The sequence below is a fragment of the uncultured Paraglaciecola sp. genome (assembly GCF_963977085.1).
Taxonomy (GTDB): Bacteria; Pseudomonadota; Gammaproteobacteria; order Enterobacterales; family Alteromonadaceae; genus Paraglaciecola.
On record NZ_CAXBNC010000007.1, the window covers coordinates 1 to 115,343 of the forward strand.

Annotated in this window: 99 protein-coding genes, 1 other RNA gene and 1 pseudogene (1 of these 101 running past the window's edge); 61 read left to right on the forward strand and 40 right to left on the reverse strand. The window is 40.4% G+C overall.

The features are described 5' to 3' along the window. Window positions 1-210 precede the first annotated feature (210 nt). Window positions 211-1,614 carry an alanine/glycine:cation symporter family protein gene (locus AAC000_RS10030; protein WP_339722329.1) on the forward strand — a complete coding sequence of 468 codons (1,404 nt, stop codon included), beginning with the start codon at window positions 211-213 and terminating at the stop codon, window positions 1,612-1,614. Between the two features lie 421 nt (window positions 1,615-2,035). Here the strand turns inward: AAC000_RS10030 and AAC000_RS10035 are convergent. The 3 genes and pseudogenes from AAC000_RS10035 to AAC000_RS10045 all read right to left on the reverse strand — a co-directional run. Further along, a pseudogene (locus tag AAC000_RS10035) lies at window positions 2,036-2,245 on the reverse strand (hypothetical protein); the annotation flags it as partial. A gap of 131 nt (window positions 2,246-2,376) precedes the next feature. After that, on the reverse strand, window positions 2,377-2,958 hold the full coding sequence (locus AAC000_RS10040) for an ankyrin repeat domain-containing protein (RefSeq protein ID WP_339722331.1): 582 nt from the start codon (window positions 2,956-2,958) through the stop codon (window positions 2,377-2,379). A 125-nt stretch (window positions 2,959-3,083) separates the two neighbouring features. Beyond that, the gene (locus AAC000_RS10045; protein WP_339722333.1) at window positions 3,084-4,694 is read right to left on the reverse strand and encodes a catalase; all 1,611 of its coding nucleotides are present in this window, start codon (window positions 4,692-4,694) and stop codon (window positions 3,084-3,086) included. Between the two features lie 463 nt (window positions 4,695-5,157). Between AAC000_RS10045 and AAC000_RS10050 the strand changes: the two genes are divergently transcribed. Further along, window positions 5,158-5,532 carry a GntR family transcriptional regulator gene (locus AAC000_RS10050; protein WP_339722335.1) on the forward strand — a complete coding sequence of 125 codons (375 nt, stop codon included), beginning with the start codon at window positions 5,158-5,160 and terminating at the stop codon, window positions 5,530-5,532. After that, on the forward strand, window positions 5,532-6,446 hold the full coding sequence (locus AAC000_RS10055; RefSeq protein WP_339722336.1) for a DUF6159 family protein: 915 nt from the start codon (window positions 5,532-5,534) through the stop codon (window positions 6,444-6,446). The genes AAC000_RS10050 and AAC000_RS10055 overlap by 1 nt, the downstream gene beginning before the upstream one ends. Window positions 6,447-6,682: 236 nt before the next feature. Here AAC000_RS10055 and AAC000_RS10060 read toward each other — a convergent pair whose 3' ends face one another. The 5 genes from AAC000_RS10060 to AAC000_RS10080 form a co-directional block, all read right to left on the reverse strand. Then, entirely contained in the window at window positions 6,683-7,081 is a 399-nt protein-coding gene (locus AAC000_RS10060; protein ID WP_339722337.1) for a YkgJ family cysteine cluster protein, read from the reverse strand. 24 nt (window positions 7,082-7,105) lie between these two features. Continuing rightward, window positions 7,106-8,119: a ribosome biogenesis GTPase YlqF gene (gene ylqF, locus AAC000_RS10065; protein ID WP_339722339.1), complete on the reverse strand. Its 1,014-nt coding sequence runs from the start codon at window positions 8,117-8,119 to the stop codon at window positions 7,106-7,108. Window positions 8,120-8,178: 59 nt separating this feature from the next. Beyond that, entirely contained in the window at window positions 8,179-8,355 is a 177-nt protein-coding gene (locus tag AAC000_RS10070) for a hypothetical protein (RefSeq protein ID WP_339722340.1), read from the reverse strand. Between the two features lie 37 nt (window positions 8,356-8,392). Continuing rightward, complete coding sequence (locus AAC000_RS10075; protein WP_339722342.1) at window positions 8,393-9,571, reverse strand: FAD-dependent monooxygenase; 1,179 nt, start codon at window positions 9,569-9,571, stop codon at window positions 8,393-8,395. A gap of 79 nt (window positions 9,572-9,650) precedes the next feature. Continuing rightward, entirely contained in the window at window positions 9,651-10,583 is a 933-nt protein-coding gene (locus AAC000_RS10080; RefSeq protein WP_339722344.1) for a DMT family transporter, read from the reverse strand. A 128-nt stretch (window positions 10,584-10,711) separates the two neighbouring features. On the opposite strand from AAC000_RS10080, the gene AAC000_RS10085 reads away from it, so the two are divergent. Continuing rightward, window positions 10,712-11,704 (forward strand): ATP-dependent 6-phosphofructokinase, encoded by a 993-nt coding sequence (locus AAC000_RS10085; RefSeq protein WP_339722345.1) that lies wholly within the window; start codon window positions 10,712-10,714, stop codon window positions 11,702-11,704. A 16-nt stretch (window positions 11,705-11,720) separates the two neighbouring features. Here the strand turns inward: AAC000_RS10085 and AAC000_RS10090 are convergent, their stop codons facing one another. From AAC000_RS10090 to AAC000_RS10120, 7 genes are all read right to left on the reverse strand, one after another. Next, on the reverse strand, window positions 11,721-12,551 hold the full coding sequence (locus tag AAC000_RS10090; RefSeq protein ID WP_339722347.1) for a LytTR family DNA-binding domain-containing protein: 831 nt from the start codon (window positions 12,549-12,551) through the stop codon (window positions 11,721-11,723). Beyond that, window positions 12,529-13,632: a histidine kinase gene (locus AAC000_RS10095; protein WP_339722349.1), complete on the reverse strand. Its 1,104-nt coding sequence runs from the start codon at window positions 13,630-13,632 to the stop codon at window positions 12,529-12,531. Before AAC000_RS10095 ends, AAC000_RS10090 begins: the two co-directional genes overlap by 23 nt. Before the next feature lie 118 nt (window positions 13,633-13,750). After that, entirely contained in the window at window positions 13,751-14,212 is a 462-nt protein-coding gene (locus AAC000_RS10100) for an Mpo1-like protein (RefSeq protein ID WP_339722351.1), read from the reverse strand. Window positions 14,213-14,351: 139 nt separating this feature from the next. Continuing rightward, entirely contained in the window at window positions 14,352-15,857 is a 1,506-nt protein-coding gene (locus tag AAC000_RS10105; protein ID WP_339722353.1) for a tryptophan halogenase family protein, read from the reverse strand. Continuing rightward, the gene (locus tag AAC000_RS10110) at window positions 15,854-17,362 is read right to left on the reverse strand and encodes a tryptophan halogenase family protein (protein ID WP_339722355.1); all 1,509 of its coding nucleotides are present in this window, start codon (window positions 17,360-17,362) and stop codon (window positions 15,854-15,856) included. The genes AAC000_RS10105 and AAC000_RS10110 overlap by 4 nt, the downstream gene beginning before the upstream one ends. Then, window positions 17,352-18,773, reverse strand: a complete 1,422-nt coding sequence (locus tag AAC000_RS10115; protein WP_339722357.1) for a tryptophan 7-halogenase — start codon at window positions 18,771-18,773, stop codon at window positions 17,352-17,354. The genes AAC000_RS10110 and AAC000_RS10115 overlap by 11 nt, the downstream gene beginning before the upstream one ends. Continuing rightward, entirely contained in the window at window positions 18,773-20,284 is a 1,512-nt protein-coding gene (locus AAC000_RS10120; RefSeq protein ID WP_339722359.1) for a tryptophan halogenase family protein, read from the reverse strand. Before AAC000_RS10120 ends, AAC000_RS10115 begins: the two co-directional genes overlap by 1 nt. Window positions 20,285-20,665: 381 nt before the next feature. On the opposite strand from AAC000_RS10120, the gene AAC000_RS10125 reads away from it, so the two are divergent. Then, complete coding sequence (locus AAC000_RS10125; protein WP_339722362.1) at window positions 20,666-23,953, forward strand: TonB-dependent receptor; 3,288 nt, start codon at window positions 20,666-20,668, stop codon at window positions 23,951-23,953. A 398-nt stretch (window positions 23,954-24,351) separates the two neighbouring features. On the opposite strand, the gene AAC000_RS10130 is transcribed toward AAC000_RS10125, so the two are convergent. Beyond that, the gene (locus AAC000_RS10130; protein ID WP_339722364.1) at window positions 24,352-25,038 is read right to left on the reverse strand and encodes a flagellar brake protein; all 687 of its coding nucleotides are present in this window, start codon (window positions 25,036-25,038) and stop codon (window positions 24,352-24,354) included. Between the two features lie 169 nt (window positions 25,039-25,207). Here AAC000_RS10130 and AAC000_RS10135 point away from each other — a divergent pair, with 169 nt between their 5' ends. The 4 genes from AAC000_RS10135 to AAC000_RS10150 all read left to right on the forward strand — a co-directional run bounded on the left by AAC000_RS10135 (window position 25,208) and on the right by AAC000_RS10150 (window position 32,959). After that, window positions 25,208-27,022: a PDZ domain-containing protein gene (locus AAC000_RS10135; RefSeq protein WP_339722366.1), complete on the forward strand. Its 1,815-nt coding sequence runs from the start codon at window positions 25,208-25,210 to the stop codon at window positions 27,020-27,022. Between the two features lie 751 nt (window positions 27,023-27,773). Then, complete coding sequence (locus AAC000_RS10140; RefSeq protein WP_339722368.1) at window positions 27,774-29,324, forward strand: MFS transporter; 1,551 nt, start codon at window positions 27,774-27,776, stop codon at window positions 29,322-29,324. A 66-nt stretch (window positions 29,325-29,390) separates the two neighbouring features. Further along, window positions 29,391-31,862 carry a glycosyl transferase gene (locus AAC000_RS10145; RefSeq protein ID WP_339722370.1) on the forward strand — a complete coding sequence of 824 codons (2,472 nt, stop codon included), beginning with the start codon at window positions 29,391-29,393 and terminating at the stop codon, window positions 31,860-31,862. A 2-nt stretch (window positions 31,863-31,864) separates the two neighbouring features. Beyond that, window positions 31,865-32,959: a cellulase family glycosylhydrolase gene (locus tag AAC000_RS10150; RefSeq protein ID WP_339722372.1), complete on the forward strand. Its 1,095-nt coding sequence runs from the start codon at window positions 31,865-31,867 to the stop codon at window positions 32,957-32,959. Window positions 32,960-33,029: 70 nt separating this feature from the next. On the opposite strand, the gene AAC000_RS10155 is transcribed toward AAC000_RS10150, so the two are convergent. The 6 genes from AAC000_RS10155 to AAC000_RS10180 all read right to left on the reverse strand — a co-directional run bounded on the left by AAC000_RS10155 (window position 33,030) and on the right by AAC000_RS10180 (window position 40,703). Next, on the reverse strand, window positions 33,030-34,046 hold the full coding sequence (locus AAC000_RS10155; RefSeq protein ID WP_339722374.1) for a LacI family DNA-binding transcriptional regulator: 1,017 nt from the start codon (window positions 34,044-34,046) through the stop codon (window positions 33,030-33,032). Between the two features lie 526 nt (window positions 34,047-34,572). Continuing rightward, window positions 34,573-34,971, reverse strand: coding sequence for a hypothetical protein (locus AAC000_RS10160; RefSeq protein WP_339722376.1), 399 nt, complete (start codon window positions 34,969-34,971; stop codon window positions 34,573-34,575). 580 nt (window positions 34,972-35,551) lie between these two features. Next, entirely contained in the window at window positions 35,552-36,688 is a 1,137-nt protein-coding gene (nagA, locus tag AAC000_RS10165) for an N-acetylglucosamine-6-phosphate deacetylase (protein ID WP_339722378.1), read from the reverse strand. Between the two features lie 25 nt (window positions 36,689-36,713). After that, the gene (locus AAC000_RS10170) at window positions 36,714-37,670 is read right to left on the reverse strand and encodes an ROK family protein (protein ID WP_339722380.1); all 957 of its coding nucleotides are present in this window, start codon (window positions 37,668-37,670) and stop codon (window positions 36,714-36,716) included. Further along, window positions 37,663-38,985, reverse strand: a complete 1,323-nt coding sequence (locus AAC000_RS10175; RefSeq protein ID WP_339722382.1) for a sugar MFS transporter — start codon at window positions 38,983-38,985, stop codon at window positions 37,663-37,665. Before AAC000_RS10175 ends, AAC000_RS10170 begins: the two co-directional genes overlap by 8 nt. A 128-nt stretch (window positions 38,986-39,113) precedes the next feature. Continuing rightward, window positions 39,114-40,703 (reverse strand): DUF4832 domain-containing protein, encoded by a 1,590-nt coding sequence (locus AAC000_RS10180; protein WP_339722383.1) that lies wholly within the window; start codon window positions 40,701-40,703, stop codon window positions 39,114-39,116. Window positions 40,704-41,123: 420 nt separating this feature from the next. Here AAC000_RS10180 and AAC000_RS10185 point away from each other — a divergent pair, with 420 nt between their 5' ends. Both AAC000_RS10185 and AAC000_RS10190 read left to right on the forward strand, forming a co-directional pair. Further along, window positions 41,124-42,479 (forward strand): Gfo/Idh/MocA family oxidoreductase, encoded by a 1,356-nt coding sequence (locus AAC000_RS10185; RefSeq protein WP_339722385.1) that lies wholly within the window; start codon window positions 41,124-41,126, stop codon window positions 42,477-42,479. Between the two features lie 517 nt (window positions 42,480-42,996). After that, window positions 42,997-43,569 carry a GNAT family protein gene (locus AAC000_RS10190; protein WP_339722386.1) on the forward strand — a complete coding sequence of 191 codons (573 nt, stop codon included), beginning with the start codon at window positions 42,997-42,999 and terminating at the stop codon, window positions 43,567-43,569. 358 nt (window positions 43,570-43,927) lie between these two features. Here the strand turns inward: AAC000_RS10190 and AAC000_RS10195 are convergent, their stop codons facing one another. After that, on the reverse strand, window positions 43,928-44,680 hold the full coding sequence (locus AAC000_RS10195) for a transporter substrate-binding domain-containing protein (RefSeq protein ID WP_339722387.1): 753 nt from the start codon (window positions 44,678-44,680) through the stop codon (window positions 43,928-43,930). 561 nt (window positions 44,681-45,241) lie between these two features. Here AAC000_RS10195 and mnmA point away from each other — a divergent pair. The 6 genes from mnmA (at window position 45,242) to AAC000_RS10225 (ending at window position 51,401) form a co-directional block, all read left to right on the forward strand. Beyond that, window positions 45,242-46,372 carry a tRNA 2-thiouridine(34) synthase MnmA gene (gene mnmA, locus AAC000_RS10200; RefSeq protein WP_339722389.1) on the forward strand — a complete coding sequence of 377 codons (1,131 nt, stop codon included), beginning with the start codon at window positions 45,242-45,244 and terminating at the stop codon, window positions 46,370-46,372. Next, entirely contained in the window at window positions 46,372-47,019 is a 648-nt protein-coding gene (hflD, locus tag AAC000_RS10205; RefSeq protein WP_339722390.1) for a high frequency lysogenization protein HflD, read from the forward strand. Before mnmA ends, hflD begins: the two co-directional genes overlap by 1 nt. A gap of 9 nt (window positions 47,020-47,028) precedes the next feature. Then, entirely contained in the window at window positions 47,029-48,402 is a 1,374-nt protein-coding gene (gene purB / locus AAC000_RS10210; protein WP_339722391.1) for an adenylosuccinate lyase, read from the forward strand. Window positions 48,403-48,519: 117 nt separating this feature from the next. Beyond that, the gene (locus tag AAC000_RS10215; RefSeq protein ID WP_339722392.1) at window positions 48,520-49,773 is read left to right on the forward strand and encodes an adenylate/guanylate cyclase domain-containing protein; all 1,254 of its coding nucleotides are present in this window, start codon (window positions 48,520-48,522) and stop codon (window positions 49,771-49,773) included. Further along, window positions 49,757-50,908: a cupin domain-containing protein gene (locus AAC000_RS10220; protein ID WP_339722394.1), complete on the forward strand. Its 1,152-nt coding sequence runs from the start codon at window positions 49,757-49,759 to the stop codon at window positions 50,906-50,908. The genes AAC000_RS10215 and AAC000_RS10220 overlap by 17 nt, the downstream gene beginning before the upstream one ends. Before the next feature lie 34 nt (window positions 50,909-50,942). Continuing rightward, a complete protein-coding gene (locus tag AAC000_RS10225) occupies window positions 50,943-51,401 on the forward strand; it encodes a GNAT family N-acetyltransferase (RefSeq protein WP_339722396.1) in 459 nt (152 codons plus the stop codon). Between the two features lie 57 nt (window positions 51,402-51,458). Here the strand turns inward: AAC000_RS10225 and AAC000_RS10230 are convergent, their stop codons facing one another. Then, a complete protein-coding gene (locus tag AAC000_RS10230; RefSeq protein WP_339722397.1) occupies window positions 51,459-54,476 on the reverse strand; it encodes an FAD-binding and (Fe-S)-binding domain-containing protein in 3,018 nt (1,005 codons plus the stop codon). Window positions 54,477-54,653: 177 nt separating this feature from the next. On the opposite strand from AAC000_RS10230, the gene AAC000_RS10235 reads away from it, so the two are divergent. Beyond that, on the forward strand, window positions 54,654-54,875 hold the full coding sequence (locus tag AAC000_RS10235; RefSeq protein ID WP_339722399.1) for a tellurium resistance protein TerC: 222 nt from the start codon (window positions 54,654-54,656) through the stop codon (window positions 54,873-54,875). Window positions 54,876-54,945: 70 nt separating this feature from the next. On the opposite strand, the gene ppsA is transcribed toward AAC000_RS10235, so the two are convergent. Then, entirely contained in the window at window positions 54,946-57,321 is a 2,376-nt protein-coding gene (ppsA, locus tag AAC000_RS10240) for a phosphoenolpyruvate synthase (RefSeq protein ID WP_339722400.1), read from the reverse strand. 208 nt (window positions 57,322-57,529) lie between these two features. On the opposite strand from ppsA, the gene AAC000_RS10245 reads away from it, so the two are divergent. The 3 genes from AAC000_RS10245 to AAC000_RS10255 all read left to right on the forward strand — a co-directional run bounded on the left by AAC000_RS10245 (window position 57,530) and on the right by AAC000_RS10255 (window position 59,598). Then, window positions 57,530-58,342, forward strand: coding sequence for a pyruvate, water dikinase regulatory protein (locus tag AAC000_RS10245; protein WP_339722402.1), 813 nt, complete (start codon window positions 57,530-57,532; stop codon window positions 58,340-58,342). A gap of 11 nt (window positions 58,343-58,353) precedes the next feature. Further along, window positions 58,354-59,037 carry a TIGR02453 family protein gene (locus AAC000_RS10250; protein WP_339722403.1) on the forward strand — a complete coding sequence of 228 codons (684 nt, stop codon included), beginning with the start codon at window positions 58,354-58,356 and terminating at the stop codon, window positions 59,035-59,037. Window positions 59,038-59,259: 222 nt separating this feature from the next. Then, window positions 59,260-59,598: a 50S ribosome-binding protein YggL gene (locus AAC000_RS10255; RefSeq protein WP_339722405.1), complete on the forward strand. Its 339-nt coding sequence runs from the start codon at window positions 59,260-59,262 to the stop codon at window positions 59,596-59,598. 118 nt (window positions 59,599-59,716) lie between these two features. On the opposite strand, the gene AAC000_RS10260 is transcribed toward AAC000_RS10255, so the two are convergent. After that, window positions 59,717-60,064 carry an RnfH family protein gene (locus tag AAC000_RS10260; RefSeq protein WP_339722406.1) on the reverse strand — a complete coding sequence of 116 codons (348 nt, stop codon included), beginning with the start codon at window positions 60,062-60,064 and terminating at the stop codon, window positions 59,717-59,719. A 5-nt stretch (window positions 60,065-60,069) separates the two neighbouring features. Then, a complete protein-coding gene (locus AAC000_RS10265) occupies window positions 60,070-60,501 on the reverse strand; it encodes a type II toxin-antitoxin system RatA family toxin (RefSeq protein ID WP_339722408.1) in 432 nt (143 codons plus the stop codon). Between the two features lie 127 nt (window positions 60,502-60,628). Here AAC000_RS10265 and smpB point away from each other — a divergent pair, with 127 nt between their 5' ends. The 6 genes from smpB (at window position 60,629) to AAC000_RS10295 (ending at window position 65,161) form a co-directional block, all read left to right on the forward strand. After that, window positions 60,629-61,105: an SsrA-binding protein SmpB gene (gene smpB, locus AAC000_RS10270; RefSeq protein ID WP_339722409.1), complete on the forward strand. Its 477-nt coding sequence runs from the start codon at window positions 60,629-60,631 to the stop codon at window positions 61,103-61,105. A 389-nt stretch (window positions 61,106-61,494) separates the two neighbouring features. Next, window positions 61,495-61,852: a transfer-messenger RNA gene (gene ssrA, locus AAC000_RS10275) on the forward strand. Further along, window positions 61,819-63,606: a replication endonuclease gene (locus AAC000_RS10280; protein ID WP_339722410.1), complete on the forward strand. Its 1,788-nt coding sequence runs from the start codon at window positions 61,819-61,821 to the stop codon at window positions 63,604-63,606. The genes ssrA and AAC000_RS10280 overlap by 34 nt, the downstream gene beginning before the upstream one ends. Window positions 63,607-63,647: 41 nt before the next feature. Next, window positions 63,648-64,088, forward strand: coding sequence for an SEC-C metal-binding domain-containing protein (locus AAC000_RS10285; RefSeq protein WP_339722412.1), 441 nt, complete (start codon window positions 63,648-63,650; stop codon window positions 64,086-64,088). An 88-nt stretch (window positions 64,089-64,176) separates the two neighbouring features. Continuing rightward, window positions 64,177-64,764: a DUF6036 family nucleotidyltransferase gene (locus AAC000_RS10290; RefSeq protein WP_339722414.1), complete on the forward strand. Its 588-nt coding sequence runs from the start codon at window positions 64,177-64,179 to the stop codon at window positions 64,762-64,764. Window positions 64,765-64,786: 22 nt separating this feature from the next. After that, window positions 64,787-65,161, forward strand: coding sequence for a hypothetical protein (locus AAC000_RS10295; protein ID WP_339722416.1), 375 nt, complete (start codon window positions 64,787-64,789; stop codon window positions 65,159-65,161). A 51-nt stretch (window positions 65,162-65,212) separates the two neighbouring features. On the opposite strand, the gene AAC000_RS10300 is transcribed toward AAC000_RS10295, so the two are convergent. Continuing rightward, window positions 65,213-66,166 (reverse strand): hypothetical protein, encoded by a 954-nt coding sequence (locus tag AAC000_RS10300; RefSeq protein ID WP_339722417.1) that lies wholly within the window; start codon window positions 66,164-66,166, stop codon window positions 65,213-65,215. 101 nt (window positions 66,167-66,267) lie between these two features. On the opposite strand from AAC000_RS10300, the gene xisR reads away from it, so the two are divergent. The 6 genes from xisR (at window position 66,268) to AAC000_RS10330 (ending at window position 70,830) form a co-directional block, all read left to right on the forward strand. Continuing rightward, window positions 66,268-66,438 carry an excisionase family protein gene (gene xisR / locus AAC000_RS10305; RefSeq protein WP_339722418.1) on the forward strand — a complete coding sequence of 57 codons (171 nt, stop codon included), beginning with the start codon at window positions 66,268-66,270 and terminating at the stop codon, window positions 66,436-66,438. Between the two features lies 1 nt (window position 66,439). Continuing rightward, window positions 66,440-67,504, forward strand: a complete 1,065-nt coding sequence (locus AAC000_RS10310) for a tyrosine-type recombinase/integrase (protein ID WP_339722420.1) — start codon at window positions 66,440-66,442, stop codon at window positions 67,502-67,504. Between the two features lie 20 nt (window positions 67,505-67,524). Beyond that, on the forward strand, window positions 67,525-68,442 hold the full coding sequence (locus AAC000_RS10315) for a hypothetical protein (RefSeq protein WP_339722421.1): 918 nt from the start codon (window positions 67,525-67,527) through the stop codon (window positions 68,440-68,442). Window positions 68,443-68,632: 190 nt separating this feature from the next. Then, window positions 68,633-69,010, forward strand: coding sequence for a hypothetical protein (locus AAC000_RS10320; protein WP_339722422.1), 378 nt, complete (start codon window positions 68,633-68,635; stop codon window positions 69,008-69,010). A 356-nt stretch (window positions 69,011-69,366) separates the two neighbouring features. After that, window positions 69,367-69,603 carry a hypothetical protein gene (locus AAC000_RS10325; RefSeq protein WP_339722423.1) on the forward strand — a complete coding sequence of 79 codons (237 nt, stop codon included), beginning with the start codon at window positions 69,367-69,369 and terminating at the stop codon, window positions 69,601-69,603. 240 nt (window positions 69,604-69,843) lie between these two features. Further along, entirely contained in the window at window positions 69,844-70,830 is a 987-nt protein-coding gene (locus AAC000_RS10330) for a glycerophosphodiester phosphodiesterase family protein (protein ID WP_339722424.1), read from the forward strand. Window positions 70,831-70,934: 104 nt separating this feature from the next. Here AAC000_RS10330 and AAC000_RS10335 read toward each other — a convergent pair whose 3' ends face one another. Further along, on the reverse strand, window positions 70,935-71,909 hold the full coding sequence (locus AAC000_RS10335) for a FecR domain-containing protein (protein WP_339722426.1): 975 nt from the start codon (window positions 71,907-71,909) through the stop codon (window positions 70,935-70,937). A 79-nt stretch (window positions 71,910-71,988) separates the two neighbouring features. Then, the gene (locus AAC000_RS10340; protein WP_339722428.1) at window positions 71,989-72,495 is read right to left on the reverse strand and encodes an RNA polymerase sigma factor; all 507 of its coding nucleotides are present in this window, start codon (window positions 72,493-72,495) and stop codon (window positions 71,989-71,991) included. A 285-nt stretch (window positions 72,496-72,780) separates the two neighbouring features. Here AAC000_RS10340 and AAC000_RS10345 point away from each other — a divergent pair, with 285 nt between their 5' ends. The 7 genes from AAC000_RS10345 (at window position 72,781) to AAC000_RS10375 (ending at window position 83,507) form a co-directional block, all read left to right on the forward strand. After that, the gene (locus tag AAC000_RS10345; protein WP_339722430.1) at window positions 72,781-75,375 is read left to right on the forward strand and encodes a TonB-dependent receptor; all 2,595 of its coding nucleotides are present in this window, start codon (window positions 72,781-72,783) and stop codon (window positions 75,373-75,375) included. 482 nt (window positions 75,376-75,857) lie between these two features. Next, entirely contained in the window at window positions 75,858-78,554 is a 2,697-nt protein-coding gene (locus AAC000_RS10350; protein WP_339722432.1) for a TonB-dependent receptor, read from the forward strand. A 356-nt stretch (window positions 78,555-78,910) separates the two neighbouring features. Then, entirely contained in the window at window positions 78,911-80,368 is a 1,458-nt protein-coding gene (locus AAC000_RS10355; protein WP_339722434.1) for a hypothetical protein, read from the forward strand. A 104-nt stretch (window positions 80,369-80,472) separates the two neighbouring features. Beyond that, window positions 80,473-80,850, forward strand: a complete 378-nt coding sequence (locus AAC000_RS10360; protein WP_339722436.1) for a hypothetical protein — start codon at window positions 80,473-80,475, stop codon at window positions 80,848-80,850. Window positions 80,851-80,946: 96 nt separating this feature from the next. Beyond that, window positions 80,947-81,108 (forward strand): hypothetical protein, encoded by a 162-nt coding sequence (locus AAC000_RS10365; RefSeq protein WP_339722438.1) that lies wholly within the window; start codon window positions 80,947-80,949, stop codon window positions 81,106-81,108. Between the two features lie 465 nt (window positions 81,109-81,573). Further along, the gene (locus tag AAC000_RS10370) at window positions 81,574-82,134 is read left to right on the forward strand and encodes a hypothetical protein (RefSeq protein ID WP_339722439.1); all 561 of its coding nucleotides are present in this window, start codon (window positions 81,574-81,576) and stop codon (window positions 82,132-82,134) included. A 218-nt stretch (window positions 82,135-82,352) separates the two neighbouring features. Continuing rightward, window positions 82,353-83,507, forward strand: a complete 1,155-nt coding sequence (locus AAC000_RS10375; protein ID WP_339722441.1) for a patatin family protein — start codon at window positions 82,353-82,355, stop codon at window positions 83,505-83,507. 109 nt (window positions 83,508-83,616) lie between these two features. On the opposite strand, the gene gloA is transcribed toward AAC000_RS10375, so the two are convergent. Further along, window positions 83,617-84,165, reverse strand: coding sequence for a lactoylglutathione lyase (gene gloA, locus AAC000_RS10380; RefSeq protein ID WP_339722443.1), 549 nt, complete (start codon window positions 84,163-84,165; stop codon window positions 83,617-83,619). A 369-nt stretch (window positions 84,166-84,534) separates the two neighbouring features. Between gloA and AAC000_RS10385 the strand changes: the two genes are divergently transcribed. Further along, window positions 84,535-85,404: a DMT family transporter gene (locus AAC000_RS10385; protein ID WP_339722444.1), complete on the forward strand. Its 870-nt coding sequence runs from the start codon at window positions 84,535-84,537 to the stop codon at window positions 85,402-85,404. A gap of 155 nt (window positions 85,405-85,559) precedes the next feature. Here AAC000_RS10385 and AAC000_RS10390 read toward each other — a convergent pair whose 3' ends face one another. Continuing rightward, window positions 85,560-87,095, reverse strand: a complete 1,536-nt coding sequence (locus tag AAC000_RS10390) for a long-chain fatty acid--CoA ligase (protein ID WP_339722445.1) — start codon at window positions 87,093-87,095, stop codon at window positions 85,560-85,562. Between the two features lie 625 nt (window positions 87,096-87,720). On the opposite strand from AAC000_RS10390, the gene AAC000_RS10395 reads away from it, so the two are divergent. From AAC000_RS10395 to AAC000_RS10485, 19 genes are all read left to right on the forward strand, one after another. Beyond that, entirely contained in the window at window positions 87,721-88,179 is a 459-nt protein-coding gene (locus AAC000_RS10395; protein WP_339722447.1) for a hypothetical protein, read from the forward strand. 165 nt (window positions 88,180-88,344) lie between these two features. Next, entirely contained in the window at window positions 88,345-88,734 is a 390-nt protein-coding gene (gene ndhC, locus AAC000_RS10400; protein ID WP_339722448.1) for an NADH-quinone oxidoreductase subunit A, read from the forward strand. Then, window positions 88,734-89,375, forward strand: a complete 642-nt coding sequence (locus tag AAC000_RS10405) for an NADH-quinone oxidoreductase subunit B family protein (protein WP_339722450.1) — start codon at window positions 88,734-88,736, stop codon at window positions 89,373-89,375. The genes ndhC and AAC000_RS10405 overlap by 1 nt, the downstream gene beginning before the upstream one ends. A 2-nt stretch (window positions 89,376-89,377) precedes the next feature. After that, window positions 89,378-91,132, forward strand: coding sequence for an NADH-quinone oxidoreductase subunit C/D (gene nuoC, locus AAC000_RS10410; protein WP_339722452.1), 1,755 nt, complete (start codon window positions 89,378-89,380; stop codon window positions 91,130-91,132). Continuing rightward, window positions 91,129-91,674 (forward strand): NADH-quinone oxidoreductase subunit NuoE, encoded by a 546-nt coding sequence (gene nuoE, locus AAC000_RS10415; RefSeq protein WP_339722453.1) that lies wholly within the window; start codon window positions 91,129-91,131, stop codon window positions 91,672-91,674. Before nuoC ends, nuoE begins: the two co-directional genes overlap by 4 nt. Continuing rightward, on the forward strand, window positions 91,667-92,935 hold the full coding sequence (gene nuoF, locus AAC000_RS10420; RefSeq protein WP_339722454.1) for an NADH-quinone oxidoreductase subunit NuoF: 1,269 nt from the start codon (window positions 91,667-91,669) through the stop codon (window positions 92,933-92,935). Before nuoE ends, nuoF begins: the two co-directional genes overlap by 8 nt. Window positions 92,936-92,938: 3 nt before the next feature. After that, the gene (gene nuoG / locus AAC000_RS10425; protein ID WP_339722456.1) at window positions 92,939-95,731 is read left to right on the forward strand and encodes an NADH-quinone oxidoreductase subunit NuoG; all 2,793 of its coding nucleotides are present in this window, start codon (window positions 92,939-92,941) and stop codon (window positions 95,729-95,731) included. After that, complete coding sequence (gene nuoH / locus AAC000_RS10430) at window positions 95,731-96,684, forward strand: NADH-quinone oxidoreductase subunit NuoH (RefSeq protein ID WP_339722458.1); 954 nt, start codon at window positions 95,731-95,733, stop codon at window positions 96,682-96,684. The genes nuoG and nuoH overlap by 1 nt, the downstream gene beginning before the upstream one ends. Then, window positions 96,669-97,202, forward strand: coding sequence for an NADH-quinone oxidoreductase subunit NuoI (gene nuoI / locus AAC000_RS10435; RefSeq protein WP_339722460.1), 534 nt, complete (start codon window positions 96,669-96,671; stop codon window positions 97,200-97,202). The genes nuoH and nuoI overlap by 16 nt, the downstream gene beginning before the upstream one ends. Then, window positions 97,199-97,756: an NADH-quinone oxidoreductase subunit J gene (gene nuoJ, locus AAC000_RS10440; RefSeq protein ID WP_339722462.1), complete on the forward strand. Its 558-nt coding sequence runs from the start codon at window positions 97,199-97,201 to the stop codon at window positions 97,754-97,756. Before nuoI ends, nuoJ begins: the two co-directional genes overlap by 4 nt. After that, window positions 97,753-98,058, forward strand: coding sequence for an NADH-quinone oxidoreductase subunit NuoK (nuoK, locus tag AAC000_RS10445; RefSeq protein WP_339722464.1), 306 nt, complete (start codon window positions 97,753-97,755; stop codon window positions 98,056-98,058). Before nuoJ ends, nuoK begins: the two co-directional genes overlap by 4 nt. Before the next feature lie 2 nt (window positions 98,059-98,060). Beyond that, a complete protein-coding gene (gene nuoL, locus AAC000_RS10450; RefSeq protein WP_339722466.1) occupies window positions 98,061-99,881 on the forward strand; it encodes an NADH-quinone oxidoreductase subunit L in 1,821 nt (606 codons plus the stop codon). Then, on the forward strand, window positions 99,869-101,320 hold the full coding sequence (locus AAC000_RS10455) for an NADH-quinone oxidoreductase subunit M (RefSeq protein ID WP_339722468.1): 1,452 nt from the start codon (window positions 99,869-99,871) through the stop codon (window positions 101,318-101,320). Before nuoL ends, AAC000_RS10455 begins: the two co-directional genes overlap by 13 nt. Next, window positions 101,317-102,750 carry an NADH-quinone oxidoreductase subunit N gene (locus AAC000_RS10460; RefSeq protein WP_339722470.1) on the forward strand — a complete coding sequence of 478 codons (1,434 nt, stop codon included), beginning with the start codon at window positions 101,317-101,319 and terminating at the stop codon, window positions 102,748-102,750. Before AAC000_RS10455 ends, AAC000_RS10460 begins: the two co-directional genes overlap by 4 nt. A 174-nt stretch (window positions 102,751-102,924) precedes the next feature. After that, complete coding sequence (locus AAC000_RS10465; protein WP_339722472.1) at window positions 102,925-103,062, forward strand: hypothetical protein; 138 nt, start codon at window positions 102,925-102,927, stop codon at window positions 103,060-103,062. 388 nt (window positions 103,063-103,450) lie between these two features. After that, a complete protein-coding gene (locus tag AAC000_RS10470; RefSeq protein ID WP_339722474.1) occupies window positions 103,451-103,711 on the forward strand; it encodes a DnaJ domain-containing protein in 261 nt (86 codons plus the stop codon). A gap of 11 nt (window positions 103,712-103,722) precedes the next feature. Beyond that, the gene (locus AAC000_RS10475) at window positions 103,723-104,187 is read left to right on the forward strand and encodes a hypothetical protein (RefSeq protein ID WP_339722476.1); all 465 of its coding nucleotides are present in this window, start codon (window positions 103,723-103,725) and stop codon (window positions 104,185-104,187) included. A gap of 27 nt (window positions 104,188-104,214) precedes the next feature. Then, window positions 104,215-104,862, forward strand: coding sequence for a hypothetical protein (locus tag AAC000_RS10480; RefSeq protein WP_339722478.1), 648 nt, complete (start codon window positions 104,215-104,217; stop codon window positions 104,860-104,862). A 9-nt stretch (window positions 104,863-104,871) separates the two neighbouring features. After that, window positions 104,872-105,786 carry a hypothetical protein gene (locus AAC000_RS10485; protein WP_339722480.1) on the forward strand — a complete coding sequence of 305 codons (915 nt, stop codon included), beginning with the start codon at window positions 104,872-104,874 and terminating at the stop codon, window positions 105,784-105,786. 351 nt (window positions 105,787-106,137) lie between these two features. Here AAC000_RS10485 and AAC000_RS10490 read toward each other — a convergent pair whose 3' ends face one another. The 3 genes from AAC000_RS10490 to AAC000_RS10500 all read right to left on the reverse strand — a co-directional run bounded on the left by AAC000_RS10490 (window position 106,138) and on the right by AAC000_RS10500 (window position 108,485). Next, window positions 106,138-106,908: an SDR family NAD(P)-dependent oxidoreductase gene (locus AAC000_RS10490; protein WP_339722482.1), complete on the reverse strand. Its 771-nt coding sequence runs from the start codon at window positions 106,906-106,908 to the stop codon at window positions 106,138-106,140. 149 nt (window positions 106,909-107,057) lie between these two features. Beyond that, window positions 107,058-107,978 (reverse strand): SDR family NAD(P)-dependent oxidoreductase, encoded by a 921-nt coding sequence (locus tag AAC000_RS10495; RefSeq protein WP_339722484.1) that lies wholly within the window; start codon window positions 107,976-107,978, stop codon window positions 107,058-107,060. 42 nt (window positions 107,979-108,020) lie between these two features. Further along, window positions 108,021-108,485: a MaoC family dehydratase gene (locus AAC000_RS10500; RefSeq protein ID WP_339722486.1), complete on the reverse strand. Its 465-nt coding sequence runs from the start codon at window positions 108,483-108,485 to the stop codon at window positions 108,021-108,023. 362 nt (window positions 108,486-108,847) lie between these two features. Between AAC000_RS10500 and AAC000_RS10505 the strand changes: the two genes are divergently transcribed. Further along, the gene (locus tag AAC000_RS10505; protein ID WP_339722487.1) at window positions 108,848-109,774 is read left to right on the forward strand and encodes a PEP-CTERM sorting domain-containing protein; all 927 of its coding nucleotides are present in this window, start codon (window positions 108,848-108,850) and stop codon (window positions 109,772-109,774) included. A 143-nt stretch (window positions 109,775-109,917) separates the two neighbouring features. On the opposite strand, the gene AAC000_RS10510 is transcribed toward AAC000_RS10505, so the two are convergent. The 5 genes from AAC000_RS10510 to AAC000_RS10530 all read right to left on the reverse strand — a co-directional run. Then, on the reverse strand, window positions 109,918-111,537 hold the full coding sequence (locus tag AAC000_RS10510; RefSeq protein WP_339722488.1) for a GldG family protein: 1,620 nt from the start codon (window positions 111,535-111,537) through the stop codon (window positions 109,918-109,920). Further along, window positions 111,537-112,247, reverse strand: a complete 711-nt coding sequence (locus AAC000_RS10515) for an ABC transporter permease subunit (RefSeq protein WP_339722490.1) — start codon at window positions 112,245-112,247, stop codon at window positions 111,537-111,539. Before AAC000_RS10515 ends, AAC000_RS10510 begins: the two co-directional genes overlap by 1 nt. Beyond that, window positions 112,244-113,008: an ABC transporter ATP-binding protein gene (locus AAC000_RS10520; protein WP_339722491.1), complete on the reverse strand. Its 765-nt coding sequence runs from the start codon at window positions 113,006-113,008 to the stop codon at window positions 112,244-112,246. The genes AAC000_RS10515 and AAC000_RS10520 overlap by 4 nt, the downstream gene beginning before the upstream one ends. A 48-nt stretch (window positions 113,009-113,056) precedes the next feature. Beyond that, the gene (locus tag AAC000_RS10525) at window positions 113,057-114,061 is read right to left on the reverse strand and encodes a D-alanine--D-alanine ligase (protein WP_339722494.1); all 1,005 of its coding nucleotides are present in this window, start codon (window positions 114,059-114,061) and stop codon (window positions 113,057-113,059) included. A 216-nt stretch (window positions 114,062-114,277) separates the two neighbouring features. After that, window positions 114,278-115,343: the end of a family 16 glycoside hydrolase gene (locus AAC000_RS10530; RefSeq protein ID WP_339722496.1), read on the reverse strand. 2,576 nt of this gene lie beyond the right edge of the window; only the last 1,066 of its 3,642 coding nucleotides appear in the window; its start codon lies off the right edge, out of view; it ends in the stop codon at window positions 114,278-114,280.

The window sequence follows — 115,343 nt, forward strand, 5'->3', positions numbered from 1 at the left end:
GCCACATTTAAAAAATTTGGTTTTCGTGATAACAGGTATTGATCCTCGACTATGTCGTTGGTTCGAGTCCAGCTACTCCAGCCATATTTTACAAAAACGCCAAGCATTTGCTTGGCGTTTTTGTTTGTATTCATTTTCCTTGAGCTCTAGACATCATTGTTAATAGACGGCAAACTTCCAACACAAATTCAAATACTTGTGAGTTAAACTTTGATTTCCGAAATCGTCGCTTTTATTAATAATATCCTTTGGGGTAACGGCCAAATACTCATTTATATGTTGCTGGCAGCAGGCGTATGGTTTTCCGTAAAGTTGGGGTTTATTCAAATACGCCACTTTGGGCATATGTTTTCGGTCATGAAAGGCAGTAATAAAAGTGACAAAGCTGGTATAAGTTCTTTCCAGGCTTTATGTACCAGCTTATCTGCCAGAGTGGGCACTGGTAACCTAGCGGGTGTCGCTGTGGCTATCTCGTTAGGTGGTTCAGGGGCAATATTTTGGATGTGGGTGATTGCTATCCTTGGTATGGCTACCGGCTTTGCTGAAAGTGTTTTAGGGCAACTCTATAAAGTCAAAGATACCAACGGAGAATATCGCGGAGGCCCTGCCTATTATATTCAACAAGGTCTCAATAAGCGTTGGTTAGCGGTAATATTTTCGCTGTTTTTATTTTTAGGTTACGGTTTTATATTCAGTGCTGTACAAGCCAATACTATTACCGATGCACTTAATCATGCCTATGACATCCCTACCCTTTATTCTGGTTTAGTGATTATCATATTAGCTGGCTTGATTGTAATAGGCGGCTTACGAGCGATTGCAAAGTTTGCCGAATGGGTTGTGCCCTTTATGGCAGTGACCTATGTGTTAGTTACTCTAGCTATCACCTTCTTAAATATAGAATTGGTGCCAGCCATGCTTTGGGACATTATTACTTCAGCGTTTGGACTACAAGAAGCGGGCGCTGGCGCTATTGGTGCCGCATTTAAACACGGAGTGCAACGAGGCCTCTATTCAAACGAAGCAGGCTCAGGTAGCGTACCTCATGCTGCGGCAAGTGCCACTCCGAATCCAAACCATCCTGTCTCCCAAGGTTATGTACAAATGTTGGGAGTGTTTATCGACACTATGATCTTATGTACCTGTTCAGCAGTGGTCATTTTATTAGCTGGCGGTGCATCAGGTGAAGGCATGGAGGGAATACGCCTGACACAAGACGCCATGAGTTCGCACTTAGGCGCCGGAGGCGGAGACTTTGTTGCTGCGGCCATCAGTTTGTTTGCATTTACCTCAGTTGTAGCCAATTACGCTTATGGTGAAAGTAATCTACATATGTTTAAACTCGATAATAAATCTGGCCGAGCGGCCTACACAACCGGTTATTTGTTAATGATTTTATGGGGTTCAATGGCAGCCTTACCCGAAGTTTGGGCAATGGCAGACATGGCTTTAGGTTTAATGACAGTGATCAATATTACCGCTTTGGTTTGGATGACCCCCACTATCGTTTCTATCAGTAAAGATTATTTTGCGAAACGAGACAGTGGTAAAAAAATAACCTACAAAGCCGGCGATTGTGAAATTCAAGGTAAATCAGAAGACGGGATTTGGTAAAACATTGCAAACCAGCAATAGTCAGCGCTTATACTAACAACCATTAATATAATGGAGCTTAATCAAGCTGTTAGAGAGCGATGTGCCAAAACCTGTCATTCCAATGATAGTAAAAAGAAAAAAAATTTGAACCACTGAGGACACGGAGAGCACAGAGGAATAGATATTTAGGTTCATATCAATCTAATCGTTCTTCAATGTGCAGCGAAACGCTCGGCGCCCGACGCTCTGTGTACTCTGTGGTGAGAAGCTTTAGTCTTTTGCTTTTATCTACTGCTTTCTCGACCATAGCTAGTTTCCCTTAGTGCCAGAAGCGGTCATTACCCACTTTTGATGAAAACTCCTACTTCACGCCTATAGCGGTTGTTCAGAGATTAATAATCTGCTCGCATAAATCAGCAGCTCTGCCCCTGCAGATCTTGTCTTGAGTTAAGGTTACTCCGTCAGTGCTGATATCTCGTGCTTCACAAAACTTTCGAATATAAAAGGCAGCACAAAGAGGCATACTTGCTAGAAAATAATCAAAGGGCTCAGGATGAGATTCATCTCCACCTGCACTAGGACTTTGATCACTAATAATGTGATGTTGACCAAAACCTGCCTGAATTTTTTGACTTTCTAAAAAATCAATTTCATTTTTTTATATCACACCTTTTCAATTAAAAATTAAGATTACCTTTCAGTATTCGCCAGACCCAAAAGCAAAAAAGGTTTCACATTAGTGAAACCTTTTAGTTTTAAATTTTGTAAGCAATAACAGGATTAATTAATTGCAGGCTTTTCAGCTAACTGTTTGGCTAATTCGTAGTTGCCTTGGCTTATTGCAATATCTACTAAACTATTGCCAGAACTGTCTTTAGCTTCTAAATCCGCCCCAGCTTCGGTCAATGCTGCAATGGTTTCAGTGCGATTGAATAGTGTTGCAAACATAGCCGCGGTTTGACCGTTTTGATTGGTCTGGTCAATATCACAATCAGCGCCGATTAAGGCTTTTATCGCGCCAAAATTACCTTTAAAAATAGCTCCCATTAAAGCAGTATTTCCTGAATTATCTTCTTGGCAAGCGTTAGCATTGGCTTGTTCAAGTAAATAATTAACGGTAGCGGTTTCACCATGATAAGCCGCTAATATTAAGGCTGTATAGCCTTTTTTATCTGCAACATTTGGGCTTAACCCAGCCCCATAATAAGCTTTTAAGGTGGGCATATCTCCTTGCCTAGCAGCATCGAAATACATTGCTTGTAACTCTTCACTATCAACAGGCTCTGCTTGACCTGAAAATGCTAGAGTAAGCACAAATAGTGTCGTCATGCTTTTAATAGATAGTTGAAAAATTGCCTTCATGATTGCGTCCTCTGTCATAGCGATTGTTTAAAGAAGGCGTGTTGTGATTCAAACACTTCACGCCTTAATGTTAATTTGTTTCCTGCCATTCTAGTAAATTGGCAGTGGCAGGCTGCAAATTGGAGTTATAGAACAGCTTTGTAGTAAATTCGGCTGAAATCATCAGCGACTTTTTTAGCTCGCTTTTCACGCTCAGCTTGTACGTCCATCAACTCCTTAGCTGCAGCTTTCACTTTACTAAGTGGAGCATTAGCTAACTTAGCCACACCGTTACCGTAGTTCTTATCTGCGTTGTACATAAATGCGCTGATAATGACGCGGATCTCTTCTTCGGGTACACCTGCTAGCGTAGTCCCTAGGTTTTCTATCAAGTGCTGCTGTTCAACCTTGCTGAATGAACGGAATTTCTCACCTGCTTGAGCAAAGTTACGTTGCTTATAAAAAGGCGCTTGTTGAGTTGTTCCAGACAAAGGCGTTTGTGCATATTTGTACTGGTTGTCATCATCTAGCGCTATACGGCGACTTGGCTGATAGTTCACATCACGTTTGCTATTAGTTGTACGTAATTTACCGTGTTGCTCATGGTTATCAATAACCGCATTACGTGGTGCATTGATTGGAATACGGTAAGCATTCACGCCAATTCTGTAACGCTGAGTATCAGCATAAGAGAACAAACGACCTTGTAGCATTCTGTCTTCAGATGGCTCAATACCAGGGATCAAGTTGCTTGGTGCAAATGCTGCTTGCTCGGTTTCTTCAAAGAAGTTATCTGGTACACGGTTAAGTGTTAATTTACCAATTTTCTTAGCCGGCACTAAAGATACAGGCCAGATTTTAGTAGTATCTAACGGGTTAAAATCAAAGTCATCAAGTTGCTCTGGATTCATAGTTTGTAAGTATAAATCCCAAGAAGCTGTTTCACCTTTATCACCGATACGGGTATAGATATCAGTAGTCATAGGTTGGAAATCTTTTCCTTGCATGGCTTGTGCTTCTGCAGCGGTGAAGTTTTTCTCACCTTGGTTAGTTTTCCAAGTTAACTTAAAGTATTTTACTTGGCCTTTGTCATTCACAAATTTGAACGCGTGAACACTAGAACCATCCATATTTAGGTAACTTTTTGGTGTTCCCATGTCAGAAAATAAGTGCGTCAACATGTGAGTTGATTCTGGCACGTGAGAGAAAAAGTCAAACAAACGTGCCGCACTTTGTGCATTAGTCACAGGTGACGGTTTCAAACTGTGAACCATGTCTGGAAACTTAATAGCATCGCGAATGAAGAAAATTGGGAAGTTGTTCCCCACTAAATCCCAGTTACCTTGTTCGGTATAAAACTTAACAGCAAAACCTCGAGGGTCACGTAATGTTTCTGGTGATTGGTGACCATGTATTACAGCTGAGAAACGTACAAAGACATCAGTCTTTTTGTTTTCACCTTGGAAAGGTGCTGCAACAGTAATGTCTGATAAATCAACATAGTTTTCATAGTAACCATGAACACCTGTACCTCGGGCATGTACTACACGCTCAGGAACACGCTCGCGATCAAATGCAGCTAGTTTTTCAATTAAATGGCTATCTTGCAGTAAAACAGGTCCCCACGGGCCTGCAGTTTGTGAGTTTTGGTTATCGCCTACTGGCGCACCGTTTTGACGAGTAAGTGTATTAGCACTCGACATAGTCGCTACACTGAAAAGTGTAATTGCTATCATAATTGATGCTTTAAATTTCATGTTACTTCTCCAATTTAGTCTTGTGTGGCTTAAGTTCATTTATGACAAAAACTGAACATAAGCGACTCTTTCGTTTTAAGTTGCGATAATTCACTTTGTCGTTTGTCGCATACATCTCACAATTCGAATTTAAGCTAATCTAGTTGTAATTTTTTGCGGCCTTTCCTTTTGCTTGAGTAAATTATGCTGAGAAAAACAAGTTTGATAAATTGAATTAAATAGAAGGTGACGTTCTAAATTTATGAATCAAGCTTTCTTATAGATGTTAAGCACCCATTAATTAATAGGAATAAATCTAACGAATTAGGATAAGGGAGAGTCTTGACTTTACACATTGAGCACTAACAAAAACCCCCTGAAGGTTTTGTCTAACTTTCGGGGGGCACTTCAACAATTTAGTTGACTATAACAACCTCAGTGTACTAATGTACTATTACAGTGATACGAGAAAGAAGGATGGTTGATGCAGCAATTACTACATATAGAGTACAACTCAGGCATCCCTGTTTATAAGCAGTTGATTAACTTAATAATAACAGCTGTAAATAATGAGCAACTTCTAATTGGTGAAAAATTGCCACCTCTTCGAAAGCTTGCTGAACAACTTGATATCAATGTTAATACCGTAGCCAAAGTTTATAAGGAACTCGAATTAAAGGGAGTTGTAAAAAGTTACGCAGGAAAAGGGTGTTTTATTCTCAAACCTGAAACACAAAGACTTTCAACAAAAGACAAAAGTAAACATATAGAAAGGTTATATAACAACCTATTATCTGAAGCCAAAAGCTTTTCAATCACCGATGATGACGTAAAGAATTTTATTTTAGGGAGATTATAATGTTTAGGGAATTTAAACGAAGTTTAGCAATATTTAAATCATGTTTTGCGGTATTTAAAAACAATCCAAAGTTATTAATATTTCAATTTTTTAACATGTTGCCTGTACTAACGATTTGGGGATTTTTCCTAGTGCCCTTGTTGTCACGTCAAACCACAAGGAATATTTCAAGTAATGGCGATTGGTCTATTTCTTACACCGGAAATGGCATAATTGAGAACGTTATTGAAATTTTATCGGGTATTTCTTTAATAACATATATCGCTATTTATTTGTTTATGATGTTCGTTACTACCTTTATTCATGTAGCCTTTTACAGTGAATTACTTAAATCTATAAATGGACAACCAGTTAGTATTTCCCATGGTTTTCAAACGGCAAATAGAAAGATTAAAGCAATCCTACTTTGGTCTTTACTGTCGGGGCTTGTTGGTGTCGTGATACGTATTTTGGAAGGACAATTCGATTTTATTGGTCGGTGGATTATGGGATTAGTGGGCTTTGCATGGAGTGTGGTCACTGTTTTTTCTATTCCAGTACTGATACGCGAAAAAAACCAATCGAATCCTATCAACTATCTCAAATATTCAGCAAAACTTATTAAAAAAACTTGGGGGGAAGGTGTTATTGGGTTTCTTGCAATTACTGTATTTAGTCGTCTATTAATTCTGGCTCTATTCATCACTCCTATAGTAGTAGGATTTTTTATTCTCTTGGCAGGTTTCAAGGTAGGTTTATTAGTAATGACTCTTGGAGTATTCGTTGCTTTTTTACTCAGCTTTATTGTCATCTATTTTCAATCACTGATGACAAACATATTTCGATGTACCCTTTATGTTTATGCCTCTGAGGGGGTGGTACCAACACCATTTTGTGAAGATGTACTAATAGATTCTTTCAAGCAGAAAGAATGATCATCAGGGATTGATCAACTTGATTATTAAATAATGGAGAAGAGAACCTTATTCATAACGCTTTAACAGCTGTTTAAAGACTCAAAGTTAACACCAAGTGATGGAAGGTTAACGGCAGCTTTCGTTCAATTAAGTCCGTTAGATGAAAAAAAATAAACGCTAGCTACTTATATCCTTACAACAAAGTCGCTCGGTTATTTGATCGACAGTTTTTGTTGGTAACGGCACTTCTGCCGCTAATCAAAACTAGGTCGGCTGTCTTCTAATAACTTATCTAAGTCTTTTTGTGCTTGTTGGGGATTTAACAGATCCCCTTGTTGCAACATCTCGCATTCATCATTGATCATCTGTTTAACTGTCACTGGGTAAAACCGACAGTCTTCAGGGCGGTCGTAGTATATATCACAGGTGTAGATCTTTTTATTCGGTTGTTCAGCATGTTTGCCTTCACGTAAAAAAGGGCACAAAGACAATTGTTTGCCACTTTGTGGTGAAAACCAAATCAAGCCATTTTTAACATAGGCGGCGATATCAGGCTTAAACAGCTCCCACATATCAATATCTTGGTCTGACGCAGACAAATCGCCATTGCTGTATTTAATGCAGCACTTGCCGCAGGAATTACACTCTTGCATCAGACCACTGCATAGATATCATGGTTATTTCCTACGATTAGATTGTTTTTTCATACGTGCAGATTGCTCTGCTCTATCGTTTTGACGCTTTTCTTTGCGGTCCTTTTTATCGGGTGTTAATGAGCCTGTTTTAAAACGTGCTTTTCGATCGATTTTATCCGCAGCCTTTTTCGCTGCGACCTCTGCCATTTCTATGACTTCTTGTTCGATCATGGTGGGGGTTTCTAGGCTAATTCGGCCAATTTTCCCAGAACGTAGTTCGTTAATTAATACTTCACATATTTTATGTAGGTTAACCCGCCCCCCGCTCATCAATGCTCCGCGACGGGCAGCGGCAAGCTCGAGAAACGCAATTTCAGTGTCTGGTATATTGTCTAAATCAAAACGTGCTTTTAGTAATTCTGGATAGCTTTTAATTAAATAATCGGCGGCGAAAAAACCTACGTCGTCGTACTCCATGGCAGTATCTTTAATGGCACCTGTTGAGGCTAGTCGATAACCACTGTTGGGGTTTTCTAATTTTGGCCACAATATGCCAGGCGTATCAAACAACGTAATACCATTACCCAAATTGATACGTTGTTGGGTTTTAGTCACTGCGGCTTCGTTACCTGTTTTGGCAATAACACGATCTGCCAATATGTTGATTAAAGTTGATTTTCCCACATTCGGAATGCCCACTATCATAGTATGGATAGCTTTTACGCTGGCGTCTTTTTCAGGTAACATTTTTCTACATAGTTCCAAGATTTGTTTCATCTTGGCGGGTTCTTCAGTCGTTGCAGCAAAGGTTTTAACTGATCGTTCTCGCTCCAAGAATTCTTGCCATGCTGCCGTGACGTCAGGGTCTGCAAGATCCGTTTTACTCAGTACTTTGATACAAGGCTTATCTCCTCGCAACTGCGCAATCATAGGATTTTCACTAGAATATGGAATACGCGCATCCAACACTTCAATTAGCACATCAACTTGTGGCAATGCTTCTTTAATTTCTTTTTGAGCCTTGTGCATATGCCCGGGGTACCAATGAACTGCCATCTAATCTGCCTATTTAATTAATCTAAAAAACGGGGAAAATAATAATCTGTGTATGGATTTTAGTCAGCGTAATGCATAACCAGTTGGATAATCAGCATTATAACTAACAAAGGTAAGATCCAGCGACCTAACTTACTCATTTGTTCGTTGGACATTCTAAAGTTGGAACGTTCTATCAGAGGAACAATGCCCACTAAGGCAATCACCAATACAGCCAAAATAATTAATACTGTCATCTATTATTATCTCTTTTATTAAATATTCTTTTTTGAGTTATAAACCCATCGCATATTTCATTGCATTGTGTTTTATAGGACCGGCATGATTTGCCAATTTTAAACCTAGATTACGCAACAATTTGAGTGGCAAGTGCTCATTACTAAAGGTGGAATATAACAAATCCATAGCACTCATCATGATTAAATTATCTCTGCGGCGCGCTACTTGATATTGGTTTAACCATTGGCTGAAATGACTAGGCTGCAAAACTGTTGCGTGTTCATGTTTTGTGAGCTCTTCTCGAATAACACTTAGCAAAGCAGCCACGTCTTTAAAGCCCAAGTTTACCCCCTGCCCTGCCAGCGGATTAATGGTATGAGCCGCATCACCAATTAGCACAGTATTACCTTTAAAGTACTGATTGGCGTGCATACGTGTTAAAGGAAAACTCGCCATATCAATCACTTCAAAGTCTACCAAGTCTGCTGGGAAATGCTGCAATATATGTTGCTTTAGCTTGGCTTTAGAAAAACTTTTCAAATGTCGTATGTCTGCTGCGCTGTGATACCAAACCAAGGAGGCAAAACCATTATATAAGGGTAAAAATGCCATAGGCCCTTCAGGTGTGAACTGTTGCCAAGTAATGTCCTGTTGTGAGTCGGTGGTCTTAATTTGAATACCTAGTGCCTGTTGTGAATATTGCCACCCCTGTACACCTATATTGGCAGCATCCCGCACTGCAGAATGACCACCATCTGCCCCTATTAACATTTTAGCCTGAATAACCTGTCCGTCTTCTAGCGTGACTCTCGCACTATCTACAGCGGCTATTTCTGTTACCTTTAGTTTTTTATAAAAAACCACTTTAGAATTAGTCTCAATAACAGTATACAAACCTAATTGTACAAGGCGGTTTTCTATAATATGACCCAGATGTGGCTGTTCGATTTCAGTACAATTAAAATCTGTACGGCAAGAAGGTTTATCCCATACTGACAATCGTTTATATGGGCATAAACGCATATTTTTAATCTCGCTCCATGCACCTAGTTCTTGAAGTAACTTTTCAGAGGTTAAACTGATGGCTGAGACGCGCATATCAGGCGGTTGTTCTGGTTCGAAAGCAGCAGGCATATTAGGCTCTATAATGGCGACCTTGAAACCCATATTGGCCAACCCTAGAGCCATTGCTGACCCCACCATGCCTCCACCCACCACACAAAAATCAAACACTTTGTTTATCCTTTTTTCTACACCTGATTACTTTATCAAAAACAATTAACTACTTATCCTAAAACCATCAATAAGGCCATCACACCACCTTTGCTCTACCTAAAGCCGTTAAGGCTGATCCTGTTATCACCACAGCCGCACCAATATAAGCCCAAGGGTCTAAGTAGCTAGCGGTGAAATGTTGAGGTAACCACTGCACTGCAATTAACATACTTAAAAACGTAAAAATGGGTGACATCGCCAGTACAGCACTGACTTTGGCAGCCTGCCATATATTAAGGGCTTCTGTAAATGCACCATAGGCAACTATGGTATTCAGACAACAAAACAACAACGCTATCACATGAATCATTTGCAGATCCATTAACAAGGACAAAGTAGAAAAAGGCAACAATGCGCAAAAACCAATAATATAAATTAACAAGGTTAACTGTTTTGCAGTGAGTACTTTTAATAAGGGTTTTTGCATCAATGCATAAGTCGCCCAAGTGATCGCGGCGAATAAAATAATTAAAACGCCAGTCGTAAACTCAGTTAGCGACAAAAATAAATCAGCCAGTCTGTCATTAAAAAATAGAATCAAGCCCAATAAAAGCATTACTGCACCACAGATTTCAAATCGATTTAAGCGTTCTTTAAAAAATACCACTCCTCCCAACATCAGCATAAAGGGGGCAGTTTGCATGACTATTGTTGCCGTTTCTGGGTTAAGGTATTCTAAGCCTTGTACGTTGGCCACAAAATTGAGCACTAAAAATAAAGCGGCTACCAACAACCAAATGCTTTTATTTCGCCCCAGAGCAGGTAGCCGTGGCAAAGATTTGCTTTTTAATAATAATAGAAACACAAATATTCCTGCGACAAAAAAACGATACAAAGTAATAGTAACTGCGTCCATTTTTTCTAAACACAGCGTTAAAAAAACGGGTAATACCCCCCACAAAAACGCAGTAGTCAGTGATAGGAAAAAGCCGTACCAATGCCTTGTTCCCTCTATGTTTGTTAGCTTCATTATTTTTCCAAAAAGTGACATTCATTTTATTTAGCTCTGACTAACTGACTAATTTTTCTACAAAAAATCTTGTTTACAGAGTCTTTGCATTCTACCCTAGAATAAAACTATTGATACAAGAGAACGTCATGAAGAAAATCGCTGTTTTGACATCTGGTGGTGACGCCCCTGGTATGAATGCCTGTATTCGTTCAATTGTACTCACAGCAGAACATTATGAGCTTGAGGTGATAGGTTATAAACATGGTTATAACGGCTTAATTGACCAAGAATACAAACTACTGGCTTCTAACAATGTGACCAATATCATTCAGCGTGGCGGTACAATTTTAAAAAGTGGTCGTTGTGATGATTTTCACACTGAAGAAGCTGGCAGAGCGGCAGCCAAAAATTTACATGCATTAAATATAGATGTGTTGTTAGTGATTGGCGGCAATGGTTCTTTTCGTGGTGCTCATCATTTATGTAAGTACTACAAAGGGCAAGTGATTGGCTTGCCTGGCACCATAGACAATGACATTAGTGGCACAGACGCGACTATTGGTTATTATACGGCCATAGAAACCGCACTTGATTCCATCGATAAGGTGCGTGATACAGCAGATGCCTTTGAACGTATATTTTTAGTGGAAGTAATGGGCAGGCACGCTGGGTTTATTGCGCTAAATGCTGCCGTGGCCTCTGCGGCTGATAGAGTATTAGTGCCTGAAGACTGCCTCGATATTGACCTAGAAGTCGACAACATTATCGAACATTTACATGCTGTGTATAGCCAACGAGGCATTTCAAGTTTTATCGTGGTGACGAGTGAAAACTTGTTACCTGGAGGAGTCATTACACTGGCAAAAATGATCTCTGATAAAACTCATATAGAGTGTCGTCCTGTTATTTTAGGACACGTGCAAAGAGGTGGATCTCCGGTTAGCCAAGATAGAATTTTAGCCACAAAATTAGGTGCTTATGCGGTTGAACAAGCCTTAGCTGGGCAAAACAATATCATGGTAGGTGAACACAATAGTCAATTAGTCACGCACCCAATTGAAATGAGTTGGCAACAAAAAAAGCCCCTTGATAACTATTTATTGAAGATCCAACAGCAATTGTTTTATACCAAATCCTAACTCAAGGTCAGCGTAACTATAATTTAATCATCTCTTTCACGCGATCGCGGTGGCTACGACTGACTTTAAGCTCAGTGCCGTTATTTAATATCAGGTGGTATTCGCCACTAATATGACTGACCATTTTTTGCACATACCTTATATTCACAATGGCAGAACGATGAGCGCGCACAAACTTCTTAGGGTCAAGGTCGTTTTCTAATTCTTTCATGGTGCGCCGCATAATATGTGTTTTTTCAGTTGCGTGAACACACATATAGTCACCTGCCGCATCTATCCATTGAATATCACTTATCGCTACGCGGCTAACCTCTGAACCGTCTTTTATTGCTAACACATCAGGATATGAGTTTGTGGTAATACTTTCGCCACTGGCCAGTTTTCGCAGAATATCTTCACAGTCGTCGCCGGTAAAATCAGCAAGCAACCTTGCAAGTTTTTGATTATTTCCATCCTGTTGCTCTCGCTCTAACGTTATGACAACCTTATCCACAGCATCTTTAAGACGTCTTTCATCTACTGGTTTTAATACGTAATCTAAGGCATGCACATCGAAGGCCTTAATTGCATAGGAATCAAAGGCGGTAACAAACACTATCAAAGGCATAGGTTGTTTGAGTTCTTGCAGTTTATTAATGACCTGAAAACCATTTAATCCTGGCATTTGTATATCTAAAAATACCAAATCAGGACGCAGTTGTGGGATCAATGTCACGGCTTCTAAACCATTTTTACACTCACCAACAATTTCAATATTTTCAAATTCAGCCAAACGCAACGATAACCCCTTGCGGGCTAAGGGTTCGTCGTCAACGATGACAGTGCTAATTCTCAATTTTTGATTCATTTGAGTGCTCACTTATTTCATATGGAATACGGATATTTACTTTGATGCCCTTAGGATAATTATGGGAAATAACAAAAGAATAATTATTTGCGTACAAGGCTTCTAATCGGTCTTGGATATTATGCAAGCCAACTCCCCCACTTTTACTGGTAGGCAAATGACCGTTTTTAATCTCAGCCCCAGGACCATTATCACTGACGTTTAACATCAGGTCACGTCCAAAAGTTTTAGCCGAGATACAGATTCGACCACCTTCTTCTAATTTAGAAATAGCAAACTTGATAGAATTCTCAATAATCGGCTGTAATATTAAGCTTGGTACTAGGGCACTTTTAGTATTTTCTTCTATGTCCCAAACCACTGTTAAGCGATCTTCAAATCTGACTTTTTCAATTTCCAAATACAGCTCTAGCGCTTTAATTTCTTGAATAAGAGGAACTCGCCTAATTGGGTCCTTATCTAAAGAGTAACGCAAAAAATCACTCAAACGACTGACCATTGCCTCCGCTGTTTTGTTCTCTTTCATCAAAATAAGGGTTGAAATGGCGTTCAGCGTATTAAACAAAAAATGCGGGTTGAGTTGATACCTCAACATTTTAATATGTGCTTGGTGTGCCATTGAAGAGGCTTTAAGCACATTTTGTTTTTCTCTCAGCAACATCTGATAGTTTTTGACACCAAAATAACCACCTGTCCAACATCCAATCATTATCAAAGAATTGATTGTGTCTTTGAAATACCAATACCATTCATCTGGTCGATAGCCCTTTTTGTAAATTTCCCAATTATTGACGTTTTTAACCAAAGTCCAAATTAAGGCGGTAAAGTATAAGCTTGCACCAATCAGAAACAGCATTTTAAGGGGAGTTAAGGTCAACGCTTTACGATAAACATATCGAAGTGGAATAGTCAGCAACCATCCCGCATAGGCATTAAGTATGATGACAAACAGCCAAATGCTGCGCATGTCTTGCAGAAAAGAGCCTATGTAGTAAACAATGGCGAAACCACACCAGCCCGCAGTATGTAAGGTCCAAAACAACCGCTCACGGCTATCGACTAATTTTTCCCACTTAGGCACATGTTTTCCTGAATAATGGATAGGAAGTAAGTATACAAAAAATAGACCAAGGAAACTCTCCCTTGGTCTTAGATTAGTGGTGTTTTATCGCAACTATTTGTAGATTGGGAAGGTAAGATTAGTAATTGATATTTAAACGTTTTAACCAATGTACCCACCACCAGGCAGGTCCCACCAGCAAAAATTGTAGATCTTTTAAAAAACTGGGTTTTTTGCCTTCTATGTTGTGACCAACAAATTGCAAAATCCACATCACCACAAACAAAACAAGGCTAAACTTCCAAACAGAAATATCCAGTGACACCAGCAATTGTATGCCGAAATACGACACTATTGATAAGAGTGTCATAGCCGCACCTATGGGTCCTGACAATCGAAAATAATAATACAAAGTGGGGATAACCAGAACATGTACCCAAGTGATACCAAAATAGTCTAAAAAAGCTGGTGTAGGAATAGACCAAACAAGCGCCAATGTAACAAAGTAAATTGCTGGAACTGCTATAGCGTGGATAAGAATATTGGTTTTATTTTTGTGACTTTCGCCATATTCATTTAACAAAAACTCGATTTGACGCATGTAAACCTCATTGATATTTTATTAACACTAATTTAACAACTCACATTGCTGGCAGCAATTAAAAACTGTCATGGTGGCAAACAAATTTTCCATGTGATACCAAGATTCAATTGAATGTCCCATGCAGCAAATAAAACAACTAAGACTTAAACAGATCTAAAAGGTACTTTTCGTGTGGAGGCATAACCTCAACACACCTTTGTGTAGCACGATGTAATTCCGCCATTCGTCTTTCCATCATGTCATCTTCAAGTATATCTGCAAGGGGGTGATACCTTTTAGGCTCAATATTTTGGCCGTTAAATACCGCAAACCAACTCACAGAGCTAAACAATTCCAAATCTTCTCGGTACAGACGTGCGTTTTCTTTGTATATGGCGATACGTTCTTCAAGGCTTTTGGGAATATCCATGGTACGACAATAATTCCAAAAGGGGCTATCATTTCGCTCAGTGGCATAATAATGCAAGATCAGAAAATCACGCACTTGCTCATACTCTGCATGGGTTTTCCGATTAAAATAATCAATATCGTGTTGATTAAACAATTTATCAGGCCAGTTTGTCATCAGTCTTGCAATCGCACTTTGAATAAGGTGAATTGAGGTTGACTCGAGAGGCTCTAAAAAACCTGCAGCCAGACCAATTGATACCACATTTTTGTTCCATGTTTTCTTACGTACACCGGTTTTAAAACGCAACAGTCGTGGTTCTGCAATGGCGGGAGTTTCAAGGTCTTTATTGAGACTAGCCAGTGCTTCATCATCACTGATAAATTGACTGCAATAGACGTAACCATTGCCTGTTCGTGATTGCAACGGGATCCGCCATTGCCAACCCGCTTCTTTTGCTGTTGCCCTTGTATACGGTGGAAGCTCGTCTAATCTTTCTGTGAGTCTGGCGACGGCTCGGTCGCAGGGTAAATAATGAGTCCAATCTTCGTAACCGGTTTTTAAGGTTTCCTCAATTAACAAACCTTTAAAGCCAGAGCAGTCAATAAAAAGGTCACCCTCAACTAGCGTGCCATTATCAAGTTCTAGGCTTTCAATGTGACCGTTGTCATCATTTTGTTTAACCCTAACAATTTTACCTTCTGTACGCTTCACACCACGCCCTTCAGCAACGTTACGCATATATTTCGCATACAAAGCCGCATCGAAATGGTACGCATAATCCATACTACTAAAAGGTGATGACTTTAAATCCGGCCTTGGGTGTTGAAATTTGCCTGCTTTGGCAGCGAGTCCTGGTAAGCTAAATTCAGCAATGGGTCGAGCGGTGCCCTTTTGCTTTTGACGCAACCAAGTATGGTGAAAATGCACGCCTTGCATATCAATGCCATAGGGTCCAAACGGATGCACATAGCTGTCCCCTAATTTCCCCCAGTTTACAAACTCAATGCCTAATTTAAAGGTTGCATTGGTTTGTCGAAGAAACTCATTTTCGTCTAAGCCTGCTAAACGATTAAAATATTTAATATGAGGTATGGTCGCCTCGCCCACTCCCACAGTACCTATTTCTTCTGATTCAACTAATTGAATATTTATATTTTTAGTACCTATGGATTTTGAAAGCGCAACAGCAGCCATCCAACCAGCGGTACCACCGCCAACAATAACCACGTTTTTAATATTATTGAGGTTCAAGAATTTACTCCATTTGCATATTTTTGAATGAATTCAGCATGAGATGGCAGGCGGCTGACAGCCTGTATCATGGCACTGTTCATTGAATCTAGACTTCTTTGTATGTCATCAATTGGAATACCAGTTAATATAGGTTCACAGACTTCTGGCTCAATGTTTTGACCAAGTAAAACGGCTATCCAGCTAGGTTTTGAAAACAACTCCTGATCATCACGAAACACTCTTCCCCCCGCTTTAAACAATTCAATTTTATGTTGCAGGCTTTCAGGTATAGGCATAGTACGGCAATAATTCCAAAATGGGCTATCGTCCCTTTTAGTGGCGTGATAATGCAAAATAATAAAATCTCTGACTTGCGTAAACTCTCTCGTCATCAAACGATTATATTCGCGCTGAATTACTTCAGATAAATTGCCATCAGGATACAGTGATATAAATCGAGTGATCCCTTGTTGAATAAGAAAAATTGAAGTTGACTCTAAGGGTTCTAGAAAACCACTCGACAAACCAATTCCCACACAATTTTTAACCCAAAACTGCTCTCGACACCCAGTTTGAAAATGAATAGTTCGCGCGTCACCAAGGGGCTTTGCGTCTAAACCTTCCAGTAAAACCTGATTGGCGTCATCGTCCGAGATAAAATCACTGCAATAAATATGACCATTACCGGTGCGATGCTGAGTGGGTATGCGCCACTGCCACCCTGCTTTTTTTGCTGTTGATATTGTAAAAGGCGCAAGTGGTTCAATACGTTCACTTGCGACCGCTTGAGCTCGGTTACAGGGTAGCCAGTGGCTCCAATCTTTAAATTTCACCCCTAGTGTTTTTTCGAGTAAGAGGGCTTTAAATCCAGTGCAATCGATGAAAAAGTCAGCCTCAATAATACGCCCATCGTCCAAAGTCACACTTTGAATATTACCTGAGTCTTTGTGAGTCGCCACATTTTCAATTTTACCTTCAATTCGAACTATGCCCCGTTGCTCTGCAAAACTTCGCAAAAAAGCGGCATAAGCCGTTGCATCAAAATGATAAGCATAACGCAAGTGAGACAATACCGATTTGGGATTTGGATCGGGTAATATAAATTTCGCCTGTTTGGCCGCGAGAGAACAGATGCTGTAGTCTTCAAGTTTGGCAGTATTGCCATTTTGTTTACTATGCAACCAGTATTGGTGAAAGTCGATACCATTCATGTCAACACCGTGACCGCCAAATGGATGGAAATATTTATCACCTAGCTTGCCCCAGTCGCGAAACTCTATGCCTAATTTAAATGTACCTTTAGTGGCACTAAGAAATGCTTGTTCGTTAATTCCTAACATGCGATTGAAGTTGGCGATGTCAGGAATGGTAGCTTCACCTACACCAATTGTACCGATTTGTTCGGATTCAACTAATTTAACGGTTACATTTTCAGGAAGCAGCATTTTAGAAAGCGCTGCTGCTGTCATCCAACCTGCAGTACCTCCTCCTATTATCGCAATGGTTTTAATATTATTGGCCATGCTTTTCGCTATCCCGTAAATACATCGTGAGTTTCTCTAGGTAAATGTGATGCGCAGGCATACTAGACGCCAAGTGTGCAATGCCTGCGCGCATTCTATCCAAGTTGCTTTGTGTTTTTTCATAGTCAACTTGCTCAGCCATTCTGTCATAGCGCTCAGGTATTCTTCCGAGACCGGCATGTAATATTGCCCAATCTTGTTCATTGAAGGGCTCAAAATCAAAATTAGTCAGAATACCTCTATGGGAATACTGGGTTAATTTTCTGTTGAGTTTGTCGCAATTATCATAACCAACATCACGTTGCTCAGCATAAATTGCACGATGAAATAACTCAGCATGTGTTAGATCGTCTTGGAATCGGCGATTATATTCATGTCTTTCAATGTGCGTTTCTTGATTGACTGGAATCAGTTCCAACAAACGTTCAATGTCTTTTTTTAGCAAAATGTAGGCTGCAGGAGTAATAGGCTCTAGCGCATATGCAGCATGCCCTATGCCCACACAATTTCCTTGCCACGCTCTATTGCGGTGTCCAAGTGCAAAGGATTGAGAATCTGTTTGCTGACAGCCATTAGAGGATTCATGTAATGTAATAATTTGATTTTTTTCTCGCAAAGGAGTCACCGATTGCCATCCAGATTCGGTACCAGTAATTAAGCGACAGGCTGGTCCCGTTTGGCCACAGGACTGTGTTTCACTACTAATCTGTACTGTACGTTGGCATATAAAATCATTTTTTAGGGAGGCAAGCAATGTACTCTTTGTGCCGCTACAGTCAATATACAAGTCTGCTTCAAGCTTTGTTCCATCATCTAGTTGCACAGAATCGATACTATCTTGGCTATGATTTAGCTTGGTGATGTCAGCATCAATTACCTTAACGCGGTGTTTATCAATTTTGTCATAAAAAATCGCAGACCATTGTGAAGGATCAAAATGGTATCCATACTCGGCACGAGAAAGTGGTGATTGCAAATTATCGGTAGGCGGATGAGCAAAGGTGCCCTTTAATGCGGCTTGTGCACTAATTAAAAAATCCCCCAGTGATGCCTTATGTCTTGTCATAAAGTGATGTAATTCAACGCCTTCTGTAGCAGCAAAAGGCAAATGAAAACACTGCATCCAGCTTAGGTTATTGTTGCCCCAAGCGTTAAAACCCGTACCAAATGAGAAAGTGGTATCAGTATTTAAGATTAGTTGCGGTTCAGACACACCATACTGCAAGTTAAACTGATAAGCGTCAGGCGAACTGATGCCTCCGTAAAGTAAATCACTTGGGCAGGAACTAGCTGGCTTCACCCATATAATTGTAATGTTCTTTGGAAGGACTTTACTCAATGCTAAGACAGTCATACTGGCCGCAAAGGTATTGCCAAAGACTAAAAATTGAGATGTATCTTGTTGCGACATTATTTAGCTCTTAGGAGTTCTGTATTTGATGCAGCGCCAATCGCTTTTAAGAAATCTGCATGTGATTTAGCGTTTTGAACAGCACCTGCAATGTCTGCTCGCATTGCTTGAGATTGCCGTTTAACCTGTTCAAAATTACTGCAATCTACTCTAGGGTCATAATGTTGAGGAACTAAGTTTTGTCCCATCATGACAGCTATCCAACTTGGCGGTAAAAACGCGCCAAACTGGTAGCGCTGAATATAACCTCTATGCAGCCAGCCTTGTATTTTTTGTTGCAAACTATCAGGCAAGGTCATGTTTGTAAAGTAGCGCCACATTTCACTATCATCACGCTTTGTCGCCACATAATGCAGTAACAAAAAGTCACGAACCCGCTCGAATTGTAATGACATACGTGAGTTGTATTCTGAGATATCTAGGGGGCTTGTGCTGTCGTGAGGAAAAAGCTCAAGCAAATTTGTAATACCTTCTTGGATCAAGTGAATAGACGTTGACTCTAAAGGCTCTAAAAAACCAGCTGAAAGTCCAATAGCGACTACGTTATTTTTCCAGAAGTGATTACGACGACCAGTTTTAAAGAAAAGTTGTTTAGGCTCGCCAAGTGCAGGGCCATCCAAGTTATTCAGTAGTACTGAAACAGCTTCGTCATCTGATATATATTCATTCCAGTAGACGTGGCCATTACCGGTTCTATGTTGTAAAGGAATTCGCCATTGCCAACCTGCCTGCCTAGCAGTGGCGCGAGTATAGGGCGACAAATGTGTTTGTCGTTCACATGGTACTGCCACGGCACGGTTACAAGGCAACCAATTCGACCAGTCTTGATAACCGGACTTGAGTACTTGTTCAATCAATACCCCCCGAAAGCCAGAACAATCGATAAACAGATCAGCACTTATTTGTTGGCCGTCATCTAGAGTAATGGAAGAAACATCACCAGACTTTTCGTTGATAACTGTATCAACTACTTTTCCTTCAATTCGCCTTACACCATTAGACTCAGAAAAACGTCTTAAATATTTGGCATACAGTCCGGCATCAAATTGATAGGCATAGCCAAAAGCCTGTTGAAGTGGGGTTTTGCCGCCTTTAGGTAACTGAAATTTGTTATTTTTAGCAGCACTTATGCCAAATGCATAATCGTCTAACACCCCATAATCACCATGTTTTGTCAGTTTAAGTAAGTGCTGATAAAAGGCGACACCGTTAATACTTTGTCCGAAATCGCCAAAAGGATGGATATAACTGTCGCCTAAACGCCCCCAATCACAGAATTCAATGCCTAATTTAAACGTGGCTTCGGTCTGTTTCATGAAGGCACTTTCTTCTATTCCTAAGCCTTCATTAAACAACCTTATATGGGGTAAGGTGGCTTCACCAACCCCCACTGTACCTATGCTTTCGGATTCTACTAAAGTGATTGAATTTATTACATTTTTTAGCTTTTTGGAAAGTGCTGACGCTGTCATCCAACCGGCAGTTCCACCGCCAAGAATGCATACTCGCATAGAATTAATATTCCTTTCTCGTTTACATAGTGTTTTATTTTGTAACAAAGAGTGTTAATTTGTTAACGTTTACACAACAAGATGTAAATACTACCACAAGTCTTGAAAACTACCATGCATCCTTATATTTTTGTAAATTTTTACGGGTTATTATGAAAACGTTTTCTTTTTTGTTACAAGGTTGTTAAACTGTAAATGTTAGAAAAAAAGAAAGGTAATGTTACGAGGGGGCTAACAGTTCAGTCCGGCTTGTCGCTACCAAAGCCCACTTTGTCGTAAAAGTCGAGCTTTTTAAAACAAATAGCTTAATTTTCCTAACCTAGATTCACGTAGTGATTAACACATTCAACATATAAATAACAAAAACACACTGGAGAGAACATGAACACACAAAAGAAATCGATTCTCGCTTCATCGGTGAAGGTAGCCCTTTATGGAGCCACCGCGCTGATGACGTCGCTTGCTGCACATAATGCAGCCGCACAGGCGGTGCAAGACGCAGCAGATGAAAATGCAGAAGAAGTTATTGAAGTTAGAGGTATTCGTGGTGCTCTAGCCAATGCCGCAGAATTAAAACGTGAATCTAGTACCTTTATGGATTCTATTACTGCATCAGATGCAAACGCACTGCCAGACTTATCTGTTGCTGAGGCTCTTTCTCGCGTACCAGGTGTGACAGTAACTAAATTTGATATCGGCGCAGATGGCGGTGATTTCCCATCTGCAGAAGGGTCAGGTAACCTTATTCGTGGTCTAGGGCTTATCCGCTCTGAATTGAATGGCCGTGATGCCTTTACTTCAAATGGTAGCCGAGCGCTGGATTGGTCAAGCATTCCACCACAAATGATTGAAGGCGTGGATGTTTATAAAAACCAAAGTGCTGACCTTATCGAAGGCGGCATTGGTGGTAGCATTAATCTTAGAACAATCGAACCTTTCGATCGTGAAGGTAGTTTTGGCGTTGTATCGTTAGACGGCACCTACAGTGATTTAAGAGAAGAAACAACCCCCACATTTAGTGCCATCTTTGGTAATCGTTGGAAATCTGACGCCGGCGAGTTTGGCCTACTTGGTTCATTCTCTCATTCTGAATTGAAATCGCTTTTTAATGGCTATCAGTCTGGTGCCATAGTGCCCGTACCTGTTGGTTCTGTTGCTGGTGACCAGTTTCCTGATATTGATGTAGAAGATTTCACAGGTGATATGATACCAACAGAGGGACAAACAGTAGGTATCATTAACGGTTTCCAACTACGTGCTACCGAAGTTGATAGAGAGCGCAGCAATGTATATATAGCCGGCCAATACCAAAATAAAGATGAATCTTTTAAAGCAACAGTGAAGTATGTTCGCGTTGAAAACGAGACATTTGATTTAGAACGAACTACAGAGTGGCAGGATGGCGGTGTTGCTTATGCCCTCACCACTGGTGACAGCAATATAATTGCAACCGATGTACAACTTTCTCCTTATACATCATCAGGCGTTCCTCGCTGTGGTAACGGTGCAACAGGTGACGATGACGCGAATTTTTGTAGTCAACTTATTGGCATTGATGGCGGTTTATTTGAAGAAGGTTTGATTTCTTCTAATGAGAGTAGTTGGTACGGAGCTCCGGGTGCACAAATAGGAAACTTAGGCATTGGTCGTTCAGTTGAAACTATGACCGATGACATTAGTGTTAACATTGAATGGCAAGTTGATGATCAATGGTTCGTGGAATTTGATGCTCACCGCACTACCTCAGAATTAGTAGACAGAGAACAATGGATTGGTGCAACAACTCATTTAGACTTCAGAAGTCGACCTAATCTAGATAATCCAGAAATTGAATTTGCTTACAATGATGCCTTTATGTTTAACCAAGGTAATATTGTGGATGCAGGCAACAATATTGTCCCCACTACTGCCCCTACTTCGACAGCTGATCCTGCTGGTTATTTTATGGGATACGCAGCAGATAGATTCAAAGACGGCGAAGGTGATTCTACGGCGGTTAAAGTAGACGCAACTTATAACTTTAACCCTGATGGCGATGACTGGTTTCAATCCGTTAAGTTTGGTGTACGCCGAGCAGAACGAGATCAGATATATCAAGATGCAGGACTTAACTGGCAAGGAGTGAGTCAAGCTTGGGATGGTAACGGTATTGCCAGATATAACGCATTTGATACAGTCGCCCATCAGACCTACGATTTTGCTGACTTCCAACGCGGTGGCGTAGTAGTTGGTGATAATACTGCATTCGTATATGCACATCCTGATTTCTTAAGAAACCCAGATTTGTTTTATGACTTTTTGGCGAATGAGCCAGACCTAAATAATGGCGGCGATAACAACGATCAATACACCCCTTCATATGCGCCAAATAATAGTGACCGTAGAGATGCGAACTATGTCGAGCAGTACACACCTGGACAAACGGCAAATGTAAGTGAAACAGTGACGAATTTATACGCACGTTTTGACATTGCTCAAGATTTTGATAACGGCATGTATTTAGAAGGTAACTTTGGTGTTCGTTATGTCAAGATGGATATCAGTTCTGTTGGCTCCTTCCAATACAGTGAATTCGGAGAAGATGAACAACAAGCCGATCGTGATCCAGAGTTAGAAGCTATTGATAATATAAGGGACTTCTTGCCTGAATCTGCCGCCTATCTTGACCAAGCAGATACAGACAGAAGCCTTGGTTTGGATGAAGACTATTATTTACCTTCATTAAACCTTAAATTAAACTTGGACGATGAGTGGTTAGTAAGACTTGGATTAAGTAGAGGTTTAACTTTGCCTAACATTTCTGACTACAGCGCATCTCAATCTGTAAGAGCAATCTCTTCAATTCTTTTCCCTGAAATTGGTCCTGATGATCCGGATCCAGTTGGAGCCTTAGGCGCAGGCGTGTCTCGATTATTGGTAAGTGGTGGTAACCCTGACCTGAAACCAACCTTAGCAGTTAATTTTGACCTAGCTGTTGAATGGTATGGTGAAGCGGGTAACTACTTTAGTCTTGCGTTCTTTAATAAAGATATTAAAGATATTGTTCAAACAGATACCATAGTTCAAATTGATTCTATTGTACTAGACGGAGTAGATGTTCCTATTTTCTATCAAGGTGCGGTTAACCAATCTGATGCGACCGTTACTGGATTTGAAATTGCAGGTCAGTACTTCTTTGATAACTTGGAAGGGATCTGGGCCAACTTTGGGGTACAAGCCAACTATACCAAACTTGACGTTGATGCAGACTCTCCACAACGTTCTTTAGACGCTGATGGTGATGGTATTCCAGATAGCTTCGACGGTATCGTTCGTATCGAAACATTGAACGGGATAATTGGGCAATCAGAAAACTTTGCCAACTTGGTCGGTATTTATCAAGATGACAATTTGGAAGTCCGTGTAGCTTATCAGTACCGTGATGAGTTCTTGAACTCTTACGAGACTTTTATTACAGGTAACCCCAATATCCAAGATGCAAACTTCTCATTGGATGCGTCGGTTAAATATCAAATTACCGATAACTTCCAAGTCAGCCTTCAAGGAACAAACTTGACGGATGAGCTGCAAACATCGAAAGATATCTTGAATGAAGGTGGGGAAACTTTCCAACGTTCGAGCTTCATGTTTGACCGTAGATTCCAATTTGGTGTGCAATATACTTTCTAATGTAAGCCTTAAATCATAATTTAGAACCGCTAAAGACTCGTCTTTGGCGGTTTTTTTTACAACTATTTTTGGCAAGGTTTTCATTAAAAAATTGAAAAGGGCAACATCTATGTTGCTTTTATATATTCATCTAGGGAAGTTACATTTGAGGAATGTTTTGTAATTAACGGTTTTAACGTTATTTACTGGAGATTTTGGCTTTTATCTCATCAAGATGACTAGAAATAAAGAGTTGGATTGCAATTACTGATACCCTTTTAATTGCGCTACTCAGAAGAATTGAAAGCTAAGCTCCCTCCCCATTTAGTATATGAGTATCAAAATGCACCTTTGTTTAGTCCTCTATATCGGAAGTGCAGGTAAGTGATCCAATTAAACCAAAAGACATCAGCTGGAAATTAACTGGCTACCAACATGATATCTTGCAATAATTTATTGACCTCTTCTTCAGGCGTTTCAAACTTAACACCGTAGTACAAATTCACTTCGTCAGATTTACTGTTCATAATAATGCCAGTTAAAAAAGAATACTTATCTTTAGAAGCCGCAAAATACATTCTCACAACTTGTTTGAGTTTTGGTCTAGTGCCGTGTTTGCGTTTTTTGATACTCATTCGACAACCATGGACGGATATATCCATCACCATTGAATCACAAATAACTGAACCACTTTCTGCGTCTAGCATACTAGCAGCAATTCGTGTATTTGCTCTAGGTTCTGCACGTAGATCATGACTTTGGATAAGGAGAGGAAAACTTGTAAAAACCAAATGGCTGGGTTTGGTAGTAACTAAAATTATTTTTACTTTAAATGCGATGATTTCGCCGGTTTCGTCTTCAAGAATATATCTGGCGATGATTTCCTTATCCTTAAATATCCCCTCTCCTAAGGGCCCCCATTTACCCTCATCTGGGTATCTGAAGATCATACAACGGGTTCCATCCATACCCACAAACTCTGTTCGTACCCTTTTAGTTGTGGTAGCAGTAGTCAATTGTAAATCAATGGGACGCCCAGGACGCATGGAGCGAATTTTTTTTAGATCTTCATTGGTGAGCCCAACTTTTTCCTGCAAAATGGCCATTTAATTAAAAATCCTCTGAAGGCTTTGGTAGTATAATTAGCCTTACGTCAATTAAGTTGATGTTAAATAAAGTTTATAAAAACAACAACCCAGTAATCCATGTTTATTGAGCCTAGTTATTATTAATCACTAACAAGGTTACAATGTCAAAAAAAAATAGAGAAACATCATGCAAATCTCCCGCTTTCCCATTCAATATCATGTAGTTGTTTCATCTATTGCTGGGCATTCATTTGACGTCAGTTTACGTATTGAACACCCTGATAAAAATGGACAAATACTCACCTTGCCTGCTTGGATCCCGGGAAGTTATATGATCCGAGACTTTGCTAAAAACATTACCACTATTAGCGCACAAGATGATAACGGAAAAAATATAGGACTCACAAAACTCGATAAACAAACTTGGCAAATCCAAGGGGTCAACACTGCAATAACGGTTAAATATCAAATTTACGCTTTTGATCTTTCGGTTAGAGGTGCCTACATCAATGATGAAATAGCATTTTTCAACGGCACCAATATGTTTTTGGCGGTACAAGGGCAAACGGACAAACCTTGCGGTGTAGTCATCGCAAAGCCTTCACAAAGTCATTTAGAGCATTGGCAAGTGGCAACAACCATGCCCACTGCGATGCAACCCCCCCATACATTTGGCGAGTACTGGGCCAATCACTACGAAGAATTAATTGACCACCCAGTGTTAATGGGTGAATTCGATATTTTGCCCTTTACAGTGGCAGAGGTGGACTTTGAATTGATTCTAGCGGGTGGACATCAGGCTGATATCAGTCGCATAACAAAAGACTTAACCAAAATATGTCAACACCACATTGATTTTTTTGCTGATACCCCTCCAGTAACAAAGTATCAATTTATCACCCTTCTCACCGACAATGCGTTTGGTGGGCTAGAGCACATGAGCTCCACCGCCTTGATGTACAGTAGAAATGATTTACCTAAGGTCTCTGAAGCTGGAAAAATGACAGAGGGCTATCGCGTATTCCTAAGTTTATGTAGTCATGAGTTTTTTCATACCTGGCATGTAAAGAGGATCAAGCCCCAAGAACTATTTGGTGCGAGGTTAGACAAAGAGCAACATACCGAGCAATTATGGATTTATGAGGGGTTCACTAGTTATTATGACGATTTTAGTCTATTGCGATGCGGTCTAATTACCCAAGCAGAATACTTAAAAGTGGTCGCGCAAAACCTAACGCGACTGGTACGCAATAAAGGGCGCTTTAAGCAAACCATTACAGAGTCCAGCTTTGACGCTTGGACAAAGTTTTACAAACAAGATGAAGGCGCTGTAAATAACATTGTTAGTTATTATAACAAAGGCGCTGTTTTAGCTATGTGTTTAGACTTACTTATTAATCATCAAAGTAATGGGAATTATACTCTAGATAATGTGATGAATTACCTCTGGAACTTATACGGCAAGCTCGCTATCCCTACCCCAGTTGATGTTGTCCAAACTATTATTAAAACCCAATTGAATTTAGAGTTAAGTGACTTTTTCCAAAAAGCGTTATATTCCACTGAAGAACTACCTTTTGATGCACTATTGGCCACATTTGGTATTCAATGCCATTTTTCACCCAAGAACAACTTAGATGATAAAGGCGGTGAAATATCATCGTCTCCAATTAGCATTGAATTTGGTGCACAAATAAAAGCACTCGAAATAGGTGTGCAAATCACACAAGTGACTGAACAAACTGCAGCTTACACATCAGGATTACAATTTGGCGATGTGCTAATTGCTATGGATAATTGGGTCGTGACTAAAGATAATTTATTGCCACAGCTCAACAACCTTGTTATTGGTCAAACCGTGCAACTTAGTGTAATTCGTGACAAGAAACTCAAAAATATGCCTTTTATTGCTATTGCAGCACCTTGTGACACTATTGCATTAGAAGTGACTGATCAGGCGTTATGCGATAACTGGCTTCAAGTACACCGACCAAGAACCTGAGTTAGTTTACTCTCGCTCACTTGGTAGTGAATGCCGCTAACATGCCCAGCTAAAGATATATTGATGTTGAGCCCCCTTATTTGAACCCATTGCACTACAACAGGGGCTGTTTAACCGGATCAAAATACAGACGAAACTCCTGTATTCTGGCTCAATCAGTTAACATTAAATTCTAGATCCGAGTCTTTTGAGCGGACGTTTATCCATTAACAGCTTTTTAGCCCCTAAATAACACTCCCCCAATGAAACCGATTGTATTTAATATTCGAATTAAAAAACACTTCTCGTTACGGTATACAGGCAATTCAATATAGTAGTAAGCTAACTTTTCTGCTGCCTTGCCCAAACCAATATTAGCTAAAAAATTGTTATTTTTCCTATAAAAATCAATCCATTAAAAGATAAACAAAAAACATAAACAACCTTATGGTCTGGTATTTTTGTTTTTTAACATTTAAACCTCTTTGGTGGTTTTTGTATAAATTATGTAATTAATAACAAATCAGTTTTTGATATTTGTTATTAAAAAGTGAATTGTATATTGAAAACGTTTTCATAATGTTTTATTTTGGACTGTCATTTATTAACGCCTCATTAGTGACTAATACCTATTGAGATAAAGGTCATTAATCATTTTATCGCCTACGCAATTATTTGTTATGGGTAACAGTCAAAAAATCATTGAATTTTGGGACAATAAAAAAATGTACAAACAAGTCCAGTTCTTACTACTCATAGGGAGAAATACACTATGACAAAATTGCCTTTGTACGAAAAAGTCGGTTATGCAATGGGCGATGCAGCTGCAAACCTCGTATGGCGAGGAGCCCTCGCATACTTAGCCGTATTCTATACAGACACCTTTGGTTTGGCCGCCTCAGCCGCAGCCGTTTTATTTTTAGTTGTCAGACTGTCAGACGGTGTTACTGACATCATCATGGGCATGATTGCCGATCGTACCAATACATCTTGGGGTAAGTTTCGTCCTTGGATACTGTGGTCTACGCCCTTTTTATGTCTGTTTATGGTGTTATGTTTTAGCACCCCTGATTTATCCGACAACGGAAAACTAGTCTATGCCTACGTGACTTACATAGGTCTTACATTGGCTTATACAGTCAACAATGTCCCCTACTCTGCTTTGATGGGCGTCATGACGGATGATGACAATGAGCGCACGAGTTTATCTGGATTTAGGTTTGCAGGTGCCTTCTTAGGTGGCCTTTTTGTTATGGGGTTCTTACCTACCTTGGTTGAGACCTTAGGTGAAGGAAATGATGCACTAGGTTACCAATATACTATGTATGTATTTGCAGGTTTATTAATGGCGCTGATGGTGATTTCTGTCGCCACCACCAGAGAACGTGTTGCTCCCATTCAAAAGGTTGAAAAAAGCCTTAGTTCTGAACTTAAAGACCTCTGCAAACAGTTACCTTTCGTGTTAATGCCTCTGATCGTTATGACGCTGTTTTTCTATTACCGCAACTGGCAAACAGGTGTTTTATTTGTTGTTGTTATGACTGTAATGACTTGGTTCGTTAGAAGATTACTTAAGGCCAATAAACAAAAAGCTGGAAAGGAAGGTTCTGGGGTTCAGCAAGACATGCTGGATCTTATCACCAATAAACCTTGGCTAATTTTATTGGGTATTGGCTTTCTTACTATGATGTTTAACGGCATCAAATATGGGGTAATTGCTTACTATTTTAAATATTACGTAGGTGACGAATTATTAGTGGGTCAATATTTTATAGCGCTTTTAGTGGTGTCTATTCTTGGTGCTTTATGTACGAGTTATCTTGCGAGTAGGCTAGGTAGAAAAACCCTGTTTATTGTAGCCTTGTTGTTAAGCAGCATACTAACAAGCGGCTTTTATTGGTTGCCTGGCACCGATGTGACACAAATTTTTATTCTTGGCTGTAGCGCCGAATTTTTTGCTGCAATGATGCCCACATTATTTTTCTCCATGCTTGGCGACTCTGCTGATTACAACGAATGGCGCAATGGTAGGCGAGCCACAGGTCTCATTTATTCTGCAGGTACCTTTGTGCAGAAAACTGGCAGCGGCTTTGCTGGTGCACTGATGTTAGTGGTGTTAGCCAGTTATGGCTATAACGGTATGGACGCCAGTACTGTTGAAGCCTCACTGCCAGGCATGACCCTTTTGATGAGCTTTATTCCGGCTGCTTTTGGTCTTGCCGCTGCTGTTGTTATGGCGTTTTATCCCATTACTGAACAAAAACAAAAACTGATGAATGAAGAACTGATTGCTCGTCGAAGCGCCGTTGATTCTGCCGCTTAATTATTCAAGGACGAGCCTATGTTTTTAATATTTTTTTCCAACCATTACCTAAAGAGATGAGTAACCATGTCTAAACACACTATTACTAACAATGAAAAATTTGGTTATTTTGATGATCTAAATTATGAGTATGTGATAACCACCCCCTACACCCCAACTCCATGGATTAATTATTTAGGTAATGATGGGTTTTATGGATTGATTTCCAATACTGCTGGCGGATACTGCTTTGATCGTGATCCAAAATTTCGGCGCTTAACCCGTTATCGCTATAACAGCGTGCCTTTAGACAGTGGTGGAAGATATTTCTACATTGGCTGCAACGGTGAATACTGGTCTGCCACAGGCCGCCCTGTGAACACTGAGCTTGACGAATATAGCTGTCGTCACGGTATGGGTTACAGCCGCTTTAATGCCAGCAAAAATAACATTGCAACAGAAGTCACTAGCTTTATTCCCCTAGAGACTAAAGCAGAAGTGCATCGTTTGGTGGTCACTAATAATAGTCATACTGCACAGACAGTTGATGTTTTCTCATTCATCGAATGGTGCCTATGGAATGCAGAAGATGACGGTGCCAATTTTCAACGCAACTTGTCTACAGGTGAGGTAGAAGTTGAAGACAGCACTATTTATCACAAAACTGAATATCGGGAACGTCGCAATCATTATGCTTTCTATTCAGTCAATCGTGAAATTGATGGATTCGACACCAATAGAGAAAGCTTCCTTGGTCCCTACAGAGGGTTTGATCGACCTTTAGCCGTAGAGAAAGGCGAAGCGAGTAACTCAATCGCACGAGGCTGGTCGCCAATTGCATCCCATCACCTGAAAATACAATTAGCAGCAGGAGAAAGCCAGTCATTGGTGTTTACCCTCGGCTATTGCGAAGTTGACCCAGAGCAAAAATGGGCAGCTCCTAATGTGATTAATAAAGCTCCCGCCAAAACGTTAAGAGAGCGCTTTGACAATGATGAGAAAGTCGCTTCAGAACTAAAAAAACTCAATGATTATTGGCATAATTTACTGGGTAAGTTTCAAGTTGAAACCCCTGACGATAAATTCAACAGAGCGGTTAATATTTGGAACCAATATCAAAATATGGTGACTTTTAATTTGTCACGTAGTGCTTCCTTTTATGAATCAGGCATTGGCCGTGGCATGGGATTCAGAGACTCGAATCAAGACACTATTGGTTTTGCCCATATGGTGCCTGAAAAAGTCAAAGAACGAATTTTAGATTTATCTGCCACGCAAAAAACAGATGGCTCTGCCTATCATCAATATCAACCTTTAACGAAAAAAGGTAATGCCGATATTGGTGGTAATTTTAATGACGATCCTATGTGGATGGTGTTATCCACAGCCAACTACATTAAAGAAACCGGTGACTTCAGTATCTTAGATGAAGTGGTGCCATTTGACAGTGATATGAACAACACTGCCAGCCATTTTAATCATCTAGAGCGCGCATTTAATCATGTGGTCAATAATCTTGGACCACATGGATTGCCTTTAATTGGCCGTGCAGACTGGAATGACTGTCTTAACTTAAACTGCTTCTCAGAAAATCCTAATGAGTCTTATCAAACGACCCAGCGCGGTGATTCTAAGGTAGCAGAATCAGTAATGATTGCGGGACAGTTCGTTTTGTACGGGCAAGAATTTGTGGATTTATGTGTTCGCATTGGTAAAGAGGAGCTGGCAAAAAGTTGTTTAGCAGAAGTCGATAAAATGCGCCAAACCATCAAACAACATGCCTGGGACGGTGAATGGTTTTTACGCGCATATGACTCCAATGGCGACAAAGTAGGCAGTAATGACAACGCTGAAGGTAAAATTTTTATTGAATCTCAAGGTTTTTGTGCCATGGCTGGCATTGGCTTTGATGATGGTAAAGCGTTACAAGCTATGCATTCAGTTGAAAAACACTTATCAACGGATTACGGCATTATGCTGAATCAACCGGCATTTACAGGTTACAACAAATATTTAGGTGAAATTACGTCCTACCCACCAGGGTATAAAGAAAACGCCGGCATTTTTTGCCATAACAACCCATGGATCACTATATCAGAAGCCATGTTGGGCAGAGGTGAAAAAGCTTATGAGTATTACAGCAAAATTACCCCCGCGTTTCTGCAAGACGTACAGCAACTTCATAAAACAGAACCTTACGTTTATAGTCAAATGATTGCGGGCGCTGATTCAGCCAATCCTGGAGAAGCGAAAAACTCATGGTTAACAGGTACAGCAGCATGGAATTATTACGCAGCAACCCAGTATATATTGGGTATTCGTCCTGAATACACTGGTTTACGTATCGATCCTTGTATTTTGCCCAGTTGGGACAAAGTGACTATGAGCCGGACATTCCGCGGGGCCACTTATAAAATCGAATTACGTAATCCATTAGGATTAAGTAAGGGCAAAATTCAACTTGAAGTTGATGGGCAAATAATTGCTGGAGATACAGTAGATCCTGCAGTTTACCCTAGCCAGCACACTGTTATAGCCACTATTATTAGCGAGAATTAATCATGAAAACATTTTTGTTTAGCGCCTTTATATTGTCCTTAGCTATTAGCTTTCAAAATATAGCCGCAGTTTCAGGATCAAAAAACGCTAATAGTTGGTGGGATAATCCTTATCCGACTCAATTCGACAGTAGCCAGTTAAGACATAAATTGGACTTTGTATCAGTGCAAGGCAACAAGTTAGTTGATGAGGCGGGCAAACAGATAATTTTTAGAGGCGTAAACATCGCCGACCCAGATAAATTGGTGCGAGAAGGTCAATGGTCTGAAAAATTATTTAAAGAAGTCAAAGCTTGGGGAGCGAACATTGTTCGCTTACCTATTCACCCTGTGTCTTGGCAAGGCCATGGCAGAGACAACTACTTTAAGTTACTTGATCAAGCCATCATTTGGGCCAACGCACAACAGATGTATATCATCATTGATTGGCACTCTATTGGTTATTTGCCAGCGGAGTTATTTCAACATTCCATGTATGACACCACAATGAAAGAAACGCGCACCTTCTGGAAAGACGTTGCGTTTCGATATGCTGGCGTTTCAACAGTGGCAGTATATGAATTATTTAATGAGCCCACAGATCAAGGTGGTCGTGCCGGAAAAGCCAATTGGCTTGAATGGAAAGCCTTCAATGAAGAGTTAATAGATATTATTTATGCTCATGATAATCAGGTCATTCCTTTGGTCGCTGGATTTAACTGGGCATATGATTTGCGCCCTATTCAGCAAAACCCTGTGAACCGTCAAGGTATAGCCTATACCGCACATCCTTATCCACAAAAAGCGAAACCTAAGCTCAAGTCCAAAGAAAACTTCTTTGTTTTATGGGATGAAGTATGGGGCTTTGCTGCCAAAGACTACCCAATAATAGCAACTGAGATAGGATGGGTAAAAGCCGATGGTAAAGGTGCTCATATACCTGTTATCAATGACGGTTCCTACGGTCCACATATTATTGAGTTTATGCAAGATAGAAGTATCTCTTGGGTTGCTTGGGTATTTGATCCAGATTGGTCGCCCACTATGATCAGCGACTGGGACTTTACCCCCACTCAACAAGGCGCTTTTTTCAAAAAAGAGATGCAGAAGCAGCACTAAAGCAGTATTCAATGAGCAACGTCTATATTAGGTATTCGTTGCTCATGTTGATTGGACCCGTCGCTAAAAATTAGTTCGGTGCTTTCCCTGTACTGTCTCTTAGTTTTAATTCAAAGGGTAAATATCGTCTTCCAGGCTCTACCACCTGCCCTTTTAATTGCTTCAATAACAGTTCGATACAGGTACTACCAATCTCTTGCAAAGGCTGATGAACAGTAGTCAAGGACGGTGTCACAAACTTTGCATAATTAATATCATCAAAGCCCATCACTGAAATATCATCAGGTACAACAAACCCTTGCTTCTGTAAAAATTTCATCACACCTATAGCCATATCGTCATTAAAACAGAAGATAGCAGTAGGTCGTTGTGGCAATAACAATAACTGGCTAGCGCAATCCATACCTGATTGTACGACGTAATCACCTTCTAATTGCAATGCACTATCTAGTTCAATTCCGGCTTCTTTAAGCGCTAACTGATAACCCTCTAGTCGTTCATTGGAACTCGCAATATCATCAGGGCCGGTTATCGCCGCAATCCGCTTATGACCAAGAGAAATCAGATAATTAATCGCGGCTTTTGCTGCTGCCACGTTATCAACTGCAACCTGTACTACTTGGTCTGAATCAATTCGCTCATTGCCATTAACCATTGGAGGCAGTTGTTCCATCAACGGCACATTGGGATCTGTTTTAAAAGGAATACGCGAACAAAACAACAAAATACCGTCAGCTTGGCCATGGCTCACTAAGTCGGCGTAGTGCTGCTCTCTTTCTTCTAACCCTTGAGTATCACCTAATAAAACCGAGTAACCAGCACTTTGTGCTCCTTGCTCAATCGCTCTAATGATCCCTGCATTAACAGGATTAGTAATATCGGGAATAATCGCAACAATATTACCACTTTTTCGAGTACGTAAACTGGCACCCATACGATTGGGTCGATACCCTACTTCATCGATAACTTTTTTAACTTTATTTAAGGTTTTTTTAGACACCATATCTGGCGCACTAAACACTCTTGAGACTGTTGCTGGAGAGACATTTGCTAAAGCTGCAATGTCTTTTATTCCTAAAATTGCCACAAAAAAACCTCCTAAATAAAATCAACATCAAAGAGTAACATGTAAATCGATTTCAGTTTACTAAATGCCTTATTTATAAAGTATTTTTTAGCTGAGAAACGAAAATTTTAAATAACTATAGTAAGTTTCACTAAAATCACAAAAATACAATTTTAGTCTTTTCCTCTCATTTACAAAATAGAAACAAATTAAACATAAGCCATTGTATTTTATGACAATATTTAAAATCATTAAGTTTTCAACTAGGAAGGAAAATAACTAAAAGATAACTTTGCTAGCAATCGATTACAAAAACCTAATTGACTGAAAAACAAATTAACTTCGAAATACGTCATACCGAGGAAAGTGAAGTTGAAGTCTTGTTTAATGACATTTGTCTTAGCAACTGAAGCATACTTGATAACAAGTGGGGACTGGTTTAAATGACAACTATTAGAATGCAGCTCATTCGGTTAACAAACCTTGTTTGCACTTTAAGAGCGATTCTAAAGTTTACTGGATAGCAACGCCTTTAAGAAAAAACGACTTATAAACACTTATCACTTCTCATCCGATACGCCGTTCGATTTGAATCTGTGGAGATAATCATTTCTCCGTTAGCCAACTTGATAATTTGGTCTACTAACATTATTCCTGAGGGTATTTCAAAATCACCTGAACTGCCCAGAACAATATTGGTCAATTGGCCATTTTGAATATTCCAGATCCCATTAATAATAATCGAAGTGGTCTCACATGACGCGTCTTTAAACTGACGATGAATTGCCGTGCCATCTTTTTTATATTCGGTTATAAACCACTCAGCGCCAAAATATTGGTCTTGATCTCCGGTAATCCAACTGCCAATAATTTCTTTTTGAAGGTCGGAGTCATTACACATTCCAAAGGAGGAAAACAGCACTAAAAAGGACATGAAAATTTTCAAAAAGGCTCCAAACATTAAAAAGCAATACTATGCGTAGTAAGAGGCAATAAATCAGGTGCATAAAATAAGTGAGGAATGCGCAAAAGCCAACTCCTTTTTAACTTTTTAAAAGGCTTTTTGTAACAAAAATCGAATGACCAGCCAGTACCTAAAATTTTCCATGTACCAAGATCACTATTAACAGACAATGAGATACGACTAAATCTGCTTATTCCATTAATTGTATTGGGTCGCTTTTTTAGAAGTAACAAAGGTCAACAATTTATAAATCACAGAGAAAAAATTTCGGATATCACTGCATATGCCAACTTAACGGACAACAATATGTATGCGACAGGTATCATTGAGTGATTGATAGCCTTGACCTTTTACCTTGATAAGCTTGATGTAGATAGTTATGGCTTATATTCGCTGATTTTTGCGTTTTTTCCTTTACCCTGCGTGTTTTACGCTCATGTGCGTTTTGCACTAATAAGTAAGACAAAAACGCCCCAGTAACCAAGCACAAAAGTCCATCAACTCATTAAACTCCGCTGTGGCCGAAACCGTTAAAGAGGTAATTTACCTACAACGTCTAAAATTATTTTTCGCCGGCAATCCAAGTCCCAGTTACATTCTGGTTGGCATCCAACGACACAAAACTCGCCTGAAAGCCTGGCTTAATGAAACCTAATTGATCCTCAACTCCGATTGCTTGAGCAGGATATACTGTAGCCATTCGAACAGCCTCCATCCAATCAACGCGGGCAAACTTCATGGCATTTTTAATCGCCGTGTTCATATCTAAATCAGAACCCGCTAATGAGCCTGCGGCATTTGTACATCGCCCATCAATAGCGTGGATAGTTTCGCCATCAAGCATAAATGACTTCTCTGATGCCCCCACTGTAGACATCGCATCGGTGACTAAAATAGCTCCACCTTGTTGTTTTGCTGCCACTGCTACGCGAAATGCAGCTGGATGCATATGGAATCCATCGGCAATAATACCAAACCAACTATGTTCGTCATTTAGCGCTGCACCAACCATACCTGGTGCACGACTTTGCAGCGGTGTCATAGCATTGTATAAGTGCGTAAAGCCAGTTACACCAGCTTCTAACGCTTCACAGGTTTGTTCGTAATCAGCGCCTGTATGCCCAGCCGAAACCACGACTCCTTGGTCACAAATGCGTTTAATCATTGGGCCGGTAGTCAATTCTGGTGCGATGGTTATCAATGTTTTACCTAATTTTAAAGAGGTAATAATGTCAAAACCTTGTTCGTCAATAACACAAAACTTTTCTGCCGCATGAGCACCTTTACGCTCAGGGTTTAGAAAAGGCCCTTCTAGATGCACCCCTAAGATCCCAGGCACGCCTTCTTGTATTGCCTGAGTAATGGCCGCAATTGCTTGTCGCATAACGTCATAACTGTCGGTAATCAAGGTGGGTAAAAGGCCAGTGGTGCCGTACTGTCGATGTGCTTTAGCTATGGTGCGCAATCCTTCAACGCTAAGCTCATTATTAAACATCACGCCACCACCGCCATTAACTTGTAAGTCAATAAAACCAGGTACTAAATAATTGCCTTTCAGGTCGAAATCAACCTCAATATCTGCTGGCAATTGCTCTTGTGGCAATACCTGCACCACTTTATCGCCATCTATAATCACAGCATGATTTTTGAGTAGCGTTTCACCATTAAAGACATGGCCATTGACAATTGATTTAATCATTTATGTTTATAATCCAGATTGTTAGTTAATTTTGCACGGCTGCGTTATCGGCATTATCTCGCCCAAGGATCGCGGCTCCGCGTACACCACTTGAATCACCAAACATGGCAGCCACAACAGGAGGAGCAATTACGCCATTAAAAAAATACTTTTGCATAACTTGAGGAAGACGAGAATAAATCTCGGCAATATTAGACAAGCCTCCCCCTAATACAATGATATCGGGATCATACATAAGGGTTAGCTGGGCGAAGTAACATCCTAAACAATCGATATAAATGTCCATCACCTCAATGGCTTTTGCTTCATTATCTCTCAAAGCCTTTACCAACATAGGTACTGAAGTGTAATTAGTATTAAAATGTGAACACATCCATAACAAGCCAGGGCCAGCTAGATATTCCTCAACACAACCGACTAAGCCACAACCACATTGACGCAACGGAAACTGGTAACGTTGTTGCAATATCGCGGGCAGAGAAACATGACCAAATTCACAAGACACATTTTGTTTGCTCTTATAAAGTTGCCCTTCTATACACAAACCACCAGCAAAACCAGTCCCTACCACCACGCCCAATGCATTATCTTTACTTTGGGCCGCACCGCCACGAGCCTCAGATAATGCAAATGCCTTAACATCATTTTCAAACGCTACGGCTCGACCTAACTTTGCACATGTATCCTTAACAATAAATTGACCGTTAACACTGGCAATATTAGCTGAAACAGAACGTCCTTGATTATCCAAATACCCTGGAAAACCAATGCCTACCGTTCCTTTTATATTAGACTTTTTATCAGCCTCAACAACCATTTGAGCAATAGTAGACAACAACGCTTGATAGTCATCTTGAGGGGTCGGCAAACGCCACGACGCGACTCGTTCTAGTTGCGAATTAAATATGGCCAGTTCAATTTTTGTGCCGCCAATATCAAGGCCATAATGCATTTTTTCAGACTTTAAAGTTTGACTAACCACGGCTCCACTGCCTCAATTTATGACCTTTAACAGCGTAAAAAACGATAAATACATAACAAGGGATCATTATCCAATAAGCACTCTGAGCATTACCAGAAGCCTCAACCAAAACGCCATAAAGCAGAGGCAACAATGCCCCACCAGAAATTCCCATTATTAGCAAAGCAGAAGCGGTACTGGTGTCTTTTTGATTCAAGCCACTCAGGGCTAACGGCCAAATGGCTGGCCAAACCAAAGCATTCGCTAAACCAAATAGCGCTACATACAGAACTGCATTTGGAATAGCCGGTAATCCCGTCCATGCAAATATCATGTCCCATATTCCATTTGAATCGGCACTGGCATTCAGTAGCAATACCGTCAATAACACTCCCAAAATGGCAGAAATGGCCAAGGCCTTCCCCTGACTAAGCCATCGAGGAATAACCAACAATCCCAAAATATACCCCAGCACCATAAATCCCATAGTATAAGAGGTCATCTGTCCAAAATTGCTCACACCTAATTCCTTACTAAACAAACCAATGGTATCACCCGCTACCACTTCAGCTCCCACATAGAAAAACAGTGCGATAGCCCCAAGTATCACCTGAGGTTTCTGTAAAATATTGCTACTACTGTCATCTTCAGTGGCGGAAGTCTCATCATCAGAATTAACGCTAGGAAGAGGCACCAATTTGATAAAAATGCCAAGCAACAACAACATAAAGGCCATCATCAAATAAGGGGTAACCAGTCGTGAAGAGAGCTCAGCTAATTCAATTGCTTTTTGTTCTACATTTAATGAGGCTAATCGAACTTCGGTAAATTGTGACATGTCGGTTAATATAAATGCAGTAAACACCAGAGGAGCAATAACCCCCGCCCCTTTATTTAGAATCCCCATGATACTAATACGCACAGCAGCCGATTCGCGCGGGCCAAGCAGCACAATATAAGGATTCGAAGCCGTTTGCAGAATAGTTAACCCCGCACCCAACATAAACAATGCCAGCAAAAATACGCCATATTCTCTAGTATAAGCGGCAGGAATAAAGGTTAATGCGCCGGCCACCATCACAAATAATCCCAGCACCATCCCCTCCTTAAAGCCTGTTTTGCGCAGGATATAAGACATGGGTAAGGCCATAACTGTGTAGGATATATAAAAAGCCATAGTCACCAAATAGGCTTCGATATGATCTAGTTCACAGGCAATTTGCAAGAACGGGATCAATGAGCCGTTGAGCCAAGTGACAAAACCAAACATGAAGAACAGTGAACCTATAATCAACATAGGCATTAAAGTGGAAGAAGGTTTATTTGCAGTACTCATAGCGGCATCCAATTTATTGTTTTTATTAAAATTTAAATGAAATAGTAAACTGATTAATATCTTTTATCACAGGCACTTTACACGCAGTACCCACAACAAAAATAATTCCTATATACCCTGAACAAAAATTACTCAGTCAAGTTAATGTTATGCAGTAGCGAGTTATAACCTTCTACTTCATTCCATGTGTTTTTATTGGCAAATTGAATACTGTACTCGGGGCGATTAGCAATAATCCCATTATTGCTAATATCCGCGATATGCAATGACATACTGTACTCGCCAGTGGCTACTTTATTGGGTAATAGTAAATTTTCCTCAATCCTTATTTGTTGTTCAGGACGCCATTGCCTAACATCGTACCGTGCATGATCTAAAGCAATATAGAATGTTTCACCGCTTATTTTATGGGTAAATACGACTCGTAACTCCATTGGAAACATCGGTGAGGTAAAGCCCAAATTTTGAATTGCTAAATAAAATGGAACAGATTGACCTATAATTGCAGACTCTGGTAAGCGCGCCTCCAGCATACTTAAACGGTAACCTAGACGAAGCTTAATATCTGCCATACAACTTTCATCTTGCCAATCATTATTGACTTTATTGTTATAGGCAGAATTTAGATAAGTAAAATTGAAACGGTCAATTGTGTCCTCCACACCACCACTACAATCATTTTGGGGTGAATAATCATCATCATGGCAAGTCTCACCACCAACAAGCGTGTACAAACTGTTCTGGGCTTGGTGCTCTTTTAGTGTCTGCACAACTTTTTCATTGTTAACTGGCGCATTCGAGGAAGTGCCATAATCAGCATAGGTTCCCCAGTCATCTTCAGTTGCTAAAAAACAATCATTATAAAGGCCTAGTCTGGACGCATCGCTGCCATCAAAAGCATCTTTCTCAGAAAGCGCTGCAGACGTAATAGCTGCGTCTACGCCGTGAACAAATTTTTGAATTAATTGCGGTTTACGAACCTGAACAGTAATGTCTTTGGGTACAGAATCCAAAATCGCTTTAACCACTTCGATTCGGTCCTGCCAGTTTTCGTCATAAATTGTACCCTGGGCATCAAAGTCACCAAAATGATCGGTAAACATCATTTCCCCCCAAGTGCCAATAAACCCAGCCTGCCAAGTCAATAAAACGTCATGATTATGACTCAATACTTTTGACACTTGTTGGATATGAGCCAACACAATTTTTTTACTCGCATCACCATAGGGAGGACATATCCACGCACCACAATCGCCTGTAGGAGGTACGTTGTTATAGGAAAACCGTACGATAATTTTAACACCTGCCTGTCTAGCAATATCAAAATCGCCTTGCAGCTGCTGCAGAAACTCTGGCGATAAGGTCTCGTCAGTGACAAAGGAATCTAAAATATATTGGCGTAGTAAAATAGTATGTTTAATTTCATAATTACCATCTGTTGGCGTAGTGAAATTATTACGAAGTGTTAAGGCTTCATCTAGTTTTAAGGGCTCAAAATCACTCGATTTAGTTGCATAAGGGTAATAAAAACCTCTTCCTGGATTCACTATATCAACCTTAGATACATCGTATTTGATGACTGAGTTTAGTGATGTATTTTCACTTCGGTGTTCAGAATTACTCGCTCCGCAACCTAATAAACCTAAAAGAGCCAATAAAATTAACCAAGGTCTATTTTGAATTTCCCTGATCATTTTAGATGCTATTTTCAATACCATGAAACCGCCGATAACAATTTAATTATCAAGCAGTGTATCTATCAAACTCGACACAATCAACCTAAAATGAAAGCAAAACAACAAAATGAAATTTAAAAGACAACTATGAGATATTAAATATAAATCCACACAAATTTTAGTTCATTAGATTTAATTCACTTTCTGCCGTTTAAATGTTCTCTCACATAGTGTGCAAAAATATGGGATACGTTATAAATGTCAGACCACATCACTCATGACGTACATCGCATTTTATTATGCTAGAACACACTTTTTATTATATACACGGCGAACTTTAGGAATTTACCACAAATCACTACCGCTTCATTATGTTTTGATTGAAACTTATTCACAAACCATTAATATGGCCTATAAAACGACTAATCTTAATTCATTTTAATATCTCGATAGGAAAGAATAATGCAAAGAAGAGATTTTATGGTTAAAACACTTGCAGGTGCAGCGCTCGCTGCTGCGTCGCCGGCAATGACATTCGCAATGGGAAAGAGCCCTGATAAAATCAGAATAGGATTTATAGGCATAGGTGCCCGAGGAACAGGGCAACTTGCTCTGACTTTGAAACGAAAAGATATAATAGTAACTGCGGTTTGCGACATTGATAAAGAACGTGTAGATAATGCCTCACAGATGGTGCAAGACGCCGGAATGCCAAAACCTACAAGTTATAACAACGGCCCTCATGATTATCAAAGGTTACTGGCATCAAACGATGTAGATGCCGTCATTATTTCTACGCCTTGGGTCTGGCATACCCCTATGGCAATAGATGCTATGGAAGCCAAAAAAGCGGTTGGCCTTGAAGTCGCAGGGGCATTCGATATTCAGGAGTGTTGGGCCTTAGTTGATGCCTATGAAAAAACCGGCACTCCCTTTATGATCCTTGAGAATGTAGCTTATCGACGGGATATTATGGCGGTTTTGAATATGGTTAGACAAAACCTCTTTGGTGAAATTATTCACATGCAAGGGGGCTATCAACATGATCTTAGAGAAGTGAAATTCAACAATGGAAAACAGTTATATGGTGGGGGTGTTGAATTTGGAGAAAAGGCCTATAGCGAGGCGAGCTGGAGAACAAACCATTCATTGAAGAGAAACGGAGATCTCTACCCAACCCACGGTTTAGGTCCTGTGGCCAATTATATTGATAATAATCGCGGCAATAGATTTGTCTACCTAACCTCTACCGCTTCCAAGGCTAAAGGTCTGAATGAATATATAGTTGAGCATCCTAAAGGCGGTAAAGATCATCCTAATGCTGAATTAGACTTTTTACTTGGGGACGTAGTCACTACTGTTATTAAATGTGCCAAAGGCGAAACAATAGTACTCACCCACGATACTAATCTACCTAGACCCTATTCTTTGGGTTTCAGAGTCCAAGGCACCGATGGTATTTGGATGGATCTTAATGACGGTATTTATATAGAAGGTAAAAGTCCTCCCCATGAATGGGAAAAGGATGCTGAGTACATGAAAAAATATGATCATCCTTTATGGAAAAAATATGAATCAGATACCGAAGGCGCAGGCCACGGTGGCATGGACTTCTTTGTTATACATGCCTTTGTAGAAGCACTTAAAGCCAATGAGCCGATGCCGATGGACGTTTATGACTGCGTATCTTGGGCGGCGGTCACCTGCCTTACAGAACAATCAATTGCTAATGGTAGTGAACCTGTGCAGTTCCCAGACTTTACACGCGGGAAGTGGATGACTCGAAAGCCTATTTTTGGTTTTGATGATAGGTATTAAATCTATTTGAATAACAACTTGAAGCTGCCCTGATGGCAGCTTTAAATAAAACATATCTAGCAGACACTTTTATCTATGAAGTTTTTTTTTAAACGAAAGCCATGTCGTCCAACTGAATTTTTTCGGCAGCTAAAAAAGTCAGCCCAAAAAGCCGCTCACTTCAACCCCCTTAACCGCAAAATGGCTTATTTTTTGAGTAGACGGGGATCACTCTTATTTCTATATGGCTTACTATTCTGAAACTATAAATACAGGATAATAGTGGCGGATCCGGCAAACCTATTGTGGTTTGGCTAATAGAGACATCAATATTAACAATCCAGTAAAATTAAAGTTAAATCAACTAGTTAAAAGAAAGCACCGCATGAAACTCATTAATTGACAGATTAGCCCAAGAGCGACCCGATACAGTTACTGTGTCTTTTAGCTGCGTATTAGTACTCTTCTCAACTCAAGTCTCGCCAACGAGTATAAATATTTATATTCTTTAGCAACTAAAAAACATAAGAAAATTACTATGAATATAGAAGAAAACTCTCACCTGCTCCCTAAACAATTAACTGGCCGTAATATTTATCTACGCATTGCTAAGATGTCGGATTTTGAGGCGATTAAATCCTATCGACAAGATCCTGAAAACTGCCGATATATTCGACCGCCCGAGAATGACGATGAGACACTAAGAATCGTCGATGGACTGTGCAAATCATGGCGATTCACAGAAGGACAGTGGAATGGTTTTGTGATTTGTCTGACTGGTAGTGACACTGCTATTGGTGAAATAGTATTTCGAGTAGAAGATTGGCATAACCAAAGAGCCGAGATTGGCTATCGCATTAGCCAAACCGCAGCGGGTCGAGGCGTGTGTACAGAAGCTTTAACGCTACTTGTGGATTTATTATTTACAGACTTAGGCTTCTTTAAGCTGGTAGCCAAATGTGATCCTAGAAATACGGGTTCATATCGAGTAATGGAGAAACTGGGGTTTAAAAGAGAAGCCTTTTTTAAAGAGCACTATTTGCTAGGGGATGAATGGACTGATCAATACGACTATGGCCTACTCGCATCAGAATGGAAAAAACCTAGCTAATCATCCCTGTAGGCAATCAAATTTATTATTTTAGACTTTAAACATTTTCCTGAATTGGATAACACCCGTTGAAAAATAATTCACAACAAATTGAACTTATTTTGTTATTGCCCCTCTGAATATATAGTTTTTATGTGTGTTCTCATTTTTAAGCCTGATTTTTATCAGGCTTTTTTTTGCCTGTTATACGCATTAACAGGAACCCTGAATTAGGATTGGAGTCAAAAAATTCGATGTGATAGTTGAATGGCCTAGCAGTTCACTTTGGTATGTGGGATTTTATTGGCTAGTTCCCAGCGTACTTTTAGGATCTCCAAATAGCTATGGATTGTTATTGAAAATGCTTATTCAAATCCTATCATTTGATAAGGAGCTGTGCGTACTCTTCGGTTTTTTCAAATTTGCGAGCGGCTTGTTGTAAGCGATTCACAATTTTAATGTCTGTTGTTTTATTAATGGCGATATAGCTACTACGTTGGTTTTCTGGTGCTATTTTTTTGTAGCTAATAGCGACGTCTGATCTTCCTCTTTTATTTAAGACATTTCTAATGTTATCAGGATCGCCATATATTAAGTCAACTCGACCATTTTCTAATAATGACACCGCTAGTTCTCCCTCAGGGACAACATACAGGTTTTGTTGCTCTGAGAAGCCATTTGAACTGAGCTCCTTGTATCCTGCAGAGTCTTTCACTATGGCGATCAATTTTTGCTTAGCTTGCTGCAAGTTATCGACATAATTTTCTGGCTTGCTTGTTAAAGAAATAAATACTCTTGTTAAATTACTGACCTTTATTAGCCAATAAAAATCGTCTTCCCGTTCAGGTGTTTTTATCATACTTAAAATCAAAGTATTAGGATTTTTGCTTGCGGTCGCAAAAGCACGTACCCAGGGCATAAACTCAACTGTGGCATCGAGTTGTGCTTCTTTTAAAATAGCTTGAAGGATTTCAATGGAAGGACCTTTACTCTCACCGTTTTCAAAATATTGAAGTAGCCGATTGTCATTGGCGACTGCTAGTAGATTAGTCTCTATACTCTCCCTGGCGAAAGCGCATAAAGAAGCGCTAATACATACAAAAAATACCAATAAATTTACTGTAAATTGCATAATTACACCTGTTTTTGAGAGCACAGTAGAATAGACGCAACTTCAATTCGAATCAATAAAAGACAAGCTAATTTGGCGGAAAGAAAGTTACCAGCCTATTAATAAAAATCGTTCAATAATATGTTGCACTCATACGCCACTTTTAGGGATTTCAACGGCATTTAAATCTTATACCGTCCGTTTGAGGCGTTAAGTGATTGCTGTAGATATTTACTTATGACAACAAAATCATCAGGTCCAGAGCTAAATTCATAATAATTTGATTTATAAATAATTTTTATTCGAATACTCACTGGGGGACCGCAATAATTAACTACAAAAAATTCTTATAAATGGGTTTGATGGTGAATCTGTTAGTCAAACAAGCTTACTTTGCAAAGTAGGAAAAAGGTAAGCGCTAGTGCAAGGACACTTTTTATCACCATTAAAATAACCATCTTCCCCTAAACATTCCGCTACTTTCATATACCCAAATTCCATGATTAACCAGATGATTTTCCGCAAATTAACTGCTAAACTTCGCGTCCATTTTTCAGCCTCTTATTCTTATATTCAAATTCTATGACAACAACTTCTTCTAGCAGCGATGACACTCGAGACAACAGCCAAATAAAAGTGGTAGTAGGCATGTCGGGTGGTGTCGATTCTTCAGTCTCCGCGTATCTTCTAAAAGAACAAGGCTACCAAGTGGAAGGTTTGTTTATGAAGAACTGGGAAGAAGACGACAATGATGAATATTGTGCGGCTGCCGAAGACTTAAAAGATGCCCAAGCCGTATCGGATAAGTTAGGGATCACCCTGCATACTATTAACTTTGCGGCTGAGTATTGGGATAACGTATTTGAGTATTTCTTGGCAGAGTACAAAGCGGGTCGTACTCCTAATCCCGATATTATGTGCAACAAAGAAATCAAATTTAAAGCCTTTCTTGAGTTTGCTGCAGAAGAATTAGACGCAGATTACATTGCCACAGGCCACTATGTGCAGCGTTCTAACCAATCGGGTCAATGGCAAATGTTGCGTGGTTTAGACGGCAACAAAGATCAAAGTTACTTTTTATATACCTTAGGTGAACAGCATATTGCCCAAACACTTTTCCCTATTGGGCATTTAGAAAAACCTAAGGTGCGAGAAATAGCCCTTGCCCAAGACTTAGTCACTCACGATAAAAAAGACAGCACCGGTATTTGTTTTATTGGTGAGCGTAAATTTAAAGACTTTTTAGCGCAATATTTACCTGCACAACCAGGCGAAATTGAAACAGCAGAAGGTCAAGTTATCGGTAAACACGAAGGTTTGATGTACCACACTTTGGGCCAGCGCAAAGGGTTATTGATTGGTGGTATGAAAGAATATGGCGAAGAGCCATGGTACGTTGTGGATAAAGATATCCAACGCAATGTGTTGATTGTTGGCCAAGGCGCCAACCACCCTCGCCTCTATTCAACTGGATTACTCGCTAATCAGTTACACTGGGTGGATCGTAAAGGTCCACAACAAAGCATTAAGTGTTCAGTCAAAACCCGTTATCGCCAACAAGACATTCCTTGCCAAATAACGCCTAACTCTGATGGCAGTCTATTGGTTAAATTCGATGAACCACAAAAAGCCGTTACTCCGGGCCAATCTGCCGTTTTTTATCAAAACGAGATTTGTTTAGGTGGTGGCATAATTGAGAATTATATCCGTTAATGAACAACCCTAATCATCATCGATTTTATGAAAGTAACATTGCTTTAGCCGGTTTATGTCAAGCGGCTGCGCTGGTAAAACAAATCGCTCGTAGTAATGAATTTGATAAACAAGCATTAGAGACATCGTTAAATAGTATCGCAATTACTAACTCAGACAATACCGAACAAGTCTTTGGTGATATCAAGCAACTTGCTTTAGGTTATCAAACTTTATTTGACCAACTTAGTAATCAATCAACCAACAAAGACGTTGAAGTCACCCGTTATATCGCCAATTTGTTATCCATTGAACGCAAACTTAGCGCGAATAAAAAAACCATGGCTGTCTTAGGTGAGCGTATTTCTAATATACAAAGGCAACAGCTGCATTTAGAAATAACTAACAGTCAAATGTTGAGTAACCTAGCCAGTATTTATACCGATGTCATTAGCCCTGTATCCAGAAAAATTCAGGTAGCCGGTGATCCAGAAATATTAAAACGTCCAGACAATCAGCATCGCGTACGGGCGACCTTGTTAGCAGGTATACGTGCAGCGGTATTATGGCGGCAACTCGGTGGGAAACGTCGACATATATTATTTAATCGGCAACAAATTATAGATAGCGCACAACACACTTTAAACAACATTAGCACGCCAAATTAGGAGTATTTCATGAACCTATCTGCACTCACTGCTGTATCCCCAGTAGACGGCCGTTACGGAAGTAAAACAGTTGAGTTAAGACACATATTTAGCGAATTTGGTTTGCTAAAATACCGCGTGATCGTTGAAGTTCGTTGGTTACAAAAATTAGCGGCCACTGCAGGCATTCAAGAAGTGCCCGCATTTAGCTCACAAGCCAACTCCTTATTAGATAAAATTGTCAGTGACTTTTCTGAAGCAGATGCGCAGCGTATTAAAGACATCGAAAGCACCACTAATCACGACGTCAAAGCGGTAGAATATTTTTTAAAAGAAAAAGTCGCCGACACCCCTGAATTACAAGCGGTGAACGAATTTATTCACTTTGCTTGCACCTCAGAAGACATCAATAACCTGTCCCACGCTTTGATGTTAAGTGAAGCCCGAGATGAGGTCATTTTACCTTACTGGGATAAATTAATTTCTGAGCTAAAACGTTTAGCCATAGAGTTAAAATCTGTGCCTATGATGGCACGTACCCATGGACAACCCGCCTCTCCTACTACTATGGGTAAAGAGATGGCTAACGTGATGATCCGTTTGCAACGCCAACGTGACCAAATCGCACAAGTTCAAATCTTAGGTAAAATTAACGGTGCAGTGGGTAACTACAATGCCCACCTTAGCGCCTACCCTGAGCTAGATTGGCATACTTTTGCAGATGAATTTGTGAACAGCCTAGGCATCACTTTGAATGAATTCACTACCCAAATTGAACCTCATGATTATATTGCCGAGTTGTTTGATGCCATTGCTCGTTTCAATACCATTTTGTTAGATTTCGACCGAGATGTGTGGGGTTATATTGCTCTGGGTCACTTCAAGCAAAAAACCATTGCTGGCGAAATTGGCTCGTCTACTATGCCTCATAAAGTGAACCCTATCGATTTTGAAAACTCAGAAGGTAACCTAGGATTAGCCAATGCGATGTTTGCACATCTTGCCAGTAAACTACCCGTTTCTAGATGGCAACGAGACTTAACTGACTCAACTGTACTGAGAAACTTAGGTGTAGGTGTGGGTTATGCTGTTATTGCTTATCAGTCTTCTCTAAAAGGCATCAGCAAACTAGAAGTTAACGAACAAAGTCTGTTGAATGAGTTAGACAACAATTGGGAATTATTGGCCGAACCTGTACAAACTGTAATGCGTCGATATGGTATTGAAAAACCTTACGAAAAACTCAAAGAGTTAACCCGAGGCAAAAAGATCAACCAACAAATCATGGCTGATTTTATCGATACTTTAGCATTGCCCGATAACGCCAAAGCGCAACTTAAAACGCTTTCCCCAGCCAATTACATTGGACGCGCAATTGAGTTTGTTGAACAGCTAGAAAAATAGGTTTTATTGCCCTTTATAAGGGCTTACTCGGTTACAACACCAGTCCAAATCTAGATCCCAAAAATGATGGAGTGAACTACACTTAGTGTTCACTCCAATTTTTAAAGGGATTTAAAAATGGTTAAAGCTGCCCTCAAAACATGGGTTAATGCAGGGATCACCCCACTCGCATCAGAAAACATCAATCCAATTCGTTTGACAAACATTGTCGCAATATTGATTATTGCCGTGTCTTTATTACAACTACCCACCGCATTATTTTTCTGGGATGACGCCGCTTGGTACGAATTACAAATTGTTCTAGGCACTGTGATTTTACTGACCTTTGTACCTATATTAAACACTTTTAAAGCTTACAAAACGGCAAAATTATTCCTGATATTGGTATACAGCATAGACATTTTTTTGTCCTGCCTACTTTGGCAAATCAACCTTAACATTCAGTATTTTTTTCTATTAGCAGTGTTCATCTGCCCTTTCTTTTTTAACAATGATGAAAAAAACATTATGAACGCCTTGTTAATCAGCCTGTCGTTGTGTTTTTTAGGTTTTGAAATCTGGTTTAATTTACCACTCGAACTCATTTCACAATCGTTACATCAACAGGTTTTTAGACTATCATGTGCCAGCTTGTTTGCCCTGTCTTGTATTTTGTGTAGCTACCATCTGTGGAAAAACGTCAATCGCAGTTGGCAAAAATTAGCAGAAGAAAAGAACCGCTCAGAACGTCTTTTATTGAATATTTTACCTAGCAGTATCGCCCAAAGATTAAAATGTTCACCTACGCTGATAGCCGATTATTTTGAGCAGGCAAGTATATTATTTGCCGACATTCAAAACTTTACTCCCTTATGCAAAAACCTGTCACCAAAACAGCTAATTAACCTCTTAAATGAAGTTTTTTGTATTTTTGACACACTTACCCAAAAGTATGGTTTAGAAAAAATTAAGACCAGCGGAGACGGTTATATGGTGGCAGGAGGTTTACCCATTATTAATTCGATACATGCCACGCAGTGCTGCCACTGCGCTCTGGATATGCAGGATGCTTTTGATGGTATAAGCCAAAAATACCATCTACACACAGGGTTACGAATAGGTATAGGTTGTGGCGAAGTAGTGGCAGGGATAATTGGCAAAAATAAATTCAGCTATGACCTTTGGGGAGAGGCTGTTAATTTAGCTTCACGCATGGAAAGTCACGGTTTATGTAATAGAATCCAAACAACAGAATCCACCTACCAACTCACCAAGGCATATTTTCGTTTCGATAAGCGCGGTAATGTGGAAGTGAAAGGTGTGGGAAGGGTCACAACTTATTGGTTATTAGGCAGAAAAAACAACTTGGAAACACATGTACTCTTTAAATAATATTGATATAAAACAATTCCTGACACAATACTGGCAAAAGCAACCTTTGGTCATTAAACAAGGTTTCGCTAATTTTATTGATCCCTTAGACGAAAATGACTTAGCGGGTTTAAGCCAAGAGCCATCAGTTGACTCAAGGATCGTTAGTCAAACACGCAATTCTTGGGAGGTGAGTCACGGGCCATTTGAAGACATTAACGCCTATTGTGTGGGTGCATGGAGTTTATTGGTGCAATCGGTTGACCACTTTATTCCTGAGGCAGACGAACTGATGCGGGCATTTGATTTTATACCACACTGGCGCATGGATGACCTGATGGTGAGCTTTTCAAATAAAGATGCAGGTGTCGGCCCTCACCTCGATCAATACGATGTTTTTATCATTCAAGGCAAAGGCTCAAGGCGCTGGAAAGTTGGCCTGCCAGGAAGTTTCGAAGCAATCACGCCACATAAAGACCTGTCACAAATTACAGGGTTTCAATCCGTTATCGATCAAGTGCTGATGCCGGGTGACATTATCTACATCCCCGCCAACCATCCTCATAACGGCATCGCACTCGAAGAATGTTTGAATTACTCAGTAGGGTTTCGTGCGCCTTCACAGCAAGAAATGTTATCTTCCTTTGCTGACTTTGCCATTGATAACAACCTATTTACTGCGCGTTATACAGATGCAAAACTAGCTCCTCGTGAGTTTAGCGGTGAAATAAAACAACACGAAATCGCTAGATTCAAAGAAATGTTACAGCAACTGTTAGAAACAGATCACTTTACTAATTGGACGGCCCACTTCTTAAGTCAAAGCCGCGACAAACAAGAGTTTGACGAGCAGTTTATGCAAAACTTCAGCCTCCAAGAAGTGACTGAAAAATTACAAGCTGGCGTGCACTTTTTTCGAAGCCCTGGGATCAAAGCCGTCTTTGTTGAACAACAACCTTCTAGTATTCAAGATTTTACCTTTTATTTGCAGGGTGAAGCATTTTCAGTGCCACACGCAGACAAAGCCTTAGTTACTGAGTTACTAAATAAAGCGGATTTTTGCCTCAATGATACAAAACTAGACCAAAGTAGTATGTTTTTTACACAACTAATGACTACACTGGTCAACTCAGGGTATTGGTTCCCTGAAGATTGAAATACCCTTGGGTATGAAAACTAGGAGTGACTACATGGCGTTTTTTGCAATAAACGTCGATTGGGGAAACGAACAACACAAGCTTAAAAAAATTAGAGAAAAAGTATTTGTTTGCCAATGGCGTATTCCCGCGGAATACGAGTTTGACCACCAAGATAGCATTGCATTTCATGTGTTAGTGGTGAACGAACACAATCAAGCCGTCGCAACGGGCCGTATCACTCCCAAGGGAGAAATTGGTCGCATTGCAGTTGAGCCTGAATTCAGGTGCCCAGAAGTATATCAAGCACTCTTTAATGCACTGCTAAAAATTGCCCACCAGCATGGTTTGCAAGAAATTCTAGTGCAGTGTGAGTTGGAAGGTGTTAACTATTATCAACAACAAGGATTCCGACCAGTCGGCACAGTGTTTATGGATGCAGGTGTAGCAAGACAAAGTATGTTGTGCAACCTGAAAGACTTCAATCTCGAAAGAGTAGAACTTACACACTAGGGTAAGATTAGCAGCTAATCTTACCCTAGTGGTTTTGCTACTTCCGACTCCAAAACCCTACAAACTCATAGCCAATATTTGTAATGGATGTTTAGGTTTAAATTGCTCAAACCTCGCGACTTGACTACGACAAGAATACCCAGTGGCTACAATTTGTTCTGGTTGATATTGGCTCACGGCCTGTTGCCAACTTAATTGATAAATCCCCGTAGATTCTTCTAAATGACTGGCTTCATGACCAAAGGTACCGGCCATTCCACAACACCCAACTGACACAGCTGATAAATTTAAGCCCATCTTTTGGAAGATTTGTTGCCACTGTTTTTCACTTGTGGGTAGTGCGGTTTTCTCGCTGCAATGGCCAAATAGCGCGTAATTGGGGGTTGTGCCCTCGGTGATTTTTGGTAATTCAAGTGCCATTAACCACTCATGAACCAGTTCTACCTTAAACTCTCCACGTGTATCGCCTAACACTTTAGAATATTCATCGCGATAACACAGCACCATAGACGGATCGACACCTATCATTGGCAAAGACAATTCATGTAACTGATTCAAAAACTCTGCCGAAGTTTTAGCCGTTTTAGCAAACGCCTTCAAAAACCCTTTAACATGTTGTGGTTTACCGTTCGGCATAAAAGGCAGCAACAAAGGTTCATAACCCAACTTGGTGATAAGTTGCACCAAGGACTCCACAACTTGAGCATCATAAAAGCTGGTAAAGGGATCTTGCACAATACAGACTTTTTTGGCTAACTGCGCTGGGCTTAATTTCTGTAGTTCTCCCAAGTCAAATTGCTGCGAAGCACTATTATTCAACCTTTGACTTAGGGTTGGCTGGGATAAAATGGGTGTATCAATGTAACCCACAGATTTACGTATGGCCTGATTGACCCAGCCTTGACGTAGAAAAAAATTGATAAAACCAGGCGCTTTGGCCATCAAAGGCGCCATCTTTTCAATATTCCCCACTAGGAGATCTTTGGCAGGTCGCATGTATCTTTGATAATACATACTTAAAAAGCGCGACCTAAATCCTGGCACATCAACACTGACTGGACATTGACTAGAGCACGCTTTGCAGGCTAAACAGCCTTCCATCACTTCTAACACTTCATGTGAAAAGTCATGGGCAATGTTTTTATCTGTACTATTTCTAAAACGTTCAAACCAAGTTGGCGGATCTTCATTGTGCTCCAGCGCGTTGATATCAATATTTTCTTTAGACAATAACCTCAACCATTCGCGCACCATGCCTGCCCTGCCTTTAGGGCTATGACGCCTATCGCCCGTTACTTTGAAAGAGGGACACATAGGTGAAGTTGTATCGTAATTAAAACATAACCCATTGCCGTTACAGCTCATGGCGGGTTCAAAGGATGTTCTTACCTCAATGGGGATTTGCCTATCAAACTCGCCACGCTTTTTATCAGACACTGTCACTAAAGAGTCTGCTGATTCTAACGGCGTGCAGATTTTTCCTGGATTCATTTTATTGTGAGGATCGAACACGGTTTTTATTTTTCGAAGCTCTGCAAATAACGCCTGACCAAAAAACGCTGCTCCATACTCACTGCGATACCCTCGACCATGTTCTCCCCACAATAATCCACCATATTTAGCCACCAATGCCACGACTTGGTCTGAAATCTGTGGCACCAAGGCTTCTTGCTCAGCATCACACATATCCAAGGCGGGGCGCACATGTAGTACGCCTGCATCCACATGTCCAAACATACCGTACTTCAATCCATGGCTATCTAACAACGCTCGGAATTCCATAATAAAATCGGCTAAATTCTCTGGTGGAACCGCTGTATCTTCGACAAAAGCAATGGGCTTTTTATCACCTTTGGTTTTTCCTAATAAACCTACCGACTTTTTACGCATAGCGTAAATTTTCTGAATGTCGCTATTGTCGTAAGTCACTTGGTAACCTATGACTCCTAAATTTTCTGCAGAGGCTAAGTGGGCGCTCAAAGTAGCAATTTTCTGTTCTATATCAGCCTGATCATTACTGTTGTATTCGACCATGTTTAAGCCAAGTACAGTTTTACCCTCTACTTCAGTAATTAAGTTCTCAACTGAATGCCAAATAATGTCCTGCTTAGCGAGATTAAGTACATTACTGTCGACCGTTTCTACCGATGTTGCATTAGCCGCAACCATACTAGGAGCATGCCTTAAGGCAGATTCAAAAGAGTTATACTTAACATTGACGAGTGCTTTAAACTTAGCGATAGGTGTGATGTTAACTTTCGCTTCAGCAACAAAAACAAGAGAGCCTTCAGAGCCTGTTATAACACGGCTAATATCTAATTCGCTTAGCTCATCATTCAGAGTGTGCTCTAAGTCATAACCGGTTAAAAACCGATTTAAGCGGGGAAACTTTTCTAAAATTTGTTGCCGCTGACCGACACAGGTATCTAATAATTGCTTGGTAATTTTTGCGATTGGTGTATGTTTTTGACTTAAAACATTAGCATCATCAATGGCCATTGGGGCGGTGTTGAGAATGGTACCATCGGCCATTACCGAAGTAAGGGCTAAGATATGATCACTGGTTTTACCATACACCAAGGACCCCTGACCTGAAGCGTCGGTGCTGATCATGCCACCAATGGTTGCGCGGTTACTAGTGGACAAGTCTGGTGCAAAAAAGAACCCCAAGGGTTTTAACACATCGTTTAACTGATCTTTAACTACACCCGCTTGCACTCTAGCCCAACACTGCTCAGCATTGACTTCCAATATTTGATTCATATACCGAGACACATCAACAATAATGCCACTGGTAAGGGATTGTCCGTTAGTACCTGTACCACCACCTCTGGCGGAAAATTTTACGTCTTGATAGGGATTGGCGGTTTTCCCAATTAATGATAAATCTTCAATGTTTTTTGGGAAAATAACAGCTTGGGGCAACTTCTGATAAATAGAATTATCGGTAGATACCGCTAAACGACTGCCATAACTGTATTCAACATCACCAGAAAAAGTGGATCTGGCCAAGTCGGTCAAATAATCTTTGTAGTTATTTTCAATAAGAGCTTGAGGGTCTAACGCTGGCAGCATAGGAATAATTCAGTAATTTATGAGTAGAGTAGAACGTTAATTATACCTAAAATGATCATCTCGTCTCTAGATCTATTCGGCATTAAATAGTTTGTAACAACTGAAATTTTCAGAAAAAAGCGAACTGATATAGTCTTACTCTTATTAAGTAATCTCAATCCAATTAGGGTGACAGACATGAAGAAAAAAATTCGGATCACTTTGGGCTCATTATTAGCCATATTTGGAGTGGTATTTTTTATTCTGCCAGGCTCGATCTTTGTTTTACTGTTAGGTTTAGTCATGCTCAGTTATGACGTACCCAAAGCCAGACAATGGTTACGTATATGTCAAAATGCCATGTCTAAGTCGGCTCGTAAATTAGATAAGATCATTCTGGATAGAAAACTAAAGATCTAAACTCCCCCTTAAAAAAACATAAAAAAAGCCGCTTCGTTGAAGCGGCTTTTTAGATCTAGCTATTTATAGTTTACTGTCCGTGCTTCTCACCCAGATATAACCAAGTTTCAACCACTGTGTCAGGATTCAGAGAGACACTATCTATGCCCTGCTCCACCAGCCACTGAGCTAAGTCTTCATGATCAGATGGACCTTGACCACAGATACCCACATACTTGCCACGCTTTTTAGCCGCTTTAATTGCCATGGATAACAAGGCTTTCACTGCTGGATTACGCTCATCAAACAAATGAGCAATCAGACCAGAATCGCGGTCTAAACCTAAAGTAAGCTGAGTCAAATCGTTTGAGCCAATAGAGAAACCATCAAACATATCAAGGAATTGGTCCGCTAGAAGTGCATTTGAAGGCAGCTCACACATCATAATAACCCGAAGGCCATTTTCGCCTTGCACCAGTCCTTGTTCTGCAAGCAACTCCAGAACTTTTGCACCTTCTTCAAGGGTGCGTACAAAGGGGATCATGATCTCAACATTGGTTAAGCCCATTTTATTGCGTACTCGTTTTACCGCTTCACACTCCAAAGCAAAACACTCTCGAAAGTCTTCTGAAATATAACGACTGGCACCACGAAAACCAAGCATTGGGTTTTCTTCATCGGGTTCATATTGATAACCGCCCACTAAGTTAAAGTACTCATTCGACTTAAAGTCAGACATTCGCACTATGACTTTTTCCGGCGAAAACGCCGCGGCTATGGTGGAGATACCTTCAACCAATTTTTCGATATAAAATTCAACAGGCGATGCGTAGCCCGCAATCATATCGTTAATTTCTTCTTTTAATTCATCAGGTTGATTATCAAAATCAAGTAAGGCTTTAGGATGTACACCTATCATGCGGTTAATAATAAATTCAAGTCGCGCCAGACCTACGCCCGCGTGAGGCAATCGAGCAAAGTCAAAGGCTCTATCTGGGTTACCCACATTCATCATGACCTTAAGGGGAATGTTAGGCATGGCGTCAATCCGTGATGTCACAACGTCAAAGTCTAATACATCACCGTAGATGAATCCGGTATCACCTTCAGCGCAGGACACTGTGACTTTGTCACCATTTTCAATTGAATCCGTGGCGTTGCCACAGCCCACTACAGCAGGTATACCTAATTCACGAGCGATAATAGCCGCATGGCAGGTACGGCCACCACGGTTAGTCACTATAGCCGAAGCTTTTTTCATTATTGGCTCCCAATCTGGATCTGTCATATCAGTGACTAACACATCTCCAGGTTGGATCTTGTCCATCTCTTCCACGCCTTTCAGCACTTTAGCGACACCCGCACCTATTTTGTGGCCAATGGCACGTCCTTCACACACAGTTTTGGCTTTGCCTTTTAGCATAAAGCGTTCTATGACCTGCATGTCTTCACGGCTGCGCACTGTCTCAGGACGGGCTTGTACTATATACAATTTTCCATCTAAACCATCTTTGGCCCATTCGATGTCCATTGGACGTTTGTAGTGCTTTTCAATAATGACAGCCTGTTTAGCCAACTCCATGATTTCATCATCAGTCAGCGAGAAACGGCGGCTGTCTGCGGCATCTATATCGACAATTTCAACTTGTTTGCCATGTTCTAAGTCATCTGAATAGATCATTTTAGTGAGTTTACTACCTAGGTTTCTGCGCACTACCGCTGGAAAACCTTTGGCTAAAGTTGGCTTATGTATATAAAACTCATCTGGGTTGACTGCCCCCTGCACTACCATTTCACCTAAACCATAAGAAGACGTCACAAATACCACGTCTTCAAAACCCGACTCGGTATCAATAGAAAACATCACACCCGAAGCCGCGCAATCACTGCGAACCATTCGTTGAATACCTGCCGACAATGCCACACCTTTATGGTCGTACCCTTGGTGTACTCGGTAAGAAATTGCTCTGTCGTTAAACAATGAAGCAAAGACGTGTTTGATGGCCACCATAACTGCGTCGTAACCTTTAACATTTAAAAAGGTTTCTTGCTGACCCGCAAAAGAAGCATCAGGCATGTCTTCCGCTGTTGCTGAAGAACGTACCGCAAAAGACGCTTCATCTCCGGCTTCACCTTGCAAGGTTTCAAATGCACTGCGTATGGCATTTTCTAACTCAGGTAGAAAGGGAGTTTCGATTATCCAATTGCGAATAGTTTCGCCAGCTTTTCCTAACGCGGCAATGTCTTCTACATCTAATTCGTCTAACAAAACATGAATACGTGCTTCTAAGCCACTTTGTTCGAGAAATAAATTAAATGCATGAGCTGTGGTCGCAAATCCTCCAGGAACTTGCACTCCTGCATTGGCTAGATTTGAAATCATCTCGCCTAACGACGCGTTTTTGCCGCCAACTATCCCAACATCCCCCATTCCTAATTGTTGGTACCACAAAACGTGTTCTTGCATTCTCACTTTCTCCAAATGATTGTTTGCTAATTTAATAATCGTGTTAGGTTAGGCAAATCGTCTTAGTTTGATCTGTTAATATCAGCATAAAAAACGAGATCCTTATAACCACTTAATAGTCGTTAAGGGGATTTTAGAATGTTGTTGTTATAAAAGTAAAATTTTATTATTTTTCGTAATTAAATTACACCATTGTTAAGGAAATGTTTTGAGAACTGCCTATTATATTTCGGACGGAACGGCCATTACTGCGGAGGTGTTTGGCCACGCATTGCTCTCCCTGTTTACGATTGAGTTCAAACACATCACTATTCCCTTCGTCGAAACCGCAGATCAGGCAGAAGAGGTCGTTCGGAAAATATCTGAAAGTTTTCAAGATGACGATCAAAGACCGCTAGTGTTTTACACTATAGTCAATATTGAAGTTCGCAAGATCATTTCAAAATCAGTAGGCATAAATTACAATTTTCTCGACCAATTTGTTGCGCCACTAGAAAAGGTATTAGGGGTGCCATCTAAGCCAGAAAAACATCGCACACACAGTATTCATGAAAAAACTTACGACATTCGAATTGAAGCGGTCAATTATGCGTTAGCAAACGATGATGGCTCCAACCTCAAAGATTATCACGAAGCCGATATCATTTTAGTTGGCGTCTCTCGCTCTGGTAAAACCCCAACTAGTCTATATTTGGCGTTGCAGTACGGCATTAAAGCCGCTAATTATCCTTTTACCGAAGACGACATGGGTGACATATTGCGTTTACCTGCATCATTAAGGCGCTTTAAGGACAAGTTATTCGGGCTGACAATTCAAGCTGACAGATTGCACCAAATACGTTCAGAACGACGGGCCAATAGCAAATATGCATCGTTGCAACAATGTCGCATGGAATTACGTGAAGTAGAAAATTTGTATCGCAAAGAAAAAATCCCTTTTCTAAACAGCACACGTTTCTCAATAGAAGAGATTTCAGCGAAAATTTTAGCCACAACAGGTTTGCAACGTAAGAAGTATTAAGGAAAAGCTAGATGTTCACACATTTTGATCCATCACTTCTTAAGTTTTTAAGAGAACTCGAAGTGAATAATGAACGAGATTGGTTTAACGATCATAAACAACAATATGAAGACAATGTTCGTACCCCTGCACTGGCTTTTATCGAACAAATGGATCAGTGGATTAAATTAATTTCTCCCCACTACGAGGCCAGCCCTAAGAAAGTAGGCGGTTCGCTAATGCGCGTTTATCGTGACGTCAGATTCTCAAAAGATAAGTCCCCATACAAAACCAATGTTGGCATACAGTTTCGTCATGAAGTGGGTAAAGATGTGCATGCGCCAGGTTTCTATTTGCACATAGCCGCAGATGATATCTTTTTGGGCGTTGGTACTTGGCATCCTGATAGAGACTCCTTAGCGGCCATACGAGACCATATAGTCACTAAGCCAGGACCTTATGTAGACGCAATTGAACATCAACCCTTTAGCGAATTCTTCGAACTGGCGGGCACTAAACTGACACGTCCACCTAAAGGTTATGAAAAAGAACATGACTTAATTGAAGAAATAAAGCGCAAAGACTTTATTGCGATATGCCAATTAACGGAAAATGATTTGTATCAGGTTGATTTTTGCAAAATGGTGGCCAGCCGTTTCGGTCGTGCACAACCATTCCAAAAATTTTTATGCGAGGCGTTAGGATTACGATTTTAGAGAGCAATAATCTAAAGCTCTGCATGAATACTGATGACCAATAACTGCGGCCTATTTGGTTTTTTCAGAGTGAATACTTTTTAAATAGCCTTCTGATAACTTTTCTTCAATACGAAATAGCAAAAACTGGTAGTATGCGCCCAATAATCACTTAGTGCCGTTAAATACTCTAGCGCGCAAGATGATTGCTATTCACCCTTTTAAGCTATTACAGGTAACCCCATGTCACAAGAACCAAGCAGAAACAGACGTCAACGAAAAAAAATGCATTTAGACGAATGGGCCATATTAGGCTTTGAATTTAGTTGTACCTTAGACAAAGCATCAGAATCCGACTATGGACTGTTTTTTGATAGTTTAGAAGAATTAGTCAGTACTCAACATCTTTATATGACAATAGAGAATGACAGCGAGACTTTTGAAGGCTTTGTCACTTCAGCAGATCGTTATGGCAATGCCACAGAAGAAGACCGAACTGCTTTGGAAACCTTAATGAATAGTCATTCCATAGTGAAAGATGTAAAAATTGGTAAATTGGTGGATGCTTTTTACGAATTGTAAGTCGTTGACTAAGTTGTCCTATCAATCTAGCTGAATCATGGCGAGCGCAAACGTGACTCGCCAACTTCAATTTGCCAACCCCAATTTCATAGGTAGTAGCAACAACACCACAAAACCATTACTCCTTATTCACAGCCGCTTTGGCTCTTCCTCCCGTCACTTTATTGGCTCTGCCCTCATCTACTGCTTTTTCAGCGCGGCGGCGTCTGGCTTCTTTAGGGTCGGCAATCAGTGGTCGATAGATTTCTATCCTGTCACCTTTTTTGGGTAGGTCGGACAGTTTGCAGGCACGATTCCAAATTCCCACTTTTAAAACATCAAGATTAATATCTGGGAAACGTTTAATAATTCCTGACGCCAAAATAGCTTGTTGCACTGTTGTACCTTGTTCTACCACAACTTCAAGTAAGGCTTGTTTTTCTGGCGTAGCGTAGGCTACTTCTAATGATATTTGTTGGTCTGTCATAAATTTTACCCGTAAACCTGTTTAGCGCGCTCGGTAAAGGCGATCACCATATTCGCAGCAATCGAATTAAATACTCGCCCAAAAGCCATTTCAACTAACTTACTAGAAAAGGCAAAATCCAAGTTTAACTCTATTTTACAGCCTGACTCACTAAGGGCCTTAATTGTCCACCCCCCCGTCAATTGTGAAAAAGGACCATCAACCAAGTCCATTTGAATATACTCGCCCCGCTTTAAGGTGTTATGTGTCGTAAACCATTGGTTAACACCAGCCTTTGAAATAAGAATTGAAGCTCGCATATTGTCATTATCTTGATGCAAAACCTTAGTATCTGAACATCCAGGGATAAACTCTGGGTACAGTTGAACATCATTAATTAAATCGAACATCGATTCAGCACTGTAGGCAACTAGCGCACTGCGAGATACATTGGCCATTCACACTCCCTAATTGGTCAAGATTTAAAACCGCGGTAGATTAACATAAGTCATTTAGATCCATTACTTTTTCAATAGCATAGAATTTTTGTTGTACCACTTCATACAATCTCTATAATACCGCCCTATGAATAAAAAGAACTCCAAATCCACAAATAACACCATTGCGCTTAATAAAAAAGCCCGCCACCAATATAACCTTGAAGATAAATTCGAATGCGGTATGGCATTGCAAGGCTGGGAAGTAAAAAGTATTCGCTCTGGTAAAGTTAATATTTCAGAAAGTTACGTCACTATTGAAAAGGGTGAAGCTTTTCTCATTGGCTCAACTATCCAAGCGCTTAATCAAGCCTCTAGCCACGTGGTATGTGATGCCACCCGCAAGCGTAAATTGTTGCTAAAAAAACGTGAGCTAGACAAGTTAATTGGCTCGGTTGAACGCCAAGGGTATTCAATTATTACCACAGCCATGTATTGGAAGAAAAACTGGGTAAAAGTTGAAGTCTGCTTAGGTAAAGGTAAACACGAACACGATAAACGCGACGCAGTGAAAGATCGTGACTGGGCCCGTGATAAAGAGCGAATGATGAAACACAAGGCGTAACGCTTAGACTTCAAATATATTGATCTATGGTTAGTTCAATCTGTTTTTCCAGCCAAATATTGTCTAAAACCAGAAAAAGGGGGTAATCCCCTTTTTAGTCGAGGTATTTTATAAAATTTCGTTTTTGTGCTGACTTTTGTACCGCCTAGTCAATTTTAGAGCTCATAAGCGCTTTGTAATACGCCACTCAGCAATTAAGCAAAGTGAAAGACTTTAAGACCGATTGTGTTCTAATGTTTTCAATGACCGTATTCCCTTGATTTGTAACCGATATAATAGCTGAATTAACTTTCACACAAGCTTTGTAACAAGATTTCTATAAACACTGTATTCACGGCTAACCAGCTTATGCTAGAATGTACAAGTTGGTAGTTTGCAACCAACAACTTGGGGCTGATTTTGGATTCGACAAGACTCTAGACGCTTTAGGTGCATGTCGAGGAGCGGTTTGCCTCGTAAAAAGCCGCATTTAAATAGTCGCAAACGACGAAAACTACGCACTAGCCGCTTAATAACCGGCAGTGCCCTTCCACTCATACTCTTTCTGCTAGTAGAGGTTCGGAAGGTCATCCCAGCAGGATAGCGAGGGAACCTTGTCTAAGGGTGAACCGCGAAATAGTATTAGGCCAGCTGCAACGAAATCCTGTTTGTCGGAGTTCCACGTAGTTAAATAAAAGACAAAATAAACATGTAGTACCGACGGTTGACGTTTTTTGGACGCGGGTTCAACTCCCGCCAGCTCCACCAAACTGAATGACGGTCTAGACCCTTCTAGACCGTCACATCCCTTTCATACCAAGGCATACAGCCACAACCCTTTAGCCCACCTCTGGGTCTATAAAAGTCCTGATAAGTCCTCAGAATGGCTTAAATATGTCATTGAATGTCGCGAGGCTGACACTTATTCCGACAGAATAACGCAGGGCATTGGCACAAAAGAATGCCGTAAGTTCCGTGCTAAGTTCTTTCAAAATCATTTACCTGTATGTAATGAAGTTGCACGCGAATACTTAAGAATCAGTGAAAAAGCGGATTATATACAAGCCAACCTTTTCTTGTTGGAAATTGAGAAACACTCACTAATAGACGATTTAAATCTGGTCGATAGTCAAAATCACCATATATTTGCTGAAGAAAAATCAAAAATATGCGCTCGATTCAAGCGAACCTTTCCAGAACGGTTTGCTCACAAACTGTCATCCCAACTCATGTCACGTTACAAACTTGGCATCCCTGCAAATTCTGATATTAGCGTTAACCTCAATATGCTTTGCTGTGAAGACTACTGGCTCAAGAAAATTCGCGTGGCTTCATCTAGGGCGATTGAACAAGTTAGGCGTATGACTGGCATCATTAATAAATCAAAAGGTATCTACTGTAGCGATACCGCTCGCGATAATTGGCGTTGGCATAAAGAGCAATCGCAAGAATACCTAGAAAATACGTTTATCGAAAATGAAGATGGTCAAACATTTTCTCTAGCTGACATAGCAAAAACAAATGTATCAAATCCTGCAATTCGTCGATGTGAAATGATGACTCGTATAAGAGGCTTTGAAGAAGTTGCAGAATTTAATGGTGACGTAGGCGATTTTTATACCATCACTACACCTTCAAAAATGCACTCACACAGCACGACTGGAATTAAAAATTATAAATATGACAATACAACGTCAAAACAAGCAAACAACTATCTCTGCAACGTATGGGCTCGTATTCGCGCAAAACTAGAAAGAGAGCAAATTAAAATATACGGCATAAGAGTGAGTGAGCCTCATCATGATGGAACACCGCATTGGCATTTATTGCTATTTACAGCCCCAGAATTCCGCAAGCGTTCAAGAGAAATAATTCAACACTATGCAATGCAGGAAGATGGTAAAGAGGCTGGGGCTGAAAAACACAGATATAAATGCGTTCCTATCGATCCCGCCAAAGGTGATGCGGCTGGTTATATAGCTAAATATGTGGCTAAAAATATTGATGGTGAGTTTATCAAAACCGACTCATACGGCAATGAAGCCAAATCATCAGCTCAGCGGATAACTGCGTGGGCAAACCTCAATGGTATTCGCCAGTTTCAATTCATTGGTGGCCCAAGTGTGACATTGTGGCGACAACTACGTCGCGCAGAAGCACAAGAGAATCAAGAACTAGAAGCTTGCCGCATGGCAGCCGATGCGTCAAATTGGGCGGCTTACGTGATGCTCATGGGTGGTATCAATAAAACTCGACTAGAACGCCCTATTCAACTTGAATATGACTTGCCTCCAAGTGACATTGATTATGAAACCGGTGAACTAGTATTTCGCACAGGTCGCTATGGTCAATCATTGTCCTCTCAAATCACAGGATTCAAAATTGGGAATAATTTCGTCCCTATCAAACGCAAACTGTGGACTATAAAACCGTCTCCACCTGATGACGATTGTCCACTCGCGCACACTTGCGCGAATGGACAATCTTCAGCGGGTGGTCGCTTTGACCTTGGACTTGTGTAAATAACTGTACGGTACAAATTAAAACTAAAAAAAGAGTAAATATGAAAATACAAAGAAACCAAATATGCCCTTGTGGTAGTGGCAAAAAGTACAAAAAATGCTGCCTTATATCTTCACAGGTTAAAGAAGCTTTATCTAAGCAAAGGGCCTTAGTTACAAACGATGAACATATAGAAGACCCTGTATTAATCCAGTATTTCGGCTACAACAAAGCAAGGGCCGAGGGTGAATCCCCATTTGAACTGCCAGAAGAGGGGCTTTGCTGCATGGTGTCTTCTGTTAACAGAGATATACAACGAGAGATAAATTCAAAGGTAGATTTTCCATTGCTTCAGTTGGGCAAAGGACAATGGGTAATCACCGCAAACATTGGTAACGAAGTTAAATTCAGTGGCCCCTACGACTCAGACCAATTGGCGATGGAATCCGCGAGAGAGAAATTTGGTGCTGTACGTTTTATGTCGTCACCTGAAATATTTTAGGAATTTAGCTCTTTAACAATTTGGTAATTGTTTAGCCAAGACATTACACTCTTGGCTAACTATTTATTTCAACTGTCTTAGGATTAATTTGAACTTATATACTGACACGCCATTAGCCTCTGCTATTTTTGAACTATTCGAAAAGTTTAATGAAAAATTAGTCATTCATTTAAACGAATCTCAAACACACGGGGCAATTAAAGCGTTTATTTTTGGTGGATGCGCTATTCATTTATTTACCAATGTAAGAGGCAGTGATGATGTTGATATTGAAATTAGTTCGGCTAAAAAGCTAGATACCCACTCACTAATTTTAGAAGTAGACGACGTATACTACACAGACCCGTTAGAAGGTGACAAAGTATTAAGTTTAGATGATACCTTTAATGTTGGTTTGCCAACCTTACACCCTGACTACAAAGAACGCGTCATACCACTTTCAACAGGCAACACTGTTTTACATGTCTATTTAGTTTCTGCGATAGATATTGCTATTTCTAAACTTGAACGCTGCCAAGCCGATGATGTCACTGATATAGTCGCTTTGTATAAAAAAGGATATTTCACCCTTGAGGAATTTGAAGAGCTTGCAGTAGAAGCTTCTGGTTATTCAATCAATCCAGAAAAATTGCGGTTAAATATTAGTCACGTTATAATCGAATGCGAAAATAGTTAGTTCACTTAAGACAATAGAGCAAATGCAGAATTTACAACACGTGTTTGAACAATTAGTACTCAATCCAGAGCACCCTAAAGCCTCAGAATGGTTAAAGGAGGTCGCTTTGGCATTTTGGTATGAAAATTTTGTTCCTACTACTGATTGTTTCTCAGGCGATAATGTTGCCCAAGCAGGCTTTGTTTTAGATAAATTATCTCGTTTTTCATGTACACCTTTATCGTCTAAGCAACAAGTTAGAGATCATGTATTACCTCCCCTTAAACTACATAGCCAATCAAAAACTGTAAATAGCAGTGATGCCTTGGCAATGGCTTGGGGAGTTAATTCAGACTTAAAATACTCATTTAAATCATTGTTACCCTACCAGCGAAGAAGTTACCAACACGTAGCTTAATTCATTGTATAGAGGAGCCCGTACCGCCTCAGAGAAGATACAATGAAGTTACTACCTCAAACATTTACCTGTTTTAGTAATATGGTCAAAGCTAAAAACATGTTCTTGAGGAGCAATTGCACACCTCCCGACATAGCGGCCTTTAAACTCTCTACTTTTCTCAATGAATAGGTCATCACCACACGACCCACAACGTCCCTCAAAAGCTAATAACTCGATCACCTTTGGTCTCGTTGCCTCTGATTCATCTTTAGGCTTTCGGGTAGTCACAAAAAATAGGTTTCTTATCCTAAATGGTGTGAATATGTCGGGTGATTTAGATACTCCTCTCTCCATCAAGTCATAAATTTTATATAATAAACTACTAGCCACAACAATAATTACCCCTAGCAATAATCCAGCAGAAAGCCCGCTAGCTGAGCCTTTAAAAACAAAATAAGGGACTAACGCAATTGAAAGTACACACAAAACCGCTACGAAAATAAACCAAAAGGAGTTTCTACCTTCAAGTTCTATTTTCATTAAACTTTTCATCCACCATGTAGGTTTAGGTAATCTCACAACCTTGTAAGAAACAACATTAGAGGCTTTATGTGTTTGGATCTGTGCGCTACTTTTTAAAATTAATCCATGAGTCGTCTTTGCCCCTCCTTTTACATCATCGGTATTAAAGTCCAATAGATATTCGCAACCTGACTTAATCATAAATTGAGACAAGCTCGAATCATCTTCCAGTAGGTCAATAAGCTGAGGTCGATAATTTCTAATTGTTGACGGGGCTTTGTCTGGAGATTTTGCTTTCGGCCAAACTAGTTGAAAGAGTTCTTCATGTGTAAACCGAATATCAGGAATATCAATATCATGCTTAATAAATTCAAAAGACTTATCGACCATTTCACTTAACAACCTTTCTGCCATTTTCAATGTATTACGGTTGTCTTTAAAATATTTTTTCGCAACAAGTAATACATTACGCAACTCTTGTATATCTTGACTTTCAGACATTCCCTATCCTTTTTTTCAACGGGTTATGAACGGGTATAACACCTGTTTTACCAGACCTACTCAGCCCATTCTAGCCCTGAATTTCATACGAGGGTATTTAGATGTACGTCACAACAAACAAACTTTCAGAATTAACAGGCTACACACCAGAAGCTATTCGCAACAAAGTCAAAAAAGGTGTTTGGCATAAAACCATTCATTACATCAAAGCACCCGATGGGCGTTTGATGATGAACGTCGAAATGATTAATAAATGGATAGAAGGAAAATAAAGTGACAGTTAAAGAAGTTAAAAATGGGTATAAAATTGATTTCTCATTCGATAATGAAAGATTTATTGAAACAATTAAATTTAGACATAGTAAGTCTAGTTTGACTGAAGTGAATAGACTTGAAGGGATATTCTATGAAGCAATCTATCGGAATGATAAAAGAGCACTACAAAATTATCCTCATAGTAAAATTTTACGAAAAGCGTTTAAGTGTGAATCCGATTCTTTCACGATAGATCAATATTCAAGTATTTGGTTTGGTCGCCATCAGGCTAACTGGTCACACACAACAATTAGGGATTACGGCCAAAAATATAGAACCCATATCAAAGAAAATTTTGGGGATATTACATTGAGAGAATTCACTCCTAGTATGTACCACGACTGGGCAAAATCACAGAATCTAGCTGGTAAAACAATCAACCATATACGTAGTATTTTAAATCAAATATTTAAAGAAGCATATTTGGACGAAGTCATTGACGTGAATCCAATTGAAAAAACTAGGCGTTCCAAAGTAATCCAAGAAGAGCCTGAACCCTTTACACAAGATGAGATAACTAAAATACTAGCTGCTTTAGAAACGCCCTATCGAGAATTTTTTCAGTTCGCTATTTGGACAGGGCTTAGGACTGGCGAACTATTAGCCCTACGCTGGCAAGATATAGATTTAAAAAATGGGCTGGCCCATATTCGAAAAAACATCACTTTAGGTAAAGAAAAAGAACCTAAAACCAAGGGAAGCATTAGAAAAATTGAAATGTTACCTGAAGCAATTGAAGCTTTAAATTCTATAAAAAATTCAAAATATTACGATAATTTTAGAGTGTTTATTGACCCAAAAACCAAAACCACGTACAAATATGCTGACGGGTTACGAAAATATGTTTGGATGCCAACACTCAAGCGTATAGGCGTTACGTACCGTTATCCTTATCAATGCCGCCACACTTTTGCTTCAATGATGTTATCAGAAGGCAAAAACCCAATGTGGGTAGCGTCTCAAATGGGGCATGCTGACTGGGGGATGATAAGAAAAACATATGGTAGATGGATAGCTAATTAAAACAAAAAAAAGGAGTTGAAATGTCCACAAAATACGAAGAGTTATTTAATATTTCCTATGATGGTGAAGGTGAACTAATTGTTAACCATTCTATGGATTCCCAGTTAGTAGCCTCAAGTATTTTGGCCTTAAATTCGATTTATAAAGAAGCATTTAACGAAGCACAAAAAATCTATCGTGATAAATTGGATATTACGTTGTACCTAGATGCGAATGAAGCATCAAAAGGATTTGAGCAGGGCTCTCTGAAGTGGTTGCTTAGACTTGTCGGATTACAATATGAAACTCAAACCAATATAACAAATGTTGTTTATTTCAAAAAAGTCCAGCAAGCAATTGTGACCGTTATAAAACTCTTAAAGCGACTTCGCTTTAACGATGCTGTAATAAAAATAACTCAAACAAAAGAGGGATACGCATTAGAAATTGATGAGGAAAGCGTATTATTGGATGAAATAGAATATGCTATTTTATCGAACGAAAACATTAGAGTTGGGATCGCAAAATTATCAGAACCCTTACTAAAAGATGGATTAGAAACATTTGAATTAAACTCTAATTCAGAGAGTAGTTTCACTATTAATAAAGAGGAAGCAAGAAATTTATTTATTAAGCGTTCCCATAAAACGATACTTGATGAAGGAGAGTTTGAAGATGTTTTTTACATTGAGACACTGAGTTATAATCCTGAAGCGAAATGGAAACTAATATCTACAACAGACAAAAAGAAAACAATCTCAGCTACAATTATCGATACACATTTCTTAAAACGCGTTTCATTAAACCAAGAAAAGTTTTCTAAAGATGACTTGCTCAAAGCTCGAATTTCTTATTATGCACAAAAAGCAAAACATACAGGGAAAACTGTCTATACATACAGTATAATTGAAATATTAGAACATATACCGGTCAGTGGAGACCAAGGTAAATTGTTATGACATTATTACTTTTCATAGTTTTTGCTTTAATTTTACTTCTGTATTTATGGCCAACTTTAGTTTTCTTTGCTACGCACAAACGTGTAAAAGTAGAAATTAAGGATAAAAAAGGACGAACAGAAAACGTTACATTGTTTCTTGAAGATGAAGATCCTCTATGGAAGGCCATCCTAAAGCATAAGCAAATTCTATGAGCGCAAATGCAAGCGGAGGAAGTAAAAAAAATGTCATAAGCGCATCGATTATTACAGCCGCGGTATTATCGACTCTGCTTACTATTTCCGAAAACATTGATCCGAATAGTGCTTTGAAAGCTTATTTAACTAAGGTAAACCTGTCACTTTTATCTTCTTTTATATCAATTTTAGTAACTTATATTTTTTCTTTCACGGCATTCTATATCCATACAGCTCTTCATGAAATGAAGTACTCTAGAAAAGCGAGGGTAATTGAAACTTTAATTGAAAGTTGCGATAGCCCGTCTGATAAGGCAGAATTTGAATCTCAATTATTAGAAACGAAAAAACAATTGGCGAGTAGTGTCATACACGAGAAGCCATTAAACTGAAAAATAATTACTTAAAGCCTTGAAAAACATATGAAAACTAATAGTTCAACTCCCGCCAGCACCAAATTAGGGCCTAATTCTTTGATTTATCAATGGGTTAGGCCTTTTTAATTTAAAGCTAATTCGGCATGTGTCACACTAAGGTGCACACAGTGTCATATTCTCTCCCATACCTAATCGTAAACCGTCATAAAACTTTTTATTTTAGATTCATGATCCCAATGCTTCTAGTAGAAGGTAAAAAAATTCTTCGTGAAATACGTTTTTCACTGAAAACGAAAAACTCACGCCGAGCCCTATTACTATACCAATACTTAATTCCAATCATTACTCTAAAAAAACAAGACATTGCTAACATGACAATTGAACAAACAAAAATCGAAGCTCAGATGGAAGACATAAAAAAGAGCATTAACGGAGTAATTAACGAACAAATCGGTAAACTGCGCGAACATGCCGCCAACAATAGCGATCATTGGAAAACTGAGTTGGCTCAGAGACAATTAAAAGAAACAATAATTGAACACTTTATGTCGCCAATCGTTGATATAATTGAAGAAAACACCAAAAATGTATCTGTTGTGGACACGTAAATATTTACTCCCTCTCTTATCTCTTAACCTCCAAATTAACTAATCAGTACTACGTGAGTAATATTGGAATTATTACTAGTGAAAATTACACTACCTCACGATATTCAGAAAGGTTGGTGGCATTTACTAAATACTCAAGTTTGATACTGTTCTGGTCAACATTTCTAAATAGAAGATGTGGGTTTATTCATTTATATCGTTTTAGTCCTTACTACAAGATAATATACGGGCATATAAACTATGAAAAAAACCACTTTTGTACTTACCATCTTTTTGACTTTAATCAGTAACGCACAACCAACGGATAACTCACCCGATTCGACCTCTCACATTCAACTTTTACGTCAAAAAATCACAACATATGACGATCCATACGTTTTTGTTATTGCTCACCGAGGTTGTACCGCTAACGCGCCAGAAAACTCAATCAAGGCTATCACGGACTGTATTGAATTAGGAGTTGATATGGTTGAACTAGACGTAAGGAAGACTGCAGATGGAGTTTTAATATTAATGCATGACGACACCCTTGAGCGAACCACAAATGGTCAAGGAAAGGTAAGTGATTATAGCTATGATGAGCTCACCCAACTTGCCCTAAAAACGAAGTTTGGTGGTGAGAATGCACCAATTACTGGAGAACGTATCCCCACCTTTGAACAAGCAATGTTAGTCGCAAAAGACAAGATATTGGTAAATCTAGATGCCAAAGCAGATGTCTTTAACGATGCTTTCAATGTATTAAAACGTACCGACACACAAGACCATATTTTAATGAAAAAATGGCTTAAACCTAGCGACACCGCGCTTTCCCTGCAAACACCTTTTAACCAAGTATTATCAATGCCTGTTTTAGCACATCCAAAGGCATATCAATCTAAAAATTACTTTTCTGCCATTGACTATCGGGCGCAGCTAGAGACCCATCCAATAGCTGCAGAATTTATTTTTGATTCCTTAGATTTTGCATATCAGATTAGTCAGTTAGCTAGACAAAATGGTGTGAGATCTTGGCTAAATTCTTTGACAGGCTGGACTAGCGCAGGGCTAGGCGATGCACAAGCACTGAAAAACCCTGATGCAGTTTGGGGGATGTTTTTAGCTATGGGTTTTAGCATGATCCAGACCGACCACCCTAAACAACTATTGAATTATTTAAAAAAAATGAAATGTGAGCATCTACCGAATTGCAAAAGGCACCTGACGTCTATGCAGTTTGATAGATAAAAACCAAGGAATCTAAAAACGCATAGCTAATTTGCTATGCGTTTGATTTAATACATTATGGGGATAATATTTGCTTACTAATCCTTAAAAAACCATTATGTCAGCTAACTTTTCTTAACTTGCACACCTGCTTGTTCAGTGAATGAGATCTCTATATCAGAAATTAAACTCAACTGTGTTAACACTGTCCCCAAATTATCGAGATAAATAATTCCGCTATATAATTCATATCCACTAATCGAACTGACGATGAGCTTTTCGGGAAAATATCGATCAAGATCTTTGAGTATATTTACTAGCGTCTGATTTTCAAAAACAATAGCACCGGAACGATTTGCAGAGGCATTATTAAACGGAATAATACGGTCGTCATTTTCAATAGAAACATTATTCCCAACAGTCAAACGTAGTGATGAAAATGCCCCAGTCGGCGTAACACTTACAACTCCCTTAGTCACCTCAACATTGACTCTGCCATTAACATACTGTACATCAAACGACGTACCTAATACTTTAATTGTATTGTCGCCAGCACTAATCTCAAAGGTTCTTGTAGGATTAGGTTCCACATCAAAAAATACCTCTCCTTCAGTTAATGTTATATGTCTTAATTGTGTTGAATATCGATAAGCCAACTTTGAACTAGGTTTAATAGATAATAAGCTACCATCTTCTAACTCAACCTGACGAGATTCGCCTTCTGTCGTTTCAATAAAAACGTATTCATTTTCGGTAGACGCCTTGTTAAGTGAAAAGTATGACCACAAAATAACGACAAGAACCGACGCTATTGATGCCGAGGTTAAAGACTTAGGCAAAGTAAACCATTCTTTAATGACGACATAAAAAGGTTTAGTAGGTTGCGAACCTGAAGATAAAGCCAAAACTTCTGATAAGTTTTGATCACTTACAGATGTCTCCAGCCATACTTCTTGAGCTTGCTCAAATGCTTGACGATTCTCGTCCGATTCAGCCAACCATTTCTCAAAATCTTGCCAATCAGACTCATCGATTTCGCCAATATCGAATCGCCGCGCCCACTCGGCGGCTCTGAATAGAATTGAAGAGCTATTAACCATAATTGACCAAAATATCCTTACAAAATATTAAGTTCACACTACTGCTTATAATAATAAAACGTGATATCACACTTTTTCCTCAGCTTTTTCTGGTTTTCAAACGTTCCAAGGCAGTAGAAACGTGTTTTTCTACCATGCTAAGGCTAATATTGTGTCGCTTGGCGATCTCTGTTTGCGATAAGCTTCTAAATCTAAAATCAATAAAAACATCCCGGCACTTAGGGGGTAATAGTTGCAACATCGCTATAACTGAAGTCAATTCTTTTTGGGCATCAATGGAGCGAGGAATATCCACTGTCTCATCCACAAACTCTTGTTCATCATCGTTATCGGCATTGTTTTTAACTACCACATTCTGGGGTAGACTGGTTTTTAAACTCCGCAAATAGTCGATGAAAATATTTTTAGCAATGCGAAATAGCAATGATTTAACAGCGTTTTCATCTACATCATAGTTTGCCTTATGGTAGCGAAGAAACACATCTTGAGTTAAGTCCTCCGCCTTATCCCGATCGATTCTTTTAGTGATGAAAAAGGCCAGTATTCGATCTTTGTATAGAGTATATATTCGCTCAATGGACAGCATAACTTAATGATCTTTCTATAATTCAAGGCGTCCACATCGTCATAACAGACCGTTTCATAAACGCAAAAAAGAGCGGATTTAATACACGCAACTAATGAGTGATTGTCGCTAATCTAACTGCTTACTTTCCTTTCGTCAAAGACAAACTTAAAGTATTTCATAAATAAAAACCTGCGGTTTTTTTGTGCCTTCTCGTTTTGCATCTACGAACACTAGATTTAACTAGTGTCAGCTTGGAATGCTCCAACCATATTTGCCCAAATAGAGAAATTAGGAAATTACAACATGACTGAACGAGTTTTAAATACAAAAAAAAAGCAAAATCAAATTTGCTTAACACTATCGTTGATTAGTCTAGCAACATCTAGCTATTCATTGAGCATACAAGCACAAGAAGCCAATGCAGAAGAAAATTTAGAGACAATAGCAGTAACTGGCTCTCGTTTACAAAATCAAAAATCGATCAATACAAAACGCCTAGCCGTAGGAGTTATAGACACAATATCTCAAGACGAAATCGGTAAACAACCAGATTTTAATATTGCTGATGCGGTGCGCCGCGCCGCTGGCGTGAGCACTGTGCGAGATGAAGAAGAAGGTTTATTTCTGTCAGTCAGAGGATTAAATCCTGATTTCACCTTAGTAACTATGGATGGCGGAGCGCTAGCCTCTTCAGACTTTTCTGCTTTAAGACGAGTGTCTGTTGAAGCAATGCCAGCCACAGTAATTCAACGCACAGATATAATAAAAACTCGTTCAGCTGAAACCGACGGCAATACCATCGGTGGCCAAGTTAATTTTGTAACTCGTAGTGCATTTGATACTGATAAATTATTCGCAACGTTATCAGGTTCTATCGGACAATTCACTGCAGATCAATATGATAGAGTAGACAATAAGCCCGCTATAAAGCTCGACGGAACAATTGCGGATACCTTTGGCAATCAAGCAGAATTTGGATATGTTTTTGCTGGTAGTTACTTTCGTCGAGACCAAGATGAACAAAGAGCACTAAACTACTATAACTCTGATTATTCAGTTCCTACTTTCAGTGTATGGAATGGCATTGAAAATCCCATGGAAAGGCTCGGTGGATTTGCAAAATTCGAATATCGAGCCAATGAACAATTATCAATGGAATTAAGTGGTCGTTATTTCGAACAAAATGAAACATTTGTGCGAGCCAGCACAGTAATGTGGGGAAGCACTAACAACCTAATCCTAAACGATACTAATTCTGGCACAATCACCTCAGCTGGCGGCGATCTTGAAACGTTAATCACCCATAATGGTAAAAAACAATACGGATTTAATTATTCTTCAGAATACAAACTTAATGATGATACAGTTGTCGATCTACGAGCATCTTACGCCTATGGTGAAGCTACTGATGGGGACGCGGGTCGTTCAGATACCACCTTTGATTATATTGGTGCTGCAGGTGGATTGGACTATCACTATGCCTTTAATGAAAACGGCATGCCACCTCAATATACTTACCTCAACCCTGAGTTAGCTGAAAACCTCGATAACTATGCTTTAAGCACTGTTGAAACCGATACTGTTGTTAACGATGGTACTGTATTTGACATGGAGACAAACCTGCAACACTATTTTGGGGGCTCTGGCTTTGACCTGAAAACGGGTCTTCGTTATCGGCGTACCGAACGGTCGTACGACCCAAATAATATCGACATTAAATACATCGGTGATTCGCCTCTCTTACTTTCTCAATTTGCAACGCTTTCCAGCCAGTATCGCCCTCCCTATGCGCCGATTAATTCTCCTATCATCGATAATGCGGCGATTATTGCTTATAAAATGGCCAACCCTGCATTATTCAATGATGTCACGAATCAAGATAACCTGCTAAGCAGCGACTTCGAAATTGCTGAAAAGGTCTTCGCCGGTTATGCATCTCTGGGCTATCAAAACGATGAGTTGCAAGCTCATGCTGGCTTAAGAGTTGAAAAAACAGATTTGCTAACCGATGCCTATGCCCGTACCAATGGCATACTTGCCCCGATCCAAGGTAAAAATGATTACACCAACCTCCTACCTTCTGCTGGCCTAACTTACGATTTAAGCCAAGATATTAAAATTCGTGCAAATTACGCCAAAGCCTTGGGCAGACCCAACTTTCCCGACCTCAACCCTGCGCGCACACTCACTGAGTCTGCCGGCATTACCACTATCAAAGAAGGTAATTCCAAGCTAGACCCTAGGGTGGCTGATAATGTTGACTTGTCTTTTGAATATTACTTCGATGAAGGCCGCAGCCTAGCTTCTGTTGCGTTGTTCTATAAAGATATCAAAGATGAAATCTTTACATTACAAACACAAACAACCCAAAATAATGCGCCTGTTATCACCACCCATCCACTCAACGCATCGGATGCTACGTTAAAAGGTCTGGAGCTGAACCTAATTAAAGACCGCTTGGATTTTTTACCCGGTTTTCTGTCTGACTTTGGTGTATCGGTTAATTACACCTTTATCAAAGCCGATGCCACGGTGTTAGCCACCGATGGCTCTGCCAGACAGGTGGATTTTTTAACTGAGCAACCAAGAAATTTAGCCAATGCAGCGCTCTTTTATCAACAAGGGGATTTTGAAGGACGGCTTTCTTATAACCTCACCGGCCGTTACGCCGCATCTATCAACCCCACCAACCCAGATAGCGATGACTTTATTGATGATTTTGACACCATTGATGCGCAATTTCGTTGGCAATTCAATCAGAACTTTACGCTAATGGTAGAAGGCAGAAACCTGACTAATGAAAAAAATGTCAGGTTAACCGGCCCTAATCGTAGTCGTAATGAAGATTATTCTGTCTTTGGGAAAGCTTATTTTGTCGGGCTGACTTACCACTACTAACGGTACTTCAGCACTGCAAGCCACCGACCATGACATAATTTATGGTCGGTGTTTTTTCTTATTCTCGCTAGTCACAAAGTCAAATTGAAACGCTACTATTTATGTTTCATAACATCCCTATTTACACGACATATTGGTGTCATATATCGGAGGTACAATAACGACTATATAAAAGTTGATTCCCTAAAATAAAATATATTTATGTTAGTGTTTTTTAGAACCTATGTTGTTGCTTGTTATAATCTCTGCTTAAACCATTTAATATTAAGTTTATCGGAATTTTCTAATTTATTAATTGCCAAGTGAACGTGGCACTTTTAATCAATAAAAAGTATTTCGTCATGATACTGCTGTCTTTCTATTACATATCGACAACAGCATATTCATCTATACCCAACGAGCCTCAAAACTGTCACTTTAAACTCGATGCTCCATCAGTAAAGCAAGCACTTATAGATCTTGGAATGACGTGTGGAGTGTCTGTGATCATTAAAGGTAACTTACCTTTTTCTCCAATCGTCCCGGTTAATTACCAAGGCAATAGCACCGTTATTGATGCAATCAAAGCCATATTGCATGATGTGAGTTACACATCAACAATGCTGGATACCAATTTAATTGTCATCCAATTAGGACATACGTCACTTGTCAAAAAAGCGATATCTACAAATGCAACTATTCAAAATGCTACCAGCCCTCTCCCCAACACCGATCCGCAAGAAATCGAGGTGCTTTATATTACCGGCTCTCGCTACAAAAATACTAAGCTGATCTATGATAAACATCACAATAGTTTAATAAGTGATGCCTTATCTCAAGATGAGATAGGCCAATATCCTGATATTAATGTGGCGGATACCGCCAGAAGGATCCCTGGATTAGTCAACATTCGTGACGAAGAAGAAGGAATTAGCCTAGGCATTAGAGGACTCACTCCCGATTTAGTATTAATCACATTAGATAACGGTACCTTCGCATCTGAACCTTCACTCAATATCCGCCGAGATTTTGTGGAAATATTACCTTCTACTCTATTCAAAAGCATACAGGTTCTCAAGACACGCTCTGCTGATATTGACGGTAGTGCTTTAGGAGGCCAGATCAATTTAATTACCCGAAGTGCTTTTGAAACTGACGGTGTTTACACTTTACTGTCAGCAGTAACCGGCGACTTTACTGCTGACAAATATGATGCGTTGAATAATACACCTGCCTATCAATTGAATAGCCTTATCTCAAGCACCTTTGGTAGCAATCAACAATTTGGTTTTGTTTTTGCTGCTAGTTATTTTCAACGCAATCAAGATGAAGAGCGAAACCTGAGTTATTACGACGAACACTTTATCATGCCAACCATGTCGATATGGAATGGAATTGAAGACCAACAAAAAAGATATGGTGGATACGCTAAGATAGAGTTTCGTTCTCCTAAACACTTTAATTCAGAAATAAGCGTTTGGCTTTTTAAGCAGTCAGAAGCCTTTAAACGTGCAAGTTTAGTGTTAAATAGTGAGCTTGCATCATCAGATCCCAATTTATTAGATACTATTGATGTTAATGGCAGTTTTGAGGCATTAATCTCTAGCGATAAAAAACACCATGGTGGTTTTCTCAGTAAAACCAGTTATAACTTTAACAATAATAATACTGCGCAAATACGAATTGGTTTGTCACAAGGTCGTGCTACTGATGGGGACGCGGGTCGTTCAGATACCACCTTTGATTATATTGGTGCTGCAGGTGGATTGGACTATCACTATGCCTTTAATGAAAACGGCATGCCACCTCAATATACTTACCTCAACCCTGAGTTAGCTGAAAACCTCGATAACTATGCTTTAAGCACTGTTGAAACCGATACTGTTGTTAACGATGGTACTGTATTTGACATGGAGACAAACCTGCAACACTATTTTGGGGGCTCTGGCTTTGACCTGAAAACGGGTCTTCGTTATCGGCGTACCGAACGGTCGTACGACCCAAATAATATCGACATTAAATACATCGGTGATTCGCCTCTCTTACTTTCTCAATTTGCAACGCTTTCCAGCCAGTATCGCCCTCCCTATGCGCCGATTAATTCTCCTATCATCGATAATGCGGCGATTATTGCTTATAAAATGGCCAACCCTGCATTATTCAATGATGTCACGAATCAAGATAACCTGCTAAGCAGCGACTTCGAAATTGCTGAAAAGGTCTTCGCCGGTTATGCATCTCTGGGCTATCAAAACGATGAGTTGCAAGCTCATGCTGGCTTAAGAGTTGAAAAAACAGATTTGCTAACCGATGCCTATGCCCGTACCAATGGCATACTTGCCCCGATCCAAGGTAAAAATGATTACACCAACCTCCTACCTTCTGCTGGCCTAACTTACGATTTAAGCCAAGATATTAAAATTCGTGCAAATTACGCCAAAGCCTTGGGCAGACCCAACTTTCCCGACCTCAACCCTGCGCGCACACTCACTGAGTCTGCCGGCATTACCACTATCAAAGAAGGTAATTCCAAGCTAGACCCTAGGGTGGCTGATAATGTTGACTTGTCTTTTGAATATTACTTCGATGAAGGCCGCAGCCTAGCTTCTGTTGCGTTGTTCTATAAAGATATCAAAGATGAAATCTTTACATTACAAACACAAACAACCCAAAATAATGCGCCTGTTATCACCACCCATCCACTCAACGCATCGGATGCTACGTTAAAAGGTCTGGAGCTGAACCTAATTAAAGACCGCTTGGATTTTTTACCCGGTTTTCTGTCTGACTTTGGTGTATCGGTTAATTACACCTTTATCAAAGCCGATGCCACGGTGTTAGCCACCGATGGCTCTGCCAGACAGGTGGATTTTTTAACTGAGCAACCAAGAAATTTAGCCAATGCAGCGCTCTTTTATCAACAAGGGGATTTTGAAGGACGGCTTTCTTATAACCTCACCGGCCGTTACGCCGCATCTATCAACCCCACCAACCCAGATAGCGATGACTTTATTGATGATTTTGACACCATTGATGCGCAATTTCGTTGGCAATTCAATCAGAACTTTACGCTAATGGTAGAAGGCAGAAACCTGACTAATGAAAAAAATGTCAGGTTAACCGGCCCTAATCGTAGTCGTAATGAAGATTATTCTGTCTTTGGGAAAGCTTATTTTGTCGGGGTGACTTACTACTATTAATTATTTTGTTCTGGGAAAAGTAACACCTACTGTCATTTTTTCAATTTCTATAGTCGATAAAAATATAATTTAATCAGGCAGTTACAAAACGATGAATAAAAACCGGACTGATTAAAGCGATATCGATTAAATAAAAGGTGCGGATTTATCTCGGGCCAACGTTTAAGCATACAAGAACTATATAAACGAGGTTTCAGATATAAAAAAAGATCTGCTTGGTTGGCATAATAAATCGGCAAAGTTAGCCTATTAAGCACCAAATTTTTTAATTTATATCAATCAATTTACTAATAGGGGAATAAGTTATGCGGTATGCGTCATTTTTAACTAAAGCATTTTGTTTTTTGATAATACTTATGGGGGTCGCACCATCCATTCAAGCGCAAGACGCTGGGTGGTCTAAATATGATTTTAGTTCCGGTGTTTACCAAAAAAGATGTTCTAAGGCGTTTGGCACAAATGCCACAGACAATTTGAAAAAAATTCGTACTGCAACAACTACAAATCCGGCCATTATAGCGCATCGCGGGGTGTACTCAAAAATGCTACCAGCAACTGAGCATGAAAACGATGGTAAAGGCCTTTTTGCTGCTGAAAATACCATTTTAGCTTTTCAACATGCTCAGTGCTTAGGGTACCCAGGTGTTGAAATTGACTTAAAGTACACCGATGCAATTGGCGCAGAAAAAACTGAGCAAGGTAACAGAGTTTACGATTTATCTAGCAGCTCTAAGTTAATTTTAGCTCACGATGAAAACCTGATGCGTTTTACAAACTTTGGTTGCGATAATGAATTTTTTAATATCGAAAAAGATGCAGAGATTCAAGTAGGCAATCATACAAGTAGATATAAATCTAAAACCTGCCCAAGAATTAGAGATATGCAGGCAAGTACCATAGAAAACAATCTAACATACATGCAAACCTATGACCAAAATGGACGCGTAATGTATAAACCTAATGGAGAGCTGTACAATCCGATAGTTAACAATATAAACAATGATGCGTCTGCAAAAGGCAATTCGTTATTCCTCCGTTACGTATTGAACCAAGCCAAAAATGACAAGACACTCGACCGCTTAATCTGGGTACTTGATATTCAAAATTATCCAACCTTAGCGCTGGCAATAAATGTTGTCAGCGAGCTTAACATGTGGAATCGAGTCATTTTTAAGGTTTGGACTGAGGCGTTAATGGTAAACGTATACAATGGTCAGACTTGGAACTCTGAGCTATATATTCCAGAGTATAGAAAAGCAAACTATGTATTTTCTATAAATAGCATGAATACCGAATTTACCACAGGGAATACTTTGAATTCCCGTGTGTTTATGGACGAGAGTTCCTCTGAAGAACCACGCCAAGAAAAAACATTCCCAACGTATCAGCTAGTGGAGTTGATAAACAGTACATTTATTAAGAATCATCGTGACCGCTTTTTTGGCTTTGAAGTGCTGATTGATAATGGAACAACTCCGAAAGATATCGCGCTCAAACAATTGATACCTACACTTGAAAACTTCCCTACCTTTTCGAGAATTTGGGGAGTGCTTCGTGTCGCTGATTACATTTGTAATGGTGAAACATCACCGAAACCATGCCAATTATCTGGTGGAAAAGATCTCTATGCCACGGGCAAAATTGATGCTTCAAATTCGTGGGTCAGATTATACACTGAAAAACAAGCGACTATAGACGCTCGATGGCAGCACGGCCTCAAAAGTACAGTTCGAACTCAAGATATTCGTGGTAAAGGCGATCCTGAGTTTGTATCACCGGCGAAGACTACAGCAATTCAATCACAGTTACGTTAGCTTCAATCAGTACCGCATAAGGATCGCTTATGTGCTACTGAATCTATGTGAAATCCCAACATTTAACTCTTAAATTTTTAATCAATATAACTTGGAGATAGAGTATGAAAACCCTTAAAACATTAGCAATGGCAGTTGTTGGAATAAGCCTTTTAAGTACACCTGTATACAGTCAACCTGATCCATCAACTGGTAATGGTGCCGGTTGTATTAATGGTGACCTATCAGGAATTATCACAAAAATCACAGTCGGGGATGTTGGTGTTCCAGGTCAAAGTGATGGCTCTAATGAAATATGGTTGCAGTTAGATAACCAAGATTCTTGGTTAGCCATTAACTTGGGGCTTAATATGAATGATGTTGTGGGACCAAGTATGTTGTCTATGTTGCAATTAGCTTTTGTTAGCTCCCTGCCTGTCATACTTTGGGATAAAGACGGTGACTGTATGACCTTTGAAGAAATTACAATTTTGAAACAGTAATTTTCCACCTCAGAAAAAACAATCAATTTGTGGATAAGCTTCTTTCTAGTTTATATTATAATCACTAGTTAGGGGCTTTGTTCCAGCAATTAAAAAATGCCTCACCCAGAAGCCTCCAAATGGCTTAAATCTGTGGCGCTGACTTTATGGTATGAAAGTGTTGTACCTTCGACTGCTAACTTCTCAGGTCAGCAGGTTGCACAAGCCGGTTTTGTATTAGATAAGCTATTACGATATTCCTACCCCCTGCCGAGGTAAAGAACAAGTCAGAAATGTTGTATTACCCACTCTCAATCAAGGCAACAATGCATTAGCTACCACATCAAAAGATCAACTAGCGCAAATATGGGCCGCTGACTGCGATTTAAAGCAGTCATTTAAATTGCTGCTACCCTACCAAAAAAGCATTATCACCACGCAGCTTAAATTTTTCTGCATAAAGTAAACCAACGTCTAAATGCTTTTACGTAATAATTAGCAGAGTAAAAATATGGTTTATTTAGTACATGGTAATTATGCGACATATTACGTCGTAATATACCTATAAACTGAGTGATCTTCCCGTAAAATTGTAGACACTTTGGACTTCCCAGATATTGCTTGAAACCGAAGTGAGGTAAAACACATTCGAAATCGCAAAGCGCACTAAATAATAAAATTATGCTAGGCTTGCCGGCTAATCGTATTTTGTAGTTTGACGCTACTTTGAAAAAAGGTAAGTACATGAAAGTTATCGTCGCCCTCCTTATAATAATTGCCATTGGCGCTGCTCTGTGGTTTTCAAATCCAAGCCCTCAGCAACAAGAGCATTCTAGTGAGACGCAGTCGCTTATACCGGTAATCACTCGGGAACAAATTCTCTCTGCTTCTGATTTAGTGCAAAGCGTTAAACAAGCAATGCAACACAATGATGAAAAAGCAATCGCAAAATGGTTAGACAAAGCGGTAGCAGTAGCAAAAGAAGCAGGACTGTCAAAACAAGACATTGATTACCTTCAGTCAGACGCGGCAAAAAACTATGTGATTTTTCACGCTGAGCGTAGCCAATTTAATGATGCTATCGAGCGGGCTTATTACACATTATTGAGTATCGAAACAATCAAAGAAGATTACCCTCAAGCCAAGGATTTATTTGCGAGCGCCGATAAATTAATAGCCGAGCGCGATAAGCTTATTGAACAAATTGCCACAGAATTGGCAGGCGGCACAACACCGACTGATGTTGATCGCCAGGCTGCGCGTCAACAGTGGGTATCAAGACATGTTAATCCTACTAACAAATAAAGTTTTTACATCATTTCAGTAAACATAGTCACTTTTAAGCGGTTATGTTTACTGATATTCGAGCCACTTAAATTAAAGTCTCCTCCTTGATTTAAAATCCCTTAAAACGATAAATTTATCAATCAAGACGATTGATTCTTTCAATTATCTAAAGGGCATCCCCTTGTTTAAAATAGCACTACTGAAATTACTCATGCCATTACAACAAGAAGGTCTCCATGAAAACCCTAGCTTCAAGCAACGCCATCACTTTAAACAAAACTGCACAGCCTAAGTTAGCGCTGATTGCAGAAGGTGGTGGGCAGCGAGGGATATTCACAGCTGGAGTATTAGACGCTTGGTTACAAGAGGATTATGATCCATTCGACATGTTCTTCGGCACTTCAGCTGGCTCACAAAATATAACCAGCTACCTTGCTCGGCAAAAAGGCTACGCCAAACGCCTCATCCGCGGTTTATCACGGCATAAACGCTTCTTTCACTTAGGCAGAGGTCTAATGGGCAAACATATAGTGGATTTGGATTGGTACTTTGATAAAACGAAAGAAGCGAATCGCGCCATCGATTTCGAAACAGCTAGGCGCACTTTAGGCCAGCGAGAACTCTATATAACCGCCACCAATGCCCGAGATAGAACCCCTCATTTTTTAAGCCCTACAGGCGAAAATCAGCAATGGCGTGAACTACTTAAAGCGTCTAGCGCCTTGCCATTTTTATACAAACAAGGAGTGAAGCTAACCCCCTGGTTAAGCACTTCGGCAGCAAACGAATCAGCAGCCACATCAGAGCAAAACATGACAACACCAAAAACAGACTATTTTCTTGACGGAGGCTTAGCTGCCCCACTTCCTTTAATAGAAGCCTATAAACGTGGCGCTCGCAAAATTGTGGTTATTCGCACTGCCAATGCTGATTTTCAAGGGCAATCGGCTTGGGTCCATAAACTCAAATCTCTGGTGTGTACCCCAGGATTCTGCCCTAAAACCATTGATTATTTAGTTCAACACGAAAAAGCCTATCAACAAGAGCTGGCATTTATCGCGAATCCGCCTGCCGATGTAGAAATTCTGCAAATTTTTGCAGGTGAAAAGCTGCAAAGTAAATTGTTGGGCAGTACAGATAATGATCTTAAACACGATCACAAGGTTGGGATCGCCGCTGGTAAAGCATTTTTGCAACAACATAAGACTATTGAAAACAACAAACTAACAAGGCTCATGCCAGCTAACAAAAGTAAAGGTGTGAACGAGTATGCGCTAAGCCAAATTGACGAAATAAATAAGCATCAGGGGCAAAGTGATTTCGTTGTCGAAAAACGAGTTAACCAACTTGTAGCACGGCAATTGACTCCTCCCCAGCGTTTATCGGCCTAAGTTAGACAGAGCTGGGATTAGCGCAATAGTGATAAAATTAACTGCAAGCAAGATAACAAATAAATGGGCGTACTGATTTACGCCCATTTATTTCAATTCTACTACTAGCCTATTTTTGTAAATGTTCTTTTATAGACTCAGCAACCTTATTGGCATCAAATATCTCAATCCAGTATCCGTCAGGATCTTTGATAAACGCGATGCCTTGCATAACACCATCATTGGGGCGTTTTTGAAAGGGCACGTCTAATGCTTCAAAACGTTGACACGCGGTCTGAAGGTCCGGCACATGAAACCCAATATGACCAAAACCTTTTGGCTCATTATTACCGCTATGATATTGCACACTTTCAGCTGAGTCAGACCAGTTATGAGTGAGTTCTAACATCGCAGGTCGCCCAAAGGTTTGTGCCGTGCGAACGTTTATATCATCGCTGATATCTGAAAAATCATCGCCAGCGCTTAAAAAGTACAAACTAAACTTCATATCAGCAAAATCAAGGCGCTTAACTAAGGTCATGCCCATTACACGGGTATAAAAGTCTAACGAACGCTTTGGGTCAGCGATACGCAACATTGTTTGGTTAAACACATAACCATCTGTGGCTAGATCTTTATCTTCATAAAGGCCCTCTGCCTTATCAAAATGACGACTCATAAACTCAATTCCTTAACTGTTAATTCACGGTTGTACTCAAAATGGGGATACTGAAGTGTATTCACAACATCGAATAACAAAAACCCCGTGCTTACTTAGAGTCCCTTGTTAAATTCAACGCATCTATTTTAATTGCAGCTCCTCATAATCTTCAAGCCGCTCTACCTGAGTGCCTAAAAAAGTAGTGACTGCTGTGCAATAGGTTGGGATTGATCAGTCGTTATCCTTGATAACTAATTTAAGGGTATGCAAATGATTATTACAGTTGTTATAGCTGTTGACGCTAACAAGATTAATTTCTGCCGAGTTTGAAGTTCCTCTGTTAGAATGCCGATACTTCGCTAGTATATTTTTCTGGACATTTTCTCGATGCAAATCAATCGTATACTTCTGACTGCAATTGCCAGCGTTTTGCTGGCTATGGTGACTATCCAGTCAGGGGCGTCTATTGCCAAACAACTTTTTCCTTTGGTTGGGCCTGAAGGTACCACAGCTCTACGTTTAGGTTTTGCCGCTGCATTACTTTGGTTAATATTTAGACCATGGCGGAAATTGCCACAGGGTCGCGATTGGCGCAGTATTATTGTTTACGGCTTGTGTTTAGGCGGGATGAATATTCTGTTTTACTTGTCAATTGAGCGCATTCCATTAGGCATCGCAGTTGCACTTGAATTTACAGGGCCTTTAGCCGTAGCCTTGTTTTCTTCTAAACGTAAAAGTGATCTTTTCTGGGTCGCTTGTGCCACACTAGGAATTTTTCTGCTGTTGCCTAATTTATCAGAGACCCAAGGGTTAGATCTTAGCGGTGCACTAATGGCCCTAGGAGCAGGTGCTTGCTGGGCTGGATACATCTTGTTTGGCACGCGAACTGATAAACAAGCGTCGGGTGGCATTACAGTGGCACTAGGTATGACAGTTGCAGCCATTGTGATTGTACCCATTGGCGCAGTTAGCCAAGGCTTAGCATTAATTAGTTGGGAAGTTTTGCCCCTTGGTTTATTGGTGGCAGTATTATCTAGTGCCTTGCCTTATACCTTAGAAATGGTTGCCCTTAGGAACATGCCAACGCAGACCTTCAGTATATTTATGAGTTTAGAGCCTGCAATTGCCGCATTAGCGGGGCTTGCAATTTTAGGCGAGCATTTGAGCCTGTTACAATGGGCTGCCATTGCTATGATTATTGTAGCGTCAATCGGCAGCAGTTTTACCCCTAAAAAAGCCGTCGATATGGGGGTATAGATCTTTAAAAACTAATGAGGCACATTGGATGCCTCATATTAAAAAAACTAAAAAAGGCTTATCGAAAGATAAACCTGTTTCATTGGTATTAGTGAGACAGTAAACCTCACAATGGCAGATAGCGCTCTACCCAATAGACGGATTTGTCTTCATTGTCATTTCTCTGCTAGCTCTTCTTTGAGTACAAACTTCAATACCTTGCCTGCTGGATTTCGTGGTAGTTCAGGCACTTTATGTAACTTAATGGGTAATTTATAACGAGCTAAATGTGCTTCGGCAAAGCTTCGTAACTCTTCTAAACTCAGATCAGCACCTTCCACAACGGCAATCACGGCTGTCACTGCTTCCCCCCATTTTTCATCTGGTAAACCAATGACTGCGACTTCAGCGATTAATTCATGTTTATACAGGACACTTTCAACCTCGGCGGGATATACGTTTTCGCCACCGGTTATCACCATATCTTTGAGTCGGTCACAAATAAATAAGAAACCATCTTCATCAAGATAACCTATGTCGCCAGAATGAAACCACCCTTGGGCATCTATAGCTTTAGCCGTGGCCTCTGGTTGATTCCAATATCCTTTCATCACATTTGCACCTGAAATACAAATTTCGCCATGCTCCATTGCAGCCAATTCTTGGTTATCATCATTGACTATTTTTAATGCCGAATAAAAAGCGGATTGCCCCGCTGAGCCTAGTTTACTTATTGCCCATTCTGGTGTGAGCAAAGAAGCGAAAGGAGAAGTTTCAGTTAAACCGTATCCTTGGCAAAAGTTAATTTCACGTTTCGAATATAAGCTCAAAAGTGACTCAGGAACTGGCGCGGCACCACATACCAGCATCTTGATGCTACTTAGATCAGTGTTATCAAACTCAGGGTGTTGTGACATAAATAAAAACATCGCAGGCGCACCAAACATACTGGTTACTTTGTACCTTTGGATATATTGTAAAACTAAAGCAGGATCAAAATTTCTAACTAAGACTAAGGTTGAACCCATCATAAAACTTTGTATTGTCATGACGTTCAAACCTGCAATATGAAACAAAGGAGCAGCCGTTAACACAACATCATCTCTGGCGCCGCCATAAGACAATTGCGCATTAATGTTATTCCACATTATATTGCCGTGACTGAGCATAACGCCTTTTGGTAACCCTGTTGTGCCAGAGGTATACATAATGACACTAGTATCATGCTGATCAACAGATACAGGGTGTGCCAGTGCACCTGATAACGCTCGTTCATCTGTCAAAGAACGCCAACCAGCCAGGTTAGACTCGGCACCAAAATACTCTCGACAACATAACTCATTTTTTACAGGATTTATGACTTCTTGCATGGGCGCATCACAGACTAGGGTGTGCACTCCCGCATCGTTAATGATAAATGTTAACTCTTCGGCAGTAAGACGAAAATTTAGAGGTACAAAAATAGCGCCTAAGGCATTTGTGGCAAAAAAAGTTTCAAGGAAAGTAGGCTGATTAAAACCAATAAAAGCCACCCTGTCCCCCATACACACACCACACTGCTGCAACAATTGAGCCTGCTGCCTAACACGTTGTGAAAAGTCACCATAGGTAAAGCTTTTGTCTTCAAAAATCAGTGCGGTTCGTTCCGGATTTAATTGCCCGCGACGTAACATACCCATCGCAATATTGGGTTCGATTTCAGGTTTATGCATAGAATTCCCGTTGTAATGTAATTCTCTAAGTGATTTGTGTTAACACTGAGATAACAAATAAAAAAACGCAAGATAATTTCGTCTAATATAAAAAACAAATAGCGATTGTTGAAATATGCCTAAATCGTTTAATTTCCAGACTCTTCATAACTGATGATAGGTAAATCAAAAACATCAAATTGACTCAAGACCTTCAAGCACTGAAAAATAACTCAAAGAGAATGTACATTACTCATAGTTGTTATGAGAGCTATTGACTGATCATTTACTCCTGTTTCCATTAATGAAGAGCTCAAATAATGTTAACTTTCGCATATATAACGTGATACTCAACTGACTTTTATTGCAGCAAAAAAAGCCTCATATCTCTCTTTTTAACAACAACTAACTCTGGGCGAAAGTCCCATGACACATAAACTTTAGCTCATAATTCACCGTCAACTACTCGCTACTCAGACAACAATGACGACAAAAACATCAATCAAATAGTACAAAATACATACAAATATCAGTATCTTCTGATTAAATATTGAGCTAATGTTAAATTATTGTAAATATTTTTAGTTCGTTTTATTTCTAATTTTTATGTGCCAAAAACCTGAGTTTTGCAATAGGAAATAGATTGATGAGTCACTTTTCACAAGTACACGAATTGCTTCTACATAATCAACATTTACACTCACGAACCGCAGAGTTCTATAGCGTTTTATCGAATCAAGCTAAAAATGAGCGAGTCAAAATGTTGCTTTGCACTTTAGTAAAACATGAATCGGAACTGTCCTCATCTCTACAGAACTATATTAAAAAAGCACCCAGCAAAATACTCAATACTTATTTTCAATTTGATCATGAAAGTAACGTCGAAGAATTGTTTGTCATTCGTTTTGAGGCAGCACAAATTAATACTAATGACGTGCAAAAAATAGCTAGCGCTTTCGACGATTATTTTTGTCATCTGTACTCAGAAATGCAGGAAACCGTCGACTGTGTTGAGGTACAGGACTTATTTGCAAATTTGCATGAACACATGATGGATGAAAAAAAGAAATTATCCATAGACATATATTCGATGCTGGATATGTAAGCCTTTGAGTAATGAGACATGCACTGTCAATAGGTGTTTAGCCATTTGAGGAACAACTTGAAATTAGTACAACCCTTGAGGACCTGATTGCGATTGAATCCAAAAGGGGCGATTTCGGCGTTAACGACCGAAAAGAACTAAAACGTATTTTTTGGGGGAATAAACATGATACAAACACTGGGCGAACTGTGGCCGATTCTGTTGTATTTCACTTTTACACTTTTGTTATTGGTCGCTGTGATGTTTGCGTCGTCATTGTTAGGACCAAGAACAAAAGGCCATTCTACTCACTTGCCCTATGAATCTGGCATTTTGTCTCTGGGTAATGCGCGCGTTAAGTTTGCCAATCACTTTTTTCTATATGCCATTTTTTTCGTTATTTTCGATCTAGAAACCCTTTATCTTTTCGCTTGGGCTATCTCCTTTGAACAGGTTGGTGTGGCCGGCTTTATCGAAGCCCTTGTATTTATGATTATTCTGTTAGTCGCCCTTGTTTATTTATGGCGTATTGGCGCACTCAACATGCTTAAAAGACACTTGCCGGAGCAACACTAATGGATTGGAATCTCAGCGACCCTAATAAAATGTCACAACACATCCCGGTTTTTGATAAAAGTGTCCAAGAAGATATTAAAAAGAATGTCATATTTACAACCTTAAACAATATGATTAATTGGGGTCGAAAAAATTCCATCTGGCCATTTAACTTCGGTTTATCATGTTGTTACGTAGAAATGGCAACCAGTTTTACTGCCAGACACGATATCGCACGTTTTGGTGCAGAAGTAATACGGGCCACACCACGAGAAGCAGACTTGATTGTGATTTCTGGCACCGTATTTCGCAAAATGGCACCTGTAGTGAAACATTTATACGACCAATTACTCGAACCCAAATGGGTCATATCCATGGGCTCTTGTGCCAATTCTGGCGGTATGTACGACATATATTCGGTGGTACAAGGCGTAGATAAAATATTGCCTGTAGATGTGTACGTACCAGGTTGCCCACCGCGCCCAGAAGCATTGATGCAAGGCTTAATGTTATTGCAAGATGCGATTGGCCGTGAGCAGCGTCCGCTAAGTTGGGTGGTGGGTGAGCAAAATGTCAGCCAAATTGAAAAACCCAGCCAACGAGATATTCATAATGCGCAGCGTATGCGAGCTCGAGATCTCACTCCTCCGGATAGAGTGTAATCATGGTGCAATCGTCGAAGTCAGATTTACTTGCTGAAATCCAGCCTTGGTTGGCAGATTCTGTGTTGTTCGAAGAACCAACTGTCGATGAGATCCCCACAATTTGGGTAACAGCACAAGATCTTCAACTGTTGTGTGATGTGCTGCGCCGCAAGCTTAAGCAACCTTTTGATTTTCTATTTGATTTAACCGCAATAGATGAAACCACTCGTCAGCATAAGGTGATCCCACTTAGACGAGATTTCACTGTTGTGTACTTGTTTAGATCCTATGCCCGTAATCAGGATATACGCATTAAGGTAGCCTTGACTGCGGATGCAAAAGAAGTCGCAAGTGTTAGCTCTATTTGGCCCAATGCAAATTGGTATGAACGGGAAGTATGGGACTTGTTCGGCATAAAATTTACAAATCATCCTTGTTTAAGGCGCATCATGATGCCCACAACTTGGAAGGGACACCCTTTATGTAAAACCCATCCTGCCCGCGCTACCGAGATGGGTGAATACAGTTTGCCCGATGACTTACGAGACCTAGAACAAGAAGCCTTAAAGTTCAATCCAGCTGACTGGGGCTTAAAACCACAAGGTAATCCTGAAGAATTTATGTGGCTGAATTTGGGGCCCAATCATCCCAGTGTCCATGGTGTTTTTAGGATCATGCTACAACTAGACGGTGAAGAAATTGTCGAAGCCATTCCAGATATCGGCTACCACCATCGCGGTGCAGAAAAAATGGCTGAACGCCAAAGTTGGCATTCTTATATTCCTTACACAGATCGCATTGATTATTTGGGCGGAGTAATGAATAACCTGCCCTACGTGATGGCAGTGGAAAAACTAGCCGGCATAGTTGTCTCTGAGCGAGTCAAGGTCATTAGAGTGATGCTCTGTGAGATGTTTCGCATCCTTAGTCATTTGCTTTTTTATGGCACCTTCGCTCAGGATATCGGCTCTTTATCCCCTATTTTTTATATGTTTGTGGACCGGGAAAAATTGTTCGGCATTGTTGAAGCCATTACTGGCGCTCGGATGCATCCGGCTTGGTTTAGAATTGGTGGACTAGCGGCTGACTTACCCAAGGGTTGGGACAAGTTGGTTACTGAATGGCTAGATTATATGCCAGCCCGTTTGGCTGATTACGACCAGATGGTGATGCAAAATAGTTTAATCAAAAAGCGGGCTGTGGGCATAGGTGCCTACGATACCGCCACTGCCATTGCCTGGGGTGTCACTGGACCTGGACTACGTGCCACAGGGTTTGACTGGGACTTACGAAAACAACGCCCTTATTCTGGTTACGAAAACTTTGATTTTGATGTGCCCTTAGGTTCCAGGGGGGATAGTTATGATCGCTGCGCTGTTCGGGTGGAAGAAATGCGTCAAAGTATGCGCATCATTCGTCAATGTGTGCAAAACATGCCGGAAGGTCCCTACAAAGCAGATCATGTATTAACTACCCCGCCTCCAAAAGAACACACTATGCAAGATATAGATACCCTTATTCCACATTTCTTAGGGGTCAGTTGGGGACCAGTCATACCTGCAGGTGAAGCCATGATGGAAGTTGAAGCCACCAAAGGTAGTAATGCCTACTACCTTACAAGTGACGCCAGCACTATGAGTTATCGCACCCGTATTCGTACGCCTTCCTTCCCACATTTACAAATGATCCCGGTGATGGCCAAAGGTCAAATGATTGCCGATTTAATTGCCACTATTGGCAGTATAGATTTTGTTATGGCGGACGTAGACAGATGAGCAGTGTAATACCAATCAAACAAGTCGACCTTGCTAGCCAGCCAGAGGTAGATTACCGCGAGGTGCTTAGCGACAAAGAAATTGCAGCTATTGAACATGAATGTGCTTTATATGAAATTCGCCCCGCGGCAGCTATTGATGCGCTGCAAATTGTGCAGCGGGAGCGCCGCTGGATCAGTGACCAAAGCCTGTATGCTATAGCCAATATGTTAGGCATGTCGGCCACGGAATTAGAAGGGGTGGCCACCTTTTATAATCTGATTTACCGCCATCCTGTTGGCGAACATGTGATCCATTTATGCAACAGTGTTAGTTGCTGGTTAAATGATTATCAAACTATCGCTGCTCACCTCTGTAAGACACTCAAAATCGAGTTTGGTGAAACCAGTCAGGATGGAAAAATCACTTTACTGCCTAATGTCTGCTTGGGATGTTGTGATAAGGGTCCCGCCATGATGTTAGATGGTGAGTTAGTTGAAAACCTAGATGTCGAGGCAATCGATAAACTTCTACATGGATTAAGTGGAGGTGATAATGCATAAGCCATTAAGTCAGTATCTTGATCTAAACAATCCACAAAACTTGGCTGCGTATCAGGGCACTGGAGGTTATCAAGGCTTTAGTCATGCGTTAAAGATACCACCGCAAGAAGTGCAACAACTAGTCACAGACGCCAAACTAAAAGGCCGTGGCGGTGCAGGATTTATGACAGGTATGAAGTGGAGCTTTGTGCCTATGGGAGAGGATGCCCCCAAAAATAAATACCTAGTGTGCAACGCAGACGAAATGGAGCCCGGTACCTTTAAAGATCGCTGGTTGATGGAAGGCGCCCCCCATTTATTAATAGAAGGCATGATGATTGCGGCTTATGCCATAGGCGCTGACGTGGCTTATATCTTTTTACGGGGCGAATATAAGCTTTGTGCCACCCGCTTACAACAAGCCATAGATGAAGCCCAAGCCGCCGGATTGCTAGGAGATAACATCAAAGGTAGTCAGTATTCATTAAAATTACATCTACACACTAGCGCTGGGCGTTACATCTGCGGTGAAGAAACAGCGCTAATTAATGCATTAGAAGGTAAGCGCGCCAATCCCCGAGCCAAACCGCCTTTTCCACAAGTGGTAGGTTTATTTGGCCGGCCCACTATAGTGAACAACTGCGAAACCCTATGCAACCTACCCGGTATTTTGAAAAATGGCGTGGAATGGTACAGCCAACTATCGGGCGGCGAAGACACAGGTAACAAAATTTATGGTATCAGTGGCAGAGTCAAAAATGCGGGCTTATGGGAACGTCCCATGGGTACCACTGCGAAACAAATCCTAGAATTAGCAGGTGGCATGCAAGCGGGTTTAACTCTTCGAGGCTGGTTACCAGGTGGCGCTTCCACTGACTTTTTATTACCTGAACATCTGGATACCCCCATGGAATATGACGCCATTTCCAAAGTTGGCAGTCGTATGGGTACAGGGGTGATTATTGCCTTAGATGATAGACATTGTCCGGTAGGTATGATCTTAAATTTATTGAAATTTTTTGCCCAAGAGTCCTGTGGCTGGTGCACGCCTTGCCGTGACGGATTGCCATGGGCAGTAGAAATATTAACGCGCATAGAAGCTGGTCAAGGCTCACAAGATGACTTGGATGCTTTACAGCAATTGTGTGGGTTTATGTGGATAGGTAAAACCTTCTGTGCTCTGGCACCCGGTGCGGTCGAGCCCTTGCGCAGTGGTATGAAATATTTCGCCGATGATTTTCAGCAACATATTGATCACAAGGGGTGTCCTCACAGACATTAATTTATGGCCAAAATTTTTATTGATAACCAAGAATATAGGGTACAGGACGGGCAAAACCTGTTGCAAGCTAGTTTGTCCTTGAAATTGGATCTGCCCTATTTTTGCTGGCATCCAGCTATGGGCTCGGTTGGCGCCTGTCGGCAATGTGCCATGACTCAATATCAAGACGAAAATGATACCCGTGGACGCATGATCGTGGCTTGCATGACTCCTGTTTCAGAAGGCATGCGGGTTAGCATGCAACAGCCTGCCGAGAAGGAGTTTCGAGAGCAAAATATTGCGGCATTAATGACTCATCATCCCCATGATTGCCCTGTTTGCGCCGAGGGTGGCGAATGCCATTTACAAGATATGACAGTCATGACTGGTCATCATGAACGGCATTACAAGGGTAAAAAGACCACCTTTGTGAATCAAGATCTCGGCCCGCTAATAAAACACGAAATGAATCGCTGCATTACCTGTTACCGCTGCGAACGATTTTACAAAGATTATGCTGGAGGCTCAGATTTAGCGGCGCAGGCCTCAAGTAATAAAGTGTATTTTGGCCGTCAAAGTGACGGTACTTTGCAAAGTGAATTTGCTGGAAACCTAGTTGAAGTGTGTCCAACTGGCGTGTTTACCGACAAACCTTTTGGGGATCATTATAGTCGTAAGTGGGATTTACAAACCGCTCCTTCGGTATGCCAGCACTGTTCGATTGGTTGCAACACTAGCTTGTCAGAACGCTACGGCTCGGTGCGTCGGGTCACCAATCGTTTTAATGAGCATCTCAATGGCTATTTTCTGTGTGATCGTGGCCGTTATGGTTTCTCTTATGTGAATAATGAGGCGCGCCGTCTCACCATCACTTTAGATGGACAGCAGAGTATATGGGCTGAAACCGCGTTAAAAGTGCGACTAAAAAATACCAATAAATGGATTGGCATTGGCAGTAGCCAAGCCAGTTTAGAAGATAATTTTGCACTGCAACAACTGGTAGGGAGAGAAAACTTTAATCCCGGACTTGATGCCCAACAAGAAACCTTATTGTCTACCCACATGGCGATATTGAATCAGTGGCAAGCACCGAGTTTGGCTCAAATGGAGCAAGCTGACGCTATAGTGATTCTAGCTGAAGACGTCAACAATAGCGCGCCGCGCATCGCCTTATCTCTTCGCCAAGCCTTGCTTAACAATGCTCGTGAGCAAGCTGAAAAATTAAGGGTACCAAGCTGGCAAGATGCTGCAGTCAGAGCAATTAAGCCGAATCATCCTGTTCCTTTGGCCATTTATGGTTATGGCGAAAATGATCTCACTAAACAAGCCACTATTCACTTAGTTTGCACGCCTAAACAAGCTGCTGAGCAAGGTTTTTTATTGGCCAACCTACTCATCAACAGAGCCCCAAAACCCAAAGTCAGTAAAGTTGCTCCGCAAACACTTAAACTACTTGAGATCCTCAAAGTAGCCAAACGCCCGTTGATCGTTGCCGGCTGGTCAGCCAATCACCCAGCCCTGTTAGCCGCCGCCAGCAATATTCGTAACGCCCTAAAAATGCACAAGACTGGATCAGACCACATCCAAGATGACGCTATGTTATGCATAGTGCCCCCCGAGGCAAATACCTTAGGTTTAGGTTTATTAACTCAAGGGGGATATTTGAGCGTAGATGACTTAAACGGTGAAAATAAGCATCTTGAAAAAACCAACTTACTGGTGCTTGACCATACTACACCTGCCTTTGCTAATAGGCTCGATGTGTGGCGACAAAGTACCGACAATCTAGTTCGATTAAGCCAACTCGGTACACCTAGAATCGACGAAATAAACCTGCCTGTGTCCAGTTTTAGTGAATGCAGTGGTTCAGAGCTAAACTATCAGGGTTTAATCCAATCTCACTTACCCGCAACCAAACCATCAGGGCAATGTTTACCAAGCTGGCAATGGCTAGTGAATATCGCCAGGTTACGTCAGCATACTCTTGGCAAAGTCGATAATTTAGGGCAACTGCGGGATTTACTCAATCAAGAACACCCGCAACTTAGCGCGCACTTCAATCAACATAATCAAACCCCAATGGCGTTACAGACACCAAGAACCAGTGGTCGCACGGCTATGTTGGCCAATCAAACCGTACATGAGCCTAAACCTTTTATTGAAATAGGTGCGCCTTATAAACACAGCATGGAAGGTATACAAGCAGGGCAATCAAAAGACTTCCCCATGGCTTATAGCTGGTCACCAGGTTGGAATTCAAATCAGTCAAACCATAAATTTCGCGATGAATACCGAGGCGCTGAGCTACGTCAACAAGAAGGAGTGCTGTGTATAGGTGCAAAACACAACGACCAATGGTTTAAATGGCAAACCCCTTGGTCAAAAAGCAGTAAAGCACAATGGCAAATATTGCCGCTTCAAAAAGTATTTGGCAGCGATAATTTAAGTTTACATGCTCTGCCAATAGCCCAGCTAAAAGTGCAAGCACAAATTGTTTTGCGTCCAGAGGATGCTGAGAAATTAAATTTTAGCGTTGGGCAACTGATTTACTGTGATGACAAGTCTACACCTTTGGAATTGACAATCAGTCACTCTGTGCCCAAAAGCTGTGTTGTGGTCTATGTGCCAGCTGATCAACTCTTTGAAATAAGCCAATGTGATCAACTTACCGCGGCAACCAGTAAACAGACATCAACATACAAAACACACCTTTTACAGCAACAAGCTGAGCAAGTAACAAACAAACAGCAACAAAGAGATCGCTTACTGACGCAAGATCAAACCATCCCTATCCATTTTATAGAGGGAGTAAGCTGATGCCTGAATTAGACCTGATGATAATGATCGCCCTTATGGTGGCGATCTTGGTACCTACAGCCGCTATGTTAGTCTGGTTCGAACGACGTTTGTTAGGCTTTTTCCAACAAAGGTACGGGCCAAATCGAGTGGGATATTTTGGCATTTTGCAATCTTTGGCTGACCTCATAAAAATCCTCTTTAAACACGACTGGATCCCTCCTTTTGCCGACCGGCCAGTATTTGTATTAGCCCCCCTTATAGGCGCAATGGCAATTTTAATGAGTTTTGCTGTGGTGCCCATGGCACCGGGACTAGTGGTCTCAGACAGTAATATTGGCTTGTTGTTTTTTTTGGCCATGACTTCAATGGCGGTTTACTCAGTGGTATTAGCGGGTTGGGCTTCTAACAACAAATATGCTGTATTAGGAGGCATGCGTGCTGCCGCACAGACCATCAGTTATGAAGTGTTTATGGGTGTGTCACTGCTAGGTGTGGTGATTTTAAGCGGCAGTTTCAGATTAAGCGATATTGTACTGGCACAACAAGATATGTGGTTTGTGTTCCCACAATTTATTGGTTTTGTGGTGTTTATTATTGCCGGAGTCGCAGAAAGTCATAGATTGCCTTTTGATCTCCCCGAGGCGGAAACCGAATTGACAGCAGGTTTTCATACAGAATATTCGGGGATTAAATTTGCTTTGTTCTTTCTCGGTGAGTATCTCGGCATGATGTTGATTTCGATGATGATCACTACCCTATTTTTAGGTGGCTGGATGGGCCCTTGGTTACCGCCTTTTGTGTGGTTTGTATTAAAAACCATGAGCCTAATTTGTTTCTTTATTCTACTCAGAGCAGCGTTACCTCGTCCTCGCTTTGATCAACTCTTAGAGTTTGGTTGGAAATGGATGTTACCACTGGCACTACTTAATTTAGTGGGCACTGCTGTGGTCAAGTTATGGGGGGATTTTTAATCATGCATACCCAAATTAGAACCATGTGGACGGTTTTCAAACATTTGTTTGATAGAACAGATACGGTTCAATACCCAGAAGAAAAACCCTATTTGGCACCTCGTTATCGCGGCAGAATTGTGCTGACCCGAGATCCTGATGGCGAAGAGCGTTGTGTTGCCTGTAATTTGTGTGCCGTAGCCTGTCCGGTGGATTGTATATCCCTGCAGAAAACCGAAGACAATCATGGTCGCTGGCGAGCGGACTTTTTCCGTATCAATTTCTCGCGCTGCATTATGTGTGGATTATGCGAAGAGGCTTGCCCTACCTATGCCATTCAACTAACGCCTGATGTGGAAATGGCCGAATACGACAGACAAAACATGGTCTACGAAAAAGAGCACCTGTTGATTGATGGCTCAGGTAAATATCCTGATTACAACTTTTATCACCATGCCGGAATTAGCGTGAAAGGCAAAGACAAAGGACAGGCCGATCAAGAAAAACCTCCCACCGATGTAAGGAGCTTAATGCCGTGAATATTGAGAGTGGCCAATTATTATTCTATGTGAGTGGCACTATTGCCCTGCTAGCTAGCCTATTAGTTGTCACCAATAAAAACGCCGTACACGCTTTGCTGTATTTGGTAGTGAGTCTATTAGCTTTGGCCATGTGTTTTTATTTGCTGGGAGCCCCTTTTGCCGCGGCCTTGCAAATTATCGTTTATGCCGGTGCGATTATGGTGTTATTTGTATTTGCGGTGATGATTTTTAATATTAATCAAACCGACATCGACCGAGAGAAACATTGGTTAACATGGCAGATCTGGGTTGGCCCAACTCTCTTAACCTTGGTGTTACTGGGCGAAATAGCCTTTGTAATCTTATCTCAGCAAAACTGGGGCGCAGATCCATCCGCTGTTGCGGAAATAGAATTAGTGGATGCTAGAGCCGTGGGTACGCTATTGTTTGGTCCTTATTTGCTGGCGGTTGAAATAGCCTCTTTCTTACTCTTGGCTGGCCTAGTAGGTGGTTATCACCTAGCAAAAGCCCTTCCCCCACAGACCTCTAAACACGGGGGTAACGCTTCATGACTATTCCTATTGAACATGGTTTTGTGTTGGTTGCGCTGCTTTGGGCTATCGGGCTAGTGGGTTTATTGAGCCGCAAAAACACCTTATTTATGCTGATGTCCATGGAGATCATGCTCAATGCAGGCGCTTTGGCATTTATTCTGGCAGGTAGTGTTTGGCAGCAAGCGGATGGGCAGGTTATCTATATATTGATCTTGAGTATTGCCGCTGCCGAAGTAGGACTAGGCTTGGCCTTACTGATCCGTTTACGTCAACACATTGGTGACTTGGATATTGATAAATTAGATGAGATGAAGGAGTGAATATGCAAAATTTGCTTTTCCTTGTTCCCTTGTTGCCCCTTGTCTCATCACTAATATTGCTGCTGTTAGCTGGTCGGCTTACCCCCTTATTCGTTGCAATATTAGGGGTTGGCTCAGTGGGTTTGGCCGCGATTTTAACGCTGTTTATTGGCATTGAGTTCGTAAATATGGGAGGTGGATCCTTTCAACAGGTGTTATTTAATTGGCTTCCTATAAGAGGTGCGTCCCTGAACTTCGGTTTGCATCTTGATCAACTGTCTCTTGTGATGATGGCTGTAATTACCGGTGTCGGTTGGCTGATCCACTGGTATGCAGCGGCCTATATGTTTGACGACAAAGATGTGCAACGCTTTTTTGTGTATATGAACCTGTTTGTGTTTGCCATGTTGATGTTGGTGTTAGGCGATAGCCTAGTGCTCCTGTATTTAGGCTGGGAAGGAGTGGGTCTGTGCAGCTTCTTGCTTATTGGTTTCTGGCAACATAAAACCGATAACGTTCTCGCAGCTAAAAAGGCCTTTATTGTGACGCGGGTTGGCGATACTGCCATGATGATAGGTTTGCTGATCTTATTTAGTGAATTCGGCAGTTTACACATCACCACTATTGTCGATTCCACAGCACAAGTTTCCCAATCCAATCTATGGTTAGCCTGCCTATTATTGGTAGGCGGTGCGGTAGGTAAGTCGGCACAATTACCCCTGCAAACTTGGTTGCCAGATGCCATGGCGGGCCCAACTCCAGTCAGTGCATTGATCCATGCAGCCACTATGGTGACTGCAGGCGTTTATCTTATTGCCAGAATGCATCCGCTGTTTTTACAAGTCCAAGGCATTCTCAATTTAGTTGCCTGGATTGGTGCACTAACATTAGTGTTGGCGGGAATAGCAGCTTTAGCCCAAACAGATCTAAAACGTATTTTGGCCTACTCTACTATGAGTCAAATTGGTTATATGTTTTTGGGCTTAGGTGCATTGGCTTTTGATAGCGCTATTTTTCATCTTATGACCCACGCATTTTTTAAAGCGCTGTTATTTTTAACCGCCGGTAGCATTATTTTAAAAATGCATCACCAGCAAGATATTTTCAAAATGGGGGGATTGTTTAAAAGTTTACCTTTAACCTCTACCTTTTTGTTAATTGGATTGTTAGCACTGGTGGCCTTCCCCGGCAGCTCTGGTTTTTTTAGTAAGGAAGCCATACTAGCGGCCACTTACGAAGCCCACACTGCCGGCCCTATTCTGTGGTGGATTGGGGTACTTGGGGCATTTCTCACTAGCCTGTATAGCTTTCGGCTGCTCTTTATTGTCTGTTTTGGCCCAGCCAATCATGATCTAAAAGAAGTGGACTACAAAGCATCCAGCCAATTGGTTGTTCCTTTGTTACCGTTAGTGACTTTAGCCGTGATTGGTGGCTTTATTAGTTTAGATTTTAGTTTTGTATTTGGTCCCGCTCATCACCCTCATTTACCCTTATGGATTGAATGGATGCCTGTTGCGGTGGCCTTGCTAGGTTTTATCTTGGCTTGGGTCTTATATTTTCCACGGATTTCTACACAGCACAATGATAGGGCTATCAGTCAATTCTGTCGCGATGGTTTAGGTTTTGACTGGCTCTACGAACAACTATTTACTAAACCTTTGCAATTCTTTGCGCGCATCAACAAAAGCGATGCCATCGACCATTTTTATCATTTTGTGGGATGGTTTAATTTCAGCCTGAATGAAATCTTGGTTATCAGTCAAAACGGTAAGTTACGCTGGTATCTGTTTGGCACTCTCGCCGGCTGTGCCCTGATGTTAGGAGGGTTATTATGGTGGTCTTAAGTTTTCTGATTTGGCTTCCTTTGTTTTTTGGCGTTTGCGCGTGGTTCAGTGAGAAAAAATTCGAAGGTTCAGGCAACTGGATCACCCTGATTAGCCTATTTATTCTACTAATTTTTAGTCTCTACTTAGGCAGTAGCGGAACCAGCAGTCTAAGCTGGGAATGGTTTGTCCGCTTTAATATCCATTTTGCATTGTTGTTCGATGGCCTTGCTCTGTTGCTTGTCATCTTGACCATTGTTTTGGCCATACTGGCGGTAATGGTTTCTTGGCACGATATTGAACAACATCGAGGTTTCTTTCACTTCAATCTACTGTTTAGCGTAGCGGGTATTATTGGGGTGTTTTTAGCCGCAGATCTTTTCTTATTTTTCTTATTTTGGGAAGTGATGTTGTTGCCCATGACCGCATTGATTCTTATTTGGGGCCATGAGGGACGTCGCTACGCTGCGCTGAAATTTTTTATCTTTACCCAAGTTAGCAGTTTGTTGATGTTAGTCGCCATTATTGCGATGGCGCTGCAACACCAAAGCCAAACTGGAGTACTCAGTTTTGATCTCGGGGAGTTACAGTTATTAGAGATACCCAGCAATCTGCAATTCTGGTTGATGTTAGGTTTCTTCATTGCCTTCGCCGTTAAATTACCCATGGTGCCATTTCATAGCTGGTTACCCGATGCACATACCCAAGCGCCTACAGCTGGTAGTGTTTTGTTGGCGGGAATATTACTGAAAACAGGTGCCTATGGCTTGATCCGCATTGTATTGCCACTTTTCCCCAGCGCCACTATGGAGTTTGCTCCTGTTGCAGTCACGCTAGGAGTAGTAAGCATTATTTATGGGGCATTAATGGCTTATAGCCAAACTGACTTTAAACGTCTGGTGGCTTATTCGAGTATTAGCCATATGGGCTTTGTGTTATTGGCACTGTTTAGCTGGCATGAAGTGGCACTGCAAGGCGCCATCTTAACCATAGTGGCCCATGGAATAAGCAGCGCCGCACTGTTTAGTATGGCAGGGCTGATCCAACAGCGTATTCATAGTCGTGAGCTTGGCAAGATGGGGGGCATCTGGGCCAGTGCTCCAAAAATGGCGACAGTGACTTTGATTTTTGTGATGGCAGGCATAGGCATGCCGGGAATGGCGAACTTCAATGGTGAGTTATTCACCCTACTTGGCGCTTATCAGCAGTTTCCTGTGCAAACCATAGTGGCGTCTATAGGCATAATACTCTCCGCTGTTTATGGCTTACATTTATTTCAGCGTGCTTTTCAGGGGCCAGCGAATGAGGATGTAACTGACTTACATATGCGGGAATTGGTATTCACTAGTCTTTTAGTGGTGGCACTAATTTATTTCGGATTGCAGCCGCATATAGTGTTGGAATTAAGTAGCGAAACTATTAGTAGTTTGCTGCAAATCGCTGGGGAGGTTCAGCCATGAGCATGCAAGAATTATGGTTACTGCTACCGGTTTTAATCATCAGTGTGGGGATTCTGGCAGTGATGCTCCAAGCAAGCTGGAAACGCAGTCATTTCATGGCACAGGGCATTTGCCTAATTACACTTTTGCTGGCATTAACTGCGCTTTTTTACCACTACCCCACAGATGTAAAAAGCATCACTATCTTATTTGAGTACGAACCTATAGGTGGCTTTTTTAGTTTATTACTTTTGATGGTAGGAATTTCTGTGGCTCTGTTGCAAGGCCCTTATATGGGAACAAACAGCAAAGAAGTAACAGAGGAATTCTACCTGCTATTGCTGCTTTCTTGCCTCGGCGCAATGTTACTGGTGATGTCTCGCCATATAGGCAGCGTGATCCTCAGTATTGAACTCATGAGTTTATCGATGTTAGCCATTCTCGCCTATAACCGAGAACGTAAATTAGCACTAGAGGGCGCCATGAAGTATTTGTTATTGTCTGGCGCCGCCACTAGCGTTTTACTCTTGGGGTTTGCCTTGTTGTATGCCAACAGCGGACAGTTGATGTTAGTTGATATGCTGCAATCCCCCATGGGACTATTGGCTAAATGTGGTTTTGTTTTAGTCTTGGCTGGCCTAGCCTTTAAGTTATCTTTGGTTCCTTTACATTTCTGGACGCCAGATGTGTATCAAGGGGCACCTGTTAACTCCACCTTGTTGCTCACTAGTTTGTCTAAAGCCGCGGTTTTTGCGCTATTTATCAAATTAATCCTACTTGTTCCTGCTGATTTTGAAGCAGATATGGTACGTATGCTGAGTTGGATGGCGATCGCTAGCATGCTGTTAGGTAATTGGTTGGCCTTACAACAACAAAGTTTGAAACGCTTAATGGCGTACTCGGCTATCGCTCATATGGGTTACGTATTAGTAGCAGGCGTTATTGCTATGGGTATTGACCACAGCTTAGTGCTTGAAGGTGTCAGTTATTATTTATTAGCTTATCTCGTTGCTTCAATATTAATATTTGCGGTACTGACTTTGTTATCGAGACTTGATGATCATCAGGATTTGGATGACCTGCCCCAATTGCAGGGATTGTTTTGGCAACATCCTTGGCTTGCCAGCATTATGACCATCGCTTTTCTATCACTAGCCGGTATGCCTATTACCATAGGTTTTATAGGTAAATTTTATCTATTAACACTGGCGATTAAACTCTACGCTTGGTGGTTAGTTACAGCCATGTTGCTTGGTAGTGCGGTCGGACTATATTATTACCTTCGGGTGATTTTTACTTTGTTTGCACCGGCTAAGCAGCACATCCATCACACTTCAGGTGCCTATATCACCAAAATTTGGATAGGCCTGATTACTGCGAGTCTTCTGATACTCGGTATTTTACCCGGGCTCTTGGGAGATCAACTCCGAAACATTTTGGCAATTGGTTAGCCTTTTTAATTACTATCACTTCAATGCACTATTGAAAATTTTAGATAGGTTGAAAAGTTGATATCCAAAAAAGTCCGTGAATTATTCGTCTCTCTGATGGAGGCTACCTGCGATAACAATAGATCAATGGTGAAATATGATCCTGACACAGAGATTTATAGTGGTGCATTCAACGTGGCAGTGCTAAATAAATTCATCAATGAAGGTGTCTTTGAAGTGGTGGATAGCGATGCAGATGGAATACAACTACTGATGAATCACAGAGATGATTTCCTTAGCGGGTTCGCTTCAGGTGTCAAAGAAGCAAAGTAAGGTAATGATCAATATTACGCCGATTACAATGCCAACCCTTTTGCTTTTTCAGTGGGGTATGAACACTTTTTGTATATGAATAAGAAACCCAAAAAACTTGAGGGTTATGCCTGTCATGGGTTTTAACTAAAGTGACATAAAATGTGTTTGTTAGAGCACACCAATCAGCCCCATTTTCTATGCTTCTACAAACTAAAAAACATAGTCATGGCAGCAGCACCAAACTGACAATAATTCATAATAATGAAAGTGCTTTTTCGACACATTTTTTAAGTGCGATAAATAGCACTACAGCATTGTTAAACCGTGACGGTAAAGGTAAAATGAGCAACTGAAAACCATTGGCACTTTTAATTGAATCAAATGCACAATAATTACGTTATATTTTATGGATCATTTTGAACTACTAGGGGTTACCAGAACCTCGACCACCACTGAAATTAAAAAAGCTTATCGAAAACTTGCCAATCAATTCCATCCTGATAGAAATGATGCGGCTGAAGCAAAAGAAAAGTTTCAATTAATTCAAAAAGCGTACGAAGTCATTGCCGATCCGCAAAAACGCTCTGTATATATTAAGAGTCATTACACAGTTACCACAGATCCAAGAGAAATTGCCGATTCCTTTTGGCACAATGCCTTGTTGTAGGAATTAAAATAATGAAAATTGAAACCTCCATACCCGCTTATTTAGCGGATGACTTTTCTATGTATTTAGAAAACATGGAATCATTGTCGGATCCAGAAAATCCTGATTTTTTAACTAATTATCTAAAGGTTTTAGCGGCACAATTAGCCTCAAGCAGCACAGTCTTTGATGGCATGGTGGACCAATTGGCCATGGCAATCACTCGCAGTGTTAGAATTGATTCAAAAAATCTCGCTAAGTTAGATTTAAGCCAGCAACCATCTTGGGAAAACATTAAACCTTATGTTGCTGTGCATGCTGATGCTAGAGCCACCATTACCGAGTTAATGAATCACTCAGAACAGGAATTAAAAACAGCTGTGTTGCTGATTCATTTTTATAATACCTATGATGCCACACCTTTACCCCCAGAGGTTGAAGTTGACGACAACGAAGATGCAACAGATAGCTATGCAACCTACGGCTACGATGAATAATAGTAAACATTTTTTGAGGAATACCAATTGACTAGTAACGCACTGATTCTTGCTACAGATATTACCGAACAAGCGCAACACAGCGGTAGAGAAGCGGGTACCTCATTAGAGAAAATCGCATCAGAGCAAGGTGATACCGCTATGTTGGCGGTATTTTCTGAGATGGATATTTTAACCGTGGCGAAAATTGTACGTGAGCATGATGCCACTATACCTTCTATCGCCACATGGTTAATGGATGCTGAGTCCATTAAAAAATTATTAAATGTCGAACCTTCGTATTGGCAAAATTTAGATGAAGACTCGTTATTTTGTGCACAAACCGAAGCCCATAGTTTACTTGCACAAATATTTCTTTCTTACGATGACGATGAAAAACAAACAGAAATACTCAAGGCTATTGTTCAAGATGATTTTGGCTTGTTGTATTTATCCCTGCCTTTTATTGGCCATGATTTTTCTGAACTTGAATATGATGAAGAACAAGTATCTGGCAGCATTGAAGAGTTGTTTGTGAAAATTAAAAGCCTCGATGAAGAAGCCTTTAATGAAGTGGTAACCGTTAGCACAAATGGCACCTTAGACAATATTCAAGCGGCTTTAAAAAACAATGCCAACAAACAAAGAGTGACTGCAGTGGAAATGGATACAGACGATATGTTTGCGCCACTATAGGATGATGTCATGAAAATAGCAGAGTTAAGGAACAAACCCTTTGTCCTTTTGGTATTAAAAGACGGTCTGGCTGATGGCTATTTTAGTGAGGAGTTTGTACATAAAACCAAGCAACAATTGTCAGATATGTCACTGCGGATCGCTTCTGATAATTTATCTATTATTTATACTGACCACATAAAAAAAGCCTGTGAAATAGTCCTTGGGATCATCAATCTAGGCTTGTTGAGTCATTGCGACAACAGTACTGAAAAAGCCAAAGAGATAATTAAGACCCAAGGCATTGTGTATTGCTTCAGAGCGGGCTGGGCAAAATATGCAGCACTGAAGTCGATTTCTGCAGAGTATTTTAAACAGGTCAAACTCAGCAGTTATGCATTAGCAGCCAATGACACTGCAGATATAACACTAGTACATGCTGACTTTGTCAAAAAAGGGCAAGACAGTTTAAAACTGTTTAACTTGCACAAAATTATATCGTCGCAATATGCTGCCAACACAGTGATACCTGAAACAGACGAAGACTACCTAAGATTTGAGCTACAAAAACTGCTCAATTCAGCCATTGCCCTAAAGCTAATAGATTCAGAACATAAAGTGTTTAACAATGAGCGCTACAATCAACTTATTGCTTATTTAAGTAACACTGACGTTACGCTAGTCCTCGAAAAGTTTACTCTTTGTGTAGAAGACTTTGCAAAGCAGCAAAGTCTTTCGACTAAAAATTATCTGTATGAGACGTCTTTACTGGATTTTAATGAATTTAAATCCATCATAAGCTCACAAAAGAAATTAACTGTTTATATCCCTGAAATTTTAGAACTGTCTGTGAATCTCACCAATGAATTGAACGATGATTTTGAGGGCGGTTATGATTTTGGTATAGATGATCAAGAAGATATCGCTTATTTAAAACCTGACTAATTCGACTCCACTAAGCGAATATACTGAAGATAGGTCAATAGCCTACTTTTTAAATGCGGTATGCAAAGGTTCAATTATACCTTTATAAACAATACCTTGGTCAGTTACGACTAAAGGTTTAGAAAGACCATGATTGCAGCAAATTTCGGCAATACCCTTAATTGCACTTAATTTCGCTAATGATTAATTAAATGGTCGAAAAAACAAAGGGTTTCATGAGCACCTGAGTTTACACATACAAGCGCGAACTAAAATTTTGCGCTTGTATGTGTTTTCCAAATAATGAAAAGAAATATACATTTATCCCAAGACATAAATGGCCCCTAGTAACTTATTATCATTTTTCTAAACTCAACCTGCATTTGCTACTTGTCCACCATCTAAAACAACAGTATGACCACATACGTAATTGCTCGCTTGAGAACAAAGATAAATAGCAGTGCCAGCAATATCAGCAAATTCACCGGTTTTACGAGCAGGTAAACCATTTGCAATCTCTTGTTCATGGGCCATGATATGTTTTGTCATTTTACTGGGGAAAAAGCCAGGCGCGATACCATTGATATTGACATGACTAGGGCGAAGATCTGCAGCCATATGTCGTGTCATTTGAATCACTGCAGCTTTACTAGCCGAATAAGAATAATTGTCCATGCGTGGATGGGTGATCCCATTAACGGAAGCAATATTCACTACCCGAGATGGTTCATCAGCGTTTCCAGCTAGACGTAATGCCGGCAATAAACGTTTGCTTAAAAAGAAAATAGACTTCACGTTTAAATCCATAACCTTATCCCAACCTGCTTCTGGAAATTCATCCATCGACGCTCCCCAGGTTGCACCTGCATTATTAATGAGTATGTCTATTTTTGGCTCTCTTTTAAGCATCTCATCTGCAAACGCATCCACTCCGGCCATAGTTGATAAATCGGATTGAATGGCAATACACTCACCCAAAACCGATAGTTCAGCGGCACATTCTTGTAACTGCTCAAGTTTACGTGCGGTAATATAAGTTTTGACTCCATTCTCGACAAAACCACGGGCGATCATTGCCCCTATTCCGCTTGACCCACCGGTAACCACAGCTACTTTACCGGCAACAGAAAAAAAATTATTCATCTACGATCCTTATTGTTCAGAAAATGCTTTTTTGAAGCATATGATATTAATAACATGCCCGATTCTGTTAGCTATTTTTGATAAATATTAACGCTCGCACATTTTGATATTTTGGCATTCGCATATTGATATCATTCAGTTGCAACCCGCTATTTAGAGCTTAAATCAACACCCAATGAGGCAGCCGCTTTGGCGACATATTTATTGGTTTGCATCCAGCCTGCTTTAAGTTCTTCGGCGTTACTTTGGTCTTCAAGTGCGGCCCATTTTGCTAGTAAATTTTCTGGTGTTTGTTGCTCAGGTGATAAATAGATACCGTCAGTTTCTTTGATTACAGCTCTAGCATAGCCCCCTGCCCCGCAGCCTAAAATAGTACGATTCGGCGCACCTTCTGCGACTAACACTAATAAACCTGTAGTAACCGATTCAACTGTCATCAGTTCCAAAACACGTTTGTCTTCAATTAGTTCTTCAGTCATTGCGGTTCGCGCTGTAGGTGACAAACAATTGACCAAAATATTATTTTTATGCCCTTCAATACATAAAGTGTTCATTAAGCCCACCACTGCCATTTTGGCTGCACCGTAATTTGCTTGACCAAAATTACCGTATAATCCCGAAGACGATGTGGTCATGACGATACGACCATAATTTTGTTGTTTCATGATATCCCATACGGCCTTAGTGCAGTTAGCCGAGCCCATAAGATGCACATCAACCACCAGTTTAAAATCTTCGATGGGCATTTTAGAAAAGGATTTGTCTCTTAATATTCCAGCGTTGTTGACTAAAATATCAATACGCCCCCACTTTTCCATTATTTGCTCGACCATGCTTTGCACTTGTTGCATATCAGCGACGTTGGCACCATTTGCTATAGCCTCTCCACCAGCCTTCTCGATTTCGGCTACTACAGCTAAGGCACCTGCAGACATTTCACCATCTGCTGAAGCCAAGTCATTGACAACCACTTTTGCTCCTCGTGCCGCTAAAGCTAATGCGTGAGAGCGACCTAAACCTGCTCCTGCGCCCGTGACTATTGCTACCTGATTGTCGTATCTAATTGTCATAAAGTCCTCAGATTATAAATGGTGAAAATAATTACTATAAGTTTATGGGTTAATGATTGTCATCGTTAACCACTGTGCGGTTAGTGCAGGTTTTTCCAGCGATTCAATTTCAACTGTGATATCCCAAGTTAGCAAGAATTGCCCTGGTCTTTTTTCTAGCACATTGGCCAACACCATATGCCCGCGAATTTTGCTGTTCACTGTTACTGGCTGTAAGAATCTGATTTTATCAAAGCCATAATTCAAGCCCATCAGAGTATTTTCCAGATTAATTCCAGCGTCATAAGCGATGGCAGACAACAAAGATAGAGATAGAAAACCATGGGCAACAGTAGTTCCAAAAAGCGTTTCTTTAGCCTTAATAGGATCTATATGAATAAACTGATGATCGTGTGTTGCATCGGCAAAGTGATTAATTTGCTCTTGGGTAATAGTAAACCACCTGGACACCCCCGTTGTTTTGCCAACATAGTCAGTTAAGTTTTGTGCTTGGGTTGTAACAGCCATAATAGAGCTCCTTTATAATCGCAATAAGAATAATACGCTCGAATGGAAACTGATTAAAATCATCCTGTGATATGGTCAGCTATAAACCAGAAAAAGGTAGGGGTTGTTTTAAGAGTTGTTTATAGGGCACGAGTCATTGGTTCCTAAAGCATCGGGATCTCCCTGCTAATTCTTATCACTCTAAGCGCATCCCCTAAAGTTAAACCAACTATGCAGTACTTCTAGGTTTATCCACTACCAATTGGTAAACAGTTATTTTCTTATTAATGTTGATGAGTTATCGCAAGAATATAAATGCTCACGTTGTGTTAATTGGCTTTACTCGTTATTCTCGAGCAATAAAGATATCCAGAGTCCTGACAATGAAATTATATATGCCCCAAATTGCCGCCCTTGTTCTAATGCTTAACTCCGCTTTTGTAAGCGCTACAACCAGTGTGTTATTTATTGGCAATAGTTTTACCTATGGCTATGGTTCAGCTACCAAACACTACCGAGCAGACTCAGTTACCGACCTTAATAAAGAAGGAATTGGTGGCGTTCCCGCGCTTTTTAAGTCTTTTACAAAACAAGTTGGGATTGATTACGACGTTTACCTTGAAACCAGAGGTGGCAGTGCGCTGGATTTTCACTTAGACAAAAAATCAGCACTAATTGGTTCGCAACCATGGGATCAGGTTGTCATGCATGGCTATAGCACCTTGGATAGTAAAAAACCAGGCGACCCTACTGAGCTTGTTAATACAGTAGCAAAAATGTCGGCGTTCTTGCATGGATTGAATCCTCAAGTAGAAGTGTTTATTACTGCAACCTGGTCTAGAGCTGATTTGATTTATCAAACAGACCGCCATTGGTCAGGAACTCCAATAGAAAAAATGGCGATTGACGTGCGAGCAGGCTACAACAAAGCAGCACAAGTCCCCTATGTGAAAGCCGTAAATGCTGTGGGTGAAGCTTGGATCCGAGCAATGGAATTAGGTATAGCCGATACGAATCCCTATGATGGAATTGAGTTTGGAAAAATTAGCTTGTGGTCTTGGGATTATTACCATGCCAGTAATTATGGCTATTATCTGCATGCATTAATGGCGTTTGGAAATTTAACGGGTTTAGATCCACGCACACTTGGTGAAAATGAATGTTCTGGGTTCGAGTTAGGCATGTCAAAACATGAAATAAACATGCTTCAACAAGCAGCTTTTGATCAGCTAATAAGGGAAAACAAGGTAAAAGCGGCCCCCTTAAAATCAACTGAATCAACCTATCCCAAATATTGCGGTGCAATGTAATCTACATAAGTCTACTCAACGACTGCAACAAATAATACTGCACTATCCTTGATCATTTATTCAGGTGATTGAATTTAAATCACCTGCACCATTTGTGAGAGTATGAGGGTTTTGCAAGTATTTTTAGGTATTTAGTACAGGCACTACCTCTTGGTTTTTAACCACACTACTAAACCCGCAACAACAAACAAAAATGGCAATAAAAATAATATCACTATCACTTGGCGTTTCTGTTTACTGGTTAAGTCTAAACGTTGTACTTTTATCTCTTTAGGACTAACAAAGGTTTTGTAATCTAACTCTGCTAACCAGTTAACTAAGTTGAGTCCTAACTGTGCGTTGCTGTATTGATTGATATACACGTTAGTTAAAAAGTCGGCATCGGTGAATACTATTAAACGAGTATCTGAAGATCTAAAGTCTTGAGGATCTGCTGCGTTTTTTTCGTCAATCACCACATAAGAAAACGGCACTGGACCGGGCGTATCGGTACTTGGATCAAATTGAATATCTAAGGTTCGATTAGTTTCAGCCCAACTATTTTCGGTGGAAGCTGTTGAAACTATGATGGCATGTTTTATGTTGGGATTACGGTCAGCTAACACACGAATAGAACGAGGGCGCACGTAAAATGTATAATCCAACCCTTCAGTGAGCGCTTTGTGGCGCTGATAATTTTTGGTAGCTGGGCTGCCGACATCCCCACCCACATGGTTAGTCAAATCCACAACTATGTCTGATTGCACATCCAAGCCCCACTGGTTAAGGATAGAATTCAAGCTTGGGTTGTTTTGTAATTGTTCTGCGCTTAAGGGCTTGTCTGGAGTAGTGACTAAGCTATGTTCGATTAAAAATAACGCGTCCCCTCCTTTTCTTAAGTAATCAACAATTAGCGTTTCTTCATTTGGGCTTAGTTGGCTTTTGGGTCCCGCAATGATCAACACATCACAATCTTCCGGAATCGCCTGACTAATGCCTAACATCAAGGTTTTGCTGTGAATATTATTATCCGCTAACAACTGCTTAAACTTAGATAAACCCACGTACTCCTGACTTGCACTCGAATATTCGCCATGCCCAGTTAAAAAATAGACTGTCCGGGATGCGCGACTGGCACTGGCTATTGCATTGGTTAACTTTTCTTCAGACAAGGCATTGAGGCTAAAATCAACGTCTTTGCGGTTAGCCCCAGATTGCACTATCACTTTTCGTTCATCTGCATTGATGGCATTGCCAAATTTTGCCGCATAAGCAATTTGTTCGATAGGGTCGATAATCTCAGTTTTAATAACACCATCAGACACTCGCTCATACTCTTTGAATATGTCTTGCAGATATTTAGGGGGCACTCCCACATGAAAGGCCGTCAACTGCACTTCTGCGGTCAAGGTACTGACATACTCAATGGTATGCTGGGATAAAGTATGTTGCTTATCTTGGGTTACATCCCATCTGATGCTCGAAAGACTGGCTAAATAATGACTTAGCCCAATAAACATCACGCTAGCGGTCACTATACAAAAAACAATGCTCAATTTTTTCCAGCGCTTCGGATTGAATAAATGCCCTAAACTTGCTTTTTTATGTGGGCCAGCACTTTGTTTTGTAATTACACTAAGCAGCGTAATAAATGTTATGCCACCCAAAACAGCGAGCAAACACGCCAAATAACTAAATTGCTGTTCGATATAAAAAAGCCCTAAGCCAAGACTAAGGGTTAACAGCGAAATACCGCAGCACAAAGGTAAAAGAAAAGGTTTCATTAATGCCACAACCTGTTGTCGATACTCAGTCTTGTTAATACTAAACAGCCAAGAATACCGGATAAATAATACACCAGGTCACTGGGAGTAATAATGCCTATTGCGAAGTTTTCTAAGTGAGTATGGGTACTTAACTGAATAAGGAATTGCTCGGCAGAGCCGCTCAGATATTGAGTGAAACTTGTGGCAAAATACAATGAAAATAAAATCAGATAAGATACCAAAGCAGCAATGATTTGGTTTGAGGTCCAAGATGACGCTAGCAAACCAACCGCAATAAAAAATGCCCCTTCTAACCAAATCCCTAGATATCCTGAAAACATGCTGAATGGATCAGGCTCACCAAAATATTCAACAATAACGTAGTAAGTAAACGTCAGGCCAATCAACAAGGTGTAGAAAATGAGCATGCTTAGGTATTTACCCAACACTATCATGGTGTGAGTGAGCGGAGCCGTCAGTAAAAACTCCATAGTGCCATTTGATTTTTCTTCAGAAAACAAACGCATTGTTAATAATGGAATAAGAAACACCAACATAAATTCCATCAGTTGAAACACATCTCTTAAGGACACTTCACGGTTTTGATCTATGATGAGGAAAAAGAACACGTTAAACAAAGACAACATTGTAATTAAGATGATATAGGCAACAGGCGAACTAAAATAGCTATGCAATTCCTTTTTAATTAAAGCAAAAACTTTATTCATTTACCCCCCGTTAGTGCTGCACTGACTGGAGACGGCTGTTGATGATGATTGATAAAAACCTGCTCTAAAGTTAACGGCTGTGATTGGTTGGCATCTGAACTATTTAATAATACATCTAGGGGATCATCTAGCACTATTCGTCCAGATTTAATCATTATTACCCGCTGTGCTACCTGCTCAATTTCAGTGAGCGTATGGGTACTCAACAATACCGTTCTTTGGTCTCTTTGATTTTTTATCAAGGCCAATACTTGTTGAATTTGCATAGGGTCAAGACCACTAGTGGGTTCGTCTAAAATAAGTAACTTAGGTTCGTGAATAATGGCCTGAGCAATGCCAACACGTTGTTTATAGCCCTTAGATAGAGTGGCAATAGTTTTATGTTTAACCTGCTCCAAATCACATTCTTGAATGACTTTCGCGAGTTGAAATTGCTGTTTATTCTTAGGCACATCTTTTATTTCAGCTGCAAACTTTAGATAATATTGCACTGTCATATCGCCATACAGCGGGGGCTTCTCTGGCAAATAGCCAATTTTTTTACGAATACTTAGTGAATGTTTAGCGATATCTTCGCCATCAATGCTGACTGTACCTGACGATGCGCCAATAAAAGACGTTAAAATACGCATCAAGGTTGTTTTCCCGGCGCCATTTTTGCCTAAGAGACCGATAATATCGCCACTATGCATTTCAAAAGAAACCTGATCTAATGCTTGAAATGAAGCAAAACTTTTACTGACCTGATCAACAATCAACATTCTAAATCTCCTCCCACCTAAATACGAAATTAGCAGCAAATTGTGTCATTATAAAAGTTTTGATACTGAGGCGCGTGGCCAATGCAAATTGCGTTGTGTAAGCACTTTATTGTGAATTCTTTCCCCCCGAGTTCTAACGGCAAACACCTCTAACATTAAACAAATGACTTGGTCGTAAGTAAGATCATTAGCTATGACTGATGCTCTTAAAAAATCACTGCTTGCAGTTGCCATATTCGGTACAAGATTAGCGTCCATAAAAAAGCATTGACCGTAGATATTCATTTTCACATCTATCAGGGCAAAGTCTCGCAATCCAAGTCCTAAAAATGCAGCTTTTGCTAGTTCATTTACACTATGAAGGTCATTTGGATTTTCAACTTGTATACATTCATCAGCAGTGGGGCGTTGATTGCCTTGTCTCAACACTTCCATGGCGGACACTGTCATCTCACCACTACTGTTACAAATAATTGCCACAGTGAAGTCTCGTCCAGGTAAATACTCCTCAACTAACGCAGCTTGTTCATTTTGGGTATAGATTGACAGCACTTTAGCTTCAAATTCATCAAAATCACTCACATAAGAGAACTCATCTATTCCGTTGTTATTATTGGCATCAATTGATTTTATAAACACAGGAAAAGCTAATGGCAACGAACTCTGAGACACAAACTGCTTGGGCAACGCTGTGAAATGCCGCGCCGTTTTAATTCGCATGTTTGCCAAATGAAGTTTTGCTGATGCTTTATCGGAATCAAATTTTAGCGTTTCACGATCAGAACCAGAGAAAGTAATTTTATGACGGGCAAAATACTCTGAAAACCAAAGAATTTCAGTTTCATTAATTACCATGAATTTCTCAGCTAAAACAACTAAATCAGGCGTCCTAGCGACCACTGCTAATAAATCATCCATCACTTCACATACGGTTAAACGTACTGAGTTTCCTGCTCGCTGCATTGACTCCACAATGTCAGCACAAGAAGAATGACTACCAAACCCAGATTTTTTTAGGGTGTTGTCAGCAGTTGTTATTACTTCAATATTCAATTTATACAACCATGTGATTGAGTGTCGTAAAGCCGACCTGAAAAAATTAACACAATATATAGATTTTAATCACAAAAACGATAAACAAAATGTCTGCTTACCCGAAAGGCTTCAACTCATCAGAATTCAAGCTAAGGCAGTAAAGATTTGCCAAACATAATAGCACTATTTCACTCTATCTACGCAATTAAAGAAATGCTGCGACTTAGTATCAGATTACAATTCTTTTAACTTTAGATTTCGAAACCACACTTTATCACCATGATCTTGGAGTACAATATGCCCTCCGGGCGTTTTGGCAAAGTGTTCCCAATCTTTAAATTTACTTTGTGCAATCAAAGCTTCCCAAGCGGGGGTATACATTTTTACATCAACCACTTTATAGCCATTCAACCAATGTTCAACCCGCCCTTTATTGACTATTAACCGTACTTGGTTCCAATAACCTGCAGGCAAAACACTGACAACGCGACTTTCAATTAGGTCGTAGTTATCCCCTGCTCGATGTTTTACAATTTGGCCGTCTGAATGGTGAGGATTATCGAGTATTTGCATTTCGGTTCCTGAAAGAAAAGGAAACTCGAGATCAGCGCGCTCTTTTACGTTGTAGATGATGCCACTATTGCCACCATGCTGAATTTTCCATTCTAGGTTTAGCTCGTAATTTTCTAGTGGCTTGGATGTAATAACTATGTCACCGCCCTCTTTGGCCTGCCAGCTGGTTTCATCTGCTGCCTTACCCCCGAAGTGCAAAGTACCATCTTCCACTCGCCAGCGGCTGCCAATAGCTTCGCTGTTATAGTTTCTGAAATGCCCTAGGGTATTGCCATCAAACAGTAATTCCCAACCAGCGGCTTTTTCATTTTCTGTGAGAGTATTATTTGCAACCGAGTAGTTCTTATTCAGAATAAGTGGTTTGTCAGTGGGAATGGCATTTAAGGTATACCAAGCTTCCGTGGTCCATAATTCATGGTCGTTTTGGCTTTCAAAAGCGCGATTAATTCTAAAATACACCACGTGTTTTTCTTTCAAACCAGCAAGTTTTATTTGTACTTTTGTGCGGTCTGCTGAAACGGAGATGTCTTGAATATTAAGATCCTCAAGGCCTTTTTTGGGCCCGCCATATTCGGCAGTAGGCTCGAAATAATATTGTTGTATTTCAAAATCACTGGCTTGAATTTTACGCCCTTCTTTTATGGCTTCAGTAAAGGTTATTTCAAATCCGTCACTGTGGGCGCTAATACTCAACATTTCAAAAGTTTTTTGCTGATTATATTTAAGG

Coding starts and splice junctions, on each gene's coding strand:
- hflD (WP_339722390.1), top strand. CDS start 46,372: ATGAACAACCCTAATCATCATCGATTTTATGAAAGTAACATTGCTTTA.
- AAC000_RS10045 (WP_339722333.1), bottom strand. CDS start 4,694: ATGAAATTTAAAGCATCAATTATGATAGCAATTACACTTTTCAGTGTA.
- xisR (WP_339722418.1), top strand. CDS start 66,268: ATGTACGTCACAACAAACAAACTTTCAGAATTAACAGGCTACACACCA.
- AAC000_RS10225 (WP_339722396.1), top strand. CDS start 50,943: ATGGCGTTTTTTGCAATAAACGTCGATTGGGGAAACGAACAACACAAG.
- AAC000_RS10505 (WP_339722487.1), top strand. CDS start 108,848: ATGAAATTATATATGCCCCAAATTGCCGCCCTTGTTCTAATGCTTAAC.
- AAC000_RS10215 (WP_339722392.1), top strand. CDS start 48,520: ATGGTTAAAGCTGCCCTCAAAACATGGGTTAATGCAGGGATCACCCCA.
- AAC000_RS10325 (WP_339722423.1), top strand. CDS start 69,367: ATGACAATTGAACAAACAAAAATCGAAGCTCAGATGGAAGACATAAAA.
- AAC000_RS10500 (WP_339722486.1), bottom strand. CDS start 108,485: ATGGCTGTTACAACCCAAGCACAAAACTTAACTGACTATGTTGGCAAA.
- ylqF (WP_339722339.1), bottom strand. CDS start 8,119: ATGGCAGTTCATTGGTACCCCGGGCATATGCACAAGGCTCAAAAAGAA.
- AAC000_RS10460 (WP_339722470.1), top strand. CDS start 101,317: ATGAGCATGCAAGAATTATGGTTACTGCTACCGGTTTTAATCATCAGT.
- nuoI (WP_339722460.1), top strand. CDS start 96,669: ATGGGGGGATTTTTAATCATGCATACCCAAATTAGAACCATGTGGACG.
- AAC000_RS10230 (WP_339722397.1), bottom strand. CDS start 54,476: ATGCTGCCAGCGTTAGACCCTCAAGCTCTTATTGAAAATAACTACAAA.
- AAC000_RS10150 (WP_339722372.1), top strand. CDS start 31,865: ATGAAAACATTTTTGTTTAGCGCCTTTATATTGTCCTTAGCTATTAGC.
- nuoE (WP_339722453.1), top strand. CDS start 91,129: ATGAGCAGTGTAATACCAATCAAACAAGTCGACCTTGCTAGCCAGCCA.
- AAC000_RS10195 (WP_339722387.1), bottom strand. CDS start 44,680: ATGCAATTTACAGTAAATTTATTGGTATTTTTTGTATGTATTAGCGCT.
- AAC000_RS10300 (WP_339722417.1), bottom strand. CDS start 66,166: ATGTCTGAAAGTCAAGATATACAAGAGTTGCGTAATGTATTACTTGTT.
- AAC000_RS10180 (WP_339722383.1), bottom strand. CDS start 40,703: ATGGTATTGAAAATAGCATCTAAAATGATCAGGGAAATTCAAAATAGA.
- AAC000_RS10060 (WP_339722337.1), bottom strand. CDS start 7,081: ATGCAAGAGTGTAATTCCTGCGGCAAGTGCTGCATTAAATACAGCAAT.
- AAC000_RS10335 (WP_339722426.1), bottom strand. CDS start 71,909: ATGGTTAATAGCTCTTCAATTCTATTCAGAGCCGCCGAGTGGGCGCGG.
- AAC000_RS10185 (WP_339722385.1), top strand. CDS start 41,124: ATGCAAAGAAGAGATTTTATGGTTAAAACACTTGCAGGTGCAGCGCTC.
- smpB (WP_339722409.1), top strand. CDS start 60,629: ATGAATAAAAAGAACTCCAAATCCACAAATAACACCATTGCGCTTAAT.
- AAC000_RS10090 (WP_339722347.1), bottom strand. CDS start 12,551: ATGAATCAAAAATTGAGAATTAGCACTGTCATCGTTGACGACGAACCC.
- AAC000_RS10145 (WP_339722370.1), top strand. CDS start 29,391: ATGTCTAAACACACTATTACTAACAATGAAAAATTTGGTTATTTTGAT.
- AAC000_RS10485 (WP_339722480.1), top strand. CDS start 104,872: ATGAAAATAGCAGAGTTAAGGAACAAACCCTTTGTCCTTTTGGTATTA.
- AAC000_RS10110 (WP_339722355.1), bottom strand. CDS start 17,362: ATGGCCAATAATATTAAAACCATTGCGATAATAGGAGGAGGTACTGCA.
- AAC000_RS10315 (WP_339722421.1), top strand. CDS start 67,525: ATGTCCACAAAATACGAAGAGTTATTTAATATTTCCTATGATGGTGAA.
- nuoC (WP_339722452.1), top strand. CDS start 89,378: ATGGTGCAATCGTCGAAGTCAGATTTACTTGCTGAAATCCAGCCTTGG.
- nuoL (WP_339722466.1), top strand. CDS start 98,061: ATGCAAAATTTGCTTTTCCTTGTTCCCTTGTTGCCCCTTGTCTCATCA.
- AAC000_RS10490 (WP_339722482.1), bottom strand. CDS start 106,908: ATGAATAATTTTTTTTCTGTTGCCGGTAAAGTAGCTGTGGTTACCGGT.
- ndhC (WP_339722448.1), top strand. CDS start 88,345: ATGATACAAACACTGGGCGAACTGTGGCCGATTCTGTTGTATTTCACT.
- AAC000_RS10055 (WP_339722336.1), top strand. CDS start 5,532: ATGTTTAGGGAATTTAAACGAAGTTTAGCAATATTTAAATCATGTTTT.
- AAC000_RS10390 (WP_339722445.1), bottom strand. CDS start 87,095: ATGCATAAACCTGAAATCGAACCCAATATTGCGATGGGTATGTTACGT.
- AAC000_RS10260 (WP_339722406.1), bottom strand. CDS start 60,064: ATGACAGACCAACAAATATCATTAGAAGTAGCCTACGCTACGCCAGAA.
- AAC000_RS10365 (WP_339722438.1), top strand. CDS start 80,947: ATGCCTCACCCAGAAGCCTCCAAATGGCTTAAATCTGTGGCGCTGACT.
- AAC000_RS10495 (WP_339722484.1), bottom strand. CDS start 107,978: ATGACAATTAGATACGACAATCAGGTAGCAATAGTCACGGGCGCAGGA.
- AAC000_RS10135 (WP_339722366.1), top strand. CDS start 25,208: ATGCAAATCTCCCGCTTTCCCATTCAATATCATGTAGTTGTTTCATCT.
- AAC000_RS10100 (WP_339722351.1), bottom strand. CDS start 14,212: ATGCGTCAAATCGAGTTTTTGTTAAATGAATATGGCGAAAGTCACAAA.
- nuoF (WP_339722454.1), top strand. CDS start 91,667: ATGCATAAGCCATTAAGTCAGTATCTTGATCTAAACAATCCACAAAAC.
- AAC000_RS10360 (WP_339722436.1), top strand. CDS start 80,473: ATGAAAACCCTTAAAACATTAGCAATGGCAGTTGTTGGAATAAGCCTT.
- AAC000_RS10070 (WP_339722340.1), bottom strand. CDS start 8,355: ATGACAGTATTAATTATTTTGGCTGTATTGGTGATTGCCTTAGTGGGC.
- AAC000_RS10395 (WP_339722447.1), top strand. CDS start 87,721: ATGAGTCACTTTTCACAAGTACACGAATTGCTTCTACATAATCAACAT.
- AAC000_RS10330 (WP_339722424.1), top strand. CDS start 69,844: ATGAAAAAAACCACTTTTGTACTTACCATCTTTTTGACTTTAATCAGT.
- AAC000_RS10085 (WP_339722345.1), top strand. CDS start 10,712: ATGAAGAAAATCGCTGTTTTGACATCTGGTGGTGACGCCCCTGGTATG.
- AAC000_RS10255 (WP_339722405.1), top strand. CDS start 59,260: ATGTCACAAGAACCAAGCAGAAACAGACGTCAACGAAAAAAAATGCAT.
- AAC000_RS10375 (WP_339722441.1), top strand. CDS start 82,353: ATGAAAACCCTAGCTTCAAGCAACGCCATCACTTTAAACAAAACTGCA.
- AAC000_RS10125 (WP_339722362.1), top strand. CDS start 20,666: ATGAACACACAAAAGAAATCGATTCTCGCTTCATCGGTGAAGGTAGCC.
- AAC000_RS10295 (WP_339722416.1), top strand. CDS start 64,787: ATGCAGAATTTACAACACGTGTTTGAACAATTAGTACTCAATCCAGAG.
- AAC000_RS10120 (WP_339722359.1), bottom strand. CDS start 20,284: ATGCGAGTATGCATTCTTGGCGGTGGAACTGCCGGTTGGATGACAGCG.
- AAC000_RS10470 (WP_339722474.1), top strand. CDS start 103,451: ATGGATCATTTTGAACTACTAGGGGTTACCAGAACCTCGACCACCACT.
- AAC000_RS10455 (WP_339722468.1), top strand. CDS start 99,869: ATGGTGGTCTTAAGTTTTCTGATTTGGCTTCCTTTGTTTTTTGGCGTT.
- nuoG (WP_339722456.1), top strand. CDS start 92,939: ATGGCCAAAATTTTTATTGATAACCAAGAATATAGGGTACAGGACGGG.
- AAC000_RS10190 (WP_339722386.1), top strand. CDS start 42,997: ATGAATATAGAAGAAAACTCTCACCTGCTCCCTAAACAATTAACTGGC.
- AAC000_RS10140 (WP_339722368.1), top strand. CDS start 27,774: ATGACAAAATTGCCTTTGTACGAAAAAGTCGGTTATGCAATGGGCGAT.
- AAC000_RS10320 (WP_339722422.1), top strand. CDS start 68,633: ATGAGCGCAAATGCAAGCGGAGGAAGTAAAAAAAATGTCATAAGCGCA.
- AAC000_RS10385 (WP_339722444.1), top strand. CDS start 84,535: ATGCAAATCAATCGTATACTTCTGACTGCAATTGCCAGCGTTTTGCTG.
- AAC000_RS10355 (WP_339722434.1), top strand. CDS start 78,911: ATGGGGGTCGCACCATCCATTCAAGCGCAAGACGCTGGGTGGTCTAAA.
- nuoK (WP_339722464.1), top strand. CDS start 97,753: ATGACTATTCCTATTGAACATGGTTTTGTGTTGGTTGCGCTGCTTTGG.
- AAC000_RS10345 (WP_339722430.1), top strand. CDS start 72,781: ATGACTGAACGAGTTTTAAATACAAAAAAAAAGCAAAATCAAATTTGC.
- AAC000_RS10475 (WP_339722476.1), top strand. CDS start 103,723: ATGAAAATTGAAACCTCCATACCCGCTTATTTAGCGGATGACTTTTCT.
- AAC000_RS10370 (WP_339722439.1), top strand. CDS start 81,574: ATGAAAGTTATCGTCGCCCTCCTTATAATAATTGCCATTGGCGCTGCT.
- mnmA (WP_339722389.1), top strand. CDS start 45,242: ATGACAACAACTTCTTCTAGCAGCGATGACACTCGAGACAACAGCCAA.
- AAC000_RS10520 (WP_339722491.1), bottom strand. CDS start 113,008: ATGTTGATTGTTGATCAGGTCAGTAAAAGTTTTGCTTCATTTCAAGCA.
- AAC000_RS10235 (WP_339722399.1), top strand. CDS start 54,654: ATGAAGAAAAAAATTCGGATCACTTTGGGCTCATTATTAGCCATATTT.
- gloA (WP_339722443.1), bottom strand. CDS start 84,165: ATGAGTCGTCATTTTGATAAGGCAGAGGGCCTTTATGAAGATAAAGAT.
- purB (WP_339722391.1), top strand. CDS start 47,029: ATGAACCTATCTGCACTCACTGCTGTATCCCCAGTAGACGGCCGTTAC.
- AAC000_RS10510 (WP_339722488.1), bottom strand. CDS start 111,537: ATGAAACCTTTTCTTTTACCTTTGTGCTGCGGTATTTCGCTGTTAACC.
- AAC000_RS10175 (WP_339722382.1), bottom strand. CDS start 38,985: ATGAGTACTGCAAATAAACCTTCTTCCACTTTAATGCCTATGTTGATT.
- AAC000_RS10340 (WP_339722428.1), bottom strand. CDS start 72,495: ATGCTGTCCATTGAGCGAATATATACTCTATACAAAGATCGAATACTG.
- AAC000_RS10285 (WP_339722412.1), top strand. CDS start 63,648: ATGAAAATACAAAGAAACCAAATATGCCCTTGTGGTAGTGGCAAAAAG.
- AAC000_RS10115 (WP_339722357.1), bottom strand. CDS start 18,773: ATGTCGCAACAAGATACATCTCAATTTTTAGTCTTTGGCAATACCTTT.
- AAC000_RS10405 (WP_339722450.1), top strand. CDS start 88,734: ATGGATTGGAATCTCAGCGACCCTAATAAAATGTCACAACACATCCCG.
- AAC000_RS10080 (WP_339722344.1), bottom strand. CDS start 10,583: ATGAAGCTAACAAACATAGAGGGAACAAGGCATTGGTACGGCTTTTTC.
- nuoH (WP_339722458.1), top strand. CDS start 95,731: ATGCCTGAATTAGACCTGATGATAATGATCGCCCTTATGGTGGCGATC.
- AAC000_RS10040 (WP_339722331.1), bottom strand. CDS start 2,958: ATGAAGGCAATTTTTCAACTATCTATTAAAAGCATGACGACACTATTT.
- AAC000_RS10130 (WP_339722364.1), bottom strand. CDS start 25,038: ATGGCCATTTTGCAGGAAAAAGTTGGGCTCACCAATGAAGATCTAAAA.
- nagA (WP_339722378.1), bottom strand. CDS start 36,688: ATGATTAAATCAATTGTCAATGGCCATGTCTTTAATGGTGAAACGCTA.
- AAC000_RS10265 (WP_339722408.1), bottom strand. CDS start 60,501: ATGGCCAATGTATCTCGCAGTGCGCTAGTTGCCTACAGTGCTGAATCG.
- AAC000_RS10050 (WP_339722335.1), top strand. CDS start 5,158: ATGCAGCAATTACTACATATAGAGTACAACTCAGGCATCCCTGTTTAT.
- AAC000_RS10250 (WP_339722403.1), top strand. CDS start 58,354: ATGTTCACACATTTTGATCCATCACTTCTTAAGTTTTTAAGAGAACTC.
- AAC000_RS10515 (WP_339722490.1), bottom strand. CDS start 112,247: ATGAATAAAGTTTTTGCTTTAATTAAAAAGGAATTGCATAGCTATTTT.
- ppsA (WP_339722400.1), bottom strand. CDS start 57,321: ATGCAAGAACACGTTTTGTGGTACCAACAATTAGGAATGGGGGATGTT.
- AAC000_RS10220 (WP_339722394.1), top strand. CDS start 49,757: ATGTACTCTTTAAATAATATTGATATAAAACAATTCCTGACACAATAC.